This window comes from Streptomyces sp. NPDC050703 (genome assembly GCF_040654435.1).
GTDB lineage: Bacteria > Actinomycetota > Actinomycetes > Streptomycetales > Streptomycetaceae > Streptomyces.
Window position 1 is genome coordinate 1 of record NZ_JBFAHX010000017.1, and the last position, 112862, is coordinate 112862.

104 protein-coding genes, 2 tRNA genes and 3 pseudogenes (1 of these 109 running past the window's edge) are annotated in these 112862 nt (G+C 71.4%); 63 read left to right on the forward strand and 46 right to left on the reverse strand.

Annotation, left to right across the window (positions count from 1 at the left end; genetic code table 11):
- Window positions 1-111: 111 nt before the first annotated feature.
- Window positions 112-327, reverse strand: coding sequence for a helix-turn-helix transcriptional regulator (locus tag AB0I16_RS17710; RefSeq protein ID WP_363250309.1), 216 nt, complete (start codon window positions 325-327; stop codon window positions 112-114).
- A gap of 788 nt (window positions 328-1115) precedes the next feature.
- Window positions 1116-1912, reverse strand: a protein-coding gene (locus AB0I16_RS17715) for an IS5 family transposase (RefSeq protein WP_363250310.1) whose coding sequence is annotated in 2 segments (ribosomal slippage) — window positions 1116-1580 and window positions 1583-1912 — 795 coding nt in all. Because the reading frame shifts where the segments join, the coding sequence is not laid out codon by codon here.
- A gap of 143 nt (window positions 1913-2055) precedes the next feature.
- On the opposite strand from AB0I16_RS17715, the gene AB0I16_RS17720 reads away from it, so the two are divergent.
- Window positions 2056-5265 (forward strand): NACHT domain-containing protein, encoded by a 3210-nt coding sequence (locus AB0I16_RS17720; protein ID WP_363250442.1) that lies wholly within the window; start codon window positions 2056-2058, stop codon window positions 5263-5265.
- A 356-nt stretch (window positions 5266-5621) separates the two neighbouring features.
- Here the strand turns inward: AB0I16_RS17720 and AB0I16_RS17725 are convergent, their stop codons facing one another.
- Genes AB0I16_RS17725 through AB0I16_RS17735 form a run of 3 tightly spaced genes read right to left on the reverse strand, consistent with a single transcriptional unit; the run spans window position 5622 to window position 6893 of the window.
- Complete coding sequence (locus AB0I16_RS17725; RefSeq protein WP_363250311.1) at window positions 5622-6017, reverse strand: hypothetical protein; 396 nt, start codon at window positions 6015-6017, stop codon at window positions 5622-5624.
- Entirely contained in the window at window positions 6008-6439 is a 432-nt protein-coding gene (locus tag AB0I16_RS17730; RefSeq protein ID WP_363250312.1) for an ATP-binding protein, read from the reverse strand. The genes AB0I16_RS17725 and AB0I16_RS17730 overlap by 10 nt, the downstream gene beginning before the upstream one ends.
- A gap of 46 nt (window positions 6440-6485) precedes the next feature.
- Window positions 6486-6893, reverse strand: coding sequence for an NUDIX domain-containing protein (locus tag AB0I16_RS17735; RefSeq protein WP_363250313.1), 408 nt, complete (start codon window positions 6891-6893; stop codon window positions 6486-6488).
- Window positions 6894-7000: 107 nt separating this feature from the next.
- Here AB0I16_RS17735 and AB0I16_RS17740 point away from each other — a divergent pair, with 107 nt between their 5' ends.
- From AB0I16_RS17740 to AB0I16_RS17790, 11 genes and pseudogenes are all read left to right on the forward strand, one after another.
- Window positions 7001-7786: a GntR family transcriptional regulator gene (locus AB0I16_RS17740; RefSeq protein WP_363250314.1), complete on the forward strand. Its 786-nt coding sequence runs from the start codon at window positions 7001-7003 to the stop codon at window positions 7784-7786.
- A gap of 167 nt (window positions 7787-7953) precedes the next feature.
- On the forward strand, window positions 7954-8310 hold the full coding sequence (locus tag AB0I16_RS17745) for a hypothetical protein (RefSeq protein WP_363250315.1): 357 nt from the start codon (window positions 7954-7956) through the stop codon (window positions 8308-8310).
- Window positions 8310-9689 (forward strand): FtsK/SpoIIIE domain-containing protein, encoded by a 1380-nt coding sequence (locus AB0I16_RS17750; RefSeq protein ID WP_363250317.1) that lies wholly within the window; start codon window positions 8310-8312, stop codon window positions 9687-9689. The genes AB0I16_RS17745 and AB0I16_RS17750 overlap by 1 nt, the downstream gene beginning before the upstream one ends.
- 86 nt (window positions 9690-9775) lie before the next feature.
- Entirely contained in the window at window positions 9776-10423 is a 648-nt protein-coding gene (locus tag AB0I16_RS17755; protein WP_363250318.1) for a DUF2637 domain-containing protein, read from the forward strand.
- An 18-nt stretch (window positions 10424-10441) separates the two neighbouring features.
- Window positions 10442-10627: a hypothetical protein gene (locus AB0I16_RS17760; protein ID WP_363250319.1), complete on the forward strand. Its 186-nt coding sequence runs from the start codon at window positions 10442-10444 to the stop codon at window positions 10625-10627.
- Between the two features lie 3 nt (window positions 10628-10630).
- Window positions 10631-10822 carry a mobile element transfer protein gene (locus AB0I16_RS17765; protein ID WP_363250320.1) on the forward strand — a complete coding sequence of 64 codons (192 nt, stop codon included), beginning with the start codon at window positions 10631-10633 and terminating at the stop codon, window positions 10820-10822.
- 14 nt (window positions 10823-10836) lie between these two features.
- The gene (locus AB0I16_RS17770) at window positions 10837-11031 is read left to right on the forward strand and encodes a hypothetical protein (RefSeq protein WP_363250321.1); all 195 of its coding nucleotides are present in this window, start codon (window positions 10837-10839) and stop codon (window positions 11029-11031) included.
- Between the two features lie 25 nt (window positions 11032-11056).
- Window positions 11057-11302 (forward strand): SpdD protein, encoded by a 246-nt coding sequence (locus AB0I16_RS17775; protein ID WP_363250443.1) that lies wholly within the window; start codon window positions 11057-11059, stop codon window positions 11300-11302.
- Between the two features lie 162 nt (window positions 11303-11464).
- Window positions 11465-12759, forward strand: a pseudogene (locus AB0I16_RS17780) (replication initiator).
- Complete coding sequence (locus AB0I16_RS17785; protein ID WP_363250322.1) at window positions 12752-12934, forward strand: helix-turn-helix domain-containing protein; 183 nt, start codon at window positions 12752-12754, stop codon at window positions 12932-12934. Before AB0I16_RS17780 ends, AB0I16_RS17785 begins: the two are co-directional and overlap by 8 nt.
- Window positions 12934-14085 carry a site-specific integrase gene (locus AB0I16_RS17790; protein ID WP_363250323.1) on the forward strand — a complete coding sequence of 384 codons (1152 nt, stop codon included), beginning with the start codon at window positions 12934-12936 and terminating at the stop codon, window positions 14083-14085. The genes AB0I16_RS17785 and AB0I16_RS17790 overlap by 1 nt, the downstream gene beginning before the upstream one ends.
- 68 nt (window positions 14086-14153) lie before the next feature.
- Here the strand turns inward: AB0I16_RS17790 and AB0I16_RS17795 are convergent.
- Together AB0I16_RS17795 and AB0I16_RS17800 are read right to left on the reverse strand one after the other, a co-directional pair.
- A tRNA-Arg gene (locus tag AB0I16_RS17795) sits at window positions 14154-14229 on the reverse strand.
- 101 nt (window positions 14230-14330) lie between these two features.
- Window positions 14331-14747 carry an organic hydroperoxide resistance protein gene (locus tag AB0I16_RS17800; protein ID WP_363250324.1) on the reverse strand — a complete coding sequence of 139 codons (417 nt, stop codon included), beginning with the start codon at window positions 14745-14747 and terminating at the stop codon, window positions 14331-14333.
- A 259-nt stretch (window positions 14748-15006) separates the two neighbouring features.
- Between AB0I16_RS17800 and AB0I16_RS17805 the strand changes: the two are divergent.
- A pseudogene (locus AB0I16_RS17805) lies at window positions 15007-15417 on the forward strand (MarR family transcriptional regulator); the annotation flags it as partial.
- A 161-nt stretch (window positions 15418-15578) separates the two neighbouring features.
- Here AB0I16_RS17805 and AB0I16_RS17810 read toward each other — a convergent pair.
- The 4 genes from AB0I16_RS17810 to dhbA form a co-directional block, all read right to left on the reverse strand.
- The gene (locus AB0I16_RS17810) at window positions 15579-16214 is read right to left on the reverse strand and encodes an isochorismatase family protein (RefSeq protein WP_363250326.1); all 636 of its coding nucleotides are present in this window, start codon (window positions 16212-16214) and stop codon (window positions 15579-15581) included.
- An 89-nt stretch (window positions 16215-16303) separates the two neighbouring features.
- The gene (locus tag AB0I16_RS17815) at window positions 16304-18175 is read right to left on the reverse strand and encodes an AMP-binding protein (protein WP_363250327.1); all 1872 of its coding nucleotides are present in this window, start codon (window positions 18173-18175) and stop codon (window positions 16304-16306) included.
- A complete protein-coding gene (gene dhbC / locus AB0I16_RS17820; RefSeq protein WP_363250328.1) occupies window positions 18172-19377 on the reverse strand; it encodes an isochorismate synthase DhbC in 1206 nt (401 codons plus the stop codon). Before dhbC ends, AB0I16_RS17815 begins: the two co-directional genes overlap by 4 nt.
- A gap of 82 nt (window positions 19378-19459) precedes the next feature.
- Window positions 19460-20314 (reverse strand): 2,3-dihydro-2,3-dihydroxybenzoate dehydrogenase, encoded by an 855-nt coding sequence (dhbA, locus tag AB0I16_RS17825; RefSeq protein WP_363250330.1) that lies wholly within the window; start codon window positions 20312-20314, stop codon window positions 19460-19462.
- A gap of 576 nt (window positions 20315-20890) precedes the next feature.
- Here dhbA and rho point away from each other — a divergent pair.
- A pseudogene (gene rho / locus AB0I16_RS17830) lies at window positions 20891-21967 on the forward strand (transcription termination factor Rho); the annotation flags it as partial.
- 97 nt (window positions 21968-22064) lie between these two features.
- Here rho and AB0I16_RS17835 read toward each other — a convergent pair.
- Window positions 22065-23348, reverse strand: coding sequence for a M6 family metalloprotease domain-containing protein (locus tag AB0I16_RS17835; RefSeq protein ID WP_363250332.1), 1284 nt, complete (start codon window positions 23346-23348; stop codon window positions 22065-22067).
- Window positions 23349-23613: 265 nt separating this feature from the next.
- Between AB0I16_RS17835 and AB0I16_RS17840 the strand changes: the two genes are divergently transcribed.
- Window positions 23614-24276 (forward strand): helix-turn-helix domain-containing protein, encoded by a 663-nt coding sequence (locus AB0I16_RS17840; RefSeq protein WP_363250333.1) that lies wholly within the window; start codon window positions 23614-23616, stop codon window positions 24274-24276.
- Window positions 24277-24460: 184 nt separating this feature from the next.
- Complete coding sequence (locus AB0I16_RS17845) at window positions 24461-25966, forward strand: MFS transporter (RefSeq protein WP_363250334.1); 1506 nt, start codon at window positions 24461-24463, stop codon at window positions 25964-25966.
- A 43-nt stretch (window positions 25967-26009) separates the two neighbouring features.
- Here the strand turns inward: AB0I16_RS17845 and AB0I16_RS17850 are convergent, their stop codons facing one another.
- Window positions 26010-26534, reverse strand: a complete 525-nt coding sequence (locus AB0I16_RS17850) for a MarR family transcriptional regulator (protein ID WP_363250335.1) — start codon at window positions 26532-26534, stop codon at window positions 26010-26012.
- A gap of 140 nt (window positions 26535-26674) precedes the next feature.
- On the opposite strand from AB0I16_RS17850, the gene AB0I16_RS17855 reads away from it, so the two are divergent.
- Entirely contained in the window at window positions 26675-27445 is a 771-nt protein-coding gene (locus tag AB0I16_RS17855; protein ID WP_363250336.1) for a class III extradiol ring-cleavage dioxygenase, read from the forward strand.
- A 35-nt stretch (window positions 27446-27480) separates the two neighbouring features.
- Here the strand turns inward: AB0I16_RS17855 and AB0I16_RS17860 are convergent, their stop codons facing one another.
- Entirely contained in the window at window positions 27481-28494 is a 1014-nt protein-coding gene (locus tag AB0I16_RS17860) for a questin oxidase family protein (protein WP_363250337.1), read from the reverse strand.
- Window positions 28495-28565: 71 nt separating this feature from the next.
- Window positions 28566-29108, reverse strand: a complete 543-nt coding sequence (locus AB0I16_RS17865; protein WP_363250338.1) for an N-acetyltransferase family protein — start codon at window positions 29106-29108, stop codon at window positions 28566-28568.
- Between the two features lie 180 nt (window positions 29109-29288).
- Between AB0I16_RS17865 and AB0I16_RS17870 the strand changes: the two genes are divergently transcribed.
- Window positions 29289-30290: a sigma-70 family RNA polymerase sigma factor gene (locus tag AB0I16_RS17870; protein ID WP_363250339.1), complete on the forward strand. Its 1002-nt coding sequence runs from the start codon at window positions 29289-29291 to the stop codon at window positions 30288-30290.
- A 156-nt stretch (window positions 30291-30446) separates the two neighbouring features.
- On the opposite strand, the gene AB0I16_RS17875 is transcribed toward AB0I16_RS17870, so the two are convergent.
- On the reverse strand, window positions 30447-31445 hold the full coding sequence (locus AB0I16_RS17875) for a WYL domain-containing protein (RefSeq protein ID WP_363250444.1): 999 nt from the start codon (window positions 31443-31445) through the stop codon (window positions 30447-30449).
- A gap of 282 nt (window positions 31446-31727) precedes the next feature.
- Between AB0I16_RS17875 and AB0I16_RS17880 the strand changes: the two genes are divergently transcribed.
- The 5 genes from AB0I16_RS17880 to AB0I16_RS17900 all read left to right on the forward strand — a co-directional run bounded on the left by AB0I16_RS17880 (window position 31728) and on the right by AB0I16_RS17900 (window position 37980).
- Window positions 31728-33260 carry an MFS transporter gene (locus AB0I16_RS17880; protein WP_363250340.1) on the forward strand — a complete coding sequence of 511 codons (1533 nt, stop codon included), beginning with the start codon at window positions 31728-31730 and terminating at the stop codon, window positions 33258-33260.
- 365 nt (window positions 33261-33625) lie between these two features.
- The gene (locus tag AB0I16_RS17885; RefSeq protein ID WP_363250341.1) at window positions 33626-34387 is read left to right on the forward strand and encodes a DeoR/GlpR family DNA-binding transcription regulator; all 762 of its coding nucleotides are present in this window, start codon (window positions 33626-33628) and stop codon (window positions 34385-34387) included.
- Window positions 34388-34463: 76 nt separating this feature from the next.
- Window positions 34464-35411: a 1-phosphofructokinase gene (pfkB, locus tag AB0I16_RS17890; protein ID WP_363250342.1), complete on the forward strand. Its 948-nt coding sequence runs from the start codon at window positions 34464-34466 to the stop codon at window positions 35409-35411.
- A 94-nt stretch (window positions 35412-35505) separates the two neighbouring features.
- Window positions 35506-37608 (forward strand): fructose-specific PTS transporter subunit EIIC, encoded by a 2103-nt coding sequence (locus AB0I16_RS17895; protein ID WP_363250343.1) that lies wholly within the window; start codon window positions 35506-35508, stop codon window positions 37606-37608.
- A 117-nt stretch (window positions 37609-37725) separates the two neighbouring features.
- Window positions 37726-37980 (forward strand): hypothetical protein, encoded by a 255-nt coding sequence (locus AB0I16_RS17900; protein WP_363250344.1) that lies wholly within the window; start codon window positions 37726-37728, stop codon window positions 37978-37980.
- A gap of 7 nt (window positions 37981-37987) precedes the next feature.
- Here AB0I16_RS17900 and AB0I16_RS17905 read toward each other — a convergent pair whose 3' ends face one another.
- The 3 genes from AB0I16_RS17905 to AB0I16_RS17915 all read right to left on the reverse strand — a co-directional run bounded on the left by AB0I16_RS17905 (window position 37988) and on the right by AB0I16_RS17915 (window position 41491).
- Complete coding sequence (locus tag AB0I16_RS17905; RefSeq protein ID WP_363250345.1) at window positions 37988-38749, reverse strand: DUF6227 family protein; 762 nt, start codon at window positions 38747-38749, stop codon at window positions 37988-37990.
- A 137-nt stretch (window positions 38750-38886) separates the two neighbouring features.
- The gene (locus tag AB0I16_RS17910) at window positions 38887-40104 is read right to left on the reverse strand and encodes an Ig-like domain-containing protein (protein ID WP_363250346.1); all 1218 of its coding nucleotides are present in this window, start codon (window positions 40102-40104) and stop codon (window positions 38887-38889) included.
- Between the two features lie 331 nt (window positions 40105-40435).
- Window positions 40436-41491, reverse strand: a complete 1056-nt coding sequence (locus AB0I16_RS17915; protein ID WP_363250347.1) for a P1 family peptidase — start codon at window positions 41489-41491, stop codon at window positions 40436-40438.
- Window positions 41492-41759: 268 nt separating this feature from the next.
- Between AB0I16_RS17915 and AB0I16_RS17920 the strand changes: the two genes are divergently transcribed.
- Window positions 41760-42005, forward strand: coding sequence for a hypothetical protein (locus AB0I16_RS17920; RefSeq protein ID WP_363250348.1), 246 nt, complete (start codon window positions 41760-41762; stop codon window positions 42003-42005).
- Between the two features lie 7 nt (window positions 42006-42012).
- Here AB0I16_RS17920 and mscL read toward each other — a convergent pair whose 3' ends face one another.
- The 6 genes from mscL to AB0I16_RS17950 all read right to left on the reverse strand — a co-directional run bounded on the left by mscL (window position 42013) and on the right by AB0I16_RS17950 (window position 47904).
- Complete coding sequence (mscL, locus tag AB0I16_RS17925) at window positions 42013-42525, reverse strand: large conductance mechanosensitive channel protein MscL (RefSeq protein ID WP_363250349.1); 513 nt, start codon at window positions 42523-42525, stop codon at window positions 42013-42015.
- 135 nt (window positions 42526-42660) lie between these two features.
- Window positions 42661-43146 (reverse strand): RcpC/CpaB family pilus assembly protein, encoded by a 486-nt coding sequence (locus AB0I16_RS17930; protein ID WP_363250445.1) that lies wholly within the window; start codon window positions 43144-43146, stop codon window positions 42661-42663.
- A gap of 299 nt (window positions 43147-43445) precedes the next feature.
- A complete protein-coding gene (locus AB0I16_RS17935; protein WP_363250350.1) occupies window positions 43446-44303 on the reverse strand; it encodes an S-methyl-5'-thioadenosine phosphorylase in 858 nt (285 codons plus the stop codon).
- 149 nt (window positions 44304-44452) lie between these two features.
- Window positions 44453-44791 carry an FmdB family zinc ribbon protein gene (locus tag AB0I16_RS17940; protein ID WP_363250351.1) on the reverse strand — a complete coding sequence of 113 codons (339 nt, stop codon included), beginning with the start codon at window positions 44789-44791 and terminating at the stop codon, window positions 44453-44455.
- Between the two features lie 67 nt (window positions 44792-44858).
- The gene (locus AB0I16_RS17945) at window positions 44859-46130 is read right to left on the reverse strand and encodes an MFS transporter (RefSeq protein ID WP_363250352.1); all 1272 of its coding nucleotides are present in this window, start codon (window positions 46128-46130) and stop codon (window positions 44859-44861) included.
- Between the two features lie 241 nt (window positions 46131-46371).
- Window positions 46372-47904, reverse strand: coding sequence for a potassium/proton antiporter (locus AB0I16_RS17950; protein WP_363250353.1), 1533 nt, complete (start codon window positions 47902-47904; stop codon window positions 46372-46374).
- 216 nt (window positions 47905-48120) lie between these two features.
- Here AB0I16_RS17950 and AB0I16_RS17955 point away from each other — a divergent pair, with 216 nt between their 5' ends.
- Window positions 48121-50919 carry a penicillin acylase family protein gene (locus AB0I16_RS17955; RefSeq protein ID WP_363250354.1) on the forward strand — a complete coding sequence of 933 codons (2799 nt, stop codon included), beginning with the start codon at window positions 48121-48123 and terminating at the stop codon, window positions 50917-50919.
- A 99-nt stretch (window positions 50920-51018) separates the two neighbouring features.
- Here the strand turns inward: AB0I16_RS17955 and AB0I16_RS17960 are convergent, their stop codons facing one another.
- Complete coding sequence (locus tag AB0I16_RS17960; RefSeq protein ID WP_363250355.1) at window positions 51019-51651, reverse strand: 5-formyltetrahydrofolate cyclo-ligase; 633 nt, start codon at window positions 51649-51651, stop codon at window positions 51019-51021.
- A 93-nt stretch (window positions 51652-51744) separates the two neighbouring features.
- Here AB0I16_RS17960 and galU point away from each other — a divergent pair, with 93 nt between their 5' ends.
- The 7 genes from galU (at window position 51745) to AB0I16_RS17995 (ending at window position 57643) form a co-directional block, all read left to right on the forward strand.
- Complete coding sequence (gene galU, locus AB0I16_RS17965) at window positions 51745-52656, forward strand: UTP--glucose-1-phosphate uridylyltransferase GalU (protein ID WP_363250356.1); 912 nt, start codon at window positions 51745-51747, stop codon at window positions 52654-52656.
- Window positions 52657-52659: 3 nt separating this feature from the next.
- Window positions 52660-54006 carry a gephyrin-like molybdotransferase Glp gene (gene glp / locus AB0I16_RS17970; protein ID WP_363250357.1) on the forward strand — a complete coding sequence of 449 codons (1347 nt, stop codon included), beginning with the start codon at window positions 52660-52662 and terminating at the stop codon, window positions 54004-54006.
- A gap of 87 nt (window positions 54007-54093) precedes the next feature.
- Window positions 54094-54618, forward strand: a complete 525-nt coding sequence (gene moaC, locus AB0I16_RS17975) for a cyclic pyranopterin monophosphate synthase MoaC (RefSeq protein ID WP_363250358.1) — start codon at window positions 54094-54096, stop codon at window positions 54616-54618.
- Window positions 54619-54716: 98 nt separating this feature from the next.
- Entirely contained in the window at window positions 54717-55340 is a 624-nt protein-coding gene (locus AB0I16_RS17980; RefSeq protein WP_363250446.1) for a MogA/MoaB family molybdenum cofactor biosynthesis protein, read from the forward strand.
- Complete coding sequence (locus AB0I16_RS17985; RefSeq protein ID WP_363250447.1) at window positions 55337-55960, forward strand: GNAT family protein; 624 nt, start codon at window positions 55337-55339, stop codon at window positions 55958-55960. The genes AB0I16_RS17980 and AB0I16_RS17985 overlap by 4 nt, the downstream gene beginning before the upstream one ends.
- Before the next feature lie 263 nt (window positions 55961-56223).
- On the forward strand, window positions 56224-57483 hold the full coding sequence (gene glpR, locus AB0I16_RS17990) for a gephyrin-like molybdotransferase receptor GlpR (protein ID WP_363250359.1): 1260 nt from the start codon (window positions 56224-56226) through the stop codon (window positions 57481-57483).
- An 86-nt stretch (window positions 57484-57569) separates the two neighbouring features.
- Window positions 57570-57643: transfer RNA gene (locus AB0I16_RS17995), tRNA-Ala, on the forward strand.
- Between the two features lie 70 nt (window positions 57644-57713).
- Here AB0I16_RS17995 and AB0I16_RS18000 read toward each other — a convergent pair.
- A complete protein-coding gene (locus tag AB0I16_RS18000; protein WP_363250360.1) occupies window positions 57714-58241 on the reverse strand; it encodes a GNAT family N-acetyltransferase in 528 nt (175 codons plus the stop codon).
- A gap of 132 nt (window positions 58242-58373) precedes the next feature.
- Here AB0I16_RS18000 and AB0I16_RS18005 point away from each other — a divergent pair, with 132 nt between their 5' ends.
- Window positions 58374-59165 carry an exodeoxyribonuclease III gene (locus tag AB0I16_RS18005; RefSeq protein WP_363250361.1) on the forward strand — a complete coding sequence of 264 codons (792 nt, stop codon included), beginning with the start codon at window positions 58374-58376 and terminating at the stop codon, window positions 59163-59165.
- Window positions 59166-59303: 138 nt separating this feature from the next.
- Entirely contained in the window at window positions 59304-60386 is a 1083-nt protein-coding gene (locus AB0I16_RS18010; RefSeq protein WP_363250362.1) for a DUF6528 family protein, read from the forward strand.
- A 13-nt stretch (window positions 60387-60399) separates the two neighbouring features.
- Here the strand turns inward: AB0I16_RS18010 and AB0I16_RS18015 are convergent, their stop codons facing one another.
- Window positions 60400-61026 carry a MerR family transcriptional regulator gene (locus AB0I16_RS18015; RefSeq protein ID WP_363250448.1) on the reverse strand — a complete coding sequence of 209 codons (627 nt, stop codon included), beginning with the start codon at window positions 61024-61026 and terminating at the stop codon, window positions 60400-60402.
- Window positions 61027-61203: 177 nt separating this feature from the next.
- On the opposite strand from AB0I16_RS18015, the gene AB0I16_RS18020 reads away from it, so the two are divergent.
- The 3 genes from AB0I16_RS18020 to AB0I16_RS18030 are packed head-to-tail and all read left to right on the forward strand — an operon-like array spanning window position 61204 to window position 64639.
- A complete protein-coding gene (locus AB0I16_RS18020) occupies window positions 61204-62766 on the forward strand; it encodes an NAD(P)/FAD-dependent oxidoreductase (protein ID WP_363250363.1) in 1563 nt (520 codons plus the stop codon).
- A complete protein-coding gene (locus AB0I16_RS18025) occupies window positions 62763-63764 on the forward strand; it encodes an alpha/beta hydrolase (protein WP_363250364.1) in 1002 nt (333 codons plus the stop codon). Before AB0I16_RS18020 ends, AB0I16_RS18025 begins: the two co-directional genes overlap by 4 nt.
- A complete protein-coding gene (locus AB0I16_RS18030; RefSeq protein WP_363250365.1) occupies window positions 63761-64639 on the forward strand; it encodes an SDR family oxidoreductase in 879 nt (292 codons plus the stop codon). Before AB0I16_RS18025 ends, AB0I16_RS18030 begins: the two co-directional genes overlap by 4 nt.
- A 69-nt stretch (window positions 64640-64708) precedes the next feature.
- Here AB0I16_RS18030 and AB0I16_RS18035 read toward each other — a convergent pair whose 3' ends face one another.
- A complete protein-coding gene (locus AB0I16_RS18035; protein ID WP_363250366.1) occupies window positions 64709-64924 on the reverse strand; it encodes a hypothetical protein in 216 nt (71 codons plus the stop codon).
- 152 nt (window positions 64925-65076) lie between these two features.
- Window positions 65077-68454: a S41 family peptidase gene (locus tag AB0I16_RS18040; protein ID WP_363250367.1), complete on the reverse strand. Its 3378-nt coding sequence runs from the start codon at window positions 68452-68454 to the stop codon at window positions 65077-65079.
- Between the two features lie 232 nt (window positions 68455-68686).
- Between AB0I16_RS18040 and AB0I16_RS18045 the strand changes: the two genes are divergently transcribed.
- Window positions 68687-69277, forward strand: a complete 591-nt coding sequence (locus AB0I16_RS18045) for a TetR/AcrR family transcriptional regulator (protein ID WP_363250368.1) — start codon at window positions 68687-68689, stop codon at window positions 69275-69277.
- Between the two features lie 129 nt (window positions 69278-69406).
- On the forward strand, window positions 69407-71638 hold the full coding sequence (locus AB0I16_RS18050; protein WP_363250369.1) for an MMPL family transporter: 2232 nt from the start codon (window positions 69407-69409) through the stop codon (window positions 71636-71638).
- Window positions 71639-71659: 21 nt separating this feature from the next.
- On the opposite strand, the gene AB0I16_RS18055 is transcribed toward AB0I16_RS18050, so the two are convergent.
- On the reverse strand, window positions 71660-72004 hold the full coding sequence (locus AB0I16_RS18055; protein ID WP_363250370.1) for an SsgA family sporulation/cell division regulator: 345 nt from the start codon (window positions 72002-72004) through the stop codon (window positions 71660-71662).
- 272 nt (window positions 72005-72276) lie between these two features.
- Between AB0I16_RS18055 and AB0I16_RS18060 the strand changes: the two genes are divergently transcribed.
- Window positions 72277-73506, forward strand: coding sequence for a serine hydrolase domain-containing protein (locus AB0I16_RS18060; protein ID WP_363250449.1), 1230 nt, complete (start codon window positions 72277-72279; stop codon window positions 73504-73506).
- On the opposite strand, the gene AB0I16_RS18065 is transcribed toward AB0I16_RS18060, so the two are convergent.
- Window positions 73433-73735 (reverse strand): hypothetical protein, encoded by a 303-nt coding sequence (locus tag AB0I16_RS18065; RefSeq protein WP_363250451.1) that lies wholly within the window; start codon window positions 73733-73735, stop codon window positions 73433-73435. The two genes, AB0I16_RS18060 and AB0I16_RS18065, sit on opposite strands and share 74 nt — an antisense overlap.
- A 5-nt stretch (window positions 73736-73740) precedes the next feature.
- Entirely contained in the window at window positions 73741-74199 is a 459-nt protein-coding gene (locus AB0I16_RS18070) for a hypothetical protein (RefSeq protein ID WP_363250371.1), read from the reverse strand.
- 127 nt (window positions 74200-74326) lie between these two features.
- Here AB0I16_RS18070 and AB0I16_RS18075 point away from each other — a divergent pair, with 127 nt between their 5' ends.
- Together AB0I16_RS18075 and AB0I16_RS18080 are read left to right on the forward strand one after the other, a co-directional pair.
- Window positions 74327-74671: a helix-turn-helix transcriptional regulator gene (locus AB0I16_RS18075; protein ID WP_363250372.1), complete on the forward strand. Its 345-nt coding sequence runs from the start codon at window positions 74327-74329 to the stop codon at window positions 74669-74671.
- A complete protein-coding gene (locus AB0I16_RS18080; RefSeq protein WP_363250373.1) occupies window positions 74668-75330 on the forward strand; it encodes a permease prefix domain 1-containing protein in 663 nt (220 codons plus the stop codon). Before AB0I16_RS18075 ends, AB0I16_RS18080 begins: the two co-directional genes overlap by 4 nt.
- 102 nt (window positions 75331-75432) lie before the next feature.
- On the opposite strand, the gene AB0I16_RS18085 is transcribed toward AB0I16_RS18080, so the two are convergent.
- From AB0I16_RS18085 to AB0I16_RS18105, 5 genes are all read right to left on the reverse strand, one after another.
- Window positions 75433-76284, reverse strand: a complete 852-nt coding sequence (locus AB0I16_RS18085; protein ID WP_363250374.1) for a DMT family transporter — start codon at window positions 76282-76284, stop codon at window positions 75433-75435.
- Window positions 76281-76784: a YbaK/EbsC family protein gene (locus AB0I16_RS18090; RefSeq protein ID WP_363250375.1), complete on the reverse strand. Its 504-nt coding sequence runs from the start codon at window positions 76782-76784 to the stop codon at window positions 76281-76283. The genes AB0I16_RS18085 and AB0I16_RS18090 overlap by 4 nt, the downstream gene beginning before the upstream one ends.
- Window positions 76785-76872: 88 nt before the next feature.
- The gene (locus AB0I16_RS18095) at window positions 76873-78600 is read right to left on the reverse strand and encodes a penicillin-binding transpeptidase domain-containing protein (protein WP_363250376.1); all 1728 of its coding nucleotides are present in this window, start codon (window positions 78598-78600) and stop codon (window positions 76873-76875) included.
- A gap of 122 nt (window positions 78601-78722) precedes the next feature.
- Window positions 78723-80366: a penicillin-binding transpeptidase domain-containing protein gene (locus AB0I16_RS18100; protein WP_363250377.1), complete on the reverse strand. Its 1644-nt coding sequence runs from the start codon at window positions 80364-80366 to the stop codon at window positions 78723-78725.
- A 128-nt stretch (window positions 80367-80494) separates the two neighbouring features.
- The gene (locus tag AB0I16_RS18105) at window positions 80495-82234 is read right to left on the reverse strand and encodes a phospholipid carrier-dependent glycosyltransferase (protein WP_363250378.1); all 1740 of its coding nucleotides are present in this window, start codon (window positions 82232-82234) and stop codon (window positions 80495-80497) included.
- 62 nt (window positions 82235-82296) lie between these two features.
- Here AB0I16_RS18105 and rsmI point away from each other — a divergent pair, with 62 nt between their 5' ends.
- From rsmI to AB0I16_RS18160, 11 genes are all read left to right on the forward strand, one after another.
- Window positions 82297-83193: a 16S rRNA (cytidine(1402)-2'-O)-methyltransferase gene (gene rsmI, locus AB0I16_RS18110; RefSeq protein ID WP_363250379.1), complete on the forward strand. Its 897-nt coding sequence runs from the start codon at window positions 82297-82299 to the stop codon at window positions 83191-83193.
- Window positions 83194-83392: 199 nt separating this feature from the next.
- A complete protein-coding gene (locus AB0I16_RS18115) occupies window positions 83393-83851 on the forward strand; it encodes a hypothetical protein (RefSeq protein ID WP_363250380.1) in 459 nt (152 codons plus the stop codon).
- 117 nt (window positions 83852-83968) lie between these two features.
- Window positions 83969-84844 carry a TatD family hydrolase gene (locus AB0I16_RS18120; RefSeq protein WP_363250381.1) on the forward strand — a complete coding sequence of 292 codons (876 nt, stop codon included), beginning with the start codon at window positions 83969-83971 and terminating at the stop codon, window positions 84842-84844.
- 289 nt (window positions 84845-85133) lie between these two features.
- The gene (locus AB0I16_RS18125; RefSeq protein ID WP_363250382.1) at window positions 85134-86381 is read left to right on the forward strand and encodes a ubiquitin-like domain-containing protein; all 1248 of its coding nucleotides are present in this window, start codon (window positions 85134-85136) and stop codon (window positions 86379-86381) included.
- A 624-nt stretch (window positions 86382-87005) separates the two neighbouring features.
- Window positions 87006-87872, forward strand: a complete 867-nt coding sequence (rsmA, locus tag AB0I16_RS18130) for a 16S rRNA (adenine(1518)-N(6)/adenine(1519)-N(6))-dimethyltransferase RsmA (RefSeq protein WP_363250383.1) — start codon at window positions 87006-87008, stop codon at window positions 87870-87872.
- Window positions 87869-88756: a 4-(cytidine 5'-diphospho)-2-C-methyl-D-erythritol kinase gene (locus AB0I16_RS18135; RefSeq protein WP_363250384.1), complete on the forward strand. Its 888-nt coding sequence runs from the start codon at window positions 87869-87871 to the stop codon at window positions 88754-88756. The genes rsmA and AB0I16_RS18135 overlap by 4 nt, the downstream gene beginning before the upstream one ends.
- Before the next feature lie 75 nt (window positions 88757-88831).
- Window positions 88832-90187, forward strand: a complete 1356-nt coding sequence (locus tag AB0I16_RS18140; RefSeq protein WP_363250385.1) for an acyltransferase — start codon at window positions 88832-88834, stop codon at window positions 90185-90187.
- A gap of 31 nt (window positions 90188-90218) precedes the next feature.
- The gene (locus AB0I16_RS18145) at window positions 90219-92033 is read left to right on the forward strand and encodes an ABC-F family ATP-binding cassette domain-containing protein (RefSeq protein WP_363250386.1); all 1815 of its coding nucleotides are present in this window, start codon (window positions 90219-90221) and stop codon (window positions 92031-92033) included.
- A 158-nt stretch (window positions 92034-92191) separates the two neighbouring features.
- The gene (locus AB0I16_RS18150) at window positions 92192-94003 is read left to right on the forward strand and encodes a PQQ-binding-like beta-propeller repeat protein (protein ID WP_363250387.1); all 1812 of its coding nucleotides are present in this window, start codon (window positions 92192-92194) and stop codon (window positions 94001-94003) included.
- A 114-nt stretch (window positions 94004-94117) separates the two neighbouring features.
- Window positions 94118-96022, forward strand: coding sequence for a PQQ-binding-like beta-propeller repeat protein (locus tag AB0I16_RS18155; RefSeq protein WP_363250388.1), 1905 nt, complete (start codon window positions 94118-94120; stop codon window positions 96020-96022).
- A gap of 268 nt (window positions 96023-96290) precedes the next feature.
- Window positions 96291-97028 (forward strand): LuxR C-terminal-related transcriptional regulator, encoded by a 738-nt coding sequence (locus tag AB0I16_RS18160; RefSeq protein WP_363250389.1) that lies wholly within the window; start codon window positions 96291-96293, stop codon window positions 97026-97028.
- 21 nt (window positions 97029-97049) lie between these two features.
- Here the strand turns inward: AB0I16_RS18160 and AB0I16_RS18165 are convergent, their stop codons facing one another.
- Window positions 97050-97334 (reverse strand): hypothetical protein, encoded by a 285-nt coding sequence (locus AB0I16_RS18165; RefSeq protein WP_363250390.1) that lies wholly within the window; start codon window positions 97332-97334, stop codon window positions 97050-97052.
- Between the two features lie 27 nt (window positions 97335-97361).
- Window positions 97362-99047, reverse strand: a complete 1686-nt coding sequence (locus AB0I16_RS18170; protein ID WP_363250391.1) for a sodium:solute symporter family protein — start codon at window positions 99045-99047, stop codon at window positions 97362-97364.
- Between the two features lie 225 nt (window positions 99048-99272).
- On the opposite strand from AB0I16_RS18170, the gene galT reads away from it, so the two are divergent.
- From galT to AB0I16_RS18190, 4 genes are all read left to right on the forward strand, one after another.
- A complete protein-coding gene (galT, locus tag AB0I16_RS18175; RefSeq protein ID WP_363250392.1) occupies window positions 99273-100373 on the forward strand; it encodes a galactose-1-phosphate uridylyltransferase in 1101 nt (366 codons plus the stop codon).
- On the forward strand, window positions 100370-101344 hold the full coding sequence (gene galE, locus AB0I16_RS18180) for a UDP-glucose 4-epimerase GalE (RefSeq protein WP_363250393.1): 975 nt from the start codon (window positions 100370-100372) through the stop codon (window positions 101342-101344). Before galT ends, galE begins: the two co-directional genes overlap by 4 nt.
- 3 nt (window positions 101345-101347) lie before the next feature.
- Window positions 101348-102502 (forward strand): galactokinase, encoded by a 1155-nt coding sequence (galK, locus tag AB0I16_RS18185; RefSeq protein WP_363250394.1) that lies wholly within the window; start codon window positions 101348-101350, stop codon window positions 102500-102502.
- Window positions 102503-102596: 94 nt separating this feature from the next.
- On the forward strand, window positions 102597-102938 hold the full coding sequence (locus AB0I16_RS18190; protein WP_363250395.1) for a DoxX family protein: 342 nt from the start codon (window positions 102597-102599) through the stop codon (window positions 102936-102938).
- A gap of 28 nt (window positions 102939-102966) precedes the next feature.
- Here the strand turns inward: AB0I16_RS18190 and AB0I16_RS18195 are convergent, their stop codons facing one another.
- Entirely contained in the window at window positions 102967-103179 is a 213-nt protein-coding gene (locus AB0I16_RS18195) for a DUF397 domain-containing protein (RefSeq protein WP_363250396.1), read from the reverse strand.
- 3 nt (window positions 103180-103182) lie between these two features.
- On the reverse strand, window positions 103183-104046 hold the full coding sequence (locus AB0I16_RS18200; RefSeq protein WP_363250397.1) for a helix-turn-helix transcriptional regulator: 864 nt from the start codon (window positions 104044-104046) through the stop codon (window positions 103183-103185).
- Window positions 104047-104245: 199 nt separating this feature from the next.
- Here AB0I16_RS18200 and AB0I16_RS18205 point away from each other — a divergent pair, with 199 nt between their 5' ends.
- Together AB0I16_RS18205 and AB0I16_RS18210 are read left to right on the forward strand one after the other, a co-directional pair.
- Window positions 104246-104503 (forward strand): hypothetical protein, encoded by a 258-nt coding sequence (locus AB0I16_RS18205; protein ID WP_363250398.1) that lies wholly within the window; start codon window positions 104246-104248, stop codon window positions 104501-104503.
- Entirely contained in the window at window positions 104500-105150 is a 651-nt protein-coding gene (locus AB0I16_RS18210) for an ATP-binding protein (RefSeq protein ID WP_363250399.1), read from the forward strand. The genes AB0I16_RS18205 and AB0I16_RS18210 overlap by 4 nt, the downstream gene beginning before the upstream one ends.
- A 15-nt stretch (window positions 105151-105165) precedes the next feature.
- Here AB0I16_RS18210 and AB0I16_RS18215 read toward each other — a convergent pair whose 3' ends face one another.
- Window positions 105166-105630 (reverse strand): GNAT family N-acetyltransferase, encoded by a 465-nt coding sequence (locus AB0I16_RS18215; RefSeq protein WP_363250400.1) that lies wholly within the window; start codon window positions 105628-105630, stop codon window positions 105166-105168.
- 259 nt (window positions 105631-105889) lie between these two features.
- Here AB0I16_RS18215 and AB0I16_RS18220 point away from each other — a divergent pair, with 259 nt between their 5' ends.
- Window positions 105890-106705, forward strand: coding sequence for a response regulator transcription factor (locus AB0I16_RS18220; RefSeq protein ID WP_363250401.1), 816 nt, complete (start codon window positions 105890-105892; stop codon window positions 106703-106705).
- On the opposite strand, the gene tamR is transcribed toward AB0I16_RS18220, so the two are convergent.
- The gene (tamR, locus tag AB0I16_RS18225) at window positions 106664-107161 is read right to left on the reverse strand and encodes a MarR family transcriptional regulator TamR (RefSeq protein WP_062781554.1); all 498 of its coding nucleotides are present in this window, start codon (window positions 107159-107161) and stop codon (window positions 106664-106666) included. The two genes, AB0I16_RS18220 and tamR, sit on opposite strands and share 42 nt — an antisense overlap.
- Before the next feature lie 136 nt (window positions 107162-107297).
- Between tamR and AB0I16_RS18230 the strand changes: the two genes are divergently transcribed.
- Both AB0I16_RS18230 and AB0I16_RS18235 read left to right on the forward strand, forming a co-directional pair.
- Window positions 107298-108134: a trans-aconitate 2-methyltransferase gene (locus tag AB0I16_RS18230; protein WP_363250402.1), complete on the forward strand. Its 837-nt coding sequence runs from the start codon at window positions 107298-107300 to the stop codon at window positions 108132-108134.
- Window positions 108128-108490: a VOC family protein gene (locus AB0I16_RS18235; protein WP_363250403.1), complete on the forward strand. Its 363-nt coding sequence runs from the start codon at window positions 108128-108130 to the stop codon at window positions 108488-108490. Before AB0I16_RS18230 ends, AB0I16_RS18235 begins: the two co-directional genes overlap by 7 nt.
- Window positions 108491-108498: 8 nt before the next feature.
- Here the strand turns inward: AB0I16_RS18235 and AB0I16_RS18240 are convergent, their stop codons facing one another.
- On the reverse strand, window positions 108499-109185 hold the full coding sequence (locus tag AB0I16_RS18240; RefSeq protein WP_363250404.1) for a TetR/AcrR family transcriptional regulator: 687 nt from the start codon (window positions 109183-109185) through the stop codon (window positions 108499-108501).
- The gene (locus tag AB0I16_RS18245) at window positions 109182-110213 is read right to left on the reverse strand and encodes a fatty acid desaturase (protein WP_363250405.1); all 1032 of its coding nucleotides are present in this window, start codon (window positions 110211-110213) and stop codon (window positions 109182-109184) included. Before AB0I16_RS18245 ends, AB0I16_RS18240 begins: the two co-directional genes overlap by 4 nt.
- 303 nt (window positions 110214-110516) lie before the next feature.
- Here AB0I16_RS18245 and ppc point away from each other — a divergent pair, with 303 nt between their 5' ends.
- Window positions 110517-112862 carry the 5' portion of a phosphoenolpyruvate carboxylase gene (gene ppc / locus AB0I16_RS18250; RefSeq protein ID WP_363250407.1) on the forward strand. 399 nt of this gene lie beyond the right edge of the window, so only the first 2346 of its 2745 coding nucleotides appear in the window; its start codon is at window positions 110517-110519; its stop codon lies off the right edge, out of view.

A 112862-nucleotide genomic window follows, 5' to 3' on the forward strand; every position in this document is an offset into this window, starting at 1 on the left:
CCGCCTCACCACGGATACGGGCGGGCCGTCCGCCCTCCTTCCGCCCGTCCCGTACCCCGATGCTCTGGGGACGGGCGGAAGGTCCGGCCCCGGCCGGTCCGCATCCCACTGCTACACGAGATCGCGGAGCGGGACGTCGAGCGCGTCGGCCAGGAGCAGGAGGTCAGACAGGGTCGGCTCCCGTGTCGCGTACTCCCAGCGATGGATCGTCCGGTGGTCGCGGCCGATGCGGTGGCCGAGTTCGACCTGGGTGAGATTCGCGTGCAGGCGTGCGGCTCTGATGCGGGCCCCGATCTCCACACGGCGGGCGTTTACCCAGGCGGGCATGGGGTCGAGCGGCACTCGACCACCGTGCGGCGCTCGTGATCTCATGTCTTTGCCTGGTCAGGCAAATTTAATGATCTTGAGGATAGCGGGGTATTCGCCTGGGGCACGCCTCTGATCTGCGCCGACTCGTACCTGTGCGCCCTCTGGCATATGCCTGGGGGCTACAGGTACTGTCGGTAATAGAACACACGTTCACCCTTTCGGGCGATGTTCCCGGAGCGGAGCGGGCTGTTACATATAGGTGCAGCCCCACAGACGTGCCGGGTTCGTCTCCATAGGGCACCCCCCTCGTGACGGGCCCGGCACACAGTCGCCCCCTACGCGTGCGCCGCGTGGGGGGCGGCCTCATTCCGGGCGCCGCCTGACCTGCCCAGACGCCATGATCATTTAGGGGCCATTTAGGGGCCGCGCTCGCGTAGTGAGACTGTAGTCAGACTGCGCGGGGCCGTAGTCAAACTGCACGCAGGCGGCATGCGAAAGGCCCCGGCACCCGCGTGACCTGCGGATACCGGGGCCTTTGCCCTGATCAAACCTGTGCCCCCGGCAGGATTCGAACCTGCGACACCCGCTTTAGGAGTTCGAACCCAGCACGCTTTGGCTGTGGTCGGCGACTGTTGCAGCGGCCGGACACAGTCGCTGGTGTACGCCTCCGTCCGACGTCGTTGATGTCAGCCGTTGATGTCAGCCGTCCAATGCGTGAACCCCCCTTCCGCCGACCGGAGCCAAGATCGCCGGTCGCGGGGCACCTCGGAAAGGCTTTGGCTTAGATCAAGGGCTAAGACGTCGTTTCACTTGGTGAGTCGGCGGTGGGCGATGAGGGCTGCGGCTATGCCGACGAAGGCGAGGAAGTGTTCGGCCTTGCGTTCGTAACGGCGGTGCAGGCGGCGGCAGCCGGCCAGCCAGGAGACCGTTCTTTCGACGACCCAGCGGTGTCGGCCCAGCCGGGTGGAAGACTCGATGCCCTTGCGGGCGATGCGGTGGCGGATGTGACGCTCGCGAAGCCATGCCCGCAGGTGGTCGTAGTCGTAGCCCTTGTCGGCGTGGAGCTTGGCAGGACGCTGGTGGCGCGGTCCGCGGCGGGAACGGACGGGCGGGATCCCACGCACGAGCGGCTGCAGGCCAAGGCTGTCGTGCATGTTCGCGCCGGAGATGCTCAGCGACAGCGACAGCGGCACGCCGTTCCGGTCGGTGATGAGGTGGACTTTCGATCCGCTCTTGCCACGGTCGGCCGGATTCGGTCCGGTCAGAGGCCCCCTTTTGCCGCCCGGACGCTGACCGAATCGATCGAGCACCGCGACCAGACCAGCTCGCCCCGCACACCGAGTTCGTCGAGGACGACTCGGTGGAGCCTGGTCCACACCCTGGCCTGGCTCCACTGGGCGAATCGCCGGTAGACGGTGGGCCAGGCCGACCCGAACACCGGCGGCAGTTGCCGCCAGGTGCAGCCCGAGGTAGCCACGAAGATGATCGCTGACAGGCTCCGTTTGCCGCTGCCCTGCGGACGTATGACCTCCGTCGACGGGACCACCCGCCGGAACAGCGTCCACAACTCGTCCGGCACCAACCGATCAACCAGATCCGTCATGCACTGCTCAACGAACGATCACGCCATCAGAAACGGCGTTTAAGTGGACATCAGGTTCGAGCCTTTGCCCTCCATAGCTCATTCAGCAACGCTAGGCTGGTCAGCCGATGACTCGTGTCCGCAGGGGGATGACTTTGCTTGAGATGCTGGCGGGGAAGATTGCTGGAGCAGTGCTGGGGGCATCTGCCGGAGCGGCAGCCAAGCGGGTACTGCCGCTTCCTGGTGCGGGAATCACGTCAGGACCGACATTCCGACGCTTGCGTCTTAAGAAACCGACGTCGATCCATTCAGAAGATGTCCATAAGCTCACCAAGCGCGTTGCCGCCCGTCTTTGCGAATTGGTGAATGTTGAATACGGTTCGCTTCCCGATAATGAGAAACAGGCTGCTGCCGCCTTGGCCGCAGATACCCTCGTGGGTAGTCCTGTAGATATATGGGAATGCGACCTGAACCCAGAGCTGTACGCCCGGAAAGTATTGCAAGAATCATCATCCTTTCGCAGGGCGGCCGGACTGTCAGAGTCAGGAGGGTCATTTTGCGAGCTGCTGATTCGAGATATATCGATGCAGCTCGTTCAATTCATCACCTCATGGCCGACATTTGCGGCAAGGGTCGAATTGGAGCAGCTCAATAGGATGCGGTCCCTTATTGAAACAGTAGACCATATCTACGCCAAGATGGGGCCGGATATCCGTGTAGAGGATTTGGATTTCGAGAATCGCTACACCTCATTGGTAATTGATTCTCTGAATCGGTTGCAAATATTCGGCCTGGACCTCGCACATCGAGAAAACCGGTCATACGACCTCTCAACGGCCTACATCACGCTGAGCGTGGAGCCCACGACACGACGCGGCACTCCGGTGCTCTCTGCCTCTCGTAGTTCAGCGGAGAAGTTCCTCGATGCTGACGATGATGACCCGGCGAGTCCTATGCATAAAACGCCGGAGATTGAGAAGGGGATAGGGATGCGTGCAGAAATAGCCGTGTCCCCCTACAAGCGAATCCTGCTTCGCGGTGATGCTGGGTCAGGAAAGACAACACTCCTTCAATGGCTGGCAGTGAATGCAGCGAACAAGAGTTTTCCGTCTGATCTCGCCGAATGGAATTCACTCGTTCCGTTTATGCTGCCATTGCGGCGGTACGCCAATAGTACCCTCCCTAACCCCTCTCTGTTTTTTCCTGTAGTCGGCTCCATTCTCTGTGACGAAATGCCGGACAGATGGGTTAACCGCATATTGCGGTCTGGGCGCGCTCTTATCCTGATTGATGGAGTGGACGAACTCCCCGACGAACAGCGGGATTTGGCTCGCGAGTGGCTTCGATCATTGATTTCGACCTATCCTGACGCCCTTTATATGGTCACCTCGCGGCCGGCAGCAGCAGAGGTTGACTGGCTGAGTGAAGACGGCTTTGCCGTGCTCGACATGCTCCCGATGAATCAAAAAGATGTTGAACGCTTTGTCGAGCACTGGCACGACGCTGCGAGGACTAACGAGGTCGATGAAGACGAGGTTGCGAGTCTACAACAAGGAGAATCGGATCTAATTAAATCAATCAGAGAAGAGCGACAGCTAAGAAGAATCGCCTCTAACCCGCTGCTTTGTGCTCTATTGTGCACTCTTAACCGGGACCGGCACTCTCAGCTTCCTCGCGACCGCATGGAACTCTATCGAGCTGCGCTCGACCTGCTGCTTCTCCGCCGCGATCGCGAAAGAAAGATCAACTATCCCGAACCCGCACATCTAGGCGACTCTCAGAAAAAGTCCATACTGGGGGGATTTGCTCATTGGCTAATCAGGAATGGCCTTACCGACGCTTCTCGCGAACAGGCAATCAAGCAAGTCGCAATATCACTGCAGTCGATGCCATCAGTTGATTCGGGCGCTGCAGCAGTCTTCGATTACTTGTTGATTCGAAGTGGCTGCCTAAGGAAGCCTGTTCCAGGTCGAGTCGACTTCATCCATCGGACCTTTCAAGAATATCTGGCTGCAGCCCGTATCGTTGAGATTGATGACTTCGACAATCTTCTCGCCAACGCGCATCTAGATCAGTGGCATGAAGTTTTCGTGATGGCAGTGGGTCATGCACGGCCCAAAGAGCGTTCAATTCTGTTGTCTGGGCTTATTAAACGGGGTGAGTCCGAGCCCGAACACAAAAAGCGTCTGCACTTGCTTGCTGCGGCCTGTCTGGAGACAGCAACAGAGTGTAATCCACCAGACGTGTATAGCCAGGTCCGGTCGATCACGGCCGAACTAATCCCGCCACGTCGGATCACAGACGCGAAAGAGTTGGCGGCGGCGGGTGAGATGGTAATTCCGCTGATACCCAATAGAAGACTCTCCGCAAGTGAGGCAGCGGCCACTATCAGAATGGCGGCAATTGTCGGTGGCGATGGAGCCATCTCATTGATCAGCCGCTATGCCCGCGACAAAAGAGTGACTGTTCAGCGGGAGATTCGGCAGGCGTGGGAATACTTCGACGCCGAGGAATACGCCAAAAGAGTATTGGCAAAAAACTCCGGATGCTGGACCTCTATGGAGGTTTACCTTCCACATGCGCTGTGGGCCCTTCGTCATCTTCCGCAGTTGGAGGAACTTGAAATCGGCTGCGCGGTGCAAGGCATGGATTGGATTCGCGGCCTGGGAGCACTTAAAAAGCTAATCATTCGGCGAGACGTTACAGGTTCCTCTTTCGCGACTCTCGCCGAGGCATGCACTCAACTTCGTTATTTGAGTCTGCATGTCGGGGAGTCGATTGACGCCATTGAGGATCTCTCCGGCATGCAGGAGTTGGAGTTTCTAAATATCTCCCATGGAGGAAGGCAAGGGTTTAGATTTTCGCCCTTTCCGAGTCTTCCAGCTTTGAAGCGACTGTTCATTCATAGCGGTGCAAGAGTCCTCGACTTCGCAGATTTGGCGGAAAAGGCTCCTCAGCTCGAAAGTCTATGGCTTGCCCCTGCCCGATTCATGTCGAGTCTGACGGGCGTTAGCGGTATGCGTAACTTGCAGCGACTTACTATCAGTGCAGGGCGGCACGCAGACCTCGCCCCCATTACTGAGCTTGCTCACCTTGCAGTTCTTACCCTTTGGGCTAGCTCGCATGTGGATACAAGAATCCTAGCTAAATCCACATCTCTTGAAGAGGTTAGGGTCTCCCTGTTGCGTGCAGGAAATGAAGAAAACATGCGCGAGTTTGACCTGCGGCCATTTATTGAGTCTGGACGTCATTGGAAGGTTCACGTCTCGGCGCGATTTGGGAATCTCTTCATCGGTGCCGATCATCCTGCTGTGGTGGCTGAATTGGATAATCAAGGAGCGCCCGTCTGGAAGTTTGAGGTTAATCGGCGCTGAGACGCATGGCCTAAGGTCGGTGTAGCGGCTTTGGGGTGGCGCTGCTTTGGCGCGAGTGATCATGGCCCCGTAAGCTTCCGGCGCGTCGGGCAGTCTGTGGACCTGCCCGGTAAAGCACGACGTTGGGGCCATGATCTTCGAGGCTCGCGCCAAAGTGGCTCCGTAAAGCCGCGGAGCCGACCGCCCCAGCCACGACGTACCCCTTCTCTGGCCTCAGGTGGCTGATTGAGGTGTGCGCGGCACGGGCGCCGGCCGGGCTGGAGCGGGGCGGAGACAGGAGCGCAGGCCCGGCCGGGGGCCGGGCCGCGCGCGGGGAGCGGAGCGAGCCGCCTTGAACCAGTAGAGAAAGTTGTAACTCAGTCCGTCTGCCGGGGCTTGAAGTCGTGTGCGCAGGCGCAGGCTGGGAGTTCTGCCGCCTGGCGGTGTGCGAGGGGCAGAAAGAGGACTGGTCGTATCGTCCAGGTGATGCGTGTGTCCGCATGGGTTACTGAGACCGTGCAGGGCTGTATCTGGAGGAGTGCTCTGCGGGTGCGGATGCGGCCCTCGTATAGCCATTCCCAGGCTTCGTCTGATGCGTCGGCGTCGAGTGCTGGGGAGATCGTGCGGAGGGTGACCGCTACCCATCGGTCCGCCTGGGGTGCCGAGTAGGCGTCGAAGGACGCTCGTAGTTGTGGTCCGGACTGGCCGTCCGTCGGCGTGGGCTCCGTCCAGCACTCGCACCAGTAGCCGCGGTGGGGCTTGCTCATCGGCATAGTGGGGCTCCCTGGCCGGCCTGGGTGTAGAGGGCCGCGGTGACCGTGAGGCCGTGGTCGCTGTCGTGGACGAGGACTCGGTGGGCGATGGCGCTGACCATGTCCAGGCCCCGGCCGTGTTCCGCCTCCTCGTCCTGGCGCTCGACCTTCGGGGCGGTTCCTGTGCCTCCACCGTCCGTGACCGACAGGGCGACCATCTCCGGCGAGACCTCGATCAGCAGGTGGAAGCTGCCGGACTTCTGTCCGCTGGCCGTGTGCAGGATCGCGTTCGCGCTCAGCTCGCTCACGATCAATTCGGCGTCCTCCGCCAGCGGCGAGCCCCGCAGGATGTCCCGCGTCCAGCGTCGGGCCCGGCTGACCTCTTCAGGGAATCCTGGGCAAGTGAGGCCCCAGACTCGGATCGTGCTCGTATACTCGTGCATACAAGTTCCTTCGTGCTGGTAGGCCGCCATGTGCAGCGGGTTCGAGCTAGACGAGTTTCACGCCGTCATGGGCGCGAATGGCCGGCGGGGATGCCGCGTCGAGTGCGTCCAGGACGCGGATCGCGTACGCCTCGTCGGCGAGTTCGGTGACTTCTTCGCGGGTGGCCCAGCGCAGTGCTCGGGTCTCGTTGCCGGTGGTGGGCGTACCGTCGACGGCTTCACAGCGGAAGACCATGGAGACGATCAAGCCCGTCATGTTCTTGTAGATGCCGGTGAGGGTCGCGGGAAGCGCGATCTTCAGGCCGGTTTCTTCCAGGACTTCGCGTTGCAGAGCCTCGGGGATGGTTTCCTCACGTTCGAGGATGCCGCCCGGCGGCTCCCAGTGGCCGTTGTCCCGGCGCTTGATCAAGAGGGCTCGGCCCTGGTCGTCGACGATGACTCCAGCAACGCTCACGGAGTGCGGACGGTCAGTGCTCAAGGTCCTCGGCCCTCTCGAATAGCTAGGCTCTCCACCGTAGCAACAACACTCGCCCACTCGTCTAGATACCTAAAGGAGTACACGTGACGTCCCTTCCCGGCCTGCTCGGTGCCATCGACCCCACGAGTGATCGTGCGGTCTTCCGGCAGATCGCTGACCAGCTCCGCGAGTCCATCGACCGCGGGCGATTCAAGGAGGGCGAAAAGCTGCCCTCGGAGGCGGAACTCGTCGAGCATTACGGCGTATCCCGGATGACCGTTCGGAACTCCTTCTCCGTTCTCCAGGGTGAGGGCCTGGTCCACGCCGAACACGGCAAGGGCGTCTTCGTACGACCACGGCCACCGGTCCGACGCCTAGCCTCCGACCGCTTCGCCCGGCGCCACCGTGACCAGGGGAAGTCGGCCTTCATCGTCGAGGCCGACGCTGCGGGCAGTCACCCGCAGGTGGACAGCCTGGAGGTCAAGGAGGAGAAGGCCACGCAGGACATCGCCACCCGGCTCGGGTCGGTGCGGCGGGTGCTTGCTCGTCGGCGCCGGTATCTGCTGGATGGCCGGCCGGTCGAGTTCGCGACTTCGTATCTGCCGCTCGACATCGCGCGCGGCACGCAGATCTCGGAGCCCAACCCCGGTCCCGGCGGCATCTACGCACGGCTTGAGGAGCTGGGCCACCACCTCGACCACTTCGAGGAGGAGATCCGGGCCCGGATGCCCGCGCCGTCCGAGGTGAAGACGCTCCGGCTGGCCTCCGGTGTGCCCGTGATCCATCTGATCCGCACCGCGTACGACACCGCCGGCCGCGCCGTCGAGGTCTGCGACACCGTCATGGCGGCGGACGCCTACGTCCTGTCGTACCAGCTCCCGGCCACGTGAGCGCCTGACCGCCGATGGCGCGCGCCGGGGCGTTCCCTCAACTCGTACAGCCCAACAGGCATACTCGTATAGACGAGTGGGCGAGTCGTATGGCAAGGTGGTCGCCGTTCCCGGAAGTTCGGGTTCGAAGGCTGCATCTTGTATAGACGAGTAGATGGGGAAAGACCTTGCGAACCATCCGTGTGGAGACCTCGGCCGCGACGATCCTGCTGACCGAGGCACCTGAGCCCAAGGTCCGCGACCGTCAGACCGGCGAGATCGCCAAGGACGCCAACAGCGGGGAAGCGCTGATGACGATCGGCGTCGTCTACATCGAGGAGGGAGAGTCGTCCCTGATCAAAGTGACCGTTCCGGAGAGCGGCGTGTCGGACGGGTTGGCGCTCGGTGCGCCGGTCTCGCTGCCGGGACTCGTCGCCCGGCCGTGGGAAAGCGTCTTCAACGGTCAGCAGCGGCACGGAATCGCCTACCGCTGCGCCGCCGTCACCCCGGCCGGCTTCCCGGCCGCCATGGGGGCCTCGGCCTGATGACCGACCTGACGACTCTTCTGGAGGTGGGTGGTCCTGTCGCCGCGCTCGGTGGCGGGGCCGCCTACACCCGGGCCAAACACCCCGGGGCTTACTGGTCCGCTGTCGGCCTGCCGATGTCCATGGCCCGGCTGCTCAGCTCGTACGGCTCGGTCATGGAAGCCTGCGGCCTGACTGTCGCGCCCTCCCGACTGCGGGTGCTGGCGGCCAGGGTCACTAGCCGCCGGGAGATCCGGCCCGTACCGCCTCGTCGTGGACTCATCCGCCCGACCACGACCGGGCTCCGGCTGCGCCTGCGGCTCGCCCCGGGGCAGGAACCCGCCGACGTGGCCGCCTCGGCCGAACGCCTGCGACACGCCTGGGGCGTCCACGGCGTCTACGTGACCGTGGTCAAGCCTGGTGTCGTCGACTTACGGCTCGTCGGGTACGACGTGCTGCGCACGGTCCGTATGCCGCGCAAGGCAGTGGGCGGGTTCCTGCGAGTGCCCGTGGCGCTGCGGGAGGACGCGACACCCTTCGTACGGGACTACCGGGCCGTCCCGCATGGCCTCTGTCTCGGTGCCACGCTGTCCGGCAAGTCCATGTATCTGCGGCATCTCGTCAACGGGCTCGCGCCGCAATCCGTCGCCCTGGTCGGCATCGACTGCAAGCGCGGCGTGGAGCTGGCCCCCTTCGCCCCGCGCCTGTCGGCGCTCGCCACCGACCCCGAGCAGGCCGCCGAGCTGCTGCCCGTACTCATCAGGGAGATGGAGGACCGATACGACCTGATCAAGGCCCGGCAAGGGATCGCCCCGGGCACGCCCGACGAGACGATCACCTCCGACATCTGGGGACTTCCCGAGCACGAACGGCCCGTCCCCGTGGTGCTGTTCGTCGATGAAGTCGCGGAACTCTTCCTCGTCGCCACCAGGAAGGAGGAGGAGCGGCGGGACGAGATGGTCACTCAGCTCATTCGGCTCGCCCAGCTCGGCCGCGCCGCCGGGATCTACCTCGAAGTCTGCGGGCAGCGCTTCGGCGCCGAACTCGGCAAGGGTGCGACCATGCTGCGGGCCCAGCTCACCGGGCGAGTCTGTCACCGTGTGAATGACGAAGCCTCCGCGAAGATGGCCCTCGGTGACATCGCTCCCGAGGCGGTTGGCGCCGCGTGTGCCATCCCGGCCGAACGGCCCGGTCTCGCCGTTGCCGGTGATACCTCCGGCGGCTGGTCTCGTATTCGTACGCCGTATCTCTCCCTTGCCGACGCCGCCGAGACCTGCCGCGCTTCGGTCGATCTGGTTCCTGACCTGCTCGCGCTGAAGCCCTTCCGGCCCGCTGTGCCCGCACTCCCGGTCGAGACCTCGGCCTCGGCTGCCGTACGGCCGCGACCGGCCACCGGCTGAGCCGCACCCTTCCCACCCCGGTCGGCGTGACCGTCTCGCGCCACGTCCCTACCTCTGCCATGCCTGAACCCGGAAGGAGCCGCAGCATGCGCGCCCACCTGGCCCGCGTCGACGCGGTGCTCGTCCAGGCCGTTATTGCCGCCGCCCTGTCCTTCGCCCACTTGCATGACGTCGCCTCGGCGGCCGGGCAGGACGGGTGGAAAGCCTGGGCCTACCCGGTCTCGGTCGACCTGCTGCTCGTCGCTGCCTGGCGCCGACTGCGGACCGGCGACGGCAAAGCCGCGGGCTGGTGCTGGTTCGTCATTGCGCTCGCGGCCTCCCTCGGCGCGAACATCGCCACCGCCGGACTGCTCGACATGGGCCATGTGCCGGCCTGGCTCCGCATCCTCGTCGCGGGGTGGCCTGCGGTCGCCTTCCTCGGCGGGACGCTCCTCGCCCACTCGACACCGACGCCGGATGAGACCACAGAGGAGCAACGCCCCGAGGGCGTCGACGACCAAGAGCACGCGCCCGACCCCGTGCCGGAGCTTCCGCCGCCCCCGGTCGCCGAGCCTGCCCCGGCCCCGACTCCTCCGGCCGCCGTCCCCGTTCCGACCGCCCTGGTCGAGCACGCCCGCAAGGTCGCCGCTGAGCACCACACCCGTACCGGCACGGCCATCGACACCGCGACCCTGCGCGCCCGGCTCGGTGTCCCCGAACCAATGGCCGAAGCCATCTCCGCCCGACTCACCTGACAAAGAGGCCCCCTACCGATGCCGCACTACCTCTACGACACCGCCGCTGACTTCCTCGACGCCGCCCGCGAGATGGCCGACACCGGCCACCCGACGTTGGCCCGACTCCTCGCCGAAGAGGCCGCAGACCGCACCGCCGACCCCGAGCAGGCGGCCCGCATCCTCCGCGACTACCCCGGCTCCAGCCTCCGACAGAAGGGATGACGCATGTCTCCGCAGAAGCGCTTCCGCAACGTGGTCCGCATCGGTCCCGTCCAGGTCGGCACCTCGTACGACGGCCGTGGCCGCGAAAAGCACACCGCCGCGTGCACGGCCCCGCGCTGCGGTTTCTCCGCCGACTACGACAGCCGCGCCGCCGCCGAACTGGCCGCCCGTACCCACCGCTGCCCCGTCCGCTGAAAGGACCCGTCCCCGTGACCGTCAGCCTGCCGCTCGTGTTCGTCCTCGGCCTCTTCGCCTGGGGCGCGGTCAAGTTCCTCGGCGTCCGCACGTGGATCGTCGTCGTGATCGCACTCTTCGGCTTCTGGCTCTCCCACACCTTCATGGCTCCGGCCATCGAATCCGGTACGCGCTCCGGCGTGGACGCCGTAAACGGCTCACATGACTAGACGAGTAGGTAAGGAGAACTTCGCCGTGTTCCTGCCCAAGTACCCCGACAGCCCGACGCCGCCGCCCGTCCACCACCACACCGTGGCCGACCCGGCCCCCGTGCGGCGGGGCTCGCCCCAGATCTCCGTGACCACCGGGGCGGTCGTGGCCGTCCTCGTCGGCGGGGTGGTGCTGACCGCGCTCCTGGCCGCCGTCGCCGTGACGGCCGTCTCCGTCGCGGTGTGCGCCGTGGTCATCCGCTCGATGCTCCGCGACCAGCAGCGGCGCTAGTCGCCAGCACTGCCAGACCCCCGGGGCGGCCCTGATACCGCCAAGCATCCGCCGCCCCGGGGGCCCTGTCCCTCCTGACCGAAGCCAGAAGGAGAAGCCATCATTACCCGCACCACTCGGCCCCCGCTCAGCGAACTCGGTCAATTGGCCGCAACCGGCACCATGCCCGCGCTCCTGCGTCAGCTCTCCAGCCTCGGCGGCTGCACGCACCCGATCCGCCTCGACGGCCACCGCACCGAGCACACCGTCGACACCCGGACCGGCGAGATCGGCAACGTCCTCCACCACCTCGACTCGACCACCCTCCCGGCCGGTCACCTCCTGGTCCGCTGCAACAACCGCCGTACGACCCGCTGCGCGGCCTGCGCGGAGGTCTACCGCCGCGACACCTTCCACCTGATCACCTCTGGCCTGCGCGGCGGCAAGGGCCTCCCCGAACGCGTCGCCGCCCATCCCCGCGTCTTCGCCACCTTCACCGCCCCCGCTTCGGCCCGGTCCACAACCGCCCCACCGGCCCGGCCAGAGCTGTCCGCCCCTGTCGCTGCGGCGTCCTCCACGACCAGGACGACGCCGCCCTCGGCACCCCGCTCGTCCCCGACACCTACGACTACGAAGCAGCCGTCCTCTGGAACGCACACGCGGGCCTGCTCTGGCGGCGCTTCTCGATCTACCTCCGCCGGGAGGTCGCCAAGCGTGCTGGCCTCACCCAACGCGCCTTCCGCGAGTACGCCCGGGTCTCCTTCGCCAAGGTCGCCGAGTATCAGAAGCGCGGTGCGGTCCACTTCCACACGGTCATCCGCATCGACGGCCCGGCCGGCGGCGACACCCCGCCCCCGGCCTGGGCAACCGCCGAGCTGCTGACCGACGCCATCCGCGCCGCTGCGACCGCCGCCCGCGTGGATGGCCCGGTCATCGATGGACGGGCGCACGCCTTCGCCTTCGGCCGTCAGCTCGACGTACGCACCATCCGATCCGCCGACTTCGACAGCGGCCAGGAGCTGACCGAGCGAGCCGTCGCCTCCTACATCGCCAAGTACGCGACCAAGGGCGCGGAGACCGCCATGGGAGCACTGGACCGGCCCCTCAAGTTCCTCGCCGAACTCGCCCAGCTCGACATCAGCGACCACGCCCGCCGCATGATCCGCACCGCGTGGACCCTCGGTGCCCGCAAGGACCTGGAAGAACTCCGGCTCCGCGCCTGGGCCCACATGCTCGGCTTCCGCGGCCACTTCTCCACCAAATCCCGCCGCTACTCCACCACCCTCGGCGCACTCCGCGACGCCCGAGCCGAATGGCGCCGAGCCCAAGCCGTCACCGACGACCAGGCCGCCCCCGACTCGACCCTCGTCCTCGCCCACTGGACCTACGCCGGAACCGGCCTCACCGACGCCGAAGTCTGGCTCGCCGAGACCCTCGAACCCGCCCTCGGAACAGAAGGAGAACCGACGCATGCGTGATGAAGAGCTGTTGACAGTGGCTGATGTCATGGCGCGACTCAAGCTCGGACGATCGACGGTCTACGACCTGATCCGCTCGCGTCGGCTGCCCTCGATCACGATCGGCCGGTGCCGTCGTATCCCGGCTCGGGCTCTGCGGGACTACATCTCCAACGAACTGGAGGCAGCCGCCTGATGGCTGCTCAGCGCAAACGGAACCCGAACGGCGCGGGCACCATCACCAAGCGCAAGGATGGCCGCTACCAGTGCGCCGTGTATGTGCTTCAGCCGGACGGCACCCGTGCCCGGAAGTTCGCATACGGAAAGACCTGGCAAGAGTGCGACACCAAGCGCCGTGAGCTGCTGGCCAAGGTCGATCAGGGCGTACCCGTGCCCACCCGCTCGGCCAAGCTCTCCGACTGGTTGCCCTACTGGCTGGACAACATCGTCAAGCCTCGTCGCAAGCTCAGCACCTTCGACAAGTACGAAGCACACGTGAGGCTCTACCTCGTGCCCATGCTCGGGGCCAAGCGCCTTGAGTCTCTGGGCGTCGCCGACGTTCGGCGCTTCCTGACGCGGCTGGAGAACAGGACGACAGCCGCCACGGCCAAGGAGTCGCACCGGGTGCTGCGGACCGCCCTGTCCGCCGCTTGCAGGGAGGAACTGATCTCGCGCAATGTCGCGGGCCTCGTCGAGCCGCCCCGTGCCTCCTCGCGTGAGCTGACCCCGTGGACGCTCGACGAGACCCTTGACTTCCTGGCGGCCTCCCGGAAGGACCCGCTCTACGCCGCCTTCGTCCTCGCCATCGCCATGGGCTTGCGGCGGGGCGAACTCGTGGGCCTGCGCTGGGATGACGTCGACCTGGACAAGCGCGTCCTGTACGTCCGTCAACAGGTGCAGCGGCGGCGTGGGGTTCTCTACGACGATGAGACGAAGAACCGCCGCCGTCGGGCGCTCCCGCTTCCGGCCATGTGCATCGCTCCACTGCGCTGGCACCGGATGCGGCAAGCGGCCGCCAAGCAACGTGCTGGGCAGGCGTGGACCGACGGCGGGTACGTCTTCGCCACTCGGAACGGTCGTCCGGTCGAGCCACGCAACGTGTACCGGTCGTTCACCCGCGTCGCCGAGTCCGCCGGCCTGCGCGTGATCCGGCTGCACGATGCCCGGCACGGCTGCGCCACGCTCCTCACCGCTGCCGGAGTCGCGCCCCGCGTCGTGATGGAGATCCTTGGGCACAGTCAGATCAGCATCACGATGGATGTCTACACACACGTCGTGCAGGACACGCAGCGCGAGGCCATCAGTCACATGGATCGGCTGCTCAAGAGGCGCCCCGGTCGTCAGTGACCACCCGCGTTGATGTCAGACGTAGATGTCAAAGGTCCCGGACCATGATCGGTCCGGGACCTTTGCGCTGGTGCCCCCGGCAGGATTCGAACCTGCGACACCCGCTTTAGGAGAGCGGTGCTCTATCCCCTGAGCTACGAAGGCGGGGCGGCGCGAGTCCGGAGACTGCGTCGTCCGCCGTCAGTGTAGCGGGTGGTCGTGGGGGAGATCCGGGTTGATCCGCGTGGAGGAGGGGCGGGGTGGGGTTATTCGATGACCAGGTCCACCTGGATGTTGCCGCGCGTGGCCTTGGAGTAGGGGCAGAAGGCGTGGGTCTTCTTCAGGAGGGCTTCGCCCGCGGGGCCCTGGAGGTGGTCGGGGAGTTCCGCGCGCATGACCACGGAGAGGCCGAAGCCGCCGTCCGTCTCGTCCTTGCCGATGCTGACCTCCGCCGTCACCGAGACGTCCGTCACATCGATCTTCTCCTGGCGCGCGACGTTGCTCATCGCGCTGGCGAAGCAGGCCGCGTAGCCGGCGGCGAAGAGTTGCTCGGGGTTCGTGCCCTTGCCGTTGCCGCCCAGGGCCTCGGGGAAGGCGAGCGTCAGGTCGATCTGGCCGTCCGAGCTGACGGTGCGGCCCTCGCGGCCGTTCGCGGTGGCGACTGCGGTGTACAGAGCGTCCATGGGTCTCGTTCTCCTGGTGGTAGGGGTCGAACGGGGGTCTCGGTCGGTGCCGGCCGAGGGCCTTGCCCTTCCGGTGGCATAAGTAGAGCACCCAATTGAGTTGTGTGCAACTGAATTGGGTGGCTGGTTGTATGGTGGGGGTATGGAGCAAGTACAGGACGGGGCCGGGTCCGAAGCCCTCCGCGAGAATGGGACCCCTCGTGAGGGCGGCGCCCTCGGGGAGCGCGAAGCCTTCCGTGGCGTTTCCGACGATGACTTTCTGCGGCTCGACGAGCAGGTCTGCTTCTCGTTGCACGCCGCCGCCCGCGCCTTCAACGGGGTCTACCGCACCGCGCTGAAGGACCTCGGGATCACCTACCCCCAGTACCTCGTCATGCTCGTCCTCTGGGAACACGGCGAGCTCCCCGTCAAGAAGATCGGGGAGCGGCTCCGGCTCGACTCCGGGACGCTGTCTCCGCTGCTCAAGCGGCTCGAAGCCGCCGGTCACGTCGAGCGGCGGCGCAGCGTGGAGGATGAGCGGTCCGTCAGTGTCCGGGTCACCGGGGCGGGACTCGCGCTGCGTGAGAAGGCGCGGGCCGTGCCGCGTGCCATCAGCGCCGCCACCGGGCTCTCGCTGGGCGAGGTGCGGGATCTTCGAGCGCGGCTCGACAGCCTCACCGCCGCCCTCGACGGGAAGCCGGCCCTCCACGGCGGAGAGGCGGCTCCCATCGACGGCGAGCCCGCTGCCGCGCTCGACGGGGAGCCCGCTGCCGCGCTCGACGGGAAGCCCGCCCTCGACCGTAAATCCGGCGAGGGCGCGGGCGACTGCTTCCGGTAGGCCCGGGGAGGGGGCTACGCTCCCTCCCCGAACACCCCCTCCGTCGTCGTCACGACCGCGCACCTGCCCGCCGCCCAGCGCAGCGCCATCGCGTGGTCCTCGGGGGAGAAGTCGGCCACCGCGTCGGCCACCACGAACGCCCGGATGTCCCGCATCCACGCGTCGCACGCCGTCATCAGGACGCCGATGTGGGCGTAGACGCCGGTAATCACCAGCTGGTCGCGGCCCTGTTCGCGCAGGCGGTCCAGGAGGTCCGTGCGGACGAAACCGCTGTACTTCCACTTCGTCAGAACCGTCTCCGGGGGCGCCGGGCCGATCTCCGGGGCGATCGCCGCCGCCTCCGCGTCGTCCGGCAGGCCCGGCCCCCAGAAGTCCTGCTGGAGGCCCCGCTCCTCGGGGGTCTGCCCGCCGGGCTGCGCGGTGTGCACCACCGGTACGCCGATGCGGGACGCGGTCTCCTTCAACGTCCTGACGTTCGAGAGGAGATCGGGGATCGGAGCCGCCTTCCCGTCGTACGCCGACAGGAAGTAGTTCTGCAGGTCGTGGACCAGGAGGACCGCGCGGGACGGGTCCACCTTCCAGTCGACACGGTTCGCGGGAAGCTCGTCCGCCGACGGCATGGGGTACGGGGCGATCGCGGGCAGCGCCATGGGTTGGACAGTTCCGTTCAGGGGAGAGGGGAGGGGAGAGGGGGAGAAGAGGGGACGGGAGGGGGGAGAGGGGCTTACGTGAGACGCGGCTACTGGGCGATGTGGTGCGGCGTCGCCGACGTCGTCGCCCGCAGGTCCTTCTTCGAGATCTTGCCGACCCCCGTCTGCGGGAAGCTCGCCACGAACTCGACGCGGTCCGGGACCTTGTACGCGGCCAGGCCCCGTTCCCGTACGAACTTCTTCACGGCGGCCGGCTTCAGCGGGGCGGCACCGGTGCGCAGGATGACGTAGGCGCAGGTGCGTTCGCCCAGGTAGGGGTCGGGTTCGGCGACGACGTTCGCGTCGTGGACGGACGGGTGGGCCAGGAGGTGGTTCTCGACCTCCTCGGCGGCGATCTTCTCGCCGCCCCGGTTGATCTGGTCCTTCGCGCGGCCCTCGACCACCAGGTGGCCGGTCCCGGTGAGGCGGACGATGTCACCCGTGCGGTAGAAGCCGTCAGGTGTGAAGGAGCGGGCGTTGTGCTCGGGGGCACGCCAGTAGCCGCGGATCGTGTACGGGCCGCGGGTCAGGAGGTGGCCGCTCTCGCCGGGCGGCACGTCGTTGTCCTCGTCGTCGACGATCCGGATCTCGTCGGCGGGGGAGATCGGGCGGCCCTGCGTGGTGACCGTCGTCTCGTACGGGTCATCCAGGCGCGTGTAGTTGACCAGGCCCTCCGCCATGCCGAAGACCTGCTGCAACGTGCAGCCGAGGGCCGGTTTCACGCGCCGCGCCGCCTCCTCGCTGAACTTCGCGCCGCCGACCAGGAGGACCTTCAGGCTGCTCAGGTCGTACGGGGTCGAAGGCGCCGCCTCGGTCCAGACGAGGGCCAGCGGTGGGACCAGGCCGGTGATCGTGACGCCCTCCGCCTCGATGAGCGGGAACGCCGCGTCGGGGCTCGGCTGCGGGGCGAGGACCACGCGGGCGCCCGCGTAGAGCGCGCCGAGCGAACCGGGCGAGGACAGGGGGAAGTTGTGCGCCGCGGGCAGGGCCACCAGGTAGACGGACGTCTCGTCCACCGCGCAGAGTTCGTTGGAGCCGCGCAGGGAGTAGATGTAGTCGTCGTGGGTGCGCGGGATCAGCTTCGGTACGCCCGTCGAGCCTCCGGAGAGCTGCAGGAACGCCAGGTCGGAGGGGGCCGGCGGGTCCGGGATCGGTACCGGGTCGGCCTCCACGTCCGTCAGGGTCTCGAAGTGCTCGGGCTCTCGTACGGGCCCTAGTTCCGGCCCTAGTTCCGGCCCTAGTTCCGGCCCTCGTTTCGGCCCTCGTTCGGGCCCTCGTTCGGTTTTCGTGTGCGTCGACGCCTCGAAGTGTTCGGGTTCTCGTGTGGGCTTCGTGGGCTTCGTGTGCGTCGACGTCTCGATGTGCTCGGGCTCTCCGTCCGCCTCCGCGTCTGCGTCCGCGTCCATCAATGCCTCGAAAAGGGCCGGGGCGGGCCCCGCGTCCGCCATGAACACGTGGCGCAGCGTCGGGACCTGGGCCCGCACGGTCGCCGCGAGGGCGCGGTAGTCGAAGCCGCCGTGCCGGGCGGGGACGACGTAGGCGACCGCCTCCGTGAACTCGCAGAAGTAGCGGATCTCCGTCTCGCGGTGCGCGGGGAGCGCGAAGACCGGCAGGGCGCCGATGCGGAAGAGCGCGAAGATCGTCGAGAAGAACTCCGCCGTGTTCGGGAGCTGGACGACCACCCGGTCGCCCTTCCCGATGCCGCGCGCCAGCAGGCCCGCCGCCAGGCGGTCGGCGCGCAGGTCCAGCTCGCCGTAGGTCCAGCGGTGCCCTCCCGCCGGGTCCACGATCGCCGTCCGGTCGGGGTGCTCGGCCGCGCGGTCGCGCAGCAGCCCGCCGAACGTCTCGCCGCGCCACCACCCGGCGGCCCGGTAGCGCTCGGCGAACTCCTCGGGGTACGGGGGCGCGTCCGGGATGCTCACAGCTCGGCCCCCACGGCGTCGAGGAACGTACGGAACTTCGCGCCGGTCTCCGCGGTCTCCGCCGCCGGGTCCGAGGCTGCGACGACGCCCGCGCCCGCGTAGAGCCGCAGGGAGCGTTCCTCCGCCTCGGCGCAGCGGATCGTCACGACCCACTCGCCGTCGCCCTCGGCGTCGCCCCAGCCGACCACGCCGGTGAAGAAGCCGCGGTCGAACGGCTCGGTCTCGCGGATCACGTCGCGCGCCGTCGCCGTCGGGGTGCCGCAGACCGCGGGGGTGGGGTGCAGGGCGCAGGCGAGTTCGAGCGCGGAGGCGTCGGGGGCCGCGAGGGTGCCGGTGACCGTCGTGGAGAGGTGCCACATGGTGGCCGTACGGATCAGGGTGGGACGGGGCGGGATCGTCAGGTCCGTGCAGAACGGGGCGAGCGCCTGGTGCACGGCGTCGACGACGACGGCGTGCTCGTGCAGGTCCTTGGCGGACTCCAGGAGCGCGGCGGCGCGGCGGACGTCCTCGGCGAGGTCGGCGCTGCGCGGCGTCGAGCCCGCGAGGGGGTTGGCGACGACCTGGCCGCCCCGGCGCGAGACGAGCAGTTCGGGGCTGGCGCCGACGAGGGTGCGGCCGGGGGCCGTCGGGAGCGCGAAGGTGTAGCCCGAGGGGTCGCGGCGGGCCAGCCGCTGGAGCATCAGGGGGATGTCCAGCGGTGCGGGGGCGGTGAGTTCGAGGGTGCGGGCGAGGACGACCTTGCTGAACTCGCCGCGCCACATGCGCTCCACGGCCCCGGCGACGCCCTCGCCGTACTCCGCGGGGGACGGTACGGGTCTGATGCGCCAGTCCGTCACCTCCGGTGTCTCGGCGGGCAGCGCGATCAGCGGGTCCGCGGTCAGCGGCGGCGCGGTACGCAGGGTCTCCGGTACGGCGAGGGCGGCGGGCGCGGTCTGGTCGAACGCGACGGCGCCGATGACGTGCGGCCGGTCCGTCCCCGCCGCGCGCGCTGCGGCCAGCGCGGCGGCGACACGCTGCGGCAGCGGCCTGTCGTCGTGCGGTACGTGGGCGTGGACGCCCTCGGCGAGCAGGGTGCGGGTCGGTGTCGCGAGGAAGCGCCGACCGGGGGTGTAGTCGTCGAGGAGAGCGGTGGCCGCTCCCACGGCGGGATGGGCCTGCTCGGCCGTCGTGACGTGTGTGGCGACCTCGGGTGCCGTCGACACGGGTGCTCCATTTCTCGTGGGGGCGCTGGGCGTTCCGGGGAGGAGGGGAGGAGAGAGGGACGGGGGTGCGGTGGGCGCGGCCTCAGCGCAACGTGGCGCCGCCGTCCACGTACAGCTCCTGGAGGGTGATGTGCCGCGCGCGGTCGGAGGCGAGGAAGACGACCGCTTCGGCGATGTCCTCGGGGGCGGCGATGCGGCCCAGCGGGATGCCGGTGCGGTACGTGGCGGGGTCGCCCGCGATGACGCTGGGCGGCACCTCCGTCCGGCCCTCGGGCCACAGGGCGCGCTGCATGGCGGTGTCGGTGGAGCCCGGTGCCACCACGTTGCAGCGCACTCCGCCGCGCGCGGTCTCCAGGCCGAGGCACTTGGTGAACATCGTGGCCGCCGCCTTCGACGCGGCGTACGCGGCCATGCCGGTGCGCGGGATGCCGGCGGCGTTGGAGGCGACGGTGACGATGCAGCCGGAGCCGCGGGCCGTCATGTGGGAGGCGGCGGCGCGGGAGGCGTGGAAGACGCCGGTGGTGTTCACGGCGAAGGTGTCGGCCCAGTCGGCGTCGGTGAGTTCGGCGACGGGAGCGGTGCGCAGGATGCCGGCGACGTTCACGAGGATGTCGAGGGCGCCCAGGTCGCGGACGGTCTCGTCGATGACGCGGGACACCGCGCCGGCGTCGGTGACGTCCATGGTGCGGGGGGTGATCGTGCCCAGCCGGGGGGCGACCGCGCCCGGCTCGTGCCCCGTGGTGCACTCCGAGGCACGGTCCGTGGGGCGGTCCGTGGCCCGGGCGGTGGCCCGGTCCGTGGCGATGACGTGCGCTCCCCGGGCGGCGAGCGCGGCGGCCACCGCGGCGCCGATGCCTTGGCCCGCGCCGGTCACCAGAGCCGTGCGCCCGGCGAACTCGCCCTCGGCGTACGGCCCGTTCGGTATGTGCTCAGGCATGTGCGAGCGACCTCCCAGCTGTTTAGGTAAGGCTAACCTAACGTACGATCACTGCCCGGGGGATGCCGCCTCGTCGATTCACCCCGGGTGCCCCGGGGTGAACCCGGGCGGCGCGGCTTCATGGCCCGCCGCCGTGCGGTGTGCTACCTTGCGAGCAGCACGTGTGTCTGCCCCGTCCGGGGCGCCGGTGCTGATCTCTCTCCCGGTTCACGGGACCTCCTGGCTCGCCTTCGCGGGCGCTTTCCCGATCCTTCGAGTTCAGGCGATTCGTTCAGGCGATCTGTTCTGCCGGGTCCGGGCCGACTGGGCCGGGTCCGGTGAGTCGGGCCTGTTCCGCCAGGCCGTTCCGGGCTTCTCTCAGCGCTTCCGAAGCGCTTCCCTCCCAGCCGCACGAGGCGTGAACTACGCCGCCCTCCGGCCGGGCCCCTCATTCGCATGTCCGCGAAAGGAACCCTTCCCATGGCAACCACAGCCACAGCCACAGCCACACCCACAGTCACAGTCACACCCACAACCACAGCAACTGCCGCTGCCGCTGGCACTGCCACTGGCCCTGCCCCAACCACCCACCAAACCACCGGCGTTCTGGACATCGCGAAGGACGGCCGCGGCTTCGTCCGGGGTCCGGACTGCCTGCCCGGCCCCGCGGACGTGCAGGTCCCCGCGCCCCTCGTACGGCAGCTGCACCTGCGCACCGGAGACTTCGTCGAAGGGGTCTGCGGGCGCCCCCGGGTGCTCGCCGGGATCGAGCGCGTCAACGGGCGCGATCCCCGGGAGCTGCGCTCACGCCCCCGCTTCGGGGACCTCACGCCGCTGCATCCCCGCGAGCGGCTCCGCCTGGAGACCGCGGACGGGCCCGCGGCGACACGGCTCGTCGATCTCGTCGCGCCCGTCGGCAAGGGGCAGCGCGGCCTGCTCGTCGCGCCGCCCAGGACGGGCAAGACCGTACTGCTCCAGCAGATCGCCGCGGCCGTCGCGGAGAACCACCCCGAGTGCCACCTCATGGTCGTCCTGCTCGACGAACGGCCCGAGGAGGTCACCGACATGCGGCGCTCGGTCCGCGGCGAGGTGCTCGCCTCGACCTTCGACCGGCCCGCCAAGCAGCACATCGCCCTCGCCGAACTCGCCGTGGAGCGCGCCAGGCGCATGGTCGAGGACGGCCGGGACGTCGTGATGCTGTTCGACTCGCTGACCCGGCTGTGCCGCGCGTACAACAACGCGGCGGCGAGCGGCGGGCGCACGCTCAGCGGCGGCGTCGACGCGTCCGCCGTGCAGGGCCCGAAGCGGCTCTTCGGTGCCGCGCGCCTCACCGAGGAGGGCGGCTCCCTGACCATGCTGGCGACCGCCCTGGTGGAGACCGGCTCGCGCGCCGACGACTACTACTTCGAGGAGCTGAAGAGCACCGGGAACATGGAGCTGCGGCTGGACCGCACCCTCGCCGGACAGCGCCTCTTCCCCGCCGTCGACGTCATCCCTTCCGGCACCCGGCGTGAGGAACTGCTCGTGCCGGGGACGGAGTTGACGGCCATGCGGGAGCTGCGGCGGGCCCTGCGGGGGCGTGCGGGGCAGAGCGCGCTCGAAGCGCTGCTCGACCGGGTCAAGAAGACACCGAGCAACGCCGCGTTCCTGCGGCAGGTGCGGCAGACGGTGCCGGGGGCCGCCGCAGGGGTCGCCGAGGCCACCGGGGTCGCCGAGGCCACCAGGGTCGCCGGGGCCACTGGGGCCGCCGGGGCCGCCGCGGGGGACGACGTCACTGCCGCGTGACCGTCACCCGGTAGTCGCCCTCGTCCGTCACGTCGTCCACCGTCACCCGCAGCCCCGTCCTGCCGTCCGAGAACGTCTCGCCGGGACCGTAGGGCGCGTCGGACAGTTCGGCGTGGACGTTGGGGCGGCGGGTGCAGCCGCCGCTCTCGGTCGCGGAGTCGGCGACCGTGACCGGGCCGTGGCCCGTGTCGACGTCCGCGTCCACGCGGTAGATGAGGACGCCGGGCTTGCAGACCTCCTCGTCGTTGCCGCCGGGCGTGCGCACCTCGACGGCGTACCCCGTCCGCTCGCTCAGCGGGACGAACGCGAGCTTCATGCCGCCCGTGCGGGAGAGCGGGGTCAGGGTGTGTTCGGACGTGCCGGGCCGCGAGGCGCAGCCGACCTGTTCGTCGTCGAGCCAGCCCAGCTTCCACTTGTGCCAGGCGAGCAGGTCGTTGTTGGCGCCCCAGTCCTCGCTCATGATGTCCCAGTGGCCGGCCGCGCCGCCGCCCTCCTGCGTGTAGAGGTCGGGCAGGCCGAAGACGTGGCCGTTCTCGTGGGGGAGTACGCGGTAGCCGGTCTCGTGGTAGGTGCCCGAGCCGTCGTCCTGGCGGCTGTAGACGAAGGACGTGTTGGCGACGGGGACGCCGTCGGCGACCGGGGCCTCGTGGTTGCCCGCGAAAGTCACCGAAAGGACCGTGTCGAGGGCCGACGGGCCGGCGTTCGGGGTGACGAGGACGTTGACGAGGTCGTACTCCCGGAAGTCCACCTCGGGGTCGGCGACCTCCACGATGTCCTCGACCAGCTCGCGGTAGCCTGGGTCGAAGGGGGCGCCGCGCTCTATGCCGTAGTCGGCGAACGGCTTCGGCATGCGCAGCCAGTGCGGTACGGGCGATCCGGGGCGGTATTCGAGGCGCCCGTAGGAGCTGGTGCGGAACCACTCCTCGGTCTGCGGGAAGAACTCCGCGAGGCGGTCGAGCGCCCTGCCCTGGCCCCGCGCGTCGGAGAAGTCGACCATGAGGTTCAGGGCCCGGACGGTGCCGGTGGCGCGGGCGTAGCCGGGCGGGGTGGGCACGCCCTCCGACATCTGTACGCCCATCGTGCCGCTGATCATGCAGGGGCCGAGGGTGTCGCCGCGGGCCATGGAGACCGGGCCCGCCGAGCTGGGCGCCTCGTCCGTCAGGCGGCCGGCGCCCGCCGACGTGGTGACCGCGAGGGTGAGCGCCGCGACCGAGGCGAGGGCGACTCCGCGGCGGGCGGAGCATATCCGCCGCCAGGTCGGCTGCTGCATGCGTGAGCCTCCACTCCGCGGCAGCCGCCGGTCCCGGCTGCACCCTGTCCGCTCACCCTCTGCCGAGGGGCGCGCGGACGCTCGTCGGGTGCGACCGACCGGGGGGTTTTCCGTTCAATAGGTGTGACCCACGTCACGGGAAGTAAGGGCGGCGGGCGGAAATAACCGGGGAGCGCTTCCCCGTTTAGACCTGTGTTCGCGCGAAACGGGGAGCCAGTCCCCGCATCGGCCCGCGAAGACCCGAGACGGCTCAAGAGGAGGAACCGTGGACTCCGCCACCGCCACCGCCCCCCGGCGCCGCCCGGCCCGCCCCCGCGCGGACGCCCTGCGCAACCGGGAGCGGATCGTCGCCGCGGCACGCGAGATGTTCGTGGAGTACGGCTCCGAGGTACCCCTCGACGAGGTCGCGCGCCGCGCGGGCGTGGGCAACGCCACGGTCTACCGCCACTTCGCCGACCGCGCCGAACTGGTGCGGCAGGTCGTCCTCTCGGTGACGGACCGCGTCGCGGACCACGCCGAGGAGGGCATCGCCGCGGCCGACGCCGACGCGGACGCCGCCTTCGGGGCGCTGCGCACCTTCGTGCACGCCGCGGCCGACGAGCGGATCGGCGCCCTGTGCCCGATGCTGCAGGCCGGCTTCGACCCCAACCACCCCGACCTGCTCGATGCCCGCGAGCGCATCGAACGGTCCATCGAAGGGCTGATGGCGCGGGCGCGCGCGGCCGGGCAACTGCGCGCCGACATCGCCGTCGGCGACCTGATGGTCGCCCTGTCGCAGCTCACCCGGCCGCTGCCGGGCACGGCCTGCCTCAGCATGGACCGCTTCGTCCACCGCCATCTTCAGCTGTTCATGGACGGTCTGATGGCACCCGCCCGCTCCGAGCTCCCGGGGGAGGCGGCGACCCTGCGGGACCTCAGGGAGCGCTGACCGCGCCCCTCTCCTCCACACGTCCCGTACGCACGCCACGCGCGCCGCATGCTTCGCGCGCACCACTTACGTCACACGCATCGCTTACCTCACGTACATCCCTCACGTACATCCCTGACACATCCCTCACGTACATCTTTTTTCGCCCATATGTACCGCTACGTACCGCTAGGTGGCCACACCCATGTCTGAAACAGACCCGAGACGCTGGAAAGCGCTCGTCTTCATCGCCCTCGCGCAGCTGATGGTCGTCCTCGACGCCACCATCGTGAACATCGCGCTGCCCTCCGCCCAGCAGGACCTCGGCATATCCGACGGCAACCGCCAGTGGGTCATCACGGCCTACGCGCTCGCCTTCGGCGGCCTGCTGCTCTTCGGTGGCCGCATCGCCGACCTGTGGGGCCGCAAGCGCACCTTCGTGACCGGCCTGATCGGCTTCGCCGCGGCCTCCGCGCTCGGCGGCGCCGCGACCGGTGAGGCCATGATGCTGGGCGCCCGCGCCCTGCAGGGCGTGTTCGGCGCGCTGCTCGCGCCCGCCGCCCTCTCGCTGCTCGCGGTGATGTTCACCGACGCCAAGGAGCGCGCCAAGGCCTTCGGCATCTACGGCGCGATCGCCGGTGGCGGCGGCGCCGTCGGCCTGATCCTCGGCGGCTTCCTCACCGAGTACCTGAACTGGCGCTGGACCTTCTTCGTGAACATCCCGTTCGCGGTGATCGCCGCCCTGGGCGCCTACTTCGTCATCCGTGAGCCGGCCGGCACCCGCAACCGCTCGCCGCTCGACATCCCCGGCGTGGTCCTGTCCACCCTCGGTCTGGTCGCGCTGGTCTACGGCTTCACGCGGGCCGAGTCCGAGGGCTGGTCCGACGCCGTGACGGTGACGATGTTCGTCGCGTCCGCCGTGCTGCTCGCCGCGTTCGTCTTCACCGAGGCCAAGGTCAAGTCGCCGCTGCTCCCGCTGCGCGTCCTGATGGAGCGCAACCGCGGTGGCGTCTACCTCTCGCTCGGCCTCGCCGTCATCGCGATGTTCGGCCTGTTCCTGTTCCTCACGTACTACCTGCAGATCGTGAAGGGCTACACGCCGGTCAAGACCGGCTTCGCGTTCCTGCCGATGATCGTCGGCATGATCACGGGCTCCACGCAGATCGGCGCCCGTCTGATGACCCGCGTCCCGCCGCGGCTGCTGATGGCCCCGGGCTTCCTGCTCGCCGCGGTCGGCATGCTGCTTCTGACGCAGCTGGAGATCGGTACGTCGTACGCCGGTCTGATCATGCCCGCGCAGCTGATGCTGGGCCTCGGCATGGGTACGGCGTTCATGCCCGCCATGTCGCTCGCCACGCACGGCGTCGAGCCCCGTGACGCCGGTGTCGCCTCCGCGATGGTCAACACCTCGCAGCAGGTCGGCGGCGCCATCGGCACGGCCCTCCTGAACACCATCGCGGCCTCGGCGACCACCGCGTACCTCACGGACCACGCGGCGGGCGCGACCAGCCCGAAGCTGCTCCAGGCGCAGGCCATGGTCGAGGGCTACACCAGCGCCATCTGGTGGGCGGTCGGCATCCTCGCGGTCTCCGCGCTGATCGCCGCGACCTTCGTCAACACCGGCCACCAGGGCGGTTCCCCGTCCTCCGCCGGCTCGGACTCGGCGGACGGCGCCGAGGACGAGGTGAAGATCCCGGTGATGGCCCACTGACCCGGCCGGTCCACCGGGGCGGCCGCCCGGCCGCTTCGGGCCCCTAGCGGAGCCAGGGGAGGTCCGCACCGGCCTCCTCGGGCTGAAGTCCCTCGGCGACGATCGTCATGATCTCGCCGAGGGACTTCTGCTGTTCCGGGGTGAGCCGGTCGAAGAGCGCCTGGCGTACGGCGCTGACGTGGCCGGGCGCGGTCCCGCGCAGCACCTCGTACCCCTCGTCGGTGAGGGTCGCGAGCTGGCCGCGCTTGTCGGAGGGGCAGTCCTCGCGGCGCACCCAGCCGCTCTTCTCCAGGCGGGCGACGGCGTGCGAGAGGCGCGACCGGGTGATCTTCATGTTCTTGGCCAGTTCGGTCATCCGCAGCCGCCTCCGGGGGGCGTCGGACAACTGGACCAATAGGCCGTAGTACATGTGCGGCATGCCCGCGTCGCGCTGGAGCTGCCGGTCGAGGTAGTCGTCCAGGAGGGTGGTCGCCTGGAGGTAGGCCCGCCAAACGCGCTGCTCGTCGCCGTCCAGCCAGCGGGGCTCACCGGCCGGGGAAGGGGTGGGTGGCATATCCATGTACTCCATCGTACGAGGCCTTTCCTTGAATTTTGAACAAACCATGCGTACCGTCGAACCGTAAAGCTTGAGTGTTCAAGTACCCAGTGTTCCGTACGGTGTACCCCGCCTGCGGACCGCACGACCGCCGACCGCTCCGGAGGTGCGCGATGACCCGCATGCCCGCCCTGTACCTCAGTCACGGCGCGCCGCCGCTCGCCGACGACCCCGTCTGGCCCGGCGAACTGGCGGCCTGGTCCGCCGCCCTGCCGCGCCCCCGGGCGATCCTCATGGTCTCCGCGCACTGGGAGGAGGCCCCGCTCGCCCTCGGCGCCACGGAGACACTGCCGCTCGTGTACGACTTCTGGGGCTTCCCCGAGCACTACTACGGGGTGACGTACGAGGCGCCGGGCGCACCGGAGCTCGCCGCGTCCGTACGGGCGCTCCTGCGGGCCCCCGGCCTGCCCGTGCAGGACGTTCCCGACCGCGGGCTCGACCACGGGGCGTACGTGCCGCTGGTCGAGATGTACCCCGACGCCGGCATACCCGTCCTCCAGATCTCCCTGCCGACCCTCGAACCGCGCCGCCTGATGGACATCGGCCGCAGACTGGCACCGCTGCGGGACGAGGGAGTCCTGATCGTCGGCAGCGGCTTCTTCACGCACAACCTGGCGGCCCTGCGGCAGTCCGGCGTCCCGTCCTGGTCGGCGGAGTTCGACGCCTGGGGCCGGGAGGCCCTGGAGCGCACCGACGTGGACGCGCTCCTCGACTTCACCGCCAAGTCCCCCGCGGGCCACCTGGCCCACCCCCGCACGGAGCACTTCGCCCCGCTCTTCGTCACCCTGGGCGCGGCGGACGCCACCGGTGACCTGACGGCTCAGCGCAGCGTGATCGACGGCTTCTGGCTCGGCCTGGCGAAGAGGTCGGTGCAGTTCGGCTGAGGGCCCGCGGCGAGTGGGCCCCCCGCTCCGGCTCCTCAGGCGGGCTCGCTCAGCTCGACGGAGCGCAGGGCCGCCGCCAGGGCCCGCTCGTCGCCGACGTCGAGCGCCGTGTCCGTCAGTTTGATCACGTGCTCGTCACCGTGCGCCAGCGCCCGCTCGACGACCTCTTCGGCGGTGAAGGCGCCCGGGGGCCGGTAGGCCACGGGAGCGTCCGGCGCGTACATGGCGGTGACGGCCGCCGAGGCCGTCCACGCCGCCCGCAGGCTCGGCACCCACAGGCCGCGCGGCAGGACGGGCAGCACCCGCAGCACCGCGTTGGGCGCCGTCGCCGCGTGCACCAGCATGGTCGCCTCGCCGTGCCCGTGCGTGGCGTACCGGTGGGTGGCGGCGCGCACCAGCTCCGCGAGGCGGCGCCCGGCCTCGTCGGGGCCGTCCACGGAATCCGCCCACACCGGCAGCCCCCGCACGCGCGCGAGCCGCGCGGGGAAGCCGCCGTCCCGCCGCTCCGAGAGGGGCGGCACCGCGTCGAGGGCGTCCTCCGCGCGGTCGGCGCCGGGCAGCGGGACGAGCCCTTCCACGGGGTGGTGGCGCGCGGCCCAGTAGCCGAGGCCGTGCGCGAGTTCGGCGACGCGGGGCCCCGTCTCGGGACCCGCCCGCAGGGCGCGCACGGCATGCCCGACCCGGATCACGGGGTGCGTCGAGCCCCCGTACATGCCGGGCAGGAGCCGCGGCCACCACTCGGCGAGGACGTCGCGCCACGGGCGGGCCCCGACCTCGCGGCGGAAGTACGCGATCCAGTCGGCGACCCGGCGGGGGTCGCCCAGGGCCGCCCGCAGGTTGTCCCGCGTGATCGGCTCCACGGGCGCGGGGAAGTCCTCCAGCTTCGGGGCGTAGCGATCGAGCCACCGGTGGACAGCCGCGCCCCGCCCCCGTGCGGCGAGCGCCTCGACGGCCATGGGCGCGTGGTTGGTGAGCCGCCCCAGCCGCTCGGGCCCGGAGGCGTGCAGCCGTTCGAGCGCTTCATCGAAGGTGCCTGTGGTGTCGTCCATGGGGGGACGGTAGGCCGCGGGCCCGTGCTCCGGTAACGGCCCGCGGCCCCGGGTGGGGCGGGGCCGAAGAACTAGGTCGCGGGGCCGAGGGGCAGCTCGTACCAGGCCACGTCCCAGTAGCGGCCGAACTTCCTGCCCACCTCGTGGTAGGTCCCCACGTGCCGGAAGCCGAAGCGCTCGTGGAGGCGGACGGAGGCCGCGTTCGGCTGGGCGACGCCCGCGTACGCGCGGTGCACGTCCTCCTGCCGCAGCGCCTCGAAGAGCGCCCGGTAGAGCAGCGTGCCGATGCCGCGCCCCACGGTGTCGGGTGCGCAGTAGACGCTGACTTCCACCGAGGTCGCATAAGCCGGCTTGACGCGGAAAGGGCTACTGGTGACGTACCCGAGGACGCGGCCCCCGCCGGAGCCCGGATGCCGCTCCTGGGCAACCAAGAGGCGGTGCGGGCCGTCTTCGGGGTGGGAGAGCAGCCAAGGGCGGCGCTCCTCCGGCGAGAAGGCGACCGTGTCGAATGTGATCGCCGTCTCACGTACGTAGTGGTTGTAGAGGTCCGTGAGGGCTTCGAGGTCCGCCTCGGCCCCCGGCCTGACCTGCACCTCTGTACGCCCTGTCAACACGCTGCCTCCCGGAGTGGCCGGACAGGGTACTGCACCACCGACCAAAAAGATGCGCGCCTTGGGAATTCTGTCCGGATTCCAGGCGTTGTTTCCTTCGGATGGTGGGCACTCGACGGTGTGCCATCCACCACAGAGGCCCCAGCGGGGCCGACCAGGACCACCACACGCAAGGGAGCACGCATGGCAACCCGTGCCGTCGCCCGTCGTAAGTCCGCCACCGGCGAGACGTCCGACGCGGCACGCAGTGTTCGCGCCGTAGGCGGGGAGATCGCCGACCGCGACCTGGTCGGCATGTACCTCGACGAGATCGCGCGTACACCGCTGCTGGACGCCGCCAAGGAAGTGGAGCTGTCCCAGGTCATCGAAGCGGGCGTCTATGCCCGGAAGATCCTGGACGGAGAGGTCGGGGACAGCGAGGTCACCGCGGACCGCGAGGAGCTCGAAGCCCTCGTCGCCGACGGTGAGCGAGCCAAGGACGTCTTCATCCGGTCGAACCTCCGCCTCGTCGTCGCCGTGGCCCGCCGCTATCCGCGCAGCGGCCTGCCGCTCCTGGACCTGATCCAGGAGGGGAACGCGGGCCTGGTGCGAGCGGTGGAGAAGTTCGACTACGCCAAGGGCTTCAAGTTCTCCACGTACGCCACGTGGTGGATCCGCCAGGCCATCACCCGCTCGATAGCCGACCAGTCGCGCACCATCCGCCTCCCCGTCCACCTGGTGGAGGAGCTGGGCCGCATCCGCCGCGTGCAGCGCGAGTTCAACCGCGAGCACGGCCGCGACCCGGAGCCCGCGGAGATCGCCGCCGAGCTGTCCTCGACGCCCGAGCGCGTCGTCGACGTGCTCGACTGGGCGCGCGACCCCGTCTCGCTGAACATGGGAGTGGACGACGAGGGCGACACCCAGTTCGGCGACCTCCTGGAGGACACCTCCGCCGTCTCGCCCGAGCAGTCCGTCCTCTCGCTGCTGCGCAGCGAGGAGCTCGACGACCTGATCGGCCGCCTCGACCAGCGCACCGCCTCCATCATCAAGATGCGGTACGGCATCGACGACGGACGCGAGCGGACGCTGACGGAGGTCGGCAAGGAGCACGGCCTCACGCGCGAGCGCATCCGGCAGATAGAGAAGCACGCCTTGCTGGAGCTGAAGAAGCTGGCGCGCGACACCGGGTTCGACGCGGTCGCATAGGGATCGGTCGCACAGGGTCGGCCCGTCGTTCGGCCCTGCCCGGCGTCGTGCCCTCCACCGGCACGTACAGGCCGGGGTGTCGTGCCCTCCACCGGCACGCACACGCCGGGCCGACGGGTGCCGCCCCTCCCGCCGACCCGATCCGGACGACCGGCCCTAGTCGGCCGCCGCTCCCGCTCCCGCTCCCGCGGCCCGGCTCAGGCGGGAGCCCATGTCGCGCAGGCACGTGAGCAGTTCCGGGGGCCCGTGCGCCGTGAAGTCGCAGTCCGTCAGCGCCAGGCGGACCGCCACCCACTCCATGGAGTCCGTGGCCGTGCCGCGCAGCCGGCAGCGGTGGTCGCCCAGCGGCTCCACCGTGCCGAGCGTCGACGGCAGCCTCGCCGTCACGAACGCCGCGGGCGCCGCGAACGTCACGTCGATGTCGTACGACTCGACCCCGCGGTAGACCGTCTGCCGCAGGAACTCCGCGGCGTCGCCCTTCGGCAGCTCCCGCGGCGTGAACCGCGCCCCCGTGGCGAACGGCTCCGCCACGCGGTCCACGCGGAAGGTCCGCCAGTCCTCGCGGTCCATGTCGTACGCCACGAGGTACCACCGCCGCCCCGTCGACACCAGGCGGTACGGCTCGGTCAGCCGCCGCGACCGCGTGCCGTCGCCCGCGCGGTAGGAGAACCGCAGCCGCTCGTGCCCCGCCGCGGCCGACGCCATCACCGTCAGCGTCTCGGGGGCGATGCTCGCCCCGTCCCCGCTGACCAGCGGCATCGTCGCGATCTGGAGGGCCGACACGCGGTGCCGCAGCCGGGCGGGCAGGACCTGCTCCAGCTTGGTGAGCGCCCTGACCGACGCCTCCTCCACGCCCTCCACGGCGTGCCCCGCCCCGGCGCGCAGGCCGACCGCGATGGCCACCGCCTCCTCGTCGTCCAGGACGAGCGGCGGCATGGCCTTGCCCGCGACGAGGCGGTAGCCGCCGAGGGCGCCCTGCGTGGCCTGCACCGGATAGCCCAGCTCCCGCAGCCGGTCCACGTCGCGCCGCACGGTCCGCCGGCTCACCCCCAGCCGGTCGGCCAGCTCGCCGCCCGGCCACTCGCGGGGCGTCTGCAGGAGCGAGAGCAGTTGCAGCAGCCGGATGGGCGTCTGCGCGCCGGTCGCGCCGGTTATGGCCGGGGCTCCGTCGGCCGTGGCGCGGCGGCGCGCGCGTCGGCCGTCCCAGCCTGCGTGCCCGGCATCCGCTTCGGCTCTGGCTTCGGCTTCGGGCGCGGCTTCGGTTGCGTCTCTGGCTGCGGCTGCGGCTCCGGCTCCGGTGGCGTCTCCGGTCGCGTCTCCGGCGCCGGCTGCGGCTGCGGCGATATGTCCGTCGTCTGCTCCGTCTTCGTTTCCACGTGCTCAGGATGGCGCGGAACTAGGAACTCTAATGACCTATATGGTTCCTAGTCTTCCGGCATGAGTTCTCCCAGCAGCACGCTCCCCGAAACGCCGCCGGCAGCGGACCGGCGGCGGTGGTACGCCCTGGCCATCGTGATGACCGCCGCCTTCATGGACCTGGTCGACGTCACGATCGTCAACATCGCGATCCCGTCGATCCAGCGGGACGCGGGCGCCTCGTTCAGCCAGATCCAGTGGATCACCGCGGGCTACAGCCTCGCGTTCGCCGCCGGGCTCATCACGGGCGGACGGCTCGGTGACATCCACGGCCGCAAGCGGCTCTTCCTGATCGGCATCACCGGCTTCACCGTCGCCTCGGCGCTCTGCGGCTTCGCGGTCGCCCCCGAGATGCTGGTCGCCTCGCGCATCCTGCAAGGTGCCATGGCCGCGCTGATGGTGCCGCAGGTGCTCTCCATCGTCCACGCGACGTTTCCCGCCCATGAGCGCGGCAAGGTCTTCGGGCTCTTCGGCATGGTCGTCGGGCTCGGCGCGGTCTCCGGGCCGCTGCTCGGCGCGCTGCTCACCGAGTGGAACATCCTCGGCCTCGAATGGCGGCCGATCTTCCTGATCAACCTGCCCGTCGGCATCGCGGGGCTGATCCTCGGCCGGAAGTACATCACCGAGTCCAAGGCGCCCAGGGCCCTCAGGCTGGACCTGGCCGGCGTCGTCATGGTCACCCTCGGCCTGCTGATGCTGCTCTACCCGCTCACCCGCGGCCGCGAGCTGGGCTGGCCGCTCTGGGGCCACGTCATGATGGCGGGCTCGCTCGTCGTCTTCGGCGCGCTCGTCGCGTACGAGAGGTGGAAGACGGCGAGGGACGGCTCGCCACTGGTGGAGCTGTCGCTGTTCAAGGTGAAGAGCTTCGCGGCGGGCATCGCGGTGCAGACCGTGTTCGGTGTCGCGCTCGGCATCTTCTTCCTGGTCTGGACGCTCTACCTCCAGATCGGTCTGGGCTGGAGCGAGCTGCGGGCCGGTCTGACCGGGGTGCCGTTCTCCATCGCGGTCTCGGCGGCGGCCGGGGTCTCCGTCCAGAAGCTCGTCCCGAGGTTCGGCCGCAAGGTGCTCCAGACCGGCGCGCTGACGATGGCCGCGGGCCTGCTCGTCTACATCTGGGAGGCCGACCGGTACGGCGCGGGCATCACCGCCTGGCAGATGGCGCTGCCGCTGATCGTGATGGGCGTCGGCATGGGCCTGATCGTGGCGCCGCTGACGGACGCCATCCTCTCCGAGGTGCCGCGGGAGCACGCGGGCTCGGCCTCCGGCCTGCTCAGCACCGTGCAGCAGATGGGCACCGCGCTCGGCCTCGGCCTGGTGTCGGTGGTCTTCTTCGGGGTGATCGACGAGGGTGCCGCGCCTGAGCGGCTGCCCATGGAGTTCGTGGACGGGTTCCAGAACGCGCTGGGCTGGGTGGCGGCGGTACTCGCCCTCGTCTTCCTCCTGATGTTCGCCCTGCCCGCGAGGCCGAGGCAGCACGTCGAGGAGGGGGCGGGGGCCGCGGCGGGGGAGCCCCACGAGCGGGTGGAGAAGGAGCCCGCGACGACGTCGTCCTGACGGCGCCTGCCGCCTGAGGTCGCCGTCCTGACGGTGCCTGCCGCCTGAGGTCGCCGTCCTGACGGCGCCTGCCGCCTGAGGTCGCCGTCCTGACGGTGCCTGCCGCCTGAGGTCGCCGTCCTGACGGTGCCCGCCGCCTGACGGCACCGTCCCGTCTCGCGGCCCGCCGTCTCGCGGTCCGCGGTCCGCGGTCCGCCGTCTCGCGGTCTGCCGTCCCCCGTCCCCCATCTTCCCGTCCGCCCTACGCCGACCTAGCAATGCCCGTTCACGCCCGTTCCGTGCCCGAAGGTGTTTACTTTTGCGCAATGCCGCCGTAGCCTGCCGGGGAAACAACAGGCTCGGGCATGTGGCGGAGGCAGACGGACATGTACGCACCGGAGCGGCAGCAGGAGATCCTGCGGCTCGCGCGGGACGGCGGGCGGGTCGACGTACTGTCGCTCGCCGAGGAGTTCCAGGTCACCGCGGAGACCATCCGCCGCGACCTGAAGGCCCTGGACCGCGCGGGCCTGGTGCGCCGCGTGCACGGCGGCGCCATCCCCGCGGGCCGCCTCGACTTCGAGCCGGACCTCGCCGAGCGCGAGGGCACCGCCGCCGACGAGAAGGACCGCATCGCCCGCGCCGCCCTCGCGGAACTGCCCGCCGAGGGCAGCGTCATCCTCGACGCCGGATCGACCGTCGCGCGGCTCGCGGCGGCGCTCCCCCTGGAGTCGGCGCTCACCGTCGTCACCCACGGCCTGCCCACCGCCGCCCGCCTCGCCGACCACCCCGGCATCCAGCTCCACCTCATCGGCGGCCGTGTCCGGCAGCGCACCCGCGCCGCCGTGGACGCCTGGGCCCTGCGCGCCTACGGCGAGATCCGCGCCGACGTCGCCTTCCTCGCCGCCAACGGCTTCTCCGCCGAGGCCGGACTCACCACACCCGACCTCGCCGAGGCCGCCGTGAAGCGCGCGGCCGTCGCCGCCGCCCGCCGGGTCGTCCTGCTCGCCGACTCCGCCAAACACGGCCAGCAGCACTTCGCCCGCTTCGGCGACCTCACCGACGTGGACCTGCTGATCACCGACACCGGCCTCGCGCCCGCCGAAGCCGCCGCCATCGAACGAGGCGGCACGGAGGTCGTACGCGTATGAGCACGCGCACAGCCACCCCCGGCGGCCCGGCGACCGCCGCTGCCGCACGCACGATCACGAAGGCCCCGGTACGCGCATGATCCTCACCGTCACCCCCAACCCCTCCCTCGACCGCACCTACGAGGTCCCCGCGCTCGACCGCGGCGAGGTCGTGCGCGCCACCGGCGACCGGATGGACCCGGGCGGCAAGGGCGTCAACGTCTCGCGTGCCGTCGCGGCGGCGGGCGTGCGGACCGTCGCCGTGCTGCCGCTCGGCGGCGCCCCCGGCGCGTTGGTCGCGCGGCTCCTCGACGAGCAGGGCATCGAGGCGGCCCCGGTGCCGGTGGCGGGACAGACCCGTTCCAACATCGCGGTCGCGGAGCCCGACGGCACACTGACGAAGATCAACGCCCCGGGCCCCGAACTGTCGCACGAGGAGTGCGAGGCGCTGCTCGCCACCGTCGGCGCGCGTTCCGCGGGGGCCGACTGGATCGCCTGCTGCGGCAGCCTGCCGCGCGGCCTCGCCCCCTCTTGGTACGCCGACCTGGTGGCCCGCGCCCACGCCGCGGGCGCCCGGATCGCCCTGGACACCTCGGGCCCCGCCCTGCTCGCCGCCCTCGCCGAACGCCCCGACGTGGTCAAACCAAACGCCGCCGAACTCGCCGAAGCCGTCGGCCGCCCCCTCGCCACCGTCGGCGACGCGGTCAAGGCGGCGGGAGAGCTGCGGGACATGGGCGCGCGCGCCGTGCTCGCCAGCCTCGGCGCGGACGGCCAGCTCCTGGTCGAGGACTCCGGCACGTACTTCGCGAGCGCCCGCGTCGACGCCGTACGCAGCAACGTCGGCGCCGGCGACTCCTCCCTGGCCGGCTTCCTCATCGCCGGCGGCACGGGGGAGCGCGCGCTCGCCTCCGCCGTGGCGCACGGGGCGGCGGCGGTCCAGCTGCCGGGCAGTGCCATGCCCTCGCCCGCCGACCTGGCGCCGGAGGCGGTCACCGTGACGGCCGACGTCCCGCTGGACCGCGTACTGACGGAACCCGCCCCGTGAACCCCGCGGCCCCAGTCCCCGTCCCCTTCCCCGTCCCCCTCTCCCCTGTGGCCCTCGCCCCCTGCCGGGCGATACGCGCGCGAAGGAGCCCGCGATGACCGACATGATCACCGCGGATCTGGTCGATCTCGAACTCGACCTGTCCGCCGAAACCAAGGAAGCCGCCGCGCGTTTCCTCGCCGAGCGCATGGTGGCCCTCGGGCGCGTGACCGATCTGGACGGGTTCCTCGCCGACGTGGCGGCCCGCGAGGCGCAGATGCCGACCGGCCTGGACGGCGGCATCGGCATCCCGCACTGCCGCAGCGCGCACGTCAGTGAGCCCACGCTGGCCTTCGGCCGCTCGGCGCGCGGCATCGACTTCGGCGCGCCGGACGGCCCCGCGGACCTGATCTTCCTGATCGCCGCCCCCGCCGGAGCGGACGACGCCCACCTGACGATCCTGTCCTCCCTGGCCAGGCAGCTGATGGACGCGGAGTTCACGCAGGCGCTGCGGGACGCGGGGGACGCGGAGTCGGCCGCGTCCCTGATCCGGGGCGACGGACCCGCGGGTGGGAGGGAAACCCCGCGCGGCGCGGCGCGAACCACAGCGGACCCGCAGCCCAAGACCAGTGAACCCCCGGGGGAGGACGACACACCCGCGCCGGAGGACGACGCACCCCCGGCGGAGGTCGACGCACCCCTGGCGGAGGTCGACGCACCCCCGGCGGAGCCGTTCCGCATCGTGGCGGTCACGTCCTGCCCCACGGGCATCGCCCACACCTACATGGCGGCGGAGTCCCTGGAGTCCGCGGCCCGTGAGGCAGGCGTCGAACTGACGGTGGAGACGCAGGGCTCGGCGGGCTTCACCCGCCTGGACCCCGCGGTGATCGCCGTGGCCGACGGCGTGATCCTCGCCCACGACGTCCCGGTGCGGGACAAGTCCCGCTTCGCGGGGAAGCCCACGGTCGACGTGGCCGTGAAGGCCGGCATCAACCGCCCGGCGGAACTCATCGCGGAGGTCCGCGAGAAGGCGGCCCGCGGCGAGACCACCGCCGACGCGCCGTCGGCCCCCGTGGACAAGGCCGGTGACGGCGAGGACGGTTACGGCACCAAGCTCCGCAAGTGGCTGATGTCCGGCGTCAGTTACATGGTGCCCTTCGTCGCCGCCGGCGGCCTCCTCATCGCCCTCGGCTTCGCCATCGGCGGCTGGAAGATCGACAAGGCGCCGTCCGTCGCCGAACACTTCATCTGGACCGACCACACGAGCTGGGCCGCGCTGCTGTTCCAGATCGGCGGTCTCGCCTTCGCCTTCCTGGTACCGGTCCTCGCCGGCTACATCGCGTACGGAATGGCCGACAGGCCCGGCCTCGTACCCGGCTTCGTCGGCGGTTCGGTCGCCGTCACGATCAACGCGGGCTTCCTCGGCGGCCTGGCCGCGGGCCTCATCGCGGGCGCCGTGGTCATGGGCATCCAGCGGGTCCGCATCCCCGCGGTGCTGCGCGGCATCATGCCGGTCGTGGTGATCCCGCTGATCTCCTCGGCGGTGGTCGGCTTCCTGATGTTCCTCGTCGTCGGCAAGCCCATCGCGTCCCTGCAGAGCGCGCTGACCGACTGGCTGGAGGGCCTGACCGGGGCCAACGCGGTCATCCTCGGCGTCATCATCGGCCTGATGATGTGCTTCGACCTCGGCGGCCCGCTGAACAAGGTCGCCTACGCCTTCGCGGTCGGCGGTCTCACCCACCCCACCGACGGCAGCCTGAAGGTCATGGCCGCCGCGATGGCCGCGGGCATGGTCCCGCCGCTCGCCATGGCGCTCGCCACGACCGTGCGCGGCAAGCTCTTTACCAAGACGGAACGGGAGAACGGCAAGGCGGCCTGGTTCCTCGGCGCCTCCTTCATCACCGAGGGAGCGATCCCCTTCGCCGCGGCCGACCCGCTGCGGGTGATCCCCGCGTCGATGGCGGGCGGCGCCGTCACCGGCGCCCTGTCCATGGCCTTCGGCTGCACCCTGCGCGCTCCGCACGGCGGTGCCTTCGTGGTCCCGCTGATCGGCCGGCCGCTGCTCTATGTCGTGGCCATCGCCGCCGGTGTCTGCGTCTCGACGGCCGTGGTCGTGCTCTTCAAGGGCGCGCGCAAGGCGACGCCCCCGACGGCCGACGACGCGACCGCCGCGGCGAGGACCGACACGGACCGGGTCCCGGCAGGCGCCGCGCTCTGACGGGACGGTGAGGAGGTTCAGACACGATGGGGGAGTTGTGCGACATGCGTCACTTCAAGAGCTACGCCCCATAAGCCCCCTGTCGTAAGACCTGGTCCCTGTTGTCTACTGGGCGGCATGTTCCAGGATGTCTCGAACGTACAGCGCATCGGCGTCGCCCTGTTCGCCGCCGCGACCGCGGTCTGGGCCGTCGGTCTGGTGCGGGTGATGCGCAGGGACCGCCCCCGCGTGGAGGTGTGGCGCCAGGCGGACCGGCTCCGCGCGCTGCCGGCCCAACAGGGCCCGCCGCACGCGGAGGCGGTCCAGCTCACCGCCGACGAACGCGCCGCCTTCGCCGGCCTCGTCCGGCAGTTCGGCAACAGGCGCATGTAGGGGTACGTCAGCCCCTGGCCGCCTCCTTGGCCCTGCGCTCCATCGCGGCGCGGGCCGCCTCCTCGGTGGCGTACACCTCGCAGCGGTGGCGTCCGTCGGGGGTGACGGTGTGCTCGACCTCCCACAGGCTGATCTCGCCGCCGTCCATGAGCAGGAAGGCGTGCTCGTAGAGCGAGAAGCTCAGGCGTGCCTCGCCGGACAGCCGGGGGCGTCCGAAAGCCTGCGTTATCTGGTGTGCGACCGCCGAACCGAGCAGGCGCGCGATCTCCTCGCCGGGACGGTCCCCCTCGGGGTTCTCCGCTCGCCGCAGCAGCCGGCGGGCGTGGTCGGCGGAGTCGTCCGGGACGTACGAATGGCGGGGACCCGGGTCGGCCGGGAGCTGCAGCACGACGGTCCTGCCGCAGACGGGCGGGTCGGGCGGCAGCGGCAGCCGCGAGGTGGCGACGCCCGCGTCCTCCTCGTCGGCGTAGACCTCGTGCGTCGGCTCGCTGCCGGGCGCGGTGTTGTGGACCAGCTCCCAGAGGGTGAGCACGGACGCGTCGGCGAGCAGCCAGGTGTGTCTGTACGTCTCGCGGTGCAGCCCCGAGCTGTGGTGAGCGGAGTGCAGGGAGCTGTTGTGGGCGAGGGCGGATTCGAGGCGGCGGAGCACCTCGTCCGGTAAGTCGAAGGAGTTCAGGGCACGGCCGAGCAGCCGCTCGAGGTGTTCCTCCGGAGAGTGTGTCTCGGGCGACTCGGGTGGCTCGTACGCCGTTTCGTACGGAACGCTCAAGGTGTCTCCCGGCGTTGCTGCATGTCACCTGGTGGGTGCATACCGTAGCCCCTGGGTCGGACATCATGCCCGGGAACGGGAAAACGCGCGAGCCACGCGGGGAGTTCCCGCGTGGCTCGCGTCGCGTCGAGGGGGCGTCAGCCGGCGCTGCCCGCCGTCCACTCGCTCCAGGACATGTTCCAGCCGTTGAGGCCGTTGTCGGGGGCGATGGTCTTGTCGGGCGAGCCCTTGACCGTCACGACGTCGCCGATCAGGGAGTTGTTGTAGAACCAGGCGCCCTGGGTGTTCGGGTCGCCCGCGCCGCGCGCGTCCTGCAGGCCGACGCAGCCGTGGCTGGTGTTGGAGTTGCCGAAGATCGAGGGCGAGCCCCAGTAGTTGCCGTGGATGAAGGTGCCGGAGGTCGACAGGCGCATGGCGTGCGGCACGTCCTTGATGTCGTACTCCCCGCCGAAGCCGACCGTCTCACCGTTCATACGGGTCTGGGTGAACTTCTCGGAGATCACCATCTTGCCGTTGTACGTCGGGTTCGCCGCGCTGCCTGCGGAGATCGGGATGGACTTGATGACCTTGCCGTCCCGCTCGACCGTCATCTTCTTGGCGTTGACGTCGACCGTGGAGACCTGCGCGCGGCCGACGGTGAAGGTGACCGTCTTGTGCTGCACGCCGGTGATGCCGTTCGCGCCCTTCACGCCGTCCAGGTCGATCTTCATCGTGACCTTGGAACCGGCCTTCCAGTACTCCTCGGGCCGGAAGTCCAGACGCTGGTCGCCGAACCAGTGGCCGACGACCTTCTGGCCACTGCTCGACGTGACCGTGATGTGCGACTGGACGTCCTTCTTCTCCGTGATCGCCTTGTCGAAGTTGAAGGAGACCGGCATGCCGACGCCGACCGTGGTGCCGCCGTCGGGCGTGTAGCTGCCGATGAAGCTGTTGGCCGTGGAGACCGTGGTGAACGTCGCGTTCTCCGTCGCCGCGTTGCCCTTGGGGTCCTTGGCGTTCGCGGTGACCTTGTACTTCGTGCCGCGCTCCAGCTGGCCCTTGGGCTTCCAGGCGCTTCCGTCGCCGGTGATGGTGCCCTCGACCGCCGCGCCGGACGTCACCGAGGTCATCTTCACGCTGGTGAGCTTGCCGTTCTTGACCTTGACGCCGGTGGCGTTGATGGAGGCGTCGGTGGCGCCGTCCTTGGAGGAGATGGTGATGTCGGCGCCCTTGGCGGCGGAACTGCTGCCGCCCTTCTCGTCGTTGGCGTCCGCGTCCCCGCCGCAGGCCGTGAGGGTCAGCGCGCCCACGGCGGCGAGCGCGGTGGCGGCCAGCAGGGCACGGCGCCGGGGGTTGACTATGACCGACCTTGTCACGGGCTGCTCCAAGTACGTGTTCTGATCCAGTACGTGTAAAGAGCACAGGGCAGGGCACGTGGTTCCGGCGCGATGGTGTGAGTACGGGCACATTCCGGAGGCGCCGGCTCACGCAATGCGTCGCACGCCGGGCCCCTGCCGGGCCGCCCCTGCCGGGCCTCGCCGATTCGTGCCGGTCCTCGCCGGTTCGTGCCGGTCCTCGCCGGTTCGTGCCGCCCCGTGCCAGCCCGTGCCGCCCCACGCCGGGTCCAACCCGGACCCACTTGCGGCGCTCAGCTCCGCTACGCGCTTTTCCGGTACGCGCGTCTCCCGCAGGGGAGTTGCCGCGCCGCTACCCGGCGTAGAGCTCCCGGTACGAGGGGAACGTCCCGCCCGGCGTCCGCACCGAATCGGCGGCCAGCATCGCCCGTACGATCGCGGCCGTGACCAGGTCGGCGCCTGCGGCGAGGATCTCGTTCAGGGCGAGCGGACCTCCGTCGGCCAGGGCGCGCTCACCCGTGGCGAGGGCGAAGACCGTGTCACCGTCGTTGAGGAGGTGGACGGGCCGCACGGCGCGCGCCATGCCGTCGTGCGAGGTGCCCGCCAGCTTCTGCGCCTGCGCCTTGGTGAGCGCGGCGTCCGTGGCGACCACGGCGAGCGTGGTGTTCAACGGCTGCGTCCCGTTCCCCACGGCGACCTCGGCGAGGCGCCGCATGGCCGCCTCGTGCACCTCAGGGGCGGGCCGGGGGTCGCGCCCCGCCTGCCCCTCACCCTTGTCCTGTCCGGCCTCGAAGTACCGCCCGTACAGTGCGCCCGTCGCCGGGTCGATCCCCGAACCCGCGGCGTTCGCCACGACCAGGGCCGCCACCGTGATCCCCGACTCCAGACGTACGCTCGCGCTGCCCACCCCGCCCTTGACGCGGCCGACCACGGCACCCGTGCCCGCGCCGGCGTTGCCCTGCTCGACCGGGGCGAAGGGCTCGCTCCGTGCCGCCGCCTCCACCGCGGCCCGGCCCGTCGACGCGTCGGGGCGGGCCCCGAAGTCGCCGCCCCTGCCCAAGTCGAAGACGCAGGCGGTCGGGACGACGGGCACGACGTGGGAGGGGCCGGGCCCCACCCGTACTCCCCGGCCGCGCTCCTCCAGCCACGCCATCACGCCGGCGGCCGCGTCCAGGCCGTACGCGCTGCCTCCGGTGAGGACGACCGCCTCGACGCGCTGCACCAGGTTGCGCGGGTCGAGGGCGTCCGTCTCGCGGGTGCCGGGGCCGCCTCCGCGCACGTCCACGGCGGCGACCGCACCACCCTCCGGCGCCAGCACGACGGTGGTTCCGGTCAGCTGCCCGCCACCGATGAGGGTGGCGTGCCCGACCCGCAGGCCGGCTATGTCGGTCAGGGAGTCAGAAACCATACGCATGTGCGTATCACGAGCGGCGGCGCACGCGGACCGCCCAGCAGGCAGCCGTGCTCCTCGAAGGCCCCGGAGGCACCGGCCGCGAAGACCGGCACGCCGGTGATCCGGCCCAGCGTGACCGCGCGGTGCGGCAGCGGGGGAGTGTCGCAGCCCCCCTGAGCGGGTTCCGAGACCCGGAGGAGCCTCGCGCCGGTGGCCGGGCCGGACGCCGGGGGTGGGGAGCCTGCCGCGCCGGTGGTCGGGCCGGGCGACGTACCCTGGAGGCATGAGTGCCGCCCCCGACCCCGAGCCGCGCGACCCGAAGGGCTCGAAGGACCCGAAGGGCCCGACGGTGTCGGAGAAGCCGGAGAAGCCGGGGAAGCCTCGGAACGCTCTGGTCTTCGACGATCCGCTGTCGCAGCAGTCCTCGGACGACACGGACCGAGGGTGGGGCGAGCGGCCGTCGGCCGGCGGCGACAGCGCCGCCGACCTGGCACGGTTCCTCGACGAGAAGCCGCCCCACCACATCTGAGCCCGCGCTACGGCAGGCCGGGCCGCCCGTCGGGCCGCTCGTCCGACGGCCCCGCGGAGCCCGAGGCGCGCTGGGCCACCAGGGCGTCGCGGATCTCCTTGAGGACCTCCAGCTCGGTGACCTCCATGACCTCCTTCGTGCCCTCCTTCTCGGCCCTCCTCGCGGCGACCCGCGCGAGGTACTTGGCCATGGGGAGCACCATCAGGAAGTACACGACGGCGGCGGTGATCAGGAAGCTGAGGACCGCGCTGAGCACGGAGCCCCACATGATCGGGACGCCGCTGGTGACCTCGCCCGCCGCGTTCGTCGCGCAGGGGGCCTTCAGGCATGAGCTGTAGTGGTCGAGATTCTTCGTCCCGAAGGCGCCGACCAGCGGGTTGATGACACCCTTGACCACCGAGTTCACGATGTTGGTGAACGCGGCGCCGATGACCACGGCGACCGCGAGGTCGACCACATTGCCGCGCATCAGGAAGGCCTTGAAGCCCTCCCAGACGCCCGGTTCCTTCTTCTCGCTCACCACGGGGCCTTTCGTTGCGTTTGCGGATTGCGGAACAGCCAACTCCGCAACCTACGTCAGGCCGCCGCCCCATCCAATTCGCTCTCACGAACGAGCGACGTGGCCGGTTTCCCGTGCGATCGTGAAGCGTGGCGTTCATCGCAGCGTCACCGCCAGACGGGCGCTCGCCCCGGCCGCGGCCAGACGCGCGGCCGTGTCGCGCGGCACCGACAGGACCACCAACGCACCCGTGCCCGAAGCCGCTTCGCCCTGCTCGGGCACCTCGGTCACGCGCGCTCCGGCGGCCACCACCCGCGGCTTCGCGCCTCCCGCGGGCGATTCTGCGGCGACGACGTCCACGCGGTCGCCGGGGCGCAGCAGCCGCGCGGCCTCGGCGTCCGCGATCCGCACGGGTGCCGTCACCTTCTCCTTCTCCGGGGCGCTCCGGGGCGGTTCCGGCGAGGTCGCTTCCGCCGCGGTCCGGTCGGGCGGCCGGGCGGTGTCCGGCGGGCCCGAGGCCGCCAGGGCGGCGGCGGTCACCGCGAGCCCCACGGCCATGGCCCGCCGGCGGTGCCGCAGCAGCCGGCGCAGCCGCGGATGGCCGCCGCGCACCCGGACGGGCGCGAAGTGGGGGACCGGGATGCCCTCCGTGGGCCGGCTCGGGGAGGGGGCATGGGCCTGGGGGGAAACGCGGGTCACGACGACCACCGCCTGGGTGTGAGGACGACGAGCTGGACTTGCGCTCCCACGATCCACGTCCGAGCCGGTCCCCGCTGAGGCCCGTGCACTACTACCCGGTTGTGGACAACTCCCTCACCGGAAGGTGCACTTCCGCACCTCCCGCCCCCGCACCACCAGCCCCCGTGGGGCCCGCTCCCGTGGGACCCGCCCCCGCACCACCAGCCCCCGCAGGGCCCGCCCCCGTGGGACCCGCCCCCGCCTCACGGCAGCCGAATCCCCGTATCCGCTCCACCCAGCGCCCCCGCGCACAGGCAGTCCCGCTCTTCCGCTCCCGGCAGCGCGGCCACCGCGTCGAAGAGCACGTCCCGTAGGCGGTCGACGTTCGCCGCGAAGACCCGCAGGACCTCGTCGTGTGAGACGCCCTCGCCGGTCTCCGCACCCGCGTCCAGGTCGGTGACCAGCGTCAATGACGTGTAGCAGAGCTCAAGTTCGCGGGCGAGCGCCGCCTCGGGGTGGCCGGTCATGCCCACCACCGACCAGCCCTGCGCGGCGTGCCAGCGCGACTCCGCACGGGTGGAGAAGCGTGGCCCCTCGACCACCACGAGCGTTCCGCCGTCCACCGCCTCCCAGTCACGGCCGCGGGCGGCCTTGAGCGCGGCGGCGCGCCCCGCCGGGCAGTACGGGTCGGCGAGGGAGACGTGCACCACCTCAGGCACGGTGCCGTCCGGCAGGGGAACCCCGTCGAAGTAGGTCTGGGCCCGCGCCTTCGTGCGGTCCACCAGCTGGTCGGGGACGAGCAGCGTCCCCGGGCCGTACTCGGCGCGCAGTCCACCGACCGCGCACGGCCCGAGCACCTGCCGCACGCCCACCGAGCGCAGGGCCCAGAGGTTGGCGCGGTAGTTGATGCGGTGCGGCGGCAGATGGTGGCCGCGGCCGTGCCGGGGCAGGAAGGCGACCCGCCGCCCGGCGAGGTCGCCGAAGAAGAGGGAGTCGCTGGGGGCGCCGTAAGGGGTGTCGATCCGGACCTCGGTCACGTGGTCCAGGAAGGAGGAGAAACCGGAGCCACCGATCACGCCTATGTCGGCCTCGGCCCGCTTCGCGTTCACCGTGTTCGCCATGGCCGCACAGTAGCGTGGCCGCACCCCGGCGGGACCGCGCACCGGCGAAGCCTGACACGCAGACGACCCCGCCGTCGGTGGACGGCAGGGTCACGGAGAAGCCGGAAAGCCGGGAGACGGAGCCCGAGGGCCGGAGCCCTCAGAACCCCCTAGGCCGCCGAGCTCGAAGCCGAAGACGATCCGGCCGTCGACGAGCCCGCGGACGACTTCGAGTCCGAGGAGGACGACGAGCCGGAGGCGGAGGACGAGGATGACGACTTCGCGTCGGAGGACGTCTTCGTGGCCGTCGACGGCGTGCTGCTCGACGAGGAGCCGCGGCTGTCGTTGCGGTAGAAGCCGGAACCCTTGAAGACGATGCCGACCGCCGAGAACACCTTCTTGAGGCGTCCGTCGCAGTTCGGGCATACGGTCAGGGCGTCATCGGTGAACTTCTGCACCGCCTCAAGGCCCTCGCCGCACTCGGTGCACTGGTACTGGTACGTCGGCACTTGCTTCCTCCTGGCACTCTCACTCGATGAGTGCTAACGACGGTCCATAGTGACGTATTCCGCGAGATCAGTCCACCGTGACCGGCACGCGGTGACCGACGCCACGCGCGACCGTGTGCCCCGAGGCCGTGGGGACGAGCCGCGAGCGGAGCGTCACGAGGACCGCGAGGGCCAGCGCCGTGCCGCCGAGGGGGACCAGGAACCCGGCCCCGTCCCAGAGGCGGTCCTCCAGCTGTCCCGCGACCGTGACGGCCGCCGCCTGGCCGAGGGCGACGGCGCCGGTCAGCCAGGTGAAGGCCTCCGTGCGGCCGGTCGGCGAGACCAGCTTGTCGACCAGGGTGTAGCCGGTGATCAGGGCGGGCGCGATGCAGACGCCGACCAGGAGGCCGAGCCCGGCGAGGAGCAGCGTGGACTGCGCGGCCCACAGGCCGGAGGCCATCAGGGTCAGCGCGGTGTACGCCACGAGGAGCCTGCGCTGCGGGGAGATCTTCCAGGCGATGGCGCCGCAGGCGACACCGGAGAGCATGTTGCCCGCGGCGAACGTGCCGTACAGGACGCCGTTGAGGCCGGGCTCGCCGATGGACTCGGAGTAGGCGGCGAGCGAGACCTGCATGCCGCCGAAGACGGCGCCGATGCCGAGGAAGGTGGCGATGAGGACCCGCACGCCGGGGACGCGGAGCGCGGAGACGTGCTCCACGCGCGCGTGGTCGTCGTCGTGCGCGGACGGCTTCGGCTGGGTGCTCTTCTGCGCGGCGAAGAGGAGGCCGCCGACCAGGGTGAGCCCGGCCTCGGTGAGCAGGCCGGCGGAGGGGGTGATGCCGGTGCACAGCGCGGTCGCGAGGAGCGGGCCGAGGACGAAGGTCAGCTCGTCGGTGACGGACTCGAAGGCCGCCGCGGTGGTCGCGAGGGGCGAGCCCTGGAGCTTGACGCCCCAGCGGGCCCGCACCATGGGGCCGATCTGCGGCGTCGAGGCGCCCGCGGGCACGGCGGCCACGAAGAGCGCCCACAGGGGCGCGTCGGAGAGCGCGAGCACCGTCAGCGCGACGACGGACGCGGAGTGCACGAGGACGCCGGGCACCAGCACGGCACGCTGGCCGAACCGGTCGGCGAGCTTGCCGCTGAAGGGGGCGAACACCGCCATGGAGACACCGGTCACGGCCGAGACGGCGCCCGCGGCACCGTACGAGCCGGTGGTGTGCTGGACCAGGAGCACGATGGAGATGGTCAGCATCGCGAACGGCTGGCGCGCCGCGAAGCCGGGGAGCAGGAACGTCCAGGCGCGAGGGGTGCGCAGGAGCTGTCCGTAACCCGGGCGGGTGTCGGTGACCGTGGATGCCACGGCCCGTGCCTTTCTGCCGCCTGGTAGCGCCCGTGCGGGGGCGCCGAGAGCTGTCCTCTTGCGCGGAACTGCGGTAGATGCCGGGCTCCACTGCGAGGGGGTGCCCCGGCCGCCATACGGTCGCGCCAGCTCTGCTTCAGGCAGAGTTGGTTCGATCAGATTGGTTCGGTACAGGTGCCTTTATCGTACAGGCACGGGCCCCACCAGCCCCTGTCATCGCAGCCGGTGAGACCCTCGCCACCTACGATTGGTGCGTTTCTCCGTCGGTTCCCAGCCAACTGGCGAGCTTGCCGCCGCGGCTGATCGCGCGCAGCCGCTTCTCGGCCGCGTCGCGCACCGGGTCCGTCGCCACGACGAGCAGTTCGTCGTCGCGGCGCAGCACGGTCGTCGGCAGCGGCACGAACGATTCGCCGCCGCGCACCACCAGGGTGACCGCGGACCCGGCGGGCAGCCGCAGCTCGCCGACCTCGACGCCGTGCATGCGGGAGTCCTTGGGGATCTCCACGGAGAGCAGATGGCCGCGCAGCCGCTCCAGGGGTGCCGACTCGATGCCGAGGTCGGCCGCCGCGGAGCCGCCGCCGATCCGGAGTTTCCTGGCCAGCCAGGGGAGTGTGGGGCCCTGGAGGAGGGTGTAGACGACGACGAGGACGAAGACGATGTTGAAGATCCGCTGGCTGTCCTCGACGCCGTTCACCATCGGGATCGTCGCCAGGATGATGGGCACCGCGCCGCGCAGTCCCGCCCAGGACAGCAGCGCCTTCTCCTGCCAGGGCAGCCGGAACGGCAGCATGCCGAGTACGACTCCCAGGGGACGTGCCACGACGGTGAGGACCAGGCCGATGAGGACCGCGTGCCAGGTGTCGTCCAGCAGGTCGTGCGGGGTGACCAGGAGGCCGAGCAGGACGAACATGCCGATCTGGGCGAGCCAGCCGAGCCCTTCGGCGAAGCCGCGGGTGGCGGGCCAGTGCGGCAGCCTGGCGTTGCCGAGGACCATCGAGGCGAGGTAGACGGCGAGGAAGCCGCTGCCGTGCGCCATGGCGCCCGCGGCGTAGGCGGCGACGGCGATGGCCATGACGGCGATGGGGTAGAGGCCGGAGGCGGGCAGCGCCACGTGGCGCAGGCCGTAGGCGCCGAGCCAGCCGACCGCGACGCCGAGTGCGGCCCCGATCGCCAGCTCCAGGGCGATCTCGCCGAGCAGGACGTACCAGTGGTCCACGGGGCCCGCCGTGGAGAACGCCACCACGAGGATCACGACGGGGGCGTCGTTGAACCCGGACTCCGCTTCGAGGACACCGGTGATCCGGGAGGGGAGCGGGACCTTCCGCAGCACGGAGAAGACCGCGGCGGCGTCCGTGGAGGAGACCACCGCGCCGATGATCAGCGCCTGCCGCCACTCCAGGCCCACCAGGTAGTGCGCGCCGGCCGCCGTGACGCCGACGCTCACCGCGACGCCGACCGTCGAGAGCACGGCGGCGGCGGGCAGGGCGGGCCTGACCTCCTTCCACTTCGTCCCGAGGCCACCCTCGGCGAGGATCACGACCAGGGAGGCATAGCCGATGACCTGCGTCAGTTCGGCGTTGTCGAAGTGGACGTCGCCGATGCCGTCCTGGCCCATGGCGACGCCGATGCCGAGGTACAGCAGCAGGCTGGGGAGCCCACTGCGCGACGAGATGCGGACCGCCGCCACCGCGACGAGCAGAACGAGCGAGCAGATGAGCAGGAGCTGGTTGAGGTGGTGGACAGTCAGGGGCCGTTCCTTCCTCCGTGCGCGCACAAGCACTTCTTGCGCGCCAAGTACTTCGTTACCTTACCTAATTGTTAACGCTTTCTTGATGTCTTCGAACGCATTTACGATCTTCTGGCGTCCGGTTCCTGACTCCGCGTCCGAGGCCGCGACGCCCTGCGCCTATGGTTGCTCCAGCGCTCCTGGAGCCGCCCAGTCGACAGCACAGCCCGCCCTGCCGCTCGCGTAAGGACAGCAAGGACAGCGATGCCCTCCAACACCAACGCCTCTTCCGGTCATAAGTCCGGCAAGAAGAAGGGGCGCCGAGCCCGACTCGTCGTGATCGTCCTGGTCCTGGCCATCGTCGGAGGCATCGGCTTCGGCGCGTACTGGAGCATCAGCACCGTGCGCGCCTCCTTCCCGCAGACCAAGGGAACGATCAAGCTCGACGGACTCGCCGGGAACGTCGAGGTGAAGCGCGACGGGAACGGCATCCCGCAGATCTACGCCGACTCCGACGCCGACCTCTTCATGGCCCAGGGCTTCGTCCAGGCGCAGGACCGCTTCTGGGAGATGGACGTCCGTCGCCATATGACCTCCGGGCGGCTCTCCGAGATGTTCGGCAAGGGCCAGGTCAAGACCGATGAGTTCCTGCGCACCCTCGGCTGGCACCGGGTGGCGAAGAAGGAGTACGACTCCAAGCTCTCCCCGCAGACGAAGAAGTACCTGCAGGCCTACGCCAAGGGAGTCAACGCCTACCTCGACGGCAAGGACGGCAAGGACATCTCCGTCGAGTACGCGGCGCTCGGCTTCACCAACGACTACAAGCCGCAGAAGTGGACCCCGGTCGACTCCGTGGCCTGGCTCAAGGCGATGGCCTGGGACCTGCGCGGCAACATGCAGGACGAGATCGACCGCTCCCTGATGACGAGCCGCCTCGGCCCCTCGCAGATCAAGGACCTGTACCCGGAGTACCCGTACAAGCGGAACAAGCCCGTCGTCCGCGAGGGCGCCTACGACGGCGTCACCGAGGAGTACGACGCCAAGGGCACCGCCACGGGCGCCCAGACCGGTACAGGCGCCCAGACCGGTACGGGCGCCCAGAGCGGTACGGGCGGCACCGCGGGCAGCGGCCTCGCCGGGGGCACCCAGGCGCCCGACGGGATGCAGTCGCAGCTCTCGGGGCTCTCCGACGCCCTGGACGAGGTCCCCGCGATCCTCGGCCCGAACGGCAACGGCATCGGCTCGAACTCCTGGGTCGTCTCCGGCAGCCACACGATCACCGGCAAGCCGCTCCTGGCCAACGACCCGCACCTGGCGCCGCAGCTGCCCTCCGTCTGGTACCAGATGGGCCTGCACTGCCGTTCGGTCTCGGACAAGTGCCAGTACGACGTCTCCGGCTACACCTTCTCCGGCATGCCGGGCGTGGTCATCGGCCACAACAACGACATCGCCTGGGGCATGACGAACCTCGGCGCCGACGTCACAGACCTGTACCTGGAGAAGTTCACCGGGGACGGCTACCAGTACGACGGCAAGGTGCTGCCCTTCACCACCCGCGAGGAGACCATCAAGGTCGCCGGCGGCAAGGACAAGAAGATCACGGTCCGCGGGACCAACAACGGCCCGCTCGTCTCCGACCGCGACGACGAGCTGGTCAAGGTCGGCAAGAAGGCCGGCGTCGACACCGCGGCGCCCGACCGGGGCGACGGCTACGGAGTGGCGCTGCGCTGGACCGCGCTGACCCCCGGCAAGTCCATGGACGCCGTCTTCGAGCTCAACAAGGCGAAGGACTTCACCGAGTTCCGCAAGGCGGCCTCCTCCTTCGAGGTGCCCTCGCAGAACCTGATCTACGCCGACACCAAGGGCAACATCGGCTACCAGGCGCCCGGCAGGATTCCGACGCGCGGCAAGGGCGACGGCTCGCTCCCCGCGCCGGGCTGGGACCCCGACTACCGCTGGGACGGCTACATCCCCCAGGACGCGCTGCCCTACGAGTACAACCCGGAGCGCGGCTACATCGTCACCGCCAACCAGGCCGTGATCGACGACAGCGACAAGGCGAAGTACCCGTACAAGCTCACCTCGGACTGGGGCTACGGAGCGCGCAGCCAGCGGATCGACGACCTCATCAAGGCGAAGATCAAGAACGGCGGCAAGGTCTCCACCGAGGACATGCGCCTCATGCAGACGGACAACAGCAGCGAGATCGCCAAGCTGCTCGTGCCCAAGCTGCTGAAGATCGACATCAAGGACAAGTACGTCCGCGAGGCGCAGAAGCTCCTGGAGGGCTGGGACTACACCCAGGACGCCGACTCGGCGGCCGCCGCGTACTTCAACTCGGTGTGGCGCAACATCCTCAAGCTGGCCATCGGCAACAAGCTCCCCAAGGAGCTGCGCGTCAAGGGCCAGTGCCTGAACGTCGAACCGGCCGGCAACACCGGCCCGGCCGACGAGGGCAAGAAGGTCCGCGAGTGCGGTGAGCGCGACGCCGACTCGGCCCAGCCGGACGGCGGCGACCGCTACTTCGAGGTGATCCGCGAGATCATCGACGACGAGACCAACAGCTGGTGGAAGGCGCCGGCGACCCGCACCGACAAGGAGACCAAGAATCGCGACCAGCTGTTCGAGCGGGCTCTCCACGACGCGCGCTGGGACCTGACGGCCAAGCTCGGCAAGGACATCGACACCTGGAGCTGGGGCCGGCTGCACCGCCTCACGCTGAAGAACCAGACGCTCGGCACCGAAGGCCCCGGCTGGCTGCAGTTCGTGCTCAATCGCGGCCCGTGGAACCTCGGTGGCGGCGAGGCGGCGGTCAACGCCACCGGCTGGAACGCGGCGGGCGGCTACGGCGTCGTCTGGGTGCCCTCGATGCGCATGGTGGTGAACCTCAAGGACCTCGACAAGTCCAAGTGGATCAACCTCACCGGCGCCTCGGGACACGCGTACAACGCGCACTACGACGACCAGACCGACAAGTGGGCCAAGGGCGAACTCCTTCCGTGGCCGCACTCCCGGCAGGCCGTCGAGAAGAGCACGAGCGACAAGCTGGTGCTCCGCCCCTGACCCGGTACACCGGGCGGTGAGGCACCGCATCCGCCGAAAGGGCCCTCCACGCACGTGTGGAGGGCCCTTTCGGCTGCCCGGGGTCGCGCCACGGGCCTCTCACCGGAAGCGGCGTACCCCCGAGGGCGTCACCGCGGCGTGCACGGGGCGGTCGTGCGTCTCCCCGGGGACGTGCGCGACGACCTCGGAGTCGTACAGGAGCACCACGAGGGCGGGATCGGTGGCCGCGCGCTCCAGGCGGGCCAGGACGCGGTCGTACGAGCCGCCGCCGCGCCCGAGCCGGGTGCCGTCCTCGCCGACCGCGAGGCCGGGCAGCAGCACCGCTTCCGCCTCGCGGACGGCGTCGGGGCCCAGCCGCTGCCCCGCGGGCTCCAGGAGCGGCATCTTGCCCTCGTGCGCCACGACGGCCAGGGAGTCCTCGCCGTCGTAGACGGCCCAGTCCAGGTCGTTGTCCGCGAGGAGCACCGGCAGCAGGACGCGCGTCCCGCGCGCGTGCAGGGCGTCGAGCAGTACGCGCGTGCCGGGCTCGCGGCCCACGGACACATAGGCCGCGACCGTCTCGGCCGTCGCCAGTTCGGGAAGCTCCAGCGCGTGCCCGGCGAGAAGCGTGGCCGCCTTCTGCGCGTCATCCTCGGTCAACCCCCGCCTCACCGCGAGGAAGTCCCTGCGCAACCCGCGCTTGGTTGGCTGGCCACCGGCATCGGTCCGGCCGCCGGCGTCGGTTCCGTTCATGGGAAACTCACAAACCCTTCTCAGTGATCGCATATGCCGCTCAAGTATCCGGAACCACAGATTCCGCCCATACCGACCGGATAAGGTGGCGCCATGACTGAGTCTCACCCCCCTCGCGCCAGGATCACCAAGGCGGTCATCCCGGCGGCCGGCCTCGGCACGCGTTTCCTGCCCGCCACCAAGGCGACCCCCAAGGAGATGCTCCCGGTCGTCGACAAGCCGGCGATCCAGTACGTGGTCGAGGAGGCCGTGTCGGCGGGCCTCGATGACGTCCTCATGGTGACGGGCCGCAACAAGCGCCCCCTTGAGGACCACTTCGACCGCAACTACGAACTGGAGTCCGCCCTCCTGAAGAAGGGCGACGAGGACAGGCTGTCCCGGGTCCAGGAGTCCAGCGACCTCGCGACCATGCACTACGTACGCCAGGGCGACCCCAAGGGGCTCGGTCACGCCGTCCTGTGCGCCGCCCCCCACGTCGGTGACGAACCGTTCGCCGTGCTCCTCGGCGACGACCTCATCGACCCGCGCGACCCCCTGCTCGCCCGCATGGTCGAGATCCAGGAGCGCCACGGCGGCAGCGTCATCGCCCTCATGGAGGTGGCCCCCGAGCAGATCCACCTCTACGGCTGCGCGGCCGTCGAGGCCACCGAGGAGGGCGACGTCGTCAAGGTCACCGACCTCGTCGAGAAGCCCGACGCCGCCGACGCCCCCAGCAACTACGCGATCATCGGCCGCTATGTCCTCGACCCCCACGTCTTCGGCGTCCTGCGCGAGACCGAGCCCGGCCGCGGCGGCGAGATCCAGCTCACCGACGCCCTCCAGCAGCTCGCCGCCGACGAGAAGGTGGGCGGCCCCGTGCACGGCGTGGTCTTCGAGGGCCGCCGCTATGACACCGGTGACCGGGGCGACTATCTGCGTGCCATTGTCAGACTCGCGTGCGAGCGTGAAGATCTGGGGCCGGACTTCAAGGCCTGGCTTCGCAGTTACGTCACCGAGGAGATGTAGCACTTGAGCAGCAGCACGACGACACCGACCACCGGTCAGGACGGCCTCTGGTCGGTGGACGAGCACCTGGACGACATTCTCGCGACCGTCCGCCCGCTCGAACCCATCGAGCTCCAACTCCTCGACGCCCAGGGCTGCGTCCTCGTCGAGGACGTGACGGTGCCCGTCGCGCTGCCGCCCTTCGACAACAGCTCCATGGACGGATACGCGGTACGGGTCGCCGACGTCGAGGGCGCCAGCGAGGAGTTCCCCGCCGTGCTGCGCGTCATCGGGGACGTCGCCGCGGGCGCGGGCAAGCAGGTCACCGTCGGCGCGGGCCAGGCCGCCCGCATCATGACCGGCGCCCCGCTGCCTCCCGGCGCCGAGGCCGTCGTGCCCGTCGAGTGGACCGACGGCGGCCTGGGCGAGGGCCCGGCCACCGGCATGCGCGCCCACAGCGCCGCCCCCGAGGGCGCCTCCGGCGAGGTCCAGGTGCACCGCCCCGCCGAGGCACGCGCGCACGTACGCGCGCGGGGCAGCGACGTCCGGGCCGGCGACCGCGCCCTGAGCGCGGGGACGGTCCTCGGACCGCCGCAGATCGCCCTGCTCGCCGCCATCGGGCGCGGCACGGTGAAGGTGCGCCCGCGCCCCCGCGTGGTCGTCATGTCCACCGGCAGCGAGCTGGTCCAGCCCGGCGAGGAGCTCGCCGACGGCCAGATCCACGACTCCAACAGCTTCGCCCTCACCGCCGCCGCACGCGACGCCGGAGCCATCGCCTACCGCGTCGGCGCCGTCGGCGACGACGCCGAGACGCTGCGCTCCACCATCGAGGACCAGCTCATCCGCGCCGACCTCGTCGTCACCACCGGCGGCGTCAGCGTGGGCGCGTACGACGTCGTCAAGGAGGCCCTGACCTCCGTCGGCGACCCGGACGAGGAGAGCGGCATCGGCGCGGGCGGCGGCGTGGAGTTCCGCAGGCTCGCCATGCAGCCCGGCAAGCCGCAGGGCTTCGGCACCATCGGCCCCGACCACACCCCGCTGCTCGCGCTGCCGGGCAACCCCGTCTCCTCGTACGTCTCCTTCGAGGTCTTCGTGCGCCCCGCGATCCGCATGCTCATGGGGCTGCCCGAGGTCAAGCGGGTCTCCGCGCGCGCGGAGCTGGTCTGCGACGAGGCGCTCGGCTCGCCCGCGGGCCGCAGGCAGTTCCTCCGGGGGAGGTACGACGCGGAGGCGGGCCGTGTGGAGCCCGTCGGCGGCCCGGGATCGCATCTGATCGCCGCGCTCGCCCACGCGAACGCGCTGATCGTCCTCCCCGAGGACACCACGTCGGTGGAGCCGGGAGCGGACGTCGAGGTGGTCCTGCTCGGCTGAGACGGCCCTCAGCGGGGTACCGTGTCGCGCACAACAGGCCCGCGCGCGCCGCATCGCGCGGGGCCCGGACCGGGAGCGCCACAGCACATGACCGCGATTTCCCGGGGGGACACCCCCGGACCCTCTGAGCAGCAGCGGCTGACGCACATCGACGAGGCGGGCGCGGCCCGCATGGTCGACGTGTCGGCCAAGGACGTGACCGCGCGCACGGCTCGCGCGAGCGGACGCGTCCTGGTGTCGCCGCGGGTGATCGAGTTGCTGCGCGGCGAGGGCGTCCCCAAGGGCGACGCCCTCGCGACCGCGCGGCTCGCCGGGATCATGGGCGCCAAGCGCACCCCCGACCTGATCCCGCTCTGCCATCCACTGGCCGTCTCCGGAGTGAAGCTCGACCTCCACGTGGCGGACGACGCCGTCGAGATCCTGGCCACGGTGAAGACGACGGACCGCACCGGGGTCGAGATGGAGGCCCTCACCGCGGTGAGCGTCGCCGCCCTCACGGTGGTCGACATGGTGAAGGCCGTGGACAAGGGCGCCGTCATCACGGACGTACGCGTCGAGGAGAAGACCGGCGGCAAGTCGGGGACGTGGCACCGCGAAGGGGCGCAGGCGTGAGCGCGGAAGAGGGCCACGCACGCGTGGAGCACGATCCCACGCCGGCTCCGGGCGGTGCGCCCGGCACGGAGGAAGCCCCCGGGCGGGACCGGGAACTGATCGACTCCCTGGGCGAGGAGCCGGGAGCCGCCCGGCGGCCGCAGCCGGGTGAGACGTCGCCGCCGGCCCCGCAGGCCCCCCGGTCGCCGCAGCCCCGGGACACGCCGCTCGGCGACGCGTCGCCCGCCGCGTACAGGGCGCTCGTCGTCACCGCGTCCAACCGCGCCGCCGCCGGCGTCTACCCCGACCGGGGCGGCCCGATCCTCGCCGAGGGGCTCGCCGCCCTCGGGTTCGCCGTGGACGGCCCCCAGGTCGTGCCCGACGGCAACCCCGTCGAGCAGGCCCTGCGCGCCGCCGCCGACGCGGGCTACGACGTCGTCCTCACCACCGGCGGCACCGGCATCTCGCCCACCGACCGCACCCCGGAGGCCACCCGCGCCGTCATCGGCCACGAGGTGCCCGGCATCGCGGAGGCCATCCGCGCGTACGGCAGGGACAAGGTCCCCACGGCCGTGCTCTCCCGCGGCGTCGCCGGAGTGGCGGGCCGCACGCTCATCGTGAACCTGCCGGGCTCCACGGGAGGCGTACGCGACGGGCTCGCCGTCCTTGAGCCGCTCCTGAAGCACGCCGTGGACCAGTTGCGCGGCGGTGACCACCCCGGTCCGGCAGGGGGTGCGAGCTGAACAGCCCTTCCTGGCCCGTCGACCTGACGGACGGTGACGTCACGCTGCGCCCGATAAAGATGCGGGACCAGCGCGCCTGGCGCGACGTCAACCGGCGTAACCGCGACTGGCTGCGCCCCTGGGAGGCCACGATCCCGCCGCCCACGCCCAGCGGCCCGATCGTGCACCGGCCCACCTACCGGCAGATGGTCCGCCACCTGCGGGGGGAGGCCAACGCGGGCCGGATGCTGCCCTTCGTCATTGAGTACCAGGGCCGCCTCGTCGGCCAGCTCACGGTCGCCGGGATCACCTGGGGCTCCATGTGCTCGGGCCACATCGGCTACTGGGTGGACGAGTCCGTCGCGGGGCGCGGTGTCATGCCGACCGCCGTCGCGCTCGCCGTCGACCACTGCTTCCGCTCGGTGGGTCTGCACCGTATCGAGGTCTGTATTCGCCCCGAGAACACGCCGAGCCGACGGGTCGTGGAGAAACTCGGATTCCGCGAAGAGGGCATGCGTCCGCGCTATCTGCACATCGACGGCGCCTGGCGCGATCACCTGGTCTTCGCGCTCACCGTCGAAGAGGTCCCCGAAGGGCTGCTGCGCCGCTGGCACCGCGCGCGACCTCGGAACACCGCTTAGCCGGTGCCGACCGGCCGCGACCAGCCGCGACCGGCACAGGAAATGAAATGTACGTTCGAATTAGTGTGGCAGCCGTCTACGGGCGACCGTGCGTAAGCGGTCCGAAAATGTCTTGTCCGGCGCACTCCGAGGCATTAATTCGCCGCCCTCTGTGATCTGTTGATCACATCAGTCGCAAAAAAAGGTCGAGATATCAGCCAGATCGTGCGACACACCGGCCCAATTGGCGGATGGCCCCAGCGAAACCCCTCTACCGTGTGAGCGTGAGCAGCAGCGGCCTCATCTACGCAGTCATCGTCGGGGCCTGGGCCGCCTACTTGGTGCCGATGTGGCTCCGTAGGCAGGACGAGCTGAACGAAGCCCGTCCGACGGAACGCTTCAGCACCGCCATCCGGCTGCTGTCCGGACGGGCGGGGATGGAGCGCCGGTACGCCAAGGACCTGCAAGCCCGCTCGCCCGAAGAGGGAGAGAGCCGTGGCGAACCGGACGTGATCACCGGCTCGGTGGACGTCCGGTCCTTCGCCGTGCCTCCGCGGGGGGAGCCCGACAAGGGCCGTTCCGACGCGCCCGCCGGGCGGCCGGAGGTCCCGGCGGCCCGCTCCGAGGCCCCGCCCGACGCTCGCCCCGAAGGCGCTCGCCCCGAAGGCGCACGTCCCGAAGGCGCACGCCCTCAAGACGCACGCCCCGAACCGGAGCGCGACCGCTCCCGCCGCCCGAAGGTCTCGCCCGCCCGGCGCGCCGCGTCGGCGGAGGCCGCCGCGCGCGCCCGGCGCTCGAAGGTCCTCGCCAGGCGCCGGCGTACGACGGTGCTGCTCTTCCTCGCCTTCACGGCCGGCGCGGTCGTCGCCGCCGTCGGCGGCCTTGCCTTCCTGTGGGCGCCCGGAGCGCCCGCCCTGCTCCTGAGCGCCTACATCGTCTACCTGCGCGGCCAGGAGCGGAAGCGCTTCACCTACGTCATGGACCGCCGCCGGGCCGAGGCCGCGGCGCAGCGGCTGCGCGAGCGGCAGCCGCACCGCGGCACCGCGGGCGCGGGGCACGTCACCGACGAGGCGGAGGAGGGCGCGGCGCCGGGGGCCGGGGCCGGCCTGTCGGCCCTCGCCGCCGACCGCCGTGCCCTCGTCGAGCAGACCGACCACGCCGAGTGGGTCGACCAGCAGCGCGAGCGGCAGCGCGGCCCCGGCCGCGGCGAGAGCTGGGACCCGGTCCCCGTGCCCCTGCCCACGTACGTCACCGCGCCGGTCGCCCCGCGCGCCACCGGCGGCGTCGACCTGGGCGCGCCCGACACCTGGAGCTCGGCGCGGTCCGGCCCGGCCGAGCGCGCCGCCGACGAGCCGCAGCGGCGTGCCGCCGATGCCGGGGGCGCCGGCGCCGGTGCCCCCGAGGGCGCCGAGGGCACGGAGGCCACCGGAGGGCGCAGCGACAAGCGCAGGGCCGCGTCCGCGCGGCGGGCCCGCGAGCGTGGCCGCACGCCGCTCTTCGACCAGTACGAGGACGGCGAGAGGCCGCGCGCCGCCAACGAGTGAGGCGCCGGCCGGTCCCCCCGGGCTGACCAGCCAGGAGCGGATTTTTGAACACCCCGTTCGGGGTGCTAGAGTTTCACTCGTTGCAAGGGCCTGTGGCGCAGTCTGGTAGCGCACCTCGTTCGCATCGAGGGGGTCTGGGGTTCAAATCCCCACAGGTCCACTGCACATGAGATCCCGCCCGGTTCATCGAACCGGGCGGGATCTTTGCGTTGCCCCCGTGCGTTCTCCGGTTACAGCAGCTTCTCGTAGCAGAGGCTCAGGTCGTCGAAGCGGTAGTGGCCGAACTTGCTGGGGGCGGGGGTGTAGCCGGTGGAGGTGTAGAGGGATATCGCCTCGGGCTGCTTCGTGCCCGTCTCCAGGACCATGCGGGTGCGGCCGGCTGCCTTCGCGTCCTGTTCGAGGACGGCCAGGATGCGGCGCGCGAGGCCGAGGCCGCGGGCCTCCGGTGTGACGTACATCCGCTTCAGTTCCGCGTCGCCGTCGGAGTAGCCCTCGCCGTCCGCGTCCATCGAGCGCCAGCCGCCGGTGGCCAGCGGGGTGCCACTCTCGTCGTACGCGATGAGGTACAGCCCGCGGGGCGGCTCGAACATGGACGGGTCGAGGAACGTGACGTCGCCCTCGTCACCGTAGCGCTCCGCATATTCGAGCTGGACGCGGTCGTTGAGCGCCACGGCGTCGGGGTGCGCGAAGGTGACCGTGCGCAGGTGGACAGCGGGTGCGGCGGGGGCCGTCGCAGCCTGGGCGTCTTGGATAGTCATGCGAGGTATCGTACTTCTATGCGACGTTAAGGGGAATCAGTAATCCAGTGTGCCGGTCGGTGCCGCGATGCCGTATGGCAGCCTGACCTCTGGCCCCAGGACGGAAGAGGCCGAGGAGAGTAGGCGAGTGGTGTGCTGACAGTGACCTCTGTGAATGTGAACGGCCTGCGTGCCGCGGCCAAGAAGGGCTTCGTCGAGTGGCTCGCCGAGACCTCCGCCGACGTGCTGTGCCTGCAAGAGGTGCGCGCCGAGCCGCAGCAGCTCCCCGAGGGCGTCCGTGAGCCCGAGGGCTGGCACGTCGTGCACGCGCCCGCCGCGGCGAAGGGGCGGGCCGGGGTCTCCCTGTACACGCGCCGCGAGCCGGACCGGGTGCGGGTCGGCTTCGGCTCGGCGGAGTTCGACGGCAGCGGCCGGTACGTGGAGGCGGACCTGCCGGGCGTCACCGTCGCCAGCCTGTATCTGCCCTCCGGCGAGGTCGGCACCGAGCGGCAGGACGAGAAGGTCCGGTTCATGGCGGAGTTCCTCGTGTACCTGAAGGAGCTGAAGGCGCGGGCCGCGGCCGAGGGGCGCCACGTCGTCGTCTGCGGCGACTGGAACATCGCCCACCAGGAGGCCGACCTCAAGAACTGGAAGGGCAACAAGAAGAACTCCGGCTTCCTGCCCGAGGAGCGCGCCTGGCTGAGCGAGGTCTTCGAGGAGTACGTGGACGTCGTCAGGGAGCAGCATCCCGGCGTCGAGGGCCCCTACTCCTGGTGGTCCTACCGCGGGCGCGCCTTTGACAATGACACGGGATGGCGGATCGACTACCACGTCGCCACGGAGGGCCTCGCCGGGCGCGCGGTCAAGGCGTATGTGGAGCGGGCCGCGACGCACGGCGAGCGGTGGAGTGACCATGCGCCCGTGACGGTGGTCTACGACCTGTAGCGGGCCCTTCTCCCGCGTGCCGCCCGCGGCGGATGCGGCGCGCGGTCATAAAGTCCGGCAGAGGGCTGTCCCGGGTCCTCGGGGCATGGCAGATTGCGGTCGCGTCATGCCCAACTGCCGAGGGTTCGGGGGGGCTTCATGTCCGTCGTGTCGTCGAAGGCCGCCGCGTCGAAGGCCGCCGCGGTGGGAGCCGCAGCGCGGGAGGGCGCCACGCCGTCCCGGCGGGCCCTGCTGCTGGGTGCGGCGGGCGCGGGGGCCGTGGCCGCGCTGGGGAGCGCGGAGGCGCGCGGCGCGGGCGGCGAGCCCGCTGCCACGCCGCCCGTGCTCCTCACCGACCAGGCGACCAGGCGGCTCCTCGTCCTCGACCCCCGGCGGCGCGTCTGGGACCCGGCCGCCGACCCCTCCGTCGTGCGGTGGCAGTTCTCGCCGCTGAAGGGCCCGGACTACGCGGACCTCGCGCCGGACGTGAGCTGGGTCTATCCGAACGAGTCGAAGGTGCGGACGCACCGGCGGCGCACCTACGTCCTGACGACGGCGTCGTTCGGCTTCGCGGCCGTCGTCGCGTACCCCTCGGGCGAGCGGTACTGGGGCGCGGCGCTCGGGCCCGGCGACGACCTCTTCAATCCGCACAGCGCCGAGATCCTGCCCGACGGCAACGTGGCCGTCGCGTGCAGCACGGGCGCGCTCGTACGGCTGTACGCGGCTTCGCAGGGGCCGCGGGCCACGCGGTACGCCGAGGCGGTGCTCAAGGGCGCGCACGGGCTGCACTGGGACGGTGCCCGGCGCGTGCTGTGGGCGCTCGGCGACGACGAGCTGGTGACGTACGAGGTGGGCGGGGTCCCGGCGCGGCCCGCTCTGCGGCGGACCTCGGCGGTCGGGCTGCCGGTGGGGACGCCGGGCAGGACGCCCGGCGGGCACGACCTCTTCCCGGTGGCGCGGCGGCCGGGGCGGCTCTGGGTGACGACGAACGCGGCGGTGTTCCAGTACGACACGGCCCGTGGCGTCTTCGTGCGGGACTTCGCGGGTGCCGAGCTGATCTCCCGCAAGTCGGTGAAGTGCGTCGGTGACGATCCGCGCACCGGGCAGGTCGTGACCGCGGTGCCCGAGAGCGGGCTCGACGAGACGTGGTGGACGACGACGGTGAGCGTCCACCGCCCCGAGAGCCGTTACAAGCTGGTGGACGGCGGCATCTACAAGGCCCGCTGGTGGCTGCCCCGGTGAGGTCCCGCGAGGGCTAGGGCTGCTGGAGGCGGCGGTCGAGTGCCATCGAGAGTTCCGCCTCCACCACGCTCTTGGCCAGGGGGCGGAGCTGTTCGACGTCCGTCTCCGCGGTGTCGGGGGCGTGGGCGCGCAGGACGGTGATGAACAGGTCGGCGAGCGCGTCGGCGTGCGCGCGGACGCGCTGCCCCGCCTCCAGGACCGCGGCCAGGGGGACGCCCTTGCGCACCAGGGTGGAGGAGGCGTCGAGGAGGCGGCGGCTGATGTGGACCAGCTCGTCGCCGTCGGTGCCGAGGTAGCCGAGGTCGAGGGCGGCGACGAGGTTCTCCGGGGTCACCTCGCCCGCGAAGTGGTCGGCGAGTTCCTCGGGGGTGAGGCGGACCGGCTGCTCCTCGGTGGGGCGGCCGATGCCGAGGAGTTCGCCGACGTCGCGGCCCTTGTCGAAGGCGTCGGAGAGTTCGGCGATGCCGTTGAGGGTGTGGCCGCGCTCCAGGAGGGCGGCGATCGTGCGGAGCCTTGCCAGGTGGTGCTCGTCGTACCAGGCGATGCGGCCCTCGCGGCGGGGTGGCGGGATCAGGCCGCGCTCGCGGTAGAAGCGGACGGTGCGCACGGTGATGCCGGCCGCCTCGGCCAGCTCGGCCATGCGGTACTCCCGTACGTCCCCTGATCCGTTCTCTTGTTCGTCTGCCACGGGGGAAGCCTAGGGCGTACCGCAGGTAACTTTCCCGTCCCAACCCCTACCCATGAGTACGGCGGTGTTCTACTCTCCCCATTGCGCCAGTGATTACTGGCGGAGTCGGGTACTTCGGGAGGCGGCGGCATGGCCGAGCACGAGCGTGGCCCTGAGCAGGGGCGCGAGCGCGAGCACGTACGGGTGGCGGTGATCGGGTCCGGCTTCGGCGGCCTCGGGGCGGCCGTCCGGCTGCGGCGCGAGGGCATCACCGACTTCGTCGTCCTGGAGCGGGCGGGCTCGGTGGGCGGCACCTGGCGGGACAACAGCTACCCCGGCTGCGCCTGCGACGTGCCCTCGCACCTCTACTCCTTCTCCTTCGCCCCCAACCCCGAGTGGCCGCGCACCTTCTCCGGCCAGGGCCGCATCCAGGAGTATCTGGAGGGCGTCGCCGACACCTTCGGGCTGCGCCCGCACATCCGCCTCCACACCGAGGTGGAGCTGGTGCGCTGGGACGCCGAGCGGCTGCGCTGGGAGATCGGGACCAGTGGCGGCGGGTCCCTGACCGCCGACGTCGTCGTCTCGGCCACGGGCCCGCTCTCCGACCCCAAAACCCCGGACATCCCCGGCCTCGACACCTTCCCCGGCAAGGTCTTCCACTCCGCCCGCTGGGACCACGACTACGACCTGACCGGCAAGCGCGTGGCGATGATCGGCACCGGCGCCTCCGCCATCCAGATCGTGCCCGCCATCCAGGAGCGGGTCGGCAGGCTGACCCTCTTCCAGCGCACGCCCCCCTGGGTGATGCCGCGCGCCGACCGCGCCATCACCGGGGCCGAGCGCTGGCTGCACCGGAAGCTGCCGTTCACCACCCAGGCGCGGCGCGGCATCCTGTGGGGGATCAGGGAACTGCAGGTCCAGGCGTTCACCAAGCGGCCGGACGAGCTGGGCCTGGTCGAGCACCTCGCCAAGCGGAACATGTACCGGGCGATCAAGGACCCGGCGCTGCGGCGGAAACTGACGCCCACGTACCGCATCGGCTGCAAGCGCATCCTGCTGTCGAACACCTACTACCCGGCCCTCGCGCGGCCCCACGTCGACGTCGTCGCCAGCGGCCTCGCCGAGGTGCGCGGGAACACCCTGGTCGGTGCCGACGGCACGGAGACCGAGGCCGACGCGATCATCTTCGGCACCGGCTTCCACGTGACGGACATGCCGATCGCCGACCGGGTGGTGGGCGACGAGGGGCTCACGCTCATGGAGACCTGGAAGGACGGCATGAACGCGCTGCGCGGCGCGACGGCCGCCGGGTTCCCCAACTGGATGACGATCATCGGCCCGAACACCGGCCTCGGGAACTCCTCCATGATCCTGATGATCGAGTCCCAGCTGAACTACATGGCGGACTACCTGCGGCAGCTCGACGTGCTCGGTGGCCGCGCCGCGCTCGCGGCGAGGCCGGAGGCCGTGCGCGCCTGGAACGTCCGGGTGCAGGAGCGGATGAAGCGCACGGTGTGGAACACCGGCGGCTGCAACAGCTGGTACCTCGACGAGAACGGCGTCAACACGACCGTGTGGCCGGGCACGACCACCGAGTTCAGGGCGGCGACACGGCGCGTGGACCTCTCCGAGTACGAGGTGCTGCGCCCCGCGAGGCCACCGGTCGCGATGGCCGGCGGCTCCCGTGACGTGCGGGCGGGGGCCCAGGCGTGAGCCGGCTGACCCGCGACCTGAGCGGACCGCGCGCGCCGCACGCCGCGGGGCGCGAGGTGACCGCGGTCTCCGCCGACGGGGCCCGCATCCACGTCGAGGTGTCCGGGGCGGACGGCGCGCCCGCCGTGGTGCTCGCGCACGGCTGGACCTGCTCGACGCTCTTCTGGGACGCGCAGATACGCGCACTCGCGGCCGACCACCGGGTCATCGTCTACGACCAGCGGGGGCACGGGCGCAGCGCGGCGCCCCTGGACCCCGACGGCTACAGCACGCGGGCGCTCGCCGACGACCTCGAAGCGGTCCTCGCGGCGACGCTGGCGCCGGGCGAGAAGGCGGTGCTCGTCGGGCACTCGATGGGCGGCATGACGATCATGGCCGCGGGGGACCGTCCGGGGTTCCGTGAGCACGCGGCGGCCGTTCTGCTGTGCAGCACCGGCAGTTCGGGCCTGGTCGACGAGTCGCGGGTGGTGCCGCTGCGGGCCGGGCGGCTGCGGACCCGCATCACCCGTTCCGTACTGGGCTCACGGGCGCCGCTCGGCCCCGTCACGCCGCTCGCCAGGCGCATCCTGCGGTACGGGACGATGGGCCCCGGCGCGGCGCCGGACAGGGTCGAGGCGTGCGCGCGGATCGTGCACGCCTGCCCGCGGGCCGTGCGGCACGGCTGGTCCCACGTACTGGCCACCCTGCAACTCGACGTCGAGGTGGGGGCCTTGCGGGTGCCCACCGCCGTCGTCGCCGGACTCGCCGACCGGCTCACGCCCGTGGTGCACGCGCGGCGGCTCGCGGAGGCGCTGCCGGAGTGCGTGGGGCTCACGGAGCTGGCCGGGGTCGGGCACATGACGCCCGTGGAGGCGCCCGAGGCGGTCAACGGGCGCATCGGAGAACTCGTCACGACGTACGTACAGGCGCAGTCCGTACAAGCGCAGTCCGTACAAGCGCAGTCCGTGCAGGAGAGGTCCGTGCAGGAGAAGTCCGTACGGATGAAGGAGGGCGCATGAGCAGGGTCAGCCTTGAGGGGCAGGTCGCGGTCGTCACGGGCGCGGCGCGCGGAGTCGGTGAACTGCTCGCGCGCAAGCTGTCGGCGCGCGGGGCCAGGGTCGCCCTCGTCGGCCTGGAGCCGGACGAGCTGAAGCAGGTGTCGGAGCGGCTGCACACCGAGTCCGCCCACTGGTACGCGGACGTCACCGACCACGCGGCGATGACGCGGGTCGCGCAAGAGGTCAAGGAGCGCTTCGGCAAGGTCGACATCGTCGTCGCCAACGCGGGCGTCGCGGGCGGCGGCCCCTTCGCCGACTCCGACCCGGACGCCTGGCGGCGGGTCATCGAGGTGAACCTCATCGGCTCCGCGGTGACGGGGCGCGCCTTCCTGCCCGTCCTGATGGAGAGCCGCGGCTACCTGCTCCAGATCGCCTCGCTCGCCGCGATCACCCCGGCGCCGATGATGACGGCGTACTGCGCGTCGAAGTCGGGCGTCGAGGCGTACGCGCACGCGCTGCGGGCCGAGGTCGGCCACAAGGGCGTCAAGGTCGGCGTCGGCTATCTGTCCTGGACCGACACGGACATGGTGCGGGGCGCCGACCAGGACGACGTGATGCGGGAGTTGCGGCAGCGGCTGCCGTGGCCGTCCAACAAGACGTATCCGCTGGGTCCCGCGGTCGACCGCATCGTGGCCGGCGTCGAGCGGCGCTCCAGCCATGTGTACGCGCAGTGGTGGCTGCGGGGCATGCAGGGTGTCCGCGGCTATCTGCCCTCCATCATCGGGACGGTGGGGCAGCGTGAGATGCGGCGTTTCGAGCCGCGGCTCAAGGGCGTCCCGAAGGGCCTGGTCGGAGCGGGCGGTTCCGCGGACGAGACGGCGCGCGCCGCGCGGTGATCCGTCCCGGAACGGAACAGGAGGCCCCCGGCGTCCCGGGGGCCTCCTGCGCACGAGCGGGGTGCGGCGTCAGACCTCGTCGAGGTCCCGGCCGAGCCGGTCCTGCCGCCGGCGGGCCGCGTCGCGGGCCTGGTCCGGGGCCTGCGAGGCGCGGTTCCTCGCCTCGTCGCGGGCCCGGGAGGCGCGCTCGCGGGTCTCGTCCCTGTCACCCGCGGAGCCCTTGGCCCGGCTGGCCCGGTCGGCGAGGTCCTGCGCCTTGTCCTGGAACTGGTCCTTGATGCCCATGCGTTCTTCACTCCTGTTGTCAGTGAGGGGTTCGGGGCCTCGGTGAGGGTTGGTGCCCCGGTGGGGGGTTGGCGCCCCGGTGAGGCCCCGACCAGATTTACACGGGGGGATGAACCTCGCATTTCGATCAAGTACGCAGTGTCACCGCCGAGTCAGGAGCGGGGCGGCAGCGGCGGCCTGCGCCGGTCGGGTACGTCGTCGTAGCCGGGCGGCACCGCCGCCGGGTGCTGTTCGAGGAGGTCGAGCGCCACCCGTACCGCGTCGTCGAGCTGGGCGTAGCGGCCCTCCGCCCAGTCCAGCGGCGTGCGCAGGGCCTCGATGTCCGGTGCCACGCCGTGGTTCTCCACGCCCCAGCCGTACGCCTCGAACCAGCCCGCGTTCATCGGCACGGTGATCACCGTGCCGTCCCCGAGCGTGTGCCGTCCGGTCATGCCGACCACGCCGCCCCAGGTGCGCCGGCCGACGACCGGGCCGAGGCCGAGGAGTTTGAAGGCCGCGGTGATCATGTCGCCGTCCGACGACGTCGCCTCGTCCGCCAGCGCGACGATCGGGCCGCGCGGCGCGTTGGACGCGTACGAGACGGGCTGGGCGTTGCGCGTGATGTCCCAGCCGAGGATCTTCCTGGTCAGCTTCTCCACGACCAGTTCGCTGATGTGGCCGCCCGCGTTGCCCCGCACGTCCACGATGAGCGCGGGCCGGGAGACCTCAAGGCGCAGGTCGCGGTTGAACTGGGCCCAGCCGGAGCCGCCCATGTCGGGGATGTGCAGGTAGCCGCACTTGCCGCCGCTCAACTCCCGTACGACCTCGCGGCGTTTGGCGACCCAGTCCTGGTAGCGCAGGGGGCGTTCGTTGACGAGGGGGATGATGGCCACCCGCCGCGCGCGGCCCTCGCCCTCCGCGGGGATGAACGTCAGCTCGACCGTGGTGGCGCCGGCCGCCGTGAGCAGCGGGAAGGGGCCCGCCACGGGGTCGACGGGGCGGCCGTCGACGTGCGTGAGGACCGCGCCCTCGCGGATGCCCGAACCGGCGAGCGGTGAGCGCGCCTTGGAGTCGGAGGAATCGCCGGGCAGGATGCGCTTGACCATCCAGCCGCCGTCCCTGCGGACGAGGTCGGCGCCGAGCAGGCCCATCGCGCGCTGGTAGTGGGGCGGGCCCTCGTTGCGGCGGGCCGCGGAGACGTAGGCGTGGGAGGTGCCCAGCTCGCCGAGGACCTCCCGCAGCAGGTCGGCGAACTCGTCGGGGGACGCCACGCGTTCGACGAGCGGCCGGTACTGGTCGAGCACGGCGTCCCAGTCGATGCCGCACATGTCGGGGTCCCAGAAGTAGGAGCGGATGATCCGGCCCGCCTCGGCGTAGGACTGGCGCCACTCGGCGGCCGGGTCGACCTCGTGCAGGATGCGCCGCAGGTCGATCCAGACCGTGGTGTCGCCGTCGCCCGGCTCGGTGGAGGGCACGGCCGACAGGTCGCCCTCGTCGACGACGACCAGGCGGGAGCCGTCGCCGCTGAGGGCGAACCAGTCGAGGTGGTCGACGAGCTGCGACTTCTTCGCCTTGGCGATGTTGAAGTACTCCAGGGTCGGCCGCCCCGACATGTCGGCGGGGTTCACGAAGGTCTCGCCGAGCGCCCCGGAGATCGGCCAGCGCAGCCAGACGAGGCCGCCGCCGCTGACCGGCTGGAGCGCCGAGTACTTCGACGCGGCGACGGGGAAGGGCGTGACGCGCGATTCGAGGCCCTCGGTCTCCACGGTCGTCGTGCCGTCGCCCGCGCTGCCGTCGGACGGGTCGAGGCCGCCCGCCACCGGGCGCCCGTCGGGCAGCAGCGCGAAGGGCGAGGGCGTCGCCGACGACAGCGGTACGAGGTAGGGGCGGCAGCCGAGGGGGAAGGACAGGTCGCCGGTGTGCACGTCGTAGACGGGGTCGAAGCCGCGCCAGGAGAGGAAGGCGAGGTAGCGCCCGTCGCGGGTGAAGACCGGGTTCTCGTCCTCGAAGCGGCCGTTGGTGACGTCGACGACGGTATGGGCGCCGGGCCCCTTGACGCGGGCCAGCTTGATCTGGCGCAGGGAGCGCCCCACGCCGGGGTGCGACCAGGTCAGCCAGGCCCCGTCGGGGGAGAACGCCAGGTCGCGGACGGGCCCGTTGACGGATCTGATCAGCTCGGTGACCTCGGCGGGCTCCTCGTCGGGGGCGGCTTCGGCGGCCTGCTCGGCCGCGCGGACCTCGCCGACCTCGCGGAGCCCGCGGTTGAGGTCGGCGGCGCCGGCCTCGTCGGCCAGGGTGACGAGCAGCAGCCGGCCGTCGTCCGAGGCGACGGCGAGCCGCTCCCCCTCGGGGTCGGACACCATTTCGAGGACGCGGCCGAGGCCGCCGCTGACCGGCCTGCGCGGCGGCCGGACGCCGGTGGCGCGCGGCAGGTAGGCGATCTCGACGGAGTCCTCGCCCTCGGCGTCCGTGACGTAGGCGACCTGGCCGCCGGTGCCGAGCATCTCGGGGAGGCGGACCCGGACGCCCGGGGTGTCGGCGATGGTGCGGGCGGGGCCGTCACGGTGGGTCAGCCAGTACAGGCTGCCGCGTACGACGACGGCGCTCGCCCGGCCCGTCGCGTCCACGGAGAGCGCGTCGACGTGGCTCGCGGCCGGGACCTGGTAGACCCGCCGCCCGGCGCGCGGCCCGCCGAGCCGTACGTCGAGGCGGCGCGGCACGGAGTCGGCGGTGAGCGCGTCGACGAGCCAGATGTCGCCGGCGCACTGGTAGACGACGCGCGTGCCGTCGCTCGCGGCATGGCGGGCGTAGAAGGCGTCGTGGTCGGTGTGGCGCCGCAGGTCGGTGCCGTCGGGCAGGCAGGAGTAGAGGTTGCCGACGCCCTCGTGGTCGGAGAGGAACGCGATGCGCCCGGCCACGAACATGGGCGAGTCGAGGTGCCCTTCGAGGTGTTCGAGGATCTGCTCGCCGTGCATCCACAGGCGCCCCGTGGCCCCGCCGCGGTACCGCTTCCAGGCGGCGGGCTCGTGCGGCGGCTTGCCGGTGAGGAGCAGCGTCTTGCGCTCGCAGTCGCCGTCGGCGAGGGAGTCGGTGACGGCGATGTCGTGGACCGGGCCCCAGGGCAGTCGGCCGCCCGGGGAGCCGTCGAGGGGCACGTTGTAGGCCCAGCAGAGGTGCGAGAAGGGCTGGCAGTGCGAGGAGACGGCGAGGATGTCGCCGTCGGGGGACCAGCCGCAGACCCGGGTGTCGGAGCTGCCCCAGTAGGTCAGGCGGCGCGCGGGCCCGCCGTCCACGGGAGCCAGGTGGATCTCCGGGTCGAGGCTGCGCCAGGTCGTGTACGCGATGTGGCGTCCGTCGGGCGAGAAGCGGGGGTGGCCCACTTTGGTCCGGTCGACCGTGACCCGCCAGGCCCGGTCGGCCGGGGTGCCCCCGGGGGTGAGGGGGGCCACCCAGAGGTCGTCCTCGGCGGCGAAGCAGAGGCGGTCGCCGCTGAGGTGCGGAAATCGCAGGTAGGAGTGGTCGGCCTGGGCATCGTCGCGCTCGTCGGTCACCTCACCATGCTTTTCCGCGCGTAGGCCACCGGCAACTCGTGAACACGTATGAGTGCGGAAGCCGGTACACGCTGACGTGAGCTGACGTGACGGACGCGAGCCGACACCGGCCGACGCGAGCCGGCGTGACGGACGTGACCCAGCACACGTACGAAACCGTTTCGTTTCGATAGGGCAGGGCATACGATGCTGGAGTACGAAACCGTTTCGTTCGGAACAGGAGGCGACGACCATGGCTGAGGCGGCGACCGCGCGGCGCAGCAGGATCACGCCCGAGCGCGAGGCCGAGCTGTACGAGGCCGTGCTCGACCTGCTCCGCGAGGTGGGGTACGACGCGCTCACGATGGACGCCGTCGCCACCCGCACCCGCTCCAGCAAGGCCACCCTCTACCGCCAGTGGGGGAGCAAGCCGGAGCTGATCGCCAGAGCGCTGCGGCACAACAAGCCGGCGTCCCTCGCGGACATCGACACCGGTTCGCTGCGCGGCGACCTGAACGAGATGGTGGCCCGCTCGGACGACTGCCAGATGGAGCGGGACGCCGCGCTGATGCGGGGCCTGTTCCACGCCATCCACGACAACCCCGAACTCCACCGGGCGCTGCGGGACCTGCTCATCGAGCCGGAGCTGACCGGTCTGAGCGATCTGCTGCGCAGAGCGGTGGAGCGCGGCGAGGTCGCCGCGGACAATCCCGCGCTCGACTACGTCGTCCACATGATGGTGGGCGGCTTCGTCGCCCGTGACCTCATCGAGGACCGTCCGGTCGACCGCGCGTTCCTCGCCTCGTACATCGATGCCGTGATCCTCCCCGCCCTCGGCGTCTGACCCGCTCCCCGCCCCTTCCTGACGCGCACCTCCCCCACCGCCCGGAGCACGTGGGCGGTGTCCCCACACGTCGTCGGGCTCATCACCCCTGCCCTGCAGTCACCACGACCTGACCGGGAGTACGCCTCCGTGGCAACGTTCCTCTACAAACTCGGCAAACTTGCCTTCCGGCGACGGCACTTCGTCGCCCTGATCTGGGTGGCGCTGCTGGCCCTCGCCGGTGTCGGCGCGGCGTCCGCGCCCACCGCCACGTCCAGCAGCTTCTCCATACCCGGCACGGAGGCCCAGAAGGCCTTCGACCTCCTGGAGAAGCGGGCCCCCGAGGCGAGCGCCGACGGCGCGAGCGCCCGCGTCGTGTTCAAGGCGCCGGACGGCGAGAAGGTGACCGACCCGGCCAACAAGGCCGAGATCGACAAAACCGTCGCCGCCCTGAAGTCCGGGTCGGACCAGGTCGCCCGCGCGGACAGCCCCTTCGTGGCCAAGACGGTCAGCAAGGACGGCACCACGGCGTACGCCTCCGTCTCGTACAAGGTCACCTCCATGGAGCTGACCGACGAGGACCGCGACGCGCTGGAGAAGACCACCGACGAGGCGCGCGAGAGCGGGCTCACGGTCGAGGTCGGCGGTGACGCGCTACAGGCCATGCCGGAGACCGGGTCCACCGAGATCATCGGCATCGCCGTCGCCGCGGTCGTCCTCGTCATCACCTTCGGCTCGCTGATCGCGGCGGGCATGCCGCTGCTCACCGCGCTGATCGGCGTCGGCATCGGCGTCTCCGCCATCACCGCGCTCGCCGACGCCCTCGACCTGGGCACCACCACCTCGACGCTCGCCATGATGATCGGCCTCGCGGTCGGCATCGACTACGCCCTCTTCATCGTCTCGCGCTACCGCGGCGAACTCGCCGAGGGACGGGAGCGCGAGGAGGCCGCGGGCCGTGCCGTCGGCACCGCGGGCTCGGCCGTCGTCTTCGCCGGACTCACCGTGGTCATCGCGCTCGTCGGCCTCGCCGTGGTCAACATCCCGATGCTCACCAAGATGGGCTTCGCCGCGGCCGGCACGGTCGTCATCGCCGTCCTCATCGCGCTGACCCTGATCCCGGCGCTGCTCGGGTACGCGGGCAAGCGGGTCATGCCGACGGGCGCCAAGAGCAGGCTGTTCGGCGGCGGCAGGAAGAAGGACGGGGCCGCCGGCGCCTCCGCCGAGCCGAAGCCCAACCTGGGCACCCGCTGGGCCCGCTTCGTGGTGCGCCGCCCGATCGCCGTGCTGCTCGTCGGCGTCGTGGGCCTCGGCGCCGCCGCCGTCCCGGTCGCCCAGCTGGAGCTCGGCCTCCCCGACGACGGCGCGCAGCCGACGTCCACCACCCAGCGCAAGGCGTACGACCTGGTCTCCGAGGGCTTCGGCCCCGGCTCCAACGGCCCGCTGATGGTGGTCGGCGACCTGAAGGGCGCCAAGGACCCGAAGGCCGCCGCCCGGCACATCACCAAGACGATCTCCGGCCTCGACGACGTGCGGGCCGTGGCCCCGCCGATGCTCACCAAGGCGGGCGACACCGCGATCGTCAGCGTCGTACCGTCCTCCAAGCCCAGCGGCATCGAGACCGAGAACCTCGTCCACGCGATCCGCGACGCGGGCCCCGGGATCACCTCCGCCACGGGCGCGGAGATCATGGTCACCGGCACCACGGCCATGAACATCGACGTGTCGCAGAAGCTCAACGACGCCCTCGTGCCCTACCTGGCACTGGTCGTGGGCCTCGCGTTCCTGCTCTTGATCGTCGTCTTCCGCTCGATCCTGGTCCCGCTCAAGGCGGCCCTCGGCTTCCTGCTCTCGGTGCTCGCGGCCCTCGGCGCGGTCGTCGCGGTCTTCCAGTGGGGCTGGCTCGGCGCGCTCTTCGGCGTGGAGCAGACCGGACCGGTCATGTCGATGATGCCGATCTTCATGGTGGGCGTCGTCTTCGGCCTCGCGATGGACTACGAGGTGTTCCTCGTGACCCGCATGCGCGAGGCGTACGTCCACGGGGAGCGGCCCGGCCAGGCGGTCGTGACCGGATTCCGGCACGGGGCCCGGGTGGTCTCGGCGGCGGCCGTCATCATGATCGCGGTCTTCGCGGGCTTCATCGGCTCCAGCGAGCAGATGGTGAAGATGATCGGCTTCGGACTCGCGATTGCGGTCTTCTTCGACGCCTTCGTGGTCCGCATGGCCCTCGTACCCGCCGTCCTCGCGCTGCTCGGCAAGAAGGCGTGGTGGCTGCCGCGGTGGCTGGACCGCGCGCTGCCGAACGTCGACGTCGAGGGCGAGGGGCTGCGCACGGCGGACGAGCGCGACCCGGACGGCGACCGGCAGCCGGCCCTCGTCTGACGGCGCGGGAGAGCAGGGCCCTCAGCGGGTGACCGGGGTGACGGCCGCGTAGGTGCGGCGCAGGAAGCGGATGAGCGCCGACGCGTCGAACTGGACGACCGTCACCCCGTCGCCCGCGTGGTGTTCCACGATCGTCTGGACCCGGCCGCAGGGCCAGATGTGCACGTCACCGGCGGTGACGGGGGCCCGGAGTCCCTGTTCGAGCAGCTGCCGGGCGAAGGTCCACTCATGACCGCCGGGGAGGCCGATCCGCACCGCGTGCGGGTCGGCCTCCGCGTCGTACCGCAGCAGGACGGGGACGGCGCGGTGGCCCTCGGAGGAGTCCGTGACGAGATGGGCGCGTGCGTACTGCTCGACTGCGGACATCACTGGGCTCCTCGACGGGGCGCTTCTCTGGCGTTCCTTTTCTTCTGTTTCCCCACCCAATGTCCCATATCTACGGCGATTCGCCCCGCCGGAAAAGCGGAACGCGTCCCTCGGATGTGGCCGCACCGGGGCCCGTGGAGCGGCTTCGATCCGAAGACGGCGAGGGTGGTACGGCAGGGAATCGGCGGTGCGGGACCGCTGTTGACCTGGACATGGATGACATGAGGGGCGGTACGCGGCGGATGTCCGGCGAAGCGCACGGCGCGGTGGCCATGGGCTCTCCTGCCACGGGCGTGCACGGCACGGTGGCCGCCGGGTTCGAACCGGTCAGGGACGCCTTCGCGCGCAACTTCGCCGAGCGCGGGGAGCGCGGCGCCGCCGTCACGGTCTACCGCGACGGGCGCAAGGTCGTCGACCTGTGGGGCGGCGCGAAGGACGTCGACGGGGACCCGGCGGCCGGGGACGCCCCGTGGGAGCAGGGCACCGCGCAGATCATCCGCTCGGCGACCAAGGGCGTGGCGGCGGCCACGCTGCTCCTGCTGCACCAGCGCGGCGAACTCGACCTGGACGCCCCGGTCGGCGCCCACTGGCCGGAGTTCACGGCGCGCGGCAAGGAGCGCACCCTCGTCAGGCACCTGCTCGCGCACCGCGCCGGAGTGCCCGCACTCGACCACCCCCTGACCCCGGCCGAGGCGCTGGACCCGGACCTCGCGGCGGCGGTGGTCGCGGCGCAGGCCCCGTTCTGGGAGCCGGGCACCGACCACGGCTACCACGCCCAGACCTACAGCTGGCTCATCGGCGAGACGGTGCGGCGCGTGACCGGGCGGGGCGTCGGGGAGTGGATCGCGGCCGAGATCGCCCGGCCGCTCGGCCTCGACCTGTGGGTCGGACTCCCGGCGGCGGAGGCGGCGCGGGCCGGCCGGGTGGGCGGCATCGAACCGCCGGCCGCGGCGGGCGGCCTCCGGGTGCGGCCGCGGCGGAACGTGGCGGAGGCGTACGCCGACCCCGACTCCCTGACCCGCCGCGCCTACGGCGCGGTCACCGCGGCCACCGGGAGCGCGGAGCTGTCCCGCCCCGACGAGAACGACCCGGCCTACCGGGCGGCGGCCCTGGCGGGAGCCAACGGGATCGCCACGGCGGAGGGCCTCGCCCGCTTCTACGCCTCGCTGATCGGTGACGTGGACGGCGGCGGGCGGCTCTTCACGCCGGAGACGGTCGAGCTGGCCCGCGCCGAGGAGTCCTCGGGCCCGGACCGCGTCCTGGTCGTCCCGACCCGCTTCGGCCTCGGCTACATGCTGCACGGCGGCGCCTCCCCGCTCCTGGCCCCCGGCTCCTTCGGCCACCCCGGCAGCGGCGGCGCCCTCGGCTTCGCGGACCCGGAGTCGGGCCTCGCCTTCGGCTACGTCACCAACGGCATGGCCAAGGGGGTCACGGCCGATCCGCGCGCCCAGGCGCTGGTGCGGGCGGTGCGGTCCGCCGTCGGCCGGATGCGGATGTCCTGACCCGCCGCAGGACGAGCAGCCCGCCGACGCCGGGCACGAGGGCGAGCCACCGGGCGCCGGGCGCGACGTCCTGGAGCATCCAGGTGGCCGCGACGGTGACCAGGTAGGCCGTGCCGTGCAGCGGGCCGAGGAGCGCGGAGGCGGCCGGGGCGTGGACGGTCACGAGGTTGAGCAGCAGCAGGGCGAGCGAGGCGGCCTCGACGGCCGCGGCGGCGCGGAGCGTACGCATGGTGCTCACACCCCCGTGGTGGAGCCGGGCCGGACGATCATCAGTACCGTGACGGTCGCCCAGAGCAGGTTGAAGACCCCGGTGAGCATGGTCAGCCTGGCGGCCGTGGCGCGGGCGGCCCCCGGTTCCCCGTCCACGGCGAGCAGGCGCCGCTGGCCGGGCAGGATCGCCGTGGCCAGCAGGCCGGCGGCGAGCGCGGTCAGTATCAGCGAGGCGATGAGCCAGGCGTCGCCGAGCACGCCGAGCTGGGCCGCGGTGGCGATGCCGAACACGGGCACGGCGAGCCCGGCGACCGCGTAGCCGCGGCAGACGCGGTGCAGCAGCGCGGCGACCCCGACGGCCCGTTCGCTCCTGCCGTCCAGCGCCTGGAGCGCGTAACGCGGAAACATCGACGCGGCCACGGTGATCGACCCGACGGCGAGGATCGCCGCGAGCACGTGGACGGACAGGAGCAGCTTGGTCACGGGGCCCTCCGGGCGGGACGTACGCGTGGGCGCGCGGCGGAAGCACGGGATGCCTCGGCCGGCGCATGCATATGTTGGCTACCAATACATACACTGCCTACGGGTGCGTTGTGTAGGCTGCCTACCCATGAAGGCGGATGCGGTGCGAGGGCACCTGGACGGACTGCTGCTCGCGGTGCTCGAACCCGGCCCGCTGCACGGGTACGCGATCATCGCGGCGGTGCAGCGCCGCAGCGGCGGCGCGCTCGAACTGCGTACGGGCACGATCTACCCGGCGCTCAACCGCCTGGAGCGGCTCGGCCTGCTGAGCAGCAGCTGGGAGTCGGCGGCGGGGGAGCGGCGCCGCAGGGCGTACGAACTCACCGACGCTGGGCGGGCCACGCTGGCCGGGGAGCGGGCGGCGTGGGCGGAGTTCACGGAGGCGATCGGCGCGGTCCTGAACCCGGCCCCGCGGCCGGGCCTCGCCACATGAGCGCGGCGGCGCCCCGGGACCCCATCGAGGGGCACGTGGCGGAGCTGAGGGTGGCACTGCTGGGCCCGCCGAAGGCCAAGTCCCGGCTCCTTGAGGAGATGCGGGGCGGCCTCCTGGACACGGCGGCGGCCCACGCGGAGGCCGGTCTGCCGGAGGCGGAGGCGGCCCGCCTCGCGGTACGGGACTTCGGCACGGTCGAGGACCTGGTCCCGGCCTGCCAGCGGGAACTGACGATCGCTCAGGCGCGGCACACGGCCCGTACGGTCGCGCTGACGGCACCGTTCCTGCTCGCCTGCTGGTATCTGGCCCGGGGCGACCTGCTCTGGCAGCGACTGGCGACGCACCTGACCCTGGTCGCCACGCTGGGGGCACTGCTGGCGGCGACGGCCCTGGCCGCCACGGGCCCCCTGGCCCGGCGGCTGCCCACGCCGCACGGCCTGCCGCGGGCGGTGGCCTGGACGGGCACGACGGCGAGCGGGGCCATGGCGGTGGCGACGCTCTCCCTGACGATCGCCGCGGCCCTGGCCACGAACTGGCCCCTCCTGGCGGCGGCGGGCGCCCTGTCCGCGGCCACCCACGCGATAGTGGCGACCTCGGCCCGGGCCTGCCGCCGCTGCGTGGGCCGGGGCCCGCACCTCACGGAGCCGCTGCGCGGCTGAGCCCGGGGGCGACCGGGCGATACGGCCGCCCGGCCCTCGCCTGTTCAAGATCCCTCAGCCGAGACCTGCCTCACCCGTCCAGAACCTCTCCGGACAGAACACCTAGCCCGCGTGGAGCATCAAGCCGATACCCGTCACCATCAGGCCCGCAGCCACCAGCCTCGGGGCTCCGAAGCGTTCCTTGAAGAAGAGGGCGCCTATTGCCGCGCCGACGATGATCGAGGACTCCCTGAGGGCGGAGATCGGGGCCAGTTCCGCTCTGGTCTGGGCCCAGAGGACCAGGCCGTAGGCCGCTACGGAGAGCGCCGCGCCCAGGAGGCCCACCGCCGCGAACGGGCGCAGGCGCGGGACGAGTTCGCCGCGCAGGCGCCACGCCGCGTACAGCGGGATCGCCAGGCCCTCCAGGATCATCAGCCACGCGATGTAGCCCATCGAGGCCCCCGAGGCCCGGACGCCGAGTCCGTCCACCACCGTGTACGCGGCGATCGAGACGCCCGTGGCCAGGGCCGCGGTGAGCGCCGGCCAGTCCGGGCGGCGCCCCGAACCCCGTATGCCCCACAGCGCGAGGCCCGTCAGGCCCGCGCACGAGACCGCCACGCCCGCCGCCTGCCAGCCGTCGGGGACCTCGCCCGCGAAGACCGCCGCGAGGACGGTGACGACCAGCGGGGCCGTGCCGCGCGCGATGGGGTACGCCTGGCCGAAGTCGCCCAGCTTGAAGGAGCGCATCAGCAGGGCGTAGTAGCCGACGTGCAGGGCCGCCGAGAGGAGCAGGTACGGCCAGGCCCCGGCCGCGGGGAGCGGGACGAAGGGGGTGAGGAGGGCGCCTATCAGCAGGCCGCCGCCGGAGATCAGCGTGAAGCCGACCAGCTTGTCGGTGATGTGGTGGGCTATCGCGTTCCAGCACGCGTGCGTGACGGCGGCCAGCAGGACCGCCGACGCCACGAGGGGGGTCACTCGGACGTCTCGCGCACGTCCACCAGCGTGGCGCCCGCGTGGGCGATCAGCGCCTTGGGAGAGGTGGGGAAGACCGCGTAGGGGGTACCGGCCGCCGCCCACACCTCGTCGTGGGCGAGGAGCGAGCGGTCGGCGAGGACACGGGTCCGGTTCGCGTGGCCGAAGGGCGGTACGCCGCCGATCGTGTAACCCGTCGTCTCCTTGACCACGTCCGCCTTGGCCCGGGTGACCTTCTCCGCGCCCAGCTCCCTGCGCACCAGCTCCAGGTCGACGCGGGACGCGCCGTCCATCAGGACCAGCACCGGCACGCCGTCCGCCGCGAAGATCAGGGACTTGCAGATCTGGCTCAGCTCGCAGCCGACGGCGGCCGCGGCCTCCTGTGCGGTACGGGTCTGCTCGGGGAAGCGGCGGACCCGGCCGAGCAGCTCGGCCAGGCCCAGTTCCCGCAGGGCGGCGGCGAAGCGGGGGTGCGCCGGGGACTCGGGTTCAGTAGCGCTCATACCCCGCACGCTAGCGGTCCGTGTACCGGACACGCGACCGCGTATCCAGGTGGTGGACGCACGGTCCCCGCCCGCCGGGGCCCGGCTCTCAGCCGCCCGCCAGCAGCATCGCCCGCACCAGGGGCCCCGCCGAGTCGCCGCCGTGGCCGCCCTGCTGGACGACCGCCGCCGACGCCAGGTCGCCCCGGTAGGCGGTGAACCAGCCGTTGGGCTTCTTCTGGCCGTCGACCTCCGCCGAGCCGGTCTTGGCGCCCGTGTCGGAGCCGAGGCCCGACATCGGCTCGGCCGCCGTACCGGCCACCGCCGTGTAGTGCATCAGCTCCCGCAGCCCCGAGAGCGTGGCGCCGGACATCTTGCGCGGCGCCGTCGCCAGTTCGCGGTCGTCGACGTCGGGCGAGACCAGGTAGGGCTGCTTGAAGGTGCCGGACTTCACCGTCGCCGCCACCGACGCCATGTTCAGCGGGTTCATCCGCACCCCGCCCTGTCCGATCAGCGAGGCGGCCATCTGGGCGTCGCTCTGCACCGGCACCGCGCCGTCGAAGGTCGGCACGCCGATCGACCAGTCGTCGCGGCCGAGCCCGAAGACCTCCTGCGCCTGCCTGGTCAGGGAGTCGTTCTCCAGCTTCTTGGCCCGGGTGATGAACGCCGTGTTGCAGGAGCGCGCGAAGCTCGCCTTGAACGTGCCGTTCTTGATCTGGAACTTGTCGTCGTTCTGGAACTTCCACCCCCCGTACGTCGCGTACTTGGGGCACGGGTGCTTCTTGTCGACCCCCGCGAGCTTCTTCTCCAGGAGCATCGACGCGCTGACGACCTTCATCGTCGAGCCGGGCGCCAGCGACCCCTGGAAGGCCACGTTGAACCCGGTGGGGTTGGAGTTGGCGGCGGCCAGGATCTCGCCGGTGCTCGGCTTGACGACCACGACCGACGCCCGCTGCCGCTCGGCCGTCTCGCGCTCGGCCGCGGCCTGGAGCGAGGGGCTGAACGTGGTCTTCAACGTGCCGGGCGTACCGGGCGAGAGCGTCAGGAGCGTCTTGTCGGGCGCCGACTCGGAGTCGTCCTCACCCGCCTTCTTCTTCGCTCCCGCCGAACCGGCCGCCCCGGTGGACTTCTCCTCGTCCGCCCGCACCACCCGCAGCTCGACGCCCGCCCTGCCGCCCGCCTTCTTGCCGTACTTCTCCCGCAGCCCGTCCAGGACCGTGCCGAGCGAGGGGTACTCGGCCGCCGTCAGCTCGCCGCCGTCCCGGTCCACCGCCTTGATCGGCGGGTCGCCCGCCTCGCCCGTGACCAGGCGGTCGCCCTCCTTCAGCTCCGGGTGCACCACGGAGGGCCGCCAGCCGACCAGCGTCCTGCCGTCGCTCTTGCTGCGGACCACCGTCAGTTCGGACTCGTAGGCGAAGGGCTTGCTCCTGCCCTTGTACGCGACTGTGGCCGCCGCCTTGAACGGCACGTCGGCGCCCGAGCGCCTGCCCGGGGTCAGCTCGGTGTCCGTGAAGTGCCCGTCCTCGCGGAACGAGGTCAGGGCCCTCTTCGCCGCCGCACGGTCGTCCGTGAGCGCCGCGGCCCCGGCCACGTCCCCCTCGGCCCACGCCGCGAGGAACTTCCGGGCGGTCGTACGGACCTCCGCCGGCGTCGGCGGCCCCGTGGCCACCTGCTTGTCGTCGGTGTGCGACCCGTCCGCCCCGCCGGACAGCGCGAACGCCGCGGCCCCCACCCCGCACACGACGACGGCCGCCGCCCCGCCGATCACGACGGGGTGCACTCTGCCGTTCCCGATGCTGACGCCCTTGCGCTCGCTGGCGCGCCTCCGCTTGCCCACAAACCCTCCGCTGTTCCCCGAAGCCCCAGCCCCCGGCTCCTCGATCGAAGCCCACCTTAGAGCCGTACGGGGAGGCCCTTGACCACTTCACCGCCCGGCCGGACGGCCTTCGGGCGGACCCTCTACCCTGCGCGCAGTACGTCCGCGACGATCGGGCCCGCCGCGTCGCCGCCGTGGCCGCCGCGCTGCGTCATCGCCGCCGCGGCGACATCGCCCCGGTAGCCGGTGAACCAGCTGTCGGACTTCCGCCGGCCGTCCACCTCCGCCGAGCCCGTCTTCGCGCCGGTGTCCCCGCCGAGCGACGCCATGACGCGCGCCCCGGTGCCCCGCACCGCCGTGCGGTGCATCATCTGCCGCAGCTGGGCGGCCGTGGACGCCTTCAGCCCGTCGGCGGTGGCCAGTTCGCGGCCGTCGAGCGAGCGCGGCACGATCACCGGCTGCCGGAACGCCCCGGTCTTCGCCGTCGCCGTCACCGACGCCAGCGCCAGCGGGCTCATCTGGACCTGGCCCTGGCCGATGGCGTTGGTCGCGCGGTCGGGGCCGGGCGAGGCGGGCACGGAGCCCTCGAAGGACGGCAGACCGACCTTCCAGTCGCCCCTGCCGAGCCCGAACTTGTCCTGCGCCTCCTCGGTGAGGGAGGAGTCCGTGACGCCGTCCTCGTCGATGAGCTTCACGAACGCGGTGTTGCAGGAGCGCGCGAAGTCCTCGGCGAACGTGGCGGACTCGTTCGGCGCCAGCCCCTTGAGGTTGCCGATCGTCTGGCTCTGCCAGGTCGCGGTCGGCGGGCAGGGCGCGGTGCCGTCCGCCGTGGTGACCCCCTTGTCGATGAACATCGCCGCCGTGACGATCTTCATGGTCGAACCGGGCATCACCTTGGCCTCGAACGCCGCGTTGAAGGCGTCCCCGCGGTTGTTGGCGACCGCGAGCACCTCGCCGGTGCTCGGCTTCAACGCCACCACGGACGACTCGTCGTACCGCAGGACCGCCCGCTCGGCGGCCCTCTGCACGCCCGCGCTGAGCGTCGTGCGCAGCGTGCCCGGCTTGCCCTTCGAGAGGGTGAGCAGCGTGCGGGCGGCCCCCTCGGAGCCCTCGCGCCGCACGTACAGCTCCACGCCGGGGGTGCCGCCCGCCTCGTCCCCGTACCGCCGCCGCAGCTCGTCGATGAGCGGGCCGAGCGAGGGGTGGTCCTTCTTGCGCAGGACGGTGCCCGCGCGGTCCACGGCCTGGACGGGCGGGGTGGGCGCCTCACCCGTGGCCAGGGACTCCCCCTTCTCCAGGGAGGGGTGGACCACCGACACCCGCCAGTCGACGAGGGCGCGCCCCGTGGTCTTCCGGCGCACCACGGTCAGCTCGGATTCGTAGCTGAGCGGCTTGCTCTTGCCCCGGTACGCGACCGTGGCCGACACGGTGAACGGGACCCGCGCGCCGGACGCCCGCTTCGGGGTGATCCTCACCTTCGTCAGGTGCGCGTCCTCGCGGTAGCCGGTCAGGGCCGCCCCGGCCGGCGCGGAGTCGTTCGTGTACCCGGCGGCCTGCCGTGCGTCCCCCTCCGCCCACGCGGCGAGGAAGTTCCGCGACGTCTCGCGGACCTCGGCGTCGGACGGCGGCCCCGTCCGCACCTCGCCACCGCCCTCACCGCTCGGCCCGGCGGCGGAACCCCCGTCGTCGGAGAAACCGCTCACCAGGCTGAACGCGCTGTAGCCCGCGCCCCCCACCATGACGACGAAGACACCGCCGACCAGTGCGACCTTGACCCCTTTGCGCATGACTGCGCCCCCTCCCCAGGAGCCTTTCCGAAGTGAGTTCGGAAAGGGCATACGCGCCCGACCTTATGGGGCGGGAGAGAAACACGGGCCGGCCGTTATCCGAAGGTGTCCGTATCGAGCCGTGCGGATCAGACCCAGGTGTCGAGCCACATCCGCGACCGCCAGGAGTCGATGGGAATGGCCGTGCCGGTGTAGATCGGCCAGAAGTAGATGAAATTCCAGAAGATCAGCAGGACCAGGACGCCCGAAGCGGCGGCGCCCACGACCCGGCGCCGCTCGCCGGAGCCCGGCGGGCCGAGGACCGCGCCGATCAGCATCGCGAGCGCCAGGCAGAGGAACGGCACGAAGACGACCGCGTAGAAGTAGAAGATCGTCCGCTCCTGGTAGAAGAACCAGGGCAGATAGCCCGCGAGCACTCCGCACAGGATCGCGCCGGCCCGCCAGTCGCGCCGGAACGCCCACCGCCACACGACGTAGAGCAGCGCGAACGCCGCCGCCCACCACAGCAGCGGCGTGCCGAGCGCGAGGACCTCGCGGGCGCACTTCTCCGTGGTGTCCGCCGGGCAGCCGTCGCGGCCGGGCGCAGGGGACTCGTAGAAGTACGAGACGGGCCTGCCGTCGACGATCCAGCTCCAGGGGTTGGACTGGTAGGTGTGCGGCGAGGACAGGCCCACGTGGAACTCGTACACCGCGTGCTCGTAGTGCCACAGGCTGCGCACCCAGTCCGGCAGCCACGTCCAGTTCCCGCCCCGCCCGGCCGTCGCCGCCCAGTCGCGGTAGTAGCCGCCCGAGCCGTCCGTCGGCGAGAGAATCCAGCCGAGCCAGGACACGACGTACGTGGCGACGGCCACCGGCACCGTCGACACGAACGCCGGGAGCACATCGCGCCGCAGGACCGCGCGGTAGGGCCGCACCGCCCCGGCGACACGGCGCGCCCCGACGTCCCAGAAGACCGTCATCAGGCAGAGGAAGACCATCACGTACAGGCCGTTCCACTTGGTCCCGAAGGCCAGGCCGAGGCAGAGCCCCGCCGCCCACCGCCACGGCCGCGGGCCGAGACGCAGCGTCTCCGCGACGTACGCGTCCGGGCGCACGATCCCGTCCTCGTCGAGCGGCAGCGCGGCGGCGAGCCGCGCCCGCGCCCTGTCCCGGTCGATCAGGAAGCACCCGAAGGCGGCCAGCACGAAGAACATCAGCACCTGGTCGAGCAGCGCCGTCCTCGACATCACGAAGTGCAGGCCGTCCACCGCGAGCAGCGCGCCCGCCAGGCAGCCGAGGAACGTGGAGCGGAACAGCCGCCGCCCGATCCGGCACAGCATCAGGACGGACAGGGTGCCGAGCACCGCCGTCATGAACCGCCAGCCGAACGGGTCGAAGCCGAACAGCCACTCGCCGGCGCCGATCACGTACTTGCCGACCGGCGGATGCACCACGTACGCCGCGTCGTGCGGAATGGCGATGCCGCCGCCCTGCCGCAGCACGTCGTCGTTGATCTTCTCCGGCCAGTTGACCTCGAAGCCGCGGTGGATCAGCGCCCAGGCGTCCTTCGCGTAGTACGTCTCGTCGAATATCACGGCCTTCGGACTGCCGAGGTTCCAGAACCGCGTCACCCCGGCGACCAGCGTGATCAGCAGCGGCCCCAGCCAGGCCGACCGGCGCACCAGCTTGGCCGCGCCCGCCTCGGACACCCCGAGCGCCGCCCACAGCCGGGGACCCGGCTCGGTGTACGGGGGCACGAGCCGCGCCCCGACGTCCTCACCGGGCCGCGCCACGTGCCCGAATCGGCGCAGCCGCCGCTGCCACGAGAGCTGCTGCTCCTCGGCCTGCTGGCCCTCGCGGGTGTCCGGGGAAGACGCGGTACTGGTCACCGCGCCATCGTAGGGAACCCGACTGTGCGAGTCCCGCTCGCAGGCCCTGCGAGGATGGATACGTGACAGGAAGCGCAGATTCCCCCGGAACCCTCGTCCTGGCGGGCACGCCCATCGGCGACGTCGCCGACGCCCCGCCGCGCCTCGCCGCCGAGCTGGAGGCGGCCGACGTCGTCGCCGCCGAGGACACCCGGCGGCTGCGCCGGCTCACCCAGGCGCTCGGCGCGCAGGTCGGCGGGCGTGTCGTGTCCTACTTCGAGGGCAACGAGTCGGCGCGCACGCCCGAACTCGTGGAGGCCCTCGCGGGCGGCGCGCGGGTGCTCCTGGTGACGGACGCGGGGATGCCCTCGGTCTCCGACCCCGGCTACCGCCTGGTCGCGGCGGCCGTGGAGCGCGACATCCGCGTGACGGCCGTACCCGGCCCCTCGGCGGTGCTCACCGCGCTCGCCCTCTCCGGCCTGCCCGTCGACCGCTTCTGCTTCGAGGGCTTCCTGCCGCGCAAGGCCGGCGAACGGCTCGCGCGCCTGAAGGAGGTCGCCGACGACCGCAGGACGCTGGTCTACTTCGAGGCGCCGCACCGCATCGACGACACGCTCGCCGCGATGGCCGAGGCGTTCGGCGGCGAGCGCAGGGCGGCTGTCTGCCGCGAGCTGACCAAGACGTACGAAGAGGTCAAGCGGGGCCCGCTGAAGGAACTCGCCGAGTGGGCCGCCGACGGAGTGCGCGGCGAGATCACTGTCGTCGTCGAGGGCGCCCCCGAGAAGAGCGCCGCCGAACTGGGCCCCGACGAGCTGGTGCGCAGGGTGCGCGTGCGCGAGGAGGCGGGGGAGCGGCGCAAGGAGGCGATCGCCGCCGTCGCCGCGGAAGCCGGCCTTCCCAAACGCGAGGTCTTCGATGCGGTCGTGGCGGCAAAGAATGCGGATCGGAGCGGCCCATCGGAGGGCAAAGGACTATCGTGAAAGGCAAAGCGTGAGCCGCGCACCAGGCATTCTTGCCATGAAATAGTTAAATCGGCTCCAATGCTCGACAGGCTTGATGCGCCGGCTCGGGGAAAAGCGTCCACTGGTCGAGGGGACGCACCCGTTCCCAGGCTGCCGGGTCCAGGGCAGGGCCCGCATCCCCGGCAGTGCTTGTCCCCCGGGCAAGAGGAGCACTGGCATGAGTGACATCGCGGAATCCGGCCACCCCACCACGGCGCTCGACGTCGGTCACGAGTCGTACGCCTTCGCCTGCATGGGCTGCGGGCACGGCTGGGAACAGTCGTACGAGATCGAACACCATGTGGACGGCAAGGGGCAGCAGTTCGTGAGGTACATGGCGGACGGACGGCACGTGCCGTCGCCGCTGTCCCGCCCGACGTGCCTGAACTGCGGTGGCCATGTCGTGCGGATCATGCGGGCGGGGCAGGTGTCCTCGGTGCTCGACTGCATGCGGCGGCAGCGGGAGAGGGGCGGCGGCGGGGCCGCCGGGCCGGCCGCCGTGGCCGAACCGGCCGCGGCCCCGGCCGCCGAGGGGGCCGGGGGTTCCGAGGGGCGGGAGCGGCAGCGGCGTCCTCAGGGGCATCACTGGCACCTGTCGGATCTGCTGCATCCCTTCGCCCACCGCAAGGGGCAGTGAGTCCTCCGCTCCGGGGCTCGGGCGGCTTCGCGGGCCGTGGGGCTCAGGGCTTCGCAGGACGCAGGGCTTCGCAGGACGCAGGGCTTCGCAGGATTCAGGGCTTCGTAGGATCGGGGCATGCCTTCGAAGAACGCCGACGTACCGCCGCCCCTGCCCGCACCGCTCCGGGTGGCGGTCGCCGACTCCCACACCCACCTCGACATGCAGGCGGGCACGGTGGAGGAGGGCCTCGCCAAGGCCGCGTCGGTCGGGGTCACCACGGTCGTCCAGGTGGGCTGTGACGTACGGGGCTCGCAGTGGGCGGCGCGGACCGCCGCCGAGTACGAGAGCGTGCACGCCGCCGTCGCCCTCCACCCGAACGAGGCGCCCCGCATCGTCCTCGGCGACCCCGACGGCTGGTCGCGGCAGGGCGCGCGCGAGGCGGGCGGCGACGCCGCGCTCGACGAGGCGCTCGCCGAGATCGACCGGCTCGCCGCGCTGCCGCACGTCAAGGGCGTCGGCGAGACCGGCCTCGACTACTTCCGTACGGGCCCCGAGGGCATGGCCGCCCAGGAGCGGTCCTTCCGCGCCCACATCGAGATCGCCAAGCGGCACGGCAAGGCCCTCGTCATCCACGACCGCGAGGCGCACGAGGACGTCCTCAGGGTCCTGAAGGAGGAGGGCGCCCCCGAGCGCACCGTCTTCCACTGCTACTCCGGTGACGCGGCGATGGCCCAGGTCTGCGCCGAGCACGGCTACTTCATGTCCTTCGCGGGCAACGTCACGTTCAAGAACGCGCAGGGGCTGCGGGACGCCCTGGCCGTCGCCCCGCTGGAACTCGTCCTCGTGGAGACGGACGCGCCCTTCCTGACGCCGGCGCCGTACCGCGGACGGCCCAACGCGCCATATCTCATTCCGGTCACGCTGCGCGCGATGGCCGAGACGCGGGGCATCGACGAGGACGCCATGGCCGCGGCCGTCTCGGCGAACACGGCGCGCGCCTTCGGTTACTGACGGCGCGGTCACGTCCGGGCCGGTTCGTTACGAACTGTAGCGGTATGACTTTGGAGAGTCACGGCGGCTCCGCTAGGTTCTGTGCGCCCGTCCGGACCTCTGGAGCGTCATCGTGAGCAATTCGTCGCCGTATGAGCCCTGGCCGTATGGGTCGTACGCGCCGTACCCGTCGTACCCGTCGTACCCGTCGTACCCGTCGTACCCGTCGTACCCGTCGTATGGGTCGTATGGGTCGTATGGGTCGTATGGGGAGGGTGAGGGGGGCTCCGGGTACGGAGGTCCCCGCGACGTGGCGCCGCATGACGCGCCCACGGAAGGGGCCCTGCCCCGGCAGCGCGCCGGGCGGGCCGAGACCCGGCGGGCGGCGCGGCGGCGGCGGACCACCTGGGGGGTGGGGAGTCTCGGGGGTTTCGGGGTCTCTCCCGGCGGTTCGTCCACCGCCCGGAGCGAGCCGCTGCGGCGCCTCGTGCCGCAGGCCCTCGTGGTCGCCTTCCTCGCGGGCGGGACCTCCGCGTTCGTCGCGAACGACAAGGCCGTGCTGCTCAGCGTCGACGGCGAACCCCGCTCGCTGCACACCTTCGCGGACGACGTGGGGGAACTCCTCGCTGAGGAGGGGCTCGGCGTGGGCGCCCACGACATCGTCGCGCCCTCCTCGGCGACGGCCCTGGCCAGCGGTGACGAGATCGCCGTCCGGTACGGCCGGCCCGTCGGGCTCACGCTCGACGGTGAGCGGCGCGAGGTGTGGACCACGGCGCGCACGGTGGACGGCGCCCTGCGGCAGCTCGGGGTGCGGGCGGAAGGGGCGCACCTGTCGACCTCCCGCGGCCGGCGCATCGGCCGGCAGGGCCTCGAACTCGCGGTCCGCACCGAGCGCACCGTCACGATCATGGCGGACGGGCGGGAGCGGACGATCCGTACGAACGCGGCGACCGTGCGGGACGCGGTCGCGGAGTCCGGGGTGACACTGCGGGGGCAGGACACGACGTCGGTCGCGCCGGACAGCTTTCCCCGTGACGGGCAGACGGTCACCGTCATGCGGATCACCGGGTCGAGGGAGACCCGGGAGGAGGTGATCCCCTTCGACGTGGAGCGGACCGAGGACCCGACGTTGTTCCGCGGCACGGAGGTCGTGGCGCAGCCGGGGCGGCTCGGGGTGCGGCGGGTGACGTACGCGGTGCGGACGGTGAACGGGGTGCGGCAGCGGCCGCGGCTGATCGGCTCGGAGGTCGTTCGGGAGCCGCAGCGGCAGATCGTCAAGGTGGGGACGGGGCGGCAGCCGGATTCCGTGGCCGGGGCGGACGGGCTGAACTGGGGGGCGTTGGCCCGGTGCGAGTCGGGTGGGCGGCCGGGGGCGGTGGACGCGTCCGGTACGTATGGGGGGCTGTACCAGTTCGACACGCATACGTGGCGGTCTCTCGGGGGGTCGGGTCGGCCGCAGGACGCGTCGGCGCCGGAGCAGACGTATCGCGCGAAGAAGCTGTACGTGCGGCGGGGCGAGAGCGCGTGGCCTCACTGCGGCCGGCGCCTCCACGGCTGACGCCCGGGGGGTGCGGGCGGTGGTCGTGCCGGTCGCTGGGCCTTTGGCTCGGGTCGGTTTGGTCGTGCCGGTCGTTGGTTCTTCGGCTCGGGTCGGTTTGGTCGTGCCGGTCGTTGGTTCTTCGGCTCGGGTCGATTTGGTCGTGCCGGTTGCTGGTTCTTTGGCTTGGGTTTGTTTGGTCGTGCCGGTCGTTGGTTCTTTGGCTTGGGGCTGTTTGGGGCGTGCCAGTCGTCGGTTCCTTGTTCGGGTTGTGCCCGGTTGCTGGTTCTTCGGCTCGGGTCTGTCGGGGCGTGCCGGTTCGTGGGGGTGCCTCGCTGGTCTTTGGGGGCGGGGCCGCGCCGGTATGTCCGTCCTCGCTATCGCCTGCGTGACCGGAGGGCCGCTTCGGGGCTGCGGAGCCGTGCGTGCCGTGCTCCGGGCGGACATACCGACACGTCCCCTCCGGTATCGACCCGGCCCGCCCACGCCGCGACGGCTTGCTCTCACGGCTCCCTCGCCCATGCGTCACCGCGGAGCAACGGGGCGGGTGGATGGGATCAGGGGGTACCCGGCAGAGGTCTTGGCGGGGGTAGGGGGTGAGGAGGTGGGGCGAGGCCCAGGGGCCAGGGACCGTAACCTGGGGGCGTGAGCACAGAGCACGGCGACCTCCTCGGCCCCGCCGACATCCGCGAACTGGCCGCTGCCCTCGGCGTACGCCCGACCAAGCAGCGCGGCCAGAACTTCGTCATCGACGCCAACACCGTCCGCCGCATCGTCCGCACCGCGGACGTCGGCCCGGACGACGCGGTCGTCGAGGTCGGTCCGGGCCTCGGTTCCCTGACGCTGGCCCTGCTGGAGACCGCGTCCCACGTCACCGCCGTGGAGATCGACGACGTACTCGCGGGCGCGCTCCCCGCGACGATCGAGGCCCGCCTCCCGCACAAGGCCGGCGCCTTCGACCTGGTGCACAGCGACGCCATGCTGGTGAGCGAGCTGCCGGGGCCCGCCCCGACCGCGCTCGTCGCCAACCTCCCGTACAACGTCGCCGTCCCCGTACTGCTGCACATGCTCGACACCTTCCCGAGCATCGAGCGCACCCTCGTGATGGTGCAGGCCGAGGTCGCCGACCGGCTCGCCGCGGGGCCCGGCTCGCGGGTGTACGGGGTGCCGTCGGTGAAGGCGAACTGGTACGCCGAGGTGAAGCGCGCCGGTTCCATCGGGCGGAACGTGTTCTGGCCCGCCCCGAACGTCGACTCCGGCCTCGTGTCGCTGGTGCGGCGCGCCGAGCCGGTCAAGACCAGCGCGTCCAAGCGCGAGGTCTTCGCCGTCGTCGACGCCGCCTTCGCGCAGCGCAGGAAGACGCTGCGGGCCGCCCTGTCCGGCTGGGCCGGCTCCGCCGCGCGGGCCGAGGCCGCCCTGGTCGCCGCCGGCGTCTCGCCCCAGGCGCGCGGCGAGGCCCTGACGGTGGAGGAGTTCGCGCGTATCGCCGAGCACAAGGAGGCCGCCGCGTGAGCGTGACGGTGCGGGTCCCCGCCAAGGTCAACGTCCAGCTCGCCGTGGGCGCCGCCCGCCCCGACGGCTTCCACGACCTCGCCAACGTCTTCCTCGCCGTCGGGCTCTACGACGAGGTCACGGTCACCCCCGCCGACGAGCCGCGGATCACCTGCGAGGGGCCTGGCTCCGACCAGGTGCCGCTGGACCGCACGAACCTCGCCGCCCGCGCCGCCGGCCTGCTCGCCGAGCGGCACGGGATCGGCGGGGCGGTCCACATCCACATCGCCAAGGACATTCCCGTCGCCGGCGGCATGGCGGGCGGCAGCGCGGACGCCGCGGGCTCGCTCGTGGCGTGCGACGCGCTGTGGGGCACCGGGGCCACGCGTGAGGAACTGCTCGGCCTCTGCGCCGAGTTGGGCAGCGACGTGCCGTTCAGTCTCGTCGGCGGAGCCGCGCTCGGGACCGGGCGGGGCGAGAAACTGGAGCCCATGGAGGTCGGAGGCGACTTCCACTGGGTGTTCGCCGTGGCCGACGGAGGGCTCTCCACGCCCGCCGTGTACCGCGAGTTCGACCGGCTCACCCCGGCCGCCCCGGCCCCCGAGGCGTCCCCCGCGCTGCTCGAAGCCCTGCGCAAGGGCGACGTCGAGGCCCTCGCCGCCTCGGTCGCCAACGACCTCCAGCCCGCGGCGCTCTCCCTGTTCCCCTCGCTCTCGGAGACCCTCGCCGCGGGCACGGCGGCCGGCGCCCTGGCCGCGCTGGTGTCGGGGTCCGGGCCGACGACGGCGTTCCTCACGGCCGACGCCGCGTCCGCGCGCACCGTGGCCGACGCCCTCACCACCTCCGGCACCTGCCGCGCGGCACGGGTGGCGGACTCCCCGGCCCCGGGCGCCACCCTGCTCTGAGGGTCCGCGTACTCAGGCGCACATCTGAGTACGTGCGCGCTGACGCCCCGGCCGGCGGCGCGCGAACGTACGTACATGGGATCAAGCGTTCGCGAACTGGCCGAGAAGACGCCCGCCGGGCGCGACCGGTACATCGACCTGCTGCGCGTCGCCTCGCTCGGCACGGTCGTCGCCGGGCACTGGCTGATGGCGGCCGTGACCGTCGGCGACGACGGCCGCACCGAGGTCGGCAACCTCCTCGCCGTCGTGCCCGGCCTGCAGATCCTCACCTGGGCACTCCAGATCATGCCGGTGTTCTTCTTCGTCGGCGGCTTCTCCCACGCCCTGTCCCACCGCTCGCTCAGCCGCGGGTCCGAGGGCCCCGCCGCCTACTCCGCCTTCCTCCGGGCCCGCCTCCAGCGGCTGCTGCGGCCCACCATGGTCTTCATCGGGGTGTGGGGCGCGGTCGCGCTGGCGCTGCAACTCCTCGGGCAGGGCGGCGGACTCCTCGACGTGGCGTTGCGACTCGTCGCGCAGCCGCTGTGGTTCATCGGCGTCTACCTGGCGATGGTCGCCCTCACCCCGCCGCTGCTGCGGCTGCACGAGCGGTGGGGCTGGGGCGCCTTCGGGGCGCTCGTGGCGGCAGCGGGCGCGGTCGACGTGGCACGCTTCGCGCTCGGCGTCCCGTACGTGGAGTTCCTGAACTTCGCCTTCGTCTGGCTCGCGGTGCACCAGCTCGGCTTCCTGCGCGCGGACGGCAGGCTGCGGATGCCGTCCGCCCTGGCCGGTACGGGGCTCGCGGGCGCCGCGCTGCTCGTCGCCCTCGGCCCGTACCCCCTCTCCATGGTCGGCATGCCGGGCGAACGCGTATCGAACATGGCGCCGCCCACCTTCGCCCTCCTCTGCCACGGCCTGTGGCTGGTCGGCGCCGTGGAACTGCTGCGCGGGCCGGTGACCCGGTGGCTGGCGCGACCGCGGGTGTGGCGCGGCGTGGTCGCGGCCAACGGCGTCTCCATGACCGCGTTCCTCTGGCACCTGACGGCGATGCTCGGCGTGTACGGGGCGCTGCTCGCCCTCGGCGTCCCGCTGCCGGAGCCCGCGAGCGCGGCCTGGTGGGCGCAGGCGCCCCCGCGGATGGCCGCGGCCGCGGCTCTGACGGCGGTGCTCGTCGCGGCCTTCCGCCGCTTCGAACGGCCTGGGGCGGCGCGGGAGCCGGACGCGCCGGGCCGGGTCTCCGGACGCGCCGCGGCGGTCGGCGTCACGCTCTGCCTGTTCGGGGTGCTCGGTCTGTCGATGGTCGGCTTCGGCGGGCTCCTCGAAGGGCGTACGGCGACCCTGGTCGCCGTCCACGTGACGGCGCCGGCGGCGGTGGCGATGGTGCTCGTGGGGTGGCTGCTGGTGGAGCGGGCGCCCCGAGGTCGACGGGCCGCCTCCCGGGGCGACTACGCTTGAGGATCGATCGATCCCCCCTGTCAGGAGTGAAATGGCCGCCGTCAATCTGGTCAATGTCGAGGCAGTCAGCAAGGTGTACGGCACCCGTGCCCTGCTCGACGGCGTCTCACTCGGCGTGTCCGAGGGGGACAGGATCGGGGTCGTGGGGCGCAACGGCGACGGGAAGACCACCCTGATCCGGATGCTCGCCAAGCTGGAGGAGGCCGACACCGGGCGGGTCACGCACAACGGCGGGCTGCGGCTCGGCGTGCTGACCCAGCACGACTCCCTCGACCCCGAGGCCACCGTGAGGCACGAGGTCATCGGCGACCTCGCCGACCACGAGTGGGCGGGCAGCGCCAAGATCAGGGACGTGCTCACCGGCCTCTTCGGCGGGCTCGACCTGCCGGGCTTCCCGCAGGGCCTCGACACCGTCATCGGCCCGCTCTCCGGCGGCGAGCGGCGGCGCATCGCGCTCGCCAAGCTGCTCATCGCCGAGCAGGACCTGATCGTCCTCGACGAGCCCACCAACCACCTGGACGTCGAGGGCATCGCCTGGCTGGCCGGGCACCTGCGCGCCCGCCGCTCGGCGCTCGTGTGCGTCACCCACGACCGGTGGTTCCTCGACCAGGTCTGCACCCGCATGTGGGACGTGCAGCGCGGTTCCGTCTTCGAGTACGAGGGCGGCTACTCCGACTACGTCTTCGCCCGCGCCGAGCGCGAGCGCATCGCGGCCACCGAGGAGACCAAGCGGCAGAACCTCATGCGCAAGGAGCTGGCCTGGCTGCGCCGCGGCGCCCCGGCCCGCACCAGCAAGCCGAAGTTCCGCATCGAGGCCGCCAACGAACTGATCGCGGACGTCCCGCCGCCCCGCGACCGCAGCGAGCTGATGAAGTTCGCCACGACGCGGCTCGGCAAGACCGTCTTCGACCTTGAGGACGTCTCCGTGCAGGCCGGCCCGAAGCTGCTGCTCAAGCACCTGACCTGGCAGCTCGGCCCCGGCGACCGCATCGGCCTGGTCGGTGTGAACGGCGCGGGCAAGACCTCGCTCCTGCGGGCCATGGCCGACGCGGCGCGCAGCGACGGCGACGTCCAGCCCGCGGCCGGGCGGATCGCCGTCGGCAGGACGGTGAAGCTGGCCTACCTCTCGCAGGAGGTCGCCGAGCTGAAGCCGACGCTGCGGGTGCTCGAAGCCGTGCAGCAGGTGCGCGAGCGCGTCGACCTCGGCAAGGGCCGCGAGATGACCGCGGGCCAGCTCTGCGAGACGTTCGGGTTCAGCAAGGAGAAGCAGTGGACGCCGGTCGGCGACCTCTCCGGCGGTGAGCGGCGCAGGCTCCAGCTCCTGCGGCTCCTGATGGACGAGCCGAACGTCCTCTTCCTCGACGAGCCGACCAACGACCTCGACATCGAGACCCTGACGCAGCTGGAGGACGTGCTCGACGGCTGGCCCGGCTCCATGGTCGTGATCTCCCACGACCGGTTCTTCGTCGAGCGCACGACGGACAAGGTGTACGCGCTCCTGGGCGACGCCACGATGCGGATGCTGCCGCGCGGCATCGACGAGTACCTGGAGCGGCGGCAGCGGATGACCGAGTCCGCCCCCGCCCCGCAGTCCCCGGCGCCCGCGCGGCCGGCCGCGGCGAAGACGGTGTCGGCCGCGGACGCCCGCGCCGCCAAGAAGGAACTCCAGAAGATCGAGCGGCAGCTGGACAAGGTCTCCGAGAAGGAGAGCAAGCTGCACGCCCAAATCGCCGACAACGCCACGGACTTCGAGAAAGTGGCCAAACTGGACGCCGAGCTGCGTGAATTGACCGGCGAGCGCGAGGAGTTGGAAATGCGCTGGCTGGAGCTCGCGGAAGACGCGTAGAGCTCTGGTGGAAGTCGCGTAACGGACGCATCACGGGCCGGTCCTCCCTTGGGAACAGGGGCAGGACCGGCCCCGTCTCGTACGGGTTCAGGGTGATAGAAAGGCTGACCTGAAAGCACCCTCTGGCGTGCCGAAAATCAGTGAAGGGGGAAGCGCTGATGACTCAGCCGCCCAACCAGCCGCCGTCCGGCGGCTTCGGAGCTCCGCAGGACCCACGGCAGCAGCCGCCGGGCGGGCCGCCGCAGCAGCCGCCCGCCGCCCCTCAGGAGGGCCAGCCCCAGCCGGGCTACGGCTACCCGCAGACCCCGCCGCCGCCCGCGGACCCGTACGGCCGGCCGGCCCAGCCCCAGCAGCCGGGCCCGTACCAGCAGCCCGGCCCCTACGGTCAGCAGCCCGGTCCCTATGCACAGCAGCCCGGCCCCTATGGGCAGCAGCCGGGCCCCTACGGCGGGCCCCAGCAGCCGGGCCCGTACGGGAACCAGCCGCAGTACGGGTACCCCCAGCAGCCCCCGACGCAACCGCAGTTCCCCGCGGGACCGGGCGGCGGCGGGGGCGGGCGCAGGAAGCCCGTGGTGATCGTCGCCGCCGCCGTGGCCGCGCTGCTGGTCGCGGGCGGGGTCACGTACGCCGTCGTCGGCGGTGACGACGGCGGGAAGAAGCCCGAGTCGAAGAACAAGGACCCCAAGCCCTCCGTCTCCGCCCCCGCCAATCCCGGTACCGGCGACGGCGACGGCAACGAGGGCAAGGAGGACCTCAACGAGGGCCGCAAGCCCGGCGAGGCCAAGGTCCTCTGGTACAAGGAGGCCCCCAAGGTCCCCGGCTCCGGCGGCGACGCCCCGGGCATGTGGATCGAGGGCGACACGGTCGTCAAGGCCGCGTACAAGCAGCTCTTCGCCTACGAGGCGGGCTCGGGCGACGTCGCCTGGGACCCCATCACGTTCCCGCAGAAGATCTGCGCCGCCACCGAGAAGGCCACCGACGACGGCAAGATCGTGGTCGCCTTCAAGGAAGGCACCAAGAGCACCGCCAAGTGCAACCAGCTCCAGGTCATCGACCTGAAGACGGGCAAGAAGGGCTGGGGTAAGCCGGTCAAGGAGGAAGGCCTCTTCGACTTCGCCTCGCAGAGCACCCTCACCCTCGTCGGCGACGTGCTGATGGTCGGCCGCGACCAGTCGGGCACCGCGCTGCGGATGAGCGACGGCAAGAAGCTCTACGTCTCGGAGAAGAAGGACGAGGGCACCTGCTTCCCCAACGGCTTCGCGGCCGAGGGCAAGAAGCTCGTACGGGCGCTGTCCTGCGGGGCGAGCACGGACAACGAGCACGACGAGCTCCAGCAGCTCGACCCGCGGACCGGCAGGGCCCTGTGGACCAAGAAGTTCCCCAAGGGCTGGCGCGTCAAGAAGCTCTACTCGGTCAGTCCGACGGTCGTGTACCTGGAGAACGAGGACAAGAACAAGTGGAACGTCTCGGTGCTGAAGCCCAACAGCGACGAGACCCGCTCCGAACTCGTCACCAAGGACGGCTTCGCGCCCGAGTGCGACTCCTCCATCCTCAGCCGTGACCTCACCGGCTGCCTCGGCGCGGTGACCGGCGACGGGTACCTCTACCTGCCGACGGACGAGAAGAGCGGCGCGAACGAGGTCGTGGCGTTCAGCCTGTCCACCGGCAAGGAGGCCTGGCGCGTCAAGTCGCCGCTGGAGGAAACGATGCTCCCGCTGAAGGCCGAGGACGGTGAGCTGATCTCCTACGTCACCCCGTCCTACGCCTCCGCCGGCCGGGTCGTGTCCATCGCGACGTCCGGTTCGCACACGCCGAAGACCCTTCTCCAGCACCCGAAGGGCACGTCGAAGATCGAGAGCGGCTTCTACTCGAAGGCCGTCGACTACGTGGACGGGCGCTTCTACATCTCCACCACCAGCATCACGGGAACGTCGGGCCGGTCCAAGCTGATGCTGGCCTACGGCAAGTGATCCCGCGCCGCGCCCGGTGAGCGAGCGCCGCACCCAGTCCACCCTCCCGAACCCGGGGCGTCCCCCAGGCGCCCGCCCGAGCTCCTCAAGCGTCCCCAAGGAATAGACGACGTCATGACCCAGCCGCCCCAGCCTCCGCAGCAGCCGCCGAACGAGCCCCCGCAGGGCGGCTTCGGCGCGCCCCAGGAACCGCCGGCCGGCGGTTTCGGCGCCCCGCAGGACCCTCCGCCCGGAGGCTTCGGCAAGGCCCCGGAGCCGTCCTACGGCTACCCGCAGGCCCCCGGCGCCCCGCAGACGCCCCCGCCCGCGCAGCCCCCGGGCCCGCCGCAGACCCCGCCGCCCGCCGCCCCGCCGGCGCCCCCCGCGGGCCAGCCGAACTACGGGTATCCGCAGGCGCCCCAGGCCCCCCAGCAGCCCCAGGGCTACGGCTACCCGGCGCAGCCGGCGCAGCCGCAGTACCAGCAGGGCTACCAGCAGCCGCAGTACCAGCAGGGCTACCAGCAGCCGTACCAGCAGCCCCCGACCATGCCGATGCAGCCGCAGCCGGGCGGTTCCGGCGGTGGCGGCAAGAAGTTCGGCGGCACGACGGCGATCATCGTCGCGGCGGTCGTCGCGATCGCGCTGATCGTGGGCGGCGGCGTCTTCTACGCCTCGACCAAGGACGACGACTCGAAGAACACCGCCCAGGGCACGGACGAGAAGGGCGGCAAGGGCGGCAAGAACGGGAAGGGCGGCGACTCGTCCCCGCCCGGCCAGGGCGCGGCCAAGGAGAAGGCCCCCGGCGACCCCTCGGCCAAGGTGCTCATGCAGCTCCCGCAGCCGGAGATCCCCAAGGACCAGATCTGGACCGCGACGGGCTCGGTGCTGACCGAGGACGTCTACGCCAAGGCCGGCGTCAACGAGCTGAACGGCTACGACCCGGACACCGGCAAGGAGAAGTGGTCGATCCCGCTGCCCGGCATGACGTGCGCCATGTCGCGGGAGGTCACCGACGACGGCATCGCGGCCATCGTCACGGAGGAGGCCGAGCGGGGCAAGAAGGGCGACTACGAGCCGTGCTCCAAGGTCTCCGCGATCGACCTGAAGTCCGGCAAGAAGCTGTGGACCGAGGGCGTCGAGACCAACGGCGTGCAGGCGACGTTCAAGGAAGTCACCATCTCCGGCACCACGATCGCCGCCGGTGCGGGCGTCTCCAGCGGCGGTGCCGCCTGGGACGTGACCGGCAAGTCGCTGTGGAAGCCGAAGGTCGGCAAGTGCGAGGACGTCGGCTACGCGGGCGGTGACCAGCTGGTGGCCGTGCGCAGGTGCGGCAGCTACGGCGACTACAAGCTGAAGGTCCAGCTCCTCGACCCCAAGACCGGCGACGACAAGTGGACCTACCCGCTCGCCGACGGCATCGACAACGCCAAGATCATCTCGACGAACCCGGTCGTCTTCGGCCAGGACACCACCGAGATCACGGCGACCGGCGTGACGGACGTCTTCTCCCTCGGCACGAACGGCAAGCTCCGTGCCAAGATCGCGCTGGAGGAGGGCAAGTACGACCACGACTGCGGCGTCAACATGGTCAACGACTGCCGTGCGATCGCGGTCGGCAACGACCGGCTCTACGTCCCGACCCGCCAGCACGACGGCAGCGGCGAGAGCTACAGCCAGACCAACGAGATCGTCTCCTTCTCGCTGGCCACCGGCAAGCCGACCAGCGACCGCGCCACCGCGGGCGAGGACGGCGAGATCTTCCCGATCCGCATGGACGGCCCCAACGTCATCGCCTACAAGGCGCACGGCTACCAGCAGGGCGCCCAGGTCGTCTCGCTCGACGGCAAGACGATGAAGGAGACCAAGCTCCTGGTGACCCCCTCCTCCGAGGCGGTCACCGACGCGATCAGCGGCATGGTCCCGAAGTCGAACGAACTCCTGTACGGCGACGGGCACCTGTTCCTGGGCAAGAAGCTCCTGAGCAAGCCGTACTCCAAGGACGAGAAGGAGTACGTGGCCATCGGCTTCCGCGCCGAGTAGCCACCGCTCACCACGCGGCAGCGGTCGCCCCCTCGCGTCATGAGGGGGCGGCCGCTGCCGTTCCCGTACCACCTCGCTCTCCCGGTCGCCCGCGCATGGCAGGGATTCAGGCATTCCGGGCCGCTTCTGCCGGATAGGGGGCGCGCAACGTCGAACAAGCGTGTAGCTTCCGGGGGAATGGAGGGCCGGGGGGCCCGCGGTCCGCGGGGAGCGGCAGGACGCGCAGCCGGTGGACCAGGGGATCAGTGGGGGGAAGTGGGGGTTTGCCATGGGTGTGCGGCTCATGGTGGTCGACGATCACCGACTGCTCGCCGAGGCACTCGCCTCGGCGCTGAAGCTGCGCGGCCACCGGGTGCTCGCCGCGGCCGCGCCCGCGGCGGGAGCGGCGGACCTGGTGATCAGCCGTGCCCCGGAGGTCTGCCTCATCGGCACGGCCACGCCCGCGGAACCGGGCATGTTCGACCCCGTGGTCCGGATCAAGCGGGAGCGCCCGCAGGTGGCGGTCGTGGTGCTGGGGCCGGTGCCGAGCCCCCGCGGGATCGCGGCGGCGTTCGCCTCCGGCGCCTCCGGTTACGTACGCCATGACGAGCGCATCGAAGGAGTGGAGCGCGCCATCATGAAGGCGCGCGCCGGGGAAGCCGCCGTCGCGCCCCAGTTGCTGCAGGGCGCCTTCAGCGAACTGCTCAATCCGGCCGCGCAGCCCGACGACGAGGGGCAGCGCCTGCTGCAGATGCTCACGCCCCGCGAGGTGGAGGTCCTGGTGCGGGTCGCGGACGGCGAGGACACCCGCCTCATCGCGGCCGGGATGGGGATAGCGCCCAGCACGGCGCGCACGCACGTGCAGCGCGTCCTCATGAAGCTCGGCGTCGGCTCGCGCCTGGAGGCCGCCGCCCTCGCCGCGCGCACGGGGCTCCTCGACCGGGCCGAGCGCCCGGCGTCGGCGTACGCGGACGGTGGCGCGGAGAGCGGCGCGGACATGGCGACGGGGCCCGAGCCACCGCGGTGACCCGGGCCCCGTCGGGGCCGGTCAGCCGTCCGTGGACTCCGGCGCGGGCGCGGCGACGGTGGGGCGCAGCCACAGCCAGCCGAGGAAGAACAGGCCGAGGGCGAGCATGCCGAGGCCCGTCCACAGGTTGATGTTGATGCCCTCGGCCTTGTCCAGGTCGGCGTCGGACACGGCGATCCCGGCGATCGTCACGATGATCCCGTACACGACGAACAGGCCGCCGATGATGCGCCGGATGTCGAAGAGGCGGGCGGCCGTCGCGGACTCGCGCTCCAGCTCGGAGACTTCTTTGTGCAGATCAGACATGGTGTCAGGTCCTCCGATCAGTTCTGGCTAGAGCGAGTACGGCAGGTAGCAGGCGGCGGCGAGGACGACGGCGCCCCAGCCGAGCAGGGCCGGCCTGCGGTACCAGGCGTCGTCGCCCTCCTCGGCCCCGTCGTCCTCCAGGCCGGGCGAGGCCGTCCCGTAGACGAGGCCGGCGAGTTCGGCCTCCGGCTTGGGCGCGGTGAAGAGCGTGACGACGACCATCACGACGGCACCGGCGACGAAGCCGACGATCGCCGAGACGAAGTTGGCGCCCTGGTCGGTCGGGATGTCGATGACGCCCTGCTTGTAGATCCAGAAGTAGTTGACCATCGCGGCGGTGGTGCCCGCGACCAGCCCCCACACGCCGGACTTCATGGACGCCCGCTTCCAGAACATGCCGATGATGAAGACCACGAACATCGGGACGTTGAAGAAGGAGAACAGCGTCTGGAGGTAGCCCATGATGTTCGAGAACGACGACGCGATGAAGGCGGTGCCGATCGAGGCGAGCACACCGATCGCGGTGATGAGCCGCCCGAACTTCAGGTAGTAGCCGTCCTCCCGGTCCCTGACCACGTACTTCGCCCAGATGTCGTACGTGAACACGGTGTTGAAGGAGGAGACGTTGGCCGCCATGCCCGCCATGAACGCGGCGAGCAGACCGGTGACCGCGATGCCGAGGACGCCGTTGGGCAGCAGTTCCTGCATCAGATAGGGGATCGCGTCGTTGTAGGTGAGGTCGGAGCCCGGCGTGCCGATCTTCGGGACGAGGACGGCGGCGACCAGGCCGGGGATCATCACCAGGAAGACGATGAAGATCTTCGGGAAGGCCGCGATCAGCGGGGTGCGCCGGGCGGCGCTGAGGTTCTTCGCGGAGAGCGCGCGCTGCACCTCGGCGAAGTTGGTGGTCCAGTAGCCGAAGGAGAGCACGAAGCCGAGGCCGAGGACGATCGTCAGCCAGTTGGCGCCGAGCGGGTTGGCGTCGCCTATGCCGGTGCCGCCCCAGGCGGTCATGAAGTTCTCGCCGTGCTGCTTCTCGATCGAGCCGGTCAGACCGTCCCAGCCGCCGGCCTTCTTCAGGCCGATGACGCAGATCGGGATGAGCGCGGCGAGGATCACGAAGAACTGGAGCACTTCGTTGTAGATCGCCGAGGAGAGGCCGCCGATCGTGATGTACGCGAGCACGAAGAAGCCCGCGACGACGATCGCCACCCACTGCGGCCAGCCGAGCAGCGCCTCGACGACGATCGACAGGGCGTAGAGGTTCACGCCCGCGATCAGGATCGCCGCGAAGGCGAAGAGCGCCGAGCTGAGCAGGTGCGCCGACCTGTCGAAGCGCTGGAGCAGGAACTCCGGCACGGAACGGACCTTGCTGCGGTAGTAGAACGGCATCATGACCAGGCCGAGGAAGACCATGGCCGGGATGGCGCCGATCCAGTACCAGTGGACGACGGCGACGCCGTACTGCGCCCCGGTGGCGGCCATGCCCAGGATCTCGGTGGCGCCCAGGTTCGCGGCGACGAAGGCGAGGCCGGTGACCCACGCGGGCAGCGAGCGGCCCGAGAGGAAGAAGTCGAGGCTGGTTCTGACGGAGCGGCGGGCGGCGAAGCCGATGCCGAGGACCACGGCGAAGTAGATCGCCAGGATCGCGTAGTCGAGGCCGTTGGTGGGCAGCCGAAGCCCCTCGGCCAGGGTCTGTGTGGGGGACTGCATGCGTGAACTCGCTTCGTTGCGCGAACGGATCAGACGGGAACCTACGCCTTTACCGTCAAGAACTGAACAGTTCTGTTGGTGTTCTTTGTTTGATTGTGATCGAGCGCCCCGATTCCGCCCGGCGTCGACGGGAAACGCCTGACGGGATCTCGGGCATTGACGAAGCTGTTGCCTTGTGGTTAGTTATGTTTGATTCTGTTGGGTAGGTGGTGAGGAGCCCCTGACGTGAAGAAGACCTCGACCCGTCTCGCCGACGGTCGTGAGCTCATCTACTACGACGAGCGCGACGACGCGGTCCGCGAGGCCGCCGACGGCCGCCCGCTCGGCCCCGTCTCCACGACCTCCGAGATCCGCGAGGACCGCCTCCTCGGCGACGCGGTGGCCATCGCCTCCCACCGCCAGGGCCGCACCTACCACCCGCCGGCCGACGAGTGCCCCCTGTGCCCCTCCTCGGGGGACCGGCTCAGCGAGATCCCCGACTCCTCGTACGACGTCGTCGTCTTCGAGAACCGCTTCCCCTCGCTCGCGGGCGACGCCGGGCGCTGCGAGGTGGTCTGCTTCACCGCCGATCACGACGCGTCCTTCGCCGACCTCACCCCCGGGCAGGCCCGCCTCGTCCTCGATGCCTGGACCGACCGCACCGCCGAGCTCTCCCACCTGCCCGCCGTGAAGCAGGTCTTCTGCTTCGAGAACCGGGGCGCCGAGATCGGCGTGACCCTCGGCCACCCGCACGGCCAGATCTACGCGTATCCGTTCGTCACGCCCCGCACCGGCCTGATGCTCCGTTCCCTCGCCGGACACAAGGAGCGCACCGGCGGCCGCAACCTCTTCGACGACGTCCTCGCCGACGAACGCGCGGGCGAGCGCGTGGTCCTGGAGGGCGAGCACTGGGTCGCCTTCGTCCCGTACGCCGCGCACTGGCCCTACGAGGTGCACCTCTACCCCAAGCGCCGCGTGCCCGACCTGCTCGCGCTCGACGAGGCGGCGCGCACAGAGTTCCCACAGCTCTATCTGGAACTCTTGAGGCGCTTCGACCGGATCTTCGACGAGGCGGTGCCGGACGGCGCCGACGGGACGGTGCCGTCCGGCACGCGGTCCCCCACGCCCTACATCGCCGCCTGGCACCAGGCGCCCTTCGGGGCGCTGGAGGGCCACGAAGGCGTCACCCGTGACGACTTCGCCCTCCACCTCGAACTTTTCACGATTCGCCGCACTTCGGGCAAGCTGAAGTTCCTCGCGGGTTCCGAATCCGGCATGAGCGTGTTCATCAACGACGTGCCGCCGGAAGCCGCGGCCGAGCGACTGCGAGAGGTAGCGAGTTCATGAGCGGTAAGTACCTGGTCACCGGCGGCGCGGGCTATGTCGGGAGCGTGGTGGCGCAGCACCTGATCGAGGCCGGGCACCAGGTGACCGTCCTCGACGACCTCTCCACCGGCTTCCGCGAGGGCGTCCCCGCGGGCGCCGCGTTCATCGAGGGCGACATCCGCGATGCCGCCAAGTGGCTGGACCCCTCGTACGACGCCGTGCTGCACTTCGCCGCCTTCTCGCAGGTCGGCGAGTCCGTCGCCAAGCCCGAGAAGTACTGGGACAACAACGTCGGCGGCACCATGGCGCTGCTCGCCGCCATGCGCGACGCCGACGTGCGCAAACTCGTCTTCTCCTCGACCGCCGCCACCTACGGCGAGCCGGTCGGCACCCCCATCACGGAGACCGACCCCACCGCGCCCACCTCGCCCTACGGCGCCTCGAAGCTCGCCGTCGACCACATGATCACCGGTGAGGCCACCGCCCACGGCCTCGCCGCCGTCTCACTGCGCTACTTCAACGTCGCGGGCGCCTACGCCACGGCGTCAGGTGTCATGTTCGGCGAGCGCCACGACCCCGAGTCGCACCTCATCCCGCTCGTCCTCCAGGTGGCCCAGGGCAGGCGCGAGGCCATCAGCGTCTTCGGCGACGACTACGCCACCGAGGACGGCACCTGCGTACGCGACTACATCCACGTCGCCGACCTCGCCGAGGCCCACCTCCTCGCCGTCGCCGCGGCCACCCCCGGCGAACACCTGATCTGCAACCTCGGCAACGGCAACGGCTTCTCCGTGCGCCAGGTCATCGAGACCGTCCGCCGGGTCACCGGGCACCCCGTCCCCGAGGTGAGCGCCCCGCGCCGCGACGGCGACCCGGCGGTCCTCGTCGCCTCCGCCGCCACCGCGCGCGAGAAGCTCGGCTGGCACCCGTCCCGCGCGGACCTCGCGGGCATCGTCGCCGACGCCTGGGCGTTCGCCCAGCGAAAGGGGTAAGCCATGGGTACGGCATCCGAAGTCGCCGGGCAGTTCGAGGATTTGTACGGGCGCGTGCCCGACGGGGTCTGGTCGGCCCCCGGCCGCGTCAACCTCATCGGCGAGTACACGGACTTCAACGAGGGCTTCGTGATGCCGCTCGCCCTGCCGCACACCGCCGTCGCCGCCGTCGCCCGGCGCGACGACGGCGTCCTGCGGCTGCACTCCGCCGACGTCGACGCCCCGCTCGCCGAGCTGCGCGTGGACGAGCTGACGCCGCTGTCGGACGGCGGCTGGGCGGCCTACCCCGCGGGGGTCGTCTGGGCCCTCCGGGAAGCCGGGCACCCGGTGACCGGAGCTGACCTGCACCTCGCCTCGACGGTCCCCACGGGCGCGGGCCTCTCCTCGTCCGCCGCCCTTGAGGTCGTCACCGCGTACGCCCTGGACGAGCTGTTCGGCCTCGGGCTGACCGGCCCCGAACTGGCCGTCGCCGCCCAGCGCGCCGAGAACGCCTTCGTCGGCGTCCCCTGCGGCGTCATGGACCAGATGGCGTCGGCGTGCTGCACCGACGGCCACGCCCTGCACCTGGACTGCCGCGACCTGTCGATACGCCAGGTCCCCTTCGACCTGGCCGCCCAGGGCCTGCGGCTCCTGGTGGTCGACACCCGCGTCAAGCACGCCCTCGGCGACGGCGCCTACGCCGAGCGCCGCGCGGGCTGCGAGGAGGGCGCCCGCGTTCTCGGCGTCAGCCACCTGCGCGACGTGGCGTACGAGGACCTGCCGGCGGCTCTGTCCCGGTTGACGGACGACAGGGTCCGCCGCTACGTCCGCCACGTCGTCTCCGACGACCACCGCGTCGAGCGGGTCATCGGCCTCCTGGACGCCGGCGATGTCCGCGCGATCGGCCCCGTCCTGACCGAGGGCCACGCCTCGCTCCGCGACGACCTGCGGATCTCCTGCCCGGAGCTGGACCTGGTGGTGAGCACCGCCGGCGCGGCGGGCGCGCTCGGGGCCCGCATGACGGGCGGCGGCTTCGGCGGCTCCGCGATCGTCCTGGTGGAGGCCGAGGACGCGGAGGCGGTCACGAAGTCGGTCCTCGACGCCTTCGTGACGGCGGGCTTCACGGTGCCGCGGGTCTTCCCCGCGGTGGCGTCGGCGGGGGCGCGCAGGGAGGTCTGAGGGTCCGCGGAAGTTCCTCCCCGGGGCGGTCACATTCTCCGTACGGGTTCCGTCATGGCAGTGAACAGCCACCGAGAACCCGAAGGAGCCCCCGATGTCCACCGCCCACGTCATCGTCACCGTCCTCGCCGCCGCGATGGTCGGCTTCTCGGCCGCCTCCGTCTTCCAGCGCGCGAAGTGGGTCGTCGGACCCATGGCCGACTACGGCATCCCCGAGTCCTGGCTCCCCTGGCTCGGCACCGCCAAGGCCGCGGGCGCGGCGGGCCTGGTGGCGGGCCTGTTCATCCCGTACGTCGGGGCGGCCGCCGGCATCGCCCTCATCCTGTACTTCCTCGGCGCGCTCACCTTCGTCCTCCGGGCCCGCTGGTACGCGCACGTCCCCTTCCCGCTGGTGTACGCGGCCCCGGTGGCCGCCGCGCTGTGGCTGGCGGCGTGATCCCGGCGGGCCAGGGGGCCTGGGCGGCTCAGACCGCGGCTTTGAGGCCGTCGACGAATGCGCTGAACGATGCGGTGGATATGGTCAAAGCGCTTCGGTGGAGGTCCTTGGAGTCGCGTACGCCCACTGCCGTCCGCCCGATGGCGATCTCCACGCATTCGTTGCCTTCCCCACCGCTGTAGCTGCTCTTGAACCACGCGGCGGCTCCCGGGACCGGGACGGTGCTCGACGCTGCAGTCATGGGCTACTCCTGTCGGGCTCTTGTGATGAGCCGGGATGACGCTTTCGTGTCCGCTGCCTGTGAACGAAGGTAGTCGAAGGTCAACTTATAGGCGGCGACGTCCTCGGCGTCGTCGAGATACAACCCTCGGCGGCGCATCTCGATGTACACGACGGCCATGGAGTTGAGCGGGTCCTTGTCGTCGTCACGGCCGAGGATCACGAAGTGCCCGGCTCCCGCCGCGTGGGCGCCCGCGCCGAACGGCAGTATCTGGATGTCGATGTTCGGGCTTTCGGCCGCCTCTTGCAGGTGCCTGAACTGCCGCGCCATGACGTCCGCGTCACCTACCGTTCTGTGGAGGACCGCCTCGTCCAGGATCGCCCACAGATGCAGTGCGGGGTCCCTCCTGAGGATTTCCTGACGCGCCACTCGGGCGTCCACCATCCGTTCGATGACGTCGTTCCCGCTGCGGACTTCGCGCGCCTGGTGGATGGCGAGTGCGTACTCCCTTGTCTGCAACAGGCCGGGAACCACGGTGTTGGCGTATACGTGCTCATAGGCCGCCTCGTGTTCGAAAGAGACGAGCGGGTCCATCCATTCAGGCACCGCGCTGTTACCGACCCACCAACCGTCGGCCTGCGACTTGGCGATGCGGACGAGTGCTTCCCGCTCCTGGGCGGTGGCCTCACATGCGTCGGCCAGGGCCCTCACCGTGGCCCAGCGGATGCGGGCCCGGTCCTGCCACATCTCGTAGCGACTCACCGTTGTGGTGCTGACGCCGGCGCGCTCCGCGATCTGGGCCTGGGTGGCCCCACAGCGTTCGCGCAGTGCGACGAGACCGCGTGCGATCTGCATCCTGCCGGCTGGGCCTGTCTGTGTGGCGGTCACGATGTCCTCGCCTTCTGGTGGTCGCCGGCCGGGGCGACGTGTGTCGAACGAGGTGAATCTATGAGTCCGGCGGGCCCTCGAACGTCGTTCGGCGCTCCCGTCACTCACATCGGTGAACCCTCATCCATAGATCTCCTGTCATGGGATTCCCGTGACAGGGTTCCCATGTCCTGCCGGACAGCCTTGAAGGAGAAGGCCCATGGTTCCTCGTACGCCCATGCGCACCCGTCGGTGCCCGATTGCCCCGCTGGTCGCGGGCAGTGTCATGCGGAGAGGGCCGGCCGACTGCGCGAGAGCCCGGCCCCTCGACGGCGGCGCCTCGCGGCTGGTCCGGCCCTACCTGGCGGCGTGGGAGGACGAGGAGAGGGCACGGCTGCGGCGCGACACCCTCCGGTGGGTCACGTACGGCGTGGATCTCGACGTCCGCGACATCCACCGCACGCTGGAGCCGGCATGACGTCGCAGTACACGGCCGGCCTGGAGCATGTGCAACTCGGGCTCGCCCGGCGGCTGCTGGGGAGGGCGCGGCACGTACTGGACGGGCCCCGCCCGGGAGCGGGGGAGCTGGCACCCCTGGCCGCCCAGCTCGCGTGCGCTCTGGGTGACACGCTGCTCATCGCCGAGACCCGGTGTGCGTACCCGGCCGGAGCACCCTCGGCCCTGGGCGGAGCCGCGCACCGGAGCGAGCCGGAGAGTCTCGCCGTGCGGCGGCTGCCCGGCACGGAGCCCGCCTCGGCTCCGGCCGCTCGCCGCTTCGTACGGAACGCCGCCCGCGCCTGGGAGGTGCCGCGGGACCTGGTGGACACCCTGGAGGTCGTCACCAGCGAGCTGGTCACCAACGCTCTCGTGCACGGCGGTGGGGAGACGGTCACGGTCGCCCTGGCGCTGACCGGCCGCGTGCTGACCCTCGGCGTCACGGACGAGGGGCGCGGCCCGGTGGGCGCGGCGGCGGGAGGGCTCCCTGAAGCGGCGCCGGACGAGGCCGAGTCGGGGCGGGGCCTGGTCATCGTCTCCGCGCTCGCCGACCGGTGGGGACGGTCCCGCGGGCCCGGAGGTCTGACCGTGTGGGCCGAGGTCGGCGTGGCCGGCGGGGACGCCGGGTGACAGGGTGACACCCGCTCAGGCCGGCGGGAGCAGCCGCTTCGTCAGGGTGAACTCCTTGACGCCCTCCGGGTAGTCCGGGATCACGCTCACCACCTCGTAGCCGTGGCTGCGGTAGAAGCCGGGGGCCTGGAAGTCCCACGTCTCCACACGGGAGTTGACGCAGGCCCGCTCCTCGTGGGCTATGCGTTCCGCCTCGGCGAGGAGGCGGGCCCCGAGTCCCGTGCCGCGGTGGTGGTCGTCGACCCAGAGGTGGTCCACATGGAGCCAGCGGCCCCAGGTGTGCGCGGCGAGACCGCCCGCGAGGGCACCCGAGGCGTCCAACACCCAGACGGCCAGCGGCACTTCCTGGTCGTCGACCGTGCCGCGCAGCGCGCGCAGCTCGGGTGACGCCGCCGTGTTCGTCTCGCTGAGCCGCGCCCGGAGCGCCGCCAGCCGTTCCTTGTCGACTCCTGTCTCCATACGAAACATGCGGCCCACCATAAACGCGTCGGTCTATCAGTTCTGCAAATCAGCTTCCCCTCCCGGCGTGCGGCCCTACTCTGAAGAACAGTGCCGGTGGGGGCCGGCACTGATCAGGGGGCGAGACAGTCGGGTACGGCGCCCGGCCCGGGGGAAGCACTCATCGCACGGCGGCGGCCGAGCGACCGTGGCGACCCCGGGTCACGGCGTCGTACCCGTACCGGCCGTTACCCGATGGGATCCCCCGCTCCTTCAGGGGAGCGTGGGGAAGGGGGTTTCTGTGGTTCGCATTCGAGTACTGGTCGTCGACGACCACCGCATCTTCGCCGAGTCACTCGCCGCCGCGCTCGCGGCCGAGCCCGACGTCGACGTGTCCGCGGCCGGCAGCGGCCCCGCCGCGCTGCGCTGCCTGGAGCGTGCGGTCACCGAAGGGCGCAGATTCGACGTGCTGCTCGTCGACGCCGACCTCGGCGCCACCGCGAGCGCGCTCCAGGGCGGCCTCCCCCAGCCTCTCGGCTTCGCACGCGCAGGGGGGACACCCGTCGCCACCCCCGTCCAGGAGGGCAGCGCCGAGGGGCTCGTCGACGGCATCTCCCTGGTCGCGGGTGTCCGCGCGGGCCAGCCCGCCGTGCGCACCGTCGTCCTCGCCGAGAAGGACGACCCGCGCCGCGCGGCCCTCGCGCTCCAGGCGGGCGCCTCCGGCTGGGTCGCCAAGGACTGCTCCCTGTCGCGCCTGCTCAGTGTCATACGGGGCGTCCTGCGCGACGAGACCCACCTGCCGCCCGCCCTGCTCACCGGCGTCCTGCGGGAGCTGACCGCGGCCCGCAAGCACCGCACCGAGTCCGAGCGCCTCGTGGAGTCGCTGACCCCGCGCGAGCGCGAGGTCCTGCGCTGCATGGTGGCGGGCCTCGGCAGGAAGGCGGTGGCGGAGCGGCTGTTCCTCTCCCCGCACACGGTGCGCACGCACATGCAGAACGTCCTGGGCAAGCTGGGCGTGCACTCCACGCTCGCGGCGGTCGCGCTCGCCAGGCGCGCGGGCGTGGGCCCGGTCGACCTAGCCGGGGATGTTGTCGAACGGGGCGGTCAACTGGCGTAGCAGCGCCGCCAGTTCACCGCGCTGGGCGCGGGACAGCTCGGCGAGGATCGCCCGCTCCTGCTCCAGGAGCCCGGCCAGGGCCTGGTCCGCGCGGTCCCGGCCCTCGGCGGTGAGCCGCACGAGGACCCCGCGGCGGTCGCTCGGGTCGGGCAGGCGCTCGACGAGGCCCTTCTTCGCCAGGCGGTCGATGCGGTTCGTCATCGTGCCGGACGTCACGAGGGTCTGCGTGAGGAGCTGGCCGGGGGAGAGCTGGTAGGGCGCGCCCGCGCGCCGCAGCGAGGTGAGCACGTCGAACTCCCACGGCTCCAGGCTGTGCTCGGAGAAGGCGAGTCTGCGGGCGCGGTCCAGGTGCCGCGCGAGCCTGCTCACGCGGCTGAGCACCTCAAGCGGCTCCACGTCGAGGTCCGGGCGCTCCCTGCGCCACGCCGCGACCAGCCGATCGACCTCGTCCTCCATGACGATCAGTGTAGGGGGTATGTCGACGTGAAGTCTCTTGACGTCAAGATACCTCGGGGGGAGGATGGCCGCAGACCAGCCCCGCACGCCGCCGAGCCCGGCGGCAGACCCGCCGCCGCACGCCGAGGAGGCCCCCGTGTCCACCGCCGCCACCTGGGACCCGGCCCAGTACCTGCGCCACTCCGACCACCGGGCCAGGCCCTTCGTCGACCTGCTCGCCCGCGTCCCCGCGCTCCCCGGCCCGGCCGCCGGACCCCCGCGCATCGCCGACCTCGGCTGCGGCCCCGGCAACGTCACACGGCTCCTCGCCGAGCGGTGGCCCACGGCGCACATCACCGGCTACGACAACTCCCCGCGGATGCTCGCCGAGGCCGAGCGGTTCGCGGGGCCCACCCGCGAGGGCGGGCGCCTCGACTTCGCCGCCGCCGACGCCACGGACTGGACCCCCGCCCCCGGCACGTACGACCTGATCGTCTCCAACGCCACCCTGCAGTGGGTCCCCGGCCACCCCGACGCCTTCCCCGCCTGGGTCGACGCGCTCACCCCCGGCGGCACCTTCGCCTTCCAGGTGCCCGGCAACTTCGACGCCCCCAGCCACGTCCTGATGCGGGAGCTGACCGAGTCGCCCCGGTGGCGGGACCGGCTCGGCGGGCGGCTGCGGCACGCCGACGCGGTGCTGTCACCGGGGGCCTACCTGGAACGGCTCGCCGCACTCGGCTGCGAGGTCGACGCCTGGGAGACCACCTACCAGCACCTCCTCACGGGCGAGGACCCCGTCCTCGACTGGGTCAAGGGCACCGGTCTCCGGCCGGTCCTCACGGCCCTCGCGGACGACGCGGACGCCACACGGCGCTTCCTCACCGAGTACGGGGAGCTGCTGCGCGGGGCCTACCCGGCGACGGAGCACGGCACCGTCTTCCCCTTCCGCCGCGTCTTCGCGGTGGCCCGCAAGGACGGCGGCGCCCGGTGCTGACGGCGATCGACCACGTCCAGCTCGCCGCCCCGCCCGGCAGCGAGCCCGCCCTGCGCGCGTACTACGTCGGCGTCCTCGGCATGACGGAGGAACCGAAGCCGCCGGCCCTCGCGGCGCGCGGCGGCTGCTGGTTCGCGGCGGGCGGCGTCCGGCTGCACCTCGGCATCGAGACCGACTTCCGGCCCGCCCGCAAGGCCCATCCAGGACTGCGGGTCGCCGGCATCGAGACCTTCGCCGAACGCCTGGCCTCCCACGGCGCCGACGTCACCTGGGACCACGACCTGCCGGGCCACCGCCGCTGCTACGCCCACGACCCGGTCGGAAACCGGCTCGAATTCCTCGAACCCCTGGCCTGACCCGGCTCTCAGCTCTTCCTGTGGCCTATCAGCCGAGGCTTCGGCTCCAGGCCGTCCAGGCCGTGCCAGGCCAGGTTGACCAGGTGGGCGGCCACCTCCGCCTTCTTCGGCTTGCGGACGTCCAGCCACCACTGACCCGTCAGGGCGACCATGCCGACCAGCGCCTGCGCGTACAGCGGGGCCAGCTTCTGGTCGAAGCCGCGGCCCTTGAACTCCTGGCCGAGGATGTCCTCGACCTGCGTGGCGATGTCGGAGATCAGGGACGCGAAGGTGCCGGTCGACTGGGCCACCGGGGAGTCCCTGACCAGGATGCGGAAGCCGTCCGTGTACTTCTCGATGTAGTCAAGGAGGGCGAACGCCGCCTGCTCAAGGAGCTCCCGCGGATGCCCGGCCGTCAGCGCGCTCGTCACCATGTCGAGGAGCTGGCGCATCTCGCGGTCGACCACCACCGCGTACAGGCCCTCCTTGCCGCCGAAGTGCTCGTACACCACCGGCTTGGAGACCCCGGCCTTCGCCGCGATCTCCTCCACCGACGTGCCCTCGAAGCCCTTCGCCGCGAACAGCGTGCGGCCGATGTCCAGCAACTGCTCCCGGCGCTCGGCACCCGTCATCCGCGTACGCCGGGTACGCCGGGGCTGCTTCTCTTTGCCGGCAGGGCTTGCATTGCTGGAGTCGGTCGCCACGTCGTCCATCATGCCGCGTCGGCGGAGTGCGCCTCGCGGCGGGAGTCGGCCGCCGCCGGGGCACGACGGGCCTCGATGCGCGCCTTCGACGGCCACCGCACGTCGTACGCCCAGCCCAGCTTCTCGCACCAGCGGATGATCCGCGCCGAGGAGTCGACCTGGCCGCGCATCACGCCGTGCCGCGCCGACGTCGGGTCGGCGTGGTGCAGGTTGTGCCAGGACTCCCCGCAGGACAGGACCGCGAGCCACCACACGTTGCCCGAGCGGTCACGGGACTTGAAGGGGCGCTTGCCGACCGCGTGGCAGATGGAGTTGATCGACCACGTCACGTGGTGCAGCAGCGCCACGCGGACCAGCGAACCCCAGAAGAAGGCGGTGAACGCGCCCCACCAGGACATCGTCACCAGACCGCCGACCAGCGGCGGAATGCCGAGCGAGACGATCGTCCAGAGCAGGAACTGCCGGGAGACGCGACGGATCGCCGGGTCCTTGATCAGATCGGGCGCGTACTTCTCCTGCGACGTCTGCTCCTCGTCGAACATCCATCCGATGTGCGCCCACCACAGGCCCTTCATCAGGGCCGGCACCGTCTCGCCGAAGCGCCACGGCGAGTGCGGGTCACCCTCCGCGTCGGAGAACCTGTGGTGCTTGCGGTGATCGGCCACCCAGCGCACCAGCGGCCCCTCCACGGCCATCGACCCCGCCACCGCCAACGCGATCCGCAGCGGCCGCTTCGCCTTGAACGAACCGTGCGTGAAGTACCGGTGGAAACCGATCGTGATGCCGTGGCAGCCCAGGTAGTACATGAACACCAGCAGACCGAGGTCCAGCCAGCTCACCCCCCAGCCCCAGGCCAACGGCACCGCCGCCACCAGGGCCAGGAACGGAACGACGATGAACAGCAGCAGGGTGATCTGTTCGAGGGAACGCTTCTGTTCACCGCCCAGCGTCGCGGACGGAACGGCGGAACCCGCCCGTCCCGCCCCGGAAGCGTCGTCGATCACACCGGCGTCGGAGGGCGCATCGGAAGTTGTCGTCATGGGCAGTCCCCTGAGAGGTCGAGGGTTCAGGTGGGAGTGAGCGCTCGGGCACGGCGCCGCCGCACGCGGGGAGCCACCGTCCGGCACACTCCCGCTGTGATTCTTGCGTTTCCTACGGTTCCGTAACCTACGGCGACGTAAGTATGGCAGCGCGGAGCCTCGCGGCAAGAGGCCGCGAGCCCGTGCCCTGGAGTGACACCTATCCTTAGGAACGGTCGGACAGCGCGGTCCGCTCTGTTTATCCCCGGGCCCACACCCGGGTCCCCTCCCAGACGTGCTTCAACACTGCAAGGAGCCGCACCTGTGAGCAGTGCCGACGACCAGGGCCGCCAGGCCACCAGCACAGCCAGCACCGAGCTGCGCGCCGACATCCGCCGCCTCGGCGACCTCCTCGGCGAAACCCTCGTACGCCAGGAGGGCCCCGAGCTCCTCGAACTGGTCGAGAAGGTGCGCAGCCTGACGCGCGAGGACGGCGAGGCCGCCGCCAAGCTCCTCGGCGGCACCGAACTGGAGACCGCGGCCAAGCTGGTCCGCGCCTTCTCCACCTACTTCCACCTCGCGAACGTCACCGAGCAGGTCCACCGCGGCCGCGAGCTGCGCGCCCGGCGCGCCGCCGAGGGCGGACTCCTCGCCCGCACCGCCGACCGCCTCAAGGACGCCGACCCCGAGCACCTGCGCCAGACCGTCCGCCACCTCAACGTGCGGCCCGTCTTCACCGCACACCCCACCGAGGCCGCCCGCCGCTCGGTGCTCAACAAGCTCCGCCGCGTCGCCGAACTCCTCGAAACCCCCGTCATCGAGTCCGACCGGCGCCGCCACGACACCCGACTGGCCGAGAACATCGACCTCGTCTGGCAGACCGACGAACTCCGCGTCGTACGCCCCGAGCCCGCCGACGAGGCCCGCAACGCCATCTACTACCTCGACGAGCTGCACGCCGGCGCCGTCGGAGACGTCCTCGAAGACCTCACATCCGAACTGGAGCGCGTCGGCGTCGAGCTGCCCGAAGGCACCCGCCCCCTCAGCTTCGGCACCTGGATCGGCGGCGACCGCGACGGCAACCCCAACGTGACACCCGCCGTCACCTGGGACGTCCTCATCCTCCAGCACGAGCACGGCATCAACGACGCGCTCGCCATGATCGACGAGCTGCGCGGCTTCCTCTCCAACTCCATCCGCTACACCGGCGCCACCGACGAGCTGACGGCGTCCCTCCAGGACGACCTGGAACGGCTCCCCGAGATCAGCCCCCGCTACAAGCGGCTCAACGCCGAAGAGCCCTACCGCCTCAAGGCGACCTGCATCCGGCAGAAGCTGGAGAACACCAAGCAGCGCCTCGCCAACGGCACCACCCACGAGCCGGGCCGCGACTACCTCGGCACCGCCGAACTCCTCGCGGACCTCACACTCATCCAAGCCTCGCTGCGCGAGCACAAGGGCGGCCTCTTCGCCGAAGGCCGGATGAACCGCACCATCCGCACCCTCGCCGCCTTCGGCCTCCAGCTCGCCACCATGGACGTACGCGAACACGCCGACGCCCACCACCACGCCCTCGGCCAGCTCTTCGACCGCCTCGGCGAGGAGTCCTGGCGCTACGCGGACATGCCCCGCGAGTACCGCCAGAAGCTGCTCGCCAAGGAACTGCGCTCCCGGCGCCCCCTCGCCCCGTCCCCCGCACCGCTCGACGCGGCGGGCGAGAAGACCCTCGGCGTCTTCCACACCGTCAAGCGCGCCCTGGAGGTCTTCGGACCCGAGGTCGTCGAGTCGTACATCATCTCCATGTGCCAGGGCGCCGACGACGTCTTCGCCGCCGCCGTCCTCGCCCGCGAGGCCGGCCTCATCGACCTGCACGCCGGCTGGGCCAAGATCGGCATCGTGCCGCTCCTGGAGACCACCGACGAACTGCGCGCCGCCGACGTCATCCTCGACGAAATGCTCGCCGACCCCTCCTACCGCAGGCTGGTCGCGCTCCGCGGCGACGTCCAGGAGGTCATGCTCGGCTACTCCGACTCCTCCAAGTTCGGCGGCATCACCACCTCCCAGTGGGAGATCCACCGCGCCCAGCGCAGGCTGCGCGACGTCGCCCACCGCTACGGGGTGCGCCTGCGCCTCTTCCACGGCCGCGGCGGCACCGTCGGCCGCGGCGGCGGCCCCTCGCACGACGCGATCCTCGCCCAGCCCTGGGGCACCCTGGAGGGCGAGATCAAGGTGACCGAGCAGGGCGAGGTCATCTCCGACAAGTACCTCGTGCCCTCACTGGCGCGCGAGAACCTGGAGCTGACCGTCGCCGCGACGCTCCAGGCATCTGCCCTGCACACCGCGCCGCGCCAGTCCGACGAGGCCCTCGCCCGCTGGGACGCCGCCATGGACGTCGTGAGCGACGCGGCCCACACCGCCTACCGCGAACTCGTCGAGGACCCGCACCTGCCCGCGTACTTCCTCGCATCGACACCGGTGGACCAGCTCGCCGACCTGCACCTCGGCTCCCGGCCCTCCCGCCGCCCCGGCTCCGGCGTCTCGCTCGACGGCCTCCGCGCCATCCCGTGGGTCTTCGGCTGGACCCAGTCGCGGCAGATCGTCCCCGGCTGGTTCGGCGTCGGCTCCGGCCTCAAGGCACTGCGCGAAGCCGGACTCGACACCGTGCTCGAC

What these genes read in the sequence shown, in the direction of transcription:
- AB0I16_RS17710 (WP_363250309.1), bottom strand. Translation starts at nt 327, where the DNA reads ATGCCCGCCTGGGTAAACGCCCGCCGTGTGGAGATCGGGGCCCGCATC.
- AB0I16_RS17720 (WP_363250442.1), top strand. Translation starts at nt 2,056, where the DNA reads ATGCTGGCGGGGAAGATTGCTGGAGCAGTGCTGGGGGCATCTGCCGGA.
- AB0I16_RS17725 (WP_363250311.1), bottom strand. Translation starts at nt 6,017, where the DNA reads ATGCCGATGAGCAAGCCCCACCGCGGCTACTGGTGCGAGTGCTGGACG.
- AB0I16_RS17730 (WP_363250312.1), bottom strand. Translation starts at nt 6,439, where the DNA reads ATGCACGAGTATACGAGCACGATCCGAGTCTGGGGCCTCACTTGCCCA.
- AB0I16_RS17750 (WP_363250317.1), top strand. Translation starts at nt 8,310, where the DNA reads ATGACCGACCTGACGACTCTTCTGGAGGTGGGTGGTCCTGTCGCCGCG.
- AB0I16_RS17755 (WP_363250318.1), top strand. Translation starts at nt 9,776, where the DNA reads ATGCGCGCCCACCTGGCCCGCGTCGACGCGGTGCTCGTCCAGGCCGTT.
- AB0I16_RS17760 (WP_363250319.1), top strand. Translation starts at nt 10,442, where the DNA reads ATGCCGCACTACCTCTACGACACCGCCGCTGACTTCCTCGACGCCGCC.
- AB0I16_RS17765 (WP_363250320.1), top strand. Translation starts at nt 10,631, where the DNA reads ATGTCTCCGCAGAAGCGCTTCCGCAACGTGGTCCGCATCGGTCCCGTC.
- AB0I16_RS17785 (WP_363250322.1), top strand. Translation starts at nt 12,752, where the DNA reads ATGCGTGATGAAGAGCTGTTGACAGTGGCTGATGTCATGGCGCGACTC.
- AB0I16_RS17790 (WP_363250323.1), top strand. Translation starts at nt 12,934, where the DNA reads ATGGCTGCTCAGCGCAAACGGAACCCGAACGGCGCGGGCACCATCACC.
- AB0I16_RS17800 (WP_363250324.1), bottom strand. Translation starts at nt 14,747, where the DNA reads ATGGACGCTCTGTACACCGCAGTCGCCACCGCGAACGGCCGCGAGGGC.
- AB0I16_RS17810 (WP_363250326.1), bottom strand. Translation starts at nt 16,214, where the DNA reads ATGGCGCTGCCCGCGATCGCCCCGTACCCCATGCCGTCGGCGGACGAG.
- dhbA (WP_363250330.1), bottom strand. Translation starts at nt 20,314, where the DNA reads ATGCCTGAGCACATACCGAACGGGCCGTACGCCGAGGGCGAGTTCGCC.
- AB0I16_RS17835 (WP_363250332.1), bottom strand. Translation starts at nt 23,348, where the DNA reads ATGCAGCAGCCGACCTGGCGGCGGATATGCTCCGCCCGCCGCGGAGTC.
- AB0I16_RS17845 (WP_363250334.1), top strand. Translation starts at nt 24,461, where the DNA reads ATGTCTGAAACAGACCCGAGACGCTGGAAAGCGCTCGTCTTCATCGCC.
- AB0I16_RS17850 (WP_363250335.1), bottom strand. Translation starts at nt 26,534, where the DNA reads ATGGAGTACATGGATATGCCACCCACCCCTTCCCCGGCCGGTGAGCCC.
- AB0I16_RS17855 (WP_363250336.1), top strand. Translation starts at nt 26,675, where the DNA reads ATGACCCGCATGCCCGCCCTGTACCTCAGTCACGGCGCGCCGCCGCTC.
- AB0I16_RS17860 (WP_363250337.1), bottom strand. Translation starts at nt 28,494, where the DNA reads ATGGACGACACCACAGGCACCTTCGATGAAGCGCTCGAACGGCTGCAC.
- AB0I16_RS17870 (WP_363250339.1), top strand. Translation starts at nt 29,289, where the DNA reads ATGGCAACCCGTGCCGTCGCCCGTCGTAAGTCCGCCACCGGCGAGACG.
- AB0I16_RS17880 (WP_363250340.1), top strand. Translation starts at nt 31,728, where the DNA reads ATGAGTTCTCCCAGCAGCACGCTCCCCGAAACGCCGCCGGCAGCGGAC.
- AB0I16_RS17885 (WP_363250341.1), top strand. Translation starts at nt 33,626, where the DNA reads ATGTACGCACCGGAGCGGCAGCAGGAGATCCTGCGGCTCGCGCGGGAC.
- pfkB (WP_363250342.1), top strand. Translation starts at nt 34,464, where the DNA reads ATGATCCTCACCGTCACCCCCAACCCCTCCCTCGACCGCACCTACGAG.
- AB0I16_RS17895 (WP_363250343.1), top strand. Translation starts at nt 35,506, where the DNA reads ATGACCGACATGATCACCGCGGATCTGGTCGATCTCGAACTCGACCTG.
- AB0I16_RS17900 (WP_363250344.1), top strand. Translation starts at nt 37,726, where the DNA reads ATGTTCCAGGATGTCTCGAACGTACAGCGCATCGGCGTCGCCCTGTTC.
- AB0I16_RS17915 (WP_363250347.1), bottom strand. Translation starts at nt 41,491, where the DNA reads ATGGTTTCTGACTCCCTGACCGACATAGCCGGCCTGCGGGTCGGGCAC.
- AB0I16_RS17920 (WP_363250348.1), top strand. Translation starts at nt 41,760, where the DNA reads ATGAGTGCCGCCCCCGACCCCGAGCCGCGCGACCCGAAGGGCTCGAAG.
- AB0I16_RS17935 (WP_363250350.1), bottom strand. Translation starts at nt 44,303, where the DNA reads ATGGCGAACACGGTGAACGCGAAGCGGGCCGAGGCCGACATAGGCGTG.
- AB0I16_RS17955 (WP_363250354.1), top strand. Translation starts at nt 48,121, where the DNA reads ATGCCCTCCAACACCAACGCCTCTTCCGGTCATAAGTCCGGCAAGAAG.
- AB0I16_RS17960 (WP_363250355.1), bottom strand. Translation starts at nt 51,651, where the DNA reads ATGAACGGAACCGACGCCGGCGGCCGGACCGATGCCGGTGGCCAGCCA.
- galU (WP_363250356.1), top strand. Translation starts at nt 51,745, where the DNA reads ATGACTGAGTCTCACCCCCCTCGCGCCAGGATCACCAAGGCGGTCATC.
- moaC (WP_363250358.1), top strand. Translation starts at nt 54,094, where the DNA reads ATGACCGCGATTTCCCGGGGGGACACCCCCGGACCCTCTGAGCAGCAG.
- AB0I16_RS18000 (WP_363250360.1), bottom strand. Translation starts at nt 58,241, where the DNA reads ATGACTATCCAAGACGCCCAGGCTGCGACGGCCCCCGCCGCACCCGCT.
- AB0I16_RS18010 (WP_363250362.1), top strand. Translation starts at nt 59,304, where the DNA reads ATGTCCGTCGTGTCGTCGAAGGCCGCCGCGTCGAAGGCCGCCGCGGTG.
- AB0I16_RS18015 (WP_363250448.1), bottom strand. Translation starts at nt 61,026, where the DNA reads ATGGCCGAGCTGGCCGAGGCGGCCGGCATCACCGTGCGCACCGTCCGC.
- AB0I16_RS18020 (WP_363250363.1), top strand. Translation starts at nt 61,204, where the DNA reads ATGGCCGAGCACGAGCGTGGCCCTGAGCAGGGGCGCGAGCGCGAGCAC.
- AB0I16_RS18030 (WP_363250365.1), top strand. Translation starts at nt 63,761, where the DNA reads ATGAGCAGGGTCAGCCTTGAGGGGCAGGTCGCGGTCGTCACGGGCGCG.
- AB0I16_RS18035 (WP_363250366.1), bottom strand. Translation starts at nt 64,924, where the DNA reads ATGGGCATCAAGGACCAGTTCCAGGACAAGGCGCAGGACCTCGCCGAC.
- AB0I16_RS18045 (WP_363250368.1), top strand. Translation starts at nt 68,687, where the DNA reads ATGGCTGAGGCGGCGACCGCGCGGCGCAGCAGGATCACGCCCGAGCGC.
- AB0I16_RS18055 (WP_363250370.1), bottom strand. Translation starts at nt 72,004, where the DNA reads ATGTCCGCAGTCGAGCAGTACGCACGCGCCCATCTCGTCACGGACTCC.
- AB0I16_RS18060 (WP_363250449.1), top strand. Translation starts at nt 72,277, where the DNA reads ATGGGCTCTCCTGCCACGGGCGTGCACGGCACGGTGGCCGCCGGGTTC.
- AB0I16_RS18065 (WP_363250451.1), bottom strand. Translation starts at nt 73,735, where the DNA reads ATGCGTACGCTCCGCGCCGCCGCGGCCGTCGAGGCCGCCTCGCTCGCC.
- AB0I16_RS18075 (WP_363250372.1), top strand. Translation starts at nt 74,327, where the DNA reads ATGAAGGCGGATGCGGTGCGAGGGCACCTGGACGGACTGCTGCTCGCG.
- AB0I16_RS18080 (WP_363250373.1), top strand. Translation starts at nt 74,668, where the DNA reads ATGAGCGCGGCGGCGCCCCGGGACCCCATCGAGGGGCACGTGGCGGAG.
- AB0I16_RS18090 (WP_363250375.1), bottom strand. Translation starts at nt 76,784, where the DNA reads ATGAGCGCTACTGAACCCGAGTCCCCGGCGCACCCCCGCTTCGCCGCC.
- AB0I16_RS18100 (WP_363250377.1), bottom strand. Translation starts at nt 80,366, where the DNA reads ATGCGCAAAGGGGTCAAGGTCGCACTGGTCGGCGGTGTCTTCGTCGTC.
- AB0I16_RS18115 (WP_363250380.1), top strand. Translation starts at nt 83,393, where the DNA reads ATGAGTGACATCGCGGAATCCGGCCACCCCACCACGGCGCTCGACGTC.
- AB0I16_RS18120 (WP_363250381.1), top strand. Translation starts at nt 83,969, where the DNA reads ATGCCTTCGAAGAACGCCGACGTACCGCCGCCCCTGCCCGCACCGCTC.
- AB0I16_RS18140 (WP_363250385.1), top strand. Translation starts at nt 88,832, where the DNA reads ATGGGATCAAGCGTTCGCGAACTGGCCGAGAAGACGCCCGCCGGGCGC.
- AB0I16_RS18145 (WP_363250386.1), top strand. Translation starts at nt 90,219, where the DNA reads ATGGCCGCCGTCAATCTGGTCAATGTCGAGGCAGTCAGCAAGGTGTAC.
- AB0I16_RS18150 (WP_363250387.1), top strand. Translation starts at nt 92,192, where the DNA reads ATGACTCAGCCGCCCAACCAGCCGCCGTCCGGCGGCTTCGGAGCTCCG.
- AB0I16_RS18155 (WP_363250388.1), top strand. Translation starts at nt 94,118, where the DNA reads ATGACCCAGCCGCCCCAGCCTCCGCAGCAGCCGCCGAACGAGCCCCCG.
- AB0I16_RS18160 (WP_363250389.1), top strand. Translation starts at nt 96,291, where the DNA reads ATGGGTGTGCGGCTCATGGTGGTCGACGATCACCGACTGCTCGCCGAG.
- AB0I16_RS18165 (WP_363250390.1), bottom strand. Translation starts at nt 97,334, where the DNA reads ATGTCTGATCTGCACAAAGAAGTCTCCGAGCTGGAGCGCGAGTCCGCG.
- AB0I16_RS18170 (WP_363250391.1), bottom strand. Translation starts at nt 99,047, where the DNA reads ATGCAGTCCCCCACACAGACCCTGGCCGAGGGGCTTCGGCTGCCCACC.
- galE (WP_363250393.1), top strand. Translation starts at nt 100,370, where the DNA reads ATGAGCGGTAAGTACCTGGTCACCGGCGGCGCGGGCTATGTCGGGAGC.
- galK (WP_363250394.1), top strand. Translation starts at nt 101,348, where the DNA reads ATGGGTACGGCATCCGAAGTCGCCGGGCAGTTCGAGGATTTGTACGGG.
- AB0I16_RS18190 (WP_363250395.1), top strand. Translation starts at nt 102,597, where the DNA reads ATGTCCACCGCCCACGTCATCGTCACCGTCCTCGCCGCCGCGATGGTC.
- AB0I16_RS18195 (WP_363250396.1), bottom strand. Translation starts at nt 103,179, where the DNA reads ATGACTGCAGCGTCGAGCACCGTCCCGGTCCCGGGAGCCGCCGCGTGG.
- AB0I16_RS18205 (WP_363250398.1), top strand. Translation starts at nt 104,246, where the DNA reads ATGGTTCCTCGTACGCCCATGCGCACCCGTCGGTGCCCGATTGCCCCG.
- AB0I16_RS18210 (WP_363250399.1), top strand. Translation starts at nt 104,500, where the DNA reads ATGACGTCGCAGTACACGGCCGGCCTGGAGCATGTGCAACTCGGGCTC.
- AB0I16_RS18215 (WP_363250400.1), bottom strand. Translation starts at nt 105,630, where the DNA reads ATGGTGGGCCGCATGTTTCGTATGGAGACAGGAGTCGACAAGGAACGG.
- tamR (WP_062781554.1), bottom strand. Translation starts at nt 107,161, where the DNA reads ATGGAGGACGAGGTCGATCGGCTGGTCGCGGCGTGGCGCAGGGAGCGC.
- AB0I16_RS18240 (WP_363250404.1), bottom strand. Translation starts at nt 109,185, where the DNA reads ATGATGGACGACGTGGCGACCGACTCCAGCAATGCAAGCCCTGCCGGC.
- AB0I16_RS18245 (WP_363250405.1), bottom strand. Translation starts at nt 110,213, where the DNA reads ATGACGACAACTTCCGATGCGCCCTCCGACGCCGGTGTGATCGACGAC.